Origin of the sequence: Ectobacillus ponti (assembly GCF_024294785.1) — a bacterium.
GTDB classification, from domain to species: domain Bacteria; phylum Bacillota; class Bacilli; order Bacillales; family Bacillaceae_G; genus Ectobacillus; species Ectobacillus ponti.
On sequence record NZ_JANCLT010000005.1, the window covers coordinates 57672 to 173014 of the forward strand.

Below are 115343 nucleotides of genomic sequence, written 5' to 3' on the forward strand. Positions count from 1 at the left end.
ATTCGACAAATTGCAACTTTCGTGTTTTGATTTGGACAATTTCGTGATATAGTAAAGATGGAAAAATCAGAACAGATGTCTTACATCAGAGGTCGAATAAGCATACAAACTGGGGGATTAGCATGACAATCAGATCAGATAGTCGGCACCTGTATCTGCGAGTGATCGACCGTATTAAAGAGGACATCAAGGATGGGGTATATAAGGAAAAGCAGAAGCTCCCTTCCGAATTTGACCTTGCGAAGGAACTTGGTGTATCCAGAGCCACGCTCAGGGAAGCACTCCGGATTCTGGAGGAGGAAAATGTGGTCATCCGCAGACATGGTGTCGGGACATTTGTAAATGCCAAGCCGTTATTTTCATCCGGCATTGAGCAGCTGAGCAGTATCACTGATATGATTACGGAAGCCGGCAAGCAGCCCGGCACCATCTTTCTCTCTTCTTTCCTGACCAGCCTGACAGAGGAAGAGCAGGAGAAGTTCCGTACGCATGAGGATTTGCACGTTCTTGCAATCGAACGTGTCCGTACAGCTGACGGGGAGCCTGTTGTATATTGTATTGACAAAATACCTCAGGATATTCTTCCGGACCTGTCTGAATATAAAGAGGAATCGTTGCTCAATATTATTCATAGGAAAACACATAAGCGCATCACATATGCAGTGGCGCACATAGAGCCAATTGGATATCACCCGAAGGTATCACCGATTTTGGAATGTGATCCGGAGACAGCTCTGCTTGTGCTCAAGCAAATGCACTACGACCAAGCTGATCAGCCAATTCTGTATTCCACCAATTATTTCAGGGCGGATAAGTTCAGCTTCCAGGTATTGCGAAAACGCATCTGATGTCCCCATCCTTTTGGGGAGGTGACATATCCAAAGGGGCATCGTGTCGTATATACTTATAGCTTTTATAATTTAGGAGGGGTCAAGGTATGAAGAAAAAAGCAGGTCTATTGCTATCCTTAACGTTGGCAGCAAGCACAATTTTGGGTGCTTGTGGAAACGCTGACAAGAACACAGCTGATAACAAGAGCGGCGGCGATACGAAAAAAGCAGGCAGCTTCAAGGTCGGCATGGTTACTGACACTGGCGGTGTGGATGACAAATCCTTTAACCAATCCGCTTGGGAAGGCTTGAAGAAATTCGGCGGCGACAACAGCCTGAAGGAGAACGAAGGCTATCGTTACCTGCAGTCCGAGAAGGAAGCAGACTATCTGCCAAACCTGACAAAGTTTGCTGAATCCAACTACAATCTGACTTATGGCATCGGCTTCCTGATGGCTGATGCAGTTGGCAAGGTAGCGGACCAGTTCCCGAAAAACAATTTTGCGATCGTTGACATGGTTGTTGATAAGAAGAACGTGGCGAGCATCACATTCAGCGAGAACGAAGGCTCCTTCCTTGTTGGGGTTGTGGCAGCATTGACTACAAAGTCCAACAAAGTGGGCTTCATCGGCGGTGTGGAAAGCGACCTGATCAAGAAGTTTGAATACGGCTTTAAAGCGGGTGTGGCATCTGTAAATCCAAGCATCCAGGTTGTATCCCAGTATGCAGGCGACTTCAACAAGCCGGAAAAAGGAACGCAGTTGGCTTCCACAATGTACGGTCAAGGCGTTGACGTCATTTATCATGCTGCCGGCGGCACTGGCAACGGTGTATTCACAGAAGCGAAGAACCGCAAGAAAAAAGGCGAGAATGTATGGGTAATCGGGGTTGACCGCGACCAGCACCAAGAAGGTATGCCTGAAAACGTAACGCTGACTTCCATGGTTAAGCGTGTAGACGTAGCAGTTGAGCAAGTGTCCAAGCAGGCAATGGAAGGCAACTTCCCTGCAGGCAAGGTTGTAACATTCGGTCTGAAGGAAAATGGCGTTGGGATTGCACCGACAACTGATAACGTAAGCAAGGATGCGCTTGCGAAAGTGGATGAGTTCCAGAAGAAAATTCTTGCTGGAGAACTGAAGGTTCCTGCTACAGAAGCAGACTACAAAACATTTGAAGCATCTCTAAAAAAATAAGGCAACAGCTGAATACAAAGGTTAGTTCCACCGAACTAACCTTTGTGTGTATTTACAATCACGAGAGAAGCATGAAACTTCCAACGGAGGAGGTCTTGTCATGAGTTATGAATATGTAATTGAAATGAACAACATTACGAAGGTATTTCCAGGCATCGTTGCGAATGATAACATCACTCTTCAGGTAAAGCAGGGTGAAATTCATGCTTTGCTTGGCGAGAACGGTGCAGGAAAGTCCACACTGATGAATGTGTTGTTCGGCCTGTATCAGCCTGAGCAGGGCGAAATTAAGATTAAAGGACAGCCTGTCAAAATTACGAACCCGAACATTGCAAATGAGCTTGGTATCGGGATGGTACATCAGCACTTCATGCTGGTGCATAATTTTACTGTTACAGAAAATATCATCCTTGGCAATGAGACAACGAAGGGCGGACGCATCAATATTGAGGATGCGGCCAAAGAAATTCAAAAGCTGTCCGAGCAGTATGGTCTGGCTGTAGACCCATATGCGAAAATTGAGGATATTTCTGTTGGGATGCAGCAGCGTGTGGAGATTTTAAAAACGTTGTATCGGGGCGCAGAGATCCTGATTTTTGACGAACCGACTGCAGTATTGACACCGCAAGAAATCGGCGAACTCATTAACATCCTGAAGCGCCTTGTTTCAGAAGGCAAATCCATCGTGCTCATTACTCACAAATTGAAGGAAATTATGGAGGTTTGTGACCGCTGTACGATCATTCGAAAAGGAAAAGGTATTGGCACAGTCAATATCGCTGACACCAATGAAGATCAGTTAGCGGAGCTGATGGTTGGACGCGAGGTTCATTTTAAGACAGAAAAGTCAGACGCCCAACCACGTCAGGACGTGTTAAAGATTTCCAATCTTGTTGTCCATGATGCACGTAATTTACCTGCTGTAAGAGGACTTGACTTAACCGTTCGTGCAGGGGAGATTATTGGAATTGCCGGAGTTGACGGCAATGGACAGAGCGAACTGATTGAAGCGATTACCGGGTTACGAAAAGTTGAGTCAGGTTCTATTACACTGAACGGGAAGGACGTGACGAACCTGCCGGCCCGGCGCATCACGGAATCGGGAGTAGGGCATATTCCGCAGGACCGCCATAAGCATGGGCTTGTGCTGGATTTCTCGGTAGGAGATAACATGGTGCTGCAAACCTACTATAAAGAGCCTTACTCAAGGGGCGGTGTTTTAAACTTCCAGAAAGTGTATGATAAAGCGCGGGCGCTCATTCAGCAATTTGATGTCCGGACTCCAAGCGAGTTCACAGCAGCACGGGCCTTGTCAGGCGGAAACCAGCAGAAGGCAATCATTGCCCGTGAGGTGGACCGCGACCCGGATCTTTTGATTGCTGCACAGCCGACACGCGGTCTGGATGTGGGCGCCATTGAATTTATCCATAGAAAGCTCATCGAGCAGCGTGATAAGGGAAAGGCAGTATTGTTAATCTCCTTTGAATTGGATGAAGTGTTGAATGTAAGCGACCGGGTGGCCGTTATTTATGAAGGGCAGATTGTGGATGTGGTCAATGCAAAGGAAACAAATGAACAAGAGCTTGGACTTTTAATGGCTGGAGGCAAGCAAAAAGGGAAGGTGAACACAAATGCCTAAGATCACACTCACTCCGCGGATGATTGGCATTTTAGTGCCGGTATTGTCGGCAGTATTTGGTCTCCTTGTTGGGGCGATTGTTATGCTTGTGAGCGGCTATGACCCGATTGCCGGCTACAGTGCTTTAATTGATGGAATGATGGGAACGCCGCGGGCGACGGGCGAGACACTTCGTTCTATGATTCCGCTCGTATTGGCGGGACTGTCTGTTGCTTTTGCATTCCGGACCGGTTTGTTTAATATCGGGGTGGAAGGGCAGCTCCTCGCTGGCTGGCTTGCTGCTGTCTGGGTTGGTTATGGGTTGAATCTTCCTGCCATCATTCATGTTCCGCTTTCCGTCCTGGCTGGAGCAGCTGCCGGAGCGCTATGGGGCTTTGTTCCCGGTTACCTGAAGGGGCGCTTTAGAGTGAATGAGGTTATCGTCACCATTATGATGAACTACATCGCTCTCTACTCGACAAATTCCTTAATCAAAACGTTTATTTATGCAGGCAATGAGAAATCGCACGATATCCAGCCGACAGCAACATTGGCATCAGACTGGCTTGCAGGCTTGACAGGCGGTTCCCGTTTGCATTGGGGGATTGTGGTTGCCTTGCTGGCTGCCGTTATTATGTGGTTTATTTTGGATAAGACAACAATTGGCTATGAATTGAAAGCGGTGGGCTTCAACCAGCATGCTGCCCAATATGCAGGAATGCATGTGCCGCGAAATGTTATGCTCTCCATGTCGATTGCAGGCGCATTTGCCGGTGTCGGCGGAGCAATGGAAGGCTTGGGCACATTCCAAAACATGACGGCGCTTGCTTCCTTTACGGGCATCGGTTTTGACGGTATCGCCGTATCCTTGCTCGGGGCAAACAATGCATTCGGTATTGTATTGGCCGCCCTGTTGTTCGGCGGACTGAAGAGTGCTGCTCCGCAAATGAACTTTACGGCAAATGTTCCTTCTGAACTCATTAACGTGATTATTGCCTGCATTATTTTCTTTGTGGCTTCAAGCTATGTACTCCGCTGGGCATTGTCACGCTTAAGTAAGGAGGAGAAATAAATGAGTTTCGTTGATGTGTTGGCAATTATTGTGACCGGAACTTTATATACGGCCGCTCCGCTCATTTTTACCGCTCTAGGCGGAGTATTCAGTGAGCGTTCCGGCGTAGTTAACATTGCTTTGGAAGGTCTTATGCTGTTTGGCGCCTTTGTAGGCGTGGTAACTTCTCTTCTGCTGGGAGATTCCATGGGGGCAGCGACTCCGTGGATTGGCATTCTCGTGGCAGCACTGGCAAGCGGGATTTTTGCGCTGCTTCATGCGCTGGCATCCATTACGCTTCGTGCAGACCAAACAGTCAGTGGCGTTGCCATTAACTTCCTGGCCCTCGGGTTGAGCGTGTTCGCCATTAAAAAGATCTTTGGCAAAGGACAAACAGATTTTATTAAGTACCGCATTGATAAGATTGATGTGCCGGGCTTAAGTGATATCCCATTCTTTGGGAAAGTGCTGTTCTCCAATGTGCCTTGGACATCGTACATTGCTGTCGTGCTGGCATTTGTTGTATGGTACATTATTTACAAAACACCATTCGGCCTTCGGTTGCGTGCGGTCGGAGAGCATCCGATGGCAGCGGACACAATGGGGATCAATGTATACAGAATGCGTTATACGGCTGTGTTTATCTCCGGTATGTTTGCGGGCATCGGCGGCGCGGTGTTTGCGACTTCCATCTCCGGAAACTTCTCCGGCGGCACCATCAGCGGCCAGGGCTTCCTGGCTTTGGCTGCCATGATTTTCGGAAAATGGCATCCAGTTGGCGCGCTTGGCGCAGCCTTGTTCTTCGGCTTTGCACAGTCTCTTGGAATTACAGGCGGCAGCCTGCCTTATATTAAGGAAATTCCGCCCATCTTTTTGACACTGCTTCCTTATGTGCTGACGATTTTGGCTCTCGTGGGCTTTGTTGGACGCTCGGAAGCGCCGAAAGCACTTGGCACGCCTTACGAAAAAGGGAAACGCTAAGAGAGAAACCCGCATTTGTGCGGGTTTTTTTCATACATAGCAAATAATTGCTTTACTTTAACATAGAATAGGCATAGCCATGCGGGAGTTGCAAACCCTTTGTTAAAAATTGTATATTGGGTACAGATACGTACATAAGGAGGATATGGATATGGAGGTTATGCAGCAACAGATTCATCAGCTGGACGGCTTGACTGTGCACATGATTCCGACTGTGAAGTACAAGACAAACACCCTCGTGCTGCGGCTGAAGGCACCGCTGGCAGAGGAGACCGTGACAGAGCGCGCTCTTTTGCCATACGTGCTGCAGAGCGGGACGGAACAGCTCCCATCTGTGAAGAGTATCCGGCAATACCTGGAGGATTTATATGGTTCAGCATTGGCTGTGGATGTAAATAAAAAGGGCGAAGAACATATTCTTACCTTTTATATGGATGCAGCAAATGAGCGCTATCTGCGCGAAGCTCCGCCACTGCTGGAGAAAACGCTGGCCATGCTGTCTGATGTTTTACTCCGTCCCGCACTGGAGCAAGGGGCTTTCGCTTCTTCCATTGTAGAGAGTGAAAAGCGGGCGCTTCTGCAGCGCATTGAATCCTCTTACGATGATAAAATGAGGTATGCCAATGAACGGCTTGTTGAGGAAATGTGCCAATCAGAGCCATACCGCTTGAATCAGAACGGCCGTAAAGAAGATGTTGCGGCAATCACCCCGGAATCCTTGTATGCCTGCTACCAGCGGGTGCTGCAAGAGGATGAAATGGACTTATACATGATTGGGGATTTGCCGGACAATGCTGTGGAGCTGGTGCAAAAGTATTTTGTGCTGCCAAAACGGGAGGCAACGCCGCAGAAAGCGCCTGCAACGGCAACCCGGCAGGTAGAGGAACGGGAAGTGCAGGAAGAGCAGGATTTGAAGCAGAGCAAGCTGAATATTGGCTACCGGACAAATATTACGTACTGTGACGAGGATTATTTTGTCCTTCAGGTATTCAACGGGCTGTTTGGGGGCTTTTCCCATTCCAAGCTCTTTGTCAATGTGCGCGAGAAAAACAGTCTGGCATATTACGCAGCCTCACGCTATGAAAGCCATAAGGGATTGCTCTTTGTCATGTCAGGCATTGAGTCCGCCAACTATGAAAAAGCGGTAGGTATTATTAAGGAGCAGATGACTGCCATGCGCAACGGTGATTTTACTGATGAGGAGATTGAGCAAACAAAGCTTATGATCAAGAATCAAATTCTGGAGACTGTGGATACTCCGCGCGGCTTGATGGAGCTGCTGTATCACGATGTTGTCGCCCGGTGCAACCGCCCCATGGGCAGCTGGCTCGAGGCCATTGACGGGGTGACGCGGGCGGATATCATTGCCGTGGCAAATAAAATCCAACTCGACACGATCTATCTTTTGCACGGAGTGGAGGGAGCATGACGATGGAAAAAATCCTGTTTGAGCAACTCAAGGAAGAGTTATATTTTGAGCAGCTGTCGAATGGACTGAAGGTGTATATCCTTCCAAAGAGCGGCTTTAATAAGACATATGCCACGTTTACCACGAAATATGGCTCAATCGACAACCGCTTCGTGCCGCTTGGCAAGCAAGAGGAGCTGCATGTGCCGGATGGCATCGCTCATTTCCTTGAGCACAAGCTGTTTGAAAAGGAAGATCATGACGCCTTTCAGCTGTTCAGCAAGCAGGGGGCTTCTGCCAATGCATTTACCTCCTTCACCCGGACTGCGTATTTGTTCTCTTGTACATCCAATGTTGACACAAATTTGCATACACTTCTGGACTTTGTGCAAGCCCCTTATTTTACCGAGAAAACGGTGGAAAAGGAAAAGGGCATTATCGGCCAGGAAATCCAAATGTACCAGGATAATGCGGACTGGCGTCTATATTTTGGCTTAATTGATAACCTGTATGAGAAGCACCCGGTTCAAATTGATATTGCCGGAACGATTGAGTCCATCAGCCATATTACAAAGGATTTGTTGTATGAGTGCTACAACACCTTCTATCATCCGAGCAATATGCTTCTGTTTGTCGTCGGCCCTGTTGATCCCGGCCATATTATGGATCTCGTCAAAGAAAATCAGGGGAAAAAGGATTATCAGGATCAGCCGCCGATTCAGCGCTTCTTTGAGGAAGAGCCGGACCGCGTGGGTACAGCGCGTACAGTAATCCCAATGACGGTGCAGACACCGAAGTGCCTCGTCGGCATGAAGGCAAAACGCAGCACGCGTGCAGGCCGCGACTTATTGAAGCATGAAATTACAGTCACGCTGCTGCTGGATTATTTGTTTGGCAAAAGCTCCAACAACTATGAAGAGCTGTATCAGGCCGGTTTAATCGATGACACCTTCTCCTACGATTACACCGACGAAGGAGGGTTTGGCTTTGCCATGGTCGGCGGCGACACCAAGCAGCCGGATGAGCTTGCGGAGCGGCTGCAGAACATCCTGCTGAAAACAGACTACACCAGCTTGTCGGAAGAGACGCTGTCCCGCGTAAAGAAAAAGAAAATCGGCGGCTTTCTTCGTTCCCTCAATTCGCCGGAGTATATTGCCAACCAGTTTACCCGGTATGCCTTTAACGGCTCCAGCCTGTTTGATGCCCTGCCGGTGCTTGAGGAGGTCAACGTTGCAGATTTGCAGCGGGCAGCTGAAGAATTTGTTGATAAAAAGATGATAAGTATTTGTCAGGTTGTGCCGAAGAACGGCTGATTATCAGATCTGTCCCATATTTGGGACAGATTTTGTTTTGAGAAGAAGGGGGAATCAGACATGAAGAAATATGCCCTGGTTACTGGAGCAAGCGGCGGGATTGGCGGGGCTGCGGCCCGGCAGCTGGCAGCCGACGGCTTTGCTGTATATGTACATTATCACCGCGGCGATGCGAAAATACGGGAGCTGCTGCAAAGTATGCCGCCGGATGCGGAATGTTATCCGGTACAGGCGGATTTAAGTGCCGCATCCGGCGCCGCGCAGTTGCTCGGACAAATTCATCATGAGCTGGATGCCTTTGTTTACGCTGCGGGAAAGAGCCTTTTCGGGCTTGTGACGGATACGTCAGACGATGAACTGGCAGGCATGATTCAGCTGCAGGTAAGCAGCTTATACAAGCTGGGGCAAGCTCTGCTGCCTGCCATGATCCGCAGGCGTGCAGGAAGTATGGTGATTATTTCCTCCATCTGGGGACAGACAGGCGCCTCCTGTGAGGTGCCTTACTCCATGGTGAAAGGGGCGCAAAATGCTTATGTCAAGGCGTTGGCGAAGGAGGTGGCCCCAAGCGGTGTACGGGTCAATGCAATTGCTCCGGGAGCCATTGATACAGACATGCTGCACATGTTCTCGGCCGCAGACCGTGAAGACCTTGCTTCCGATATTCCAATGGGCCGGCTGGGAGCAGCGAAGGAGGTGGCCGAAGCAGTTTCATTCCTGATATCACCCCGTTCCTCCTACATAACAGGACAGGTCATCGGCGTGAATGGAGGCTGGCATTGTTGAATACATAAAACAGGAAAAAGCAGCGCATAGTAATAGGGGATGACCCCAATACATTATGTGAGGTGGAGAAAATATGTCAGTATTAGACAATTTTGATCAATGGAAAGACTTTTTGGGAGATCGTTTAAATGCCGCGCAGGACAAAGGATTGGATGGCAATGCAATCAACGAAATGGCATATCGCATCGGTGATTATCTGGCAAATGAAGTGGAGGCGCGCAATCCGGAGGAGCGTGTCCTTGCAGAATTATGGAAGATAGCTGACGAAGGCGAACAGCACACAATTGCCAATTTGATGATTAAACTGGTACAGGGTCAGCAGTAAGAGAGGAGTTGCTCCTCTCTTTTCTTTATGCCCGATTTCCTTCTGCCGGGAGAGTGGTTTGGCGGAGCTTTTTGCAATCGCCGGACGATTTGCCTTTTCTAATCTGCCGAAATCATATAATATAAAGGGTAGGTGTGAGTAGGCGAAGGGAGTGGAACATATGATCGAATGGTATTTTGAATATGAAATACATAAGAATCGTCCCGGGCTGCTCGGGGACATTTCTTCACTCATCGGGATGCTGGGCATTAACATTACGACGATTAACGGAGTGGATAATGCGCGCCGCGGTCTTCTGCTAAATTGTGAAAATGAAGAGCAAATTGCGAGACTTGAATCAATTTTAAACACAATGGATAATATAACCGTAACTAAATATCGTCAGCCCAAGCTGCGGGATCGCCTGGCAGTCCGGCACGGCAGATACATCCAGCGCGATGCTGACGATAAGAAGACGTTCCGGTTTGTCAGAGATGAACTGGGGCTGCTGGTGGATTTCATGGCTGAGCTGATGAAAAAGGAAGGACATAAGCTGATTGGCATACGCGGGATGCCGCGGGTTGGAAAAACGGAATCAATTGTGGCGGCAAGTGTTTGTGCCAACAAACGCTGGATTTTCGTTTCGTCTACACTCATTAAGCAAACCGTCCGCAGCCAGCTGATCCAGGACGAATACAGCGAGCACAATGTGTTCATTCTGGATGGAATTGTTTCCACGAAGCGGGCAAATGAAAAGCATTGGCAGCTTGTGCGTGAGATTATGAGCATTCCCGCCACAAAGGTCGTTGAACATCCGGATATTTTTGTCAGCCAATCTGAGTATACGCTCGATGACTTTGATTATATCATTGAGCTGCGGAACGATGATGAGGAGGAAATTAAGTATGACCTCGTCGACGAGATAGAGATGGAAAAACGAAATCATTTTTCCATGTTCGACTTCTAAGATTATATTGAGGTGTTAGCATTGACAGAATTAGGAAGAAAGTTACAAGAGGCAAGAGAAGCGAAAGGTCTTTCCCTTGATGAATTGCAGGATGTGACGAAAATCCAAAAGCGCTACCTGGCAAGCATTGAAGAGGGCAACTACGGTGTGCTCCCGGGTGACTTCTATGTGCGTGCTTTCATTAAGCAATATGCTGAGGCTGTGGGGCTGGACCCTGAAGAGATGCTCGCCGAGCATCGCGGGGAAGTGCCCGCAGCTGTTCAGGATGTTCCGTCCCGTATACAAAAATCGAAGGAGACAGTGCCGAACAGCACCTCTTCCCGCATCATGGATTATATGCCGAAGGCTTTAATCGGGCTGCTCGTAATCGCTGTTGCGGTTGGCATTTGGCTTGTGTCACAAGCACTGTATAATCCGAAGAAGCAGCAGGCAGAACAAGGCAGCGTGAAGCCGCAGGTGGAAATGCAAAAGTCGGCTGACTCCGCTCTGCAGGGCGAGGCCAAAGCGCAGGAGAAGCCGGCAGAGAAGCCGGTGGAAAAGAAGACAGAACCCGCGGCGCCGGCCAAGCCTGCACAAGAGCTGAAGGCTGTTTCCACTTCCGGAAAGACTTCGACAATGGAGCTTCGCAACAACGAAGGCTTTATGCTCGAAATTACCGCAAAGGACCGGTGCTATATCGATATTAAAAATGGGGATGGAAAGCTCTTGTTCAGCGGCACTTTGCAGCCAAATGAGACAAAGACGCAGGATTTGTCTGCAGAGGACGTTGTCCGCCTCAATATCGGCAGCACCCCGAATGCTGCCGTTAAAATTAATGGACAGGCCGTTCAATATCCGCAGGACCCGGACAGCAATTATCACCAAATCCTGCTCATTAAGAACATGCGGACACAGCCTGCCCAACAATAGTCATCGTTCCGATGACTTTTTTCAATGAAATTTTGCTTGGAACATGATGGAGGAATCGCAGTGAATTTGCCAAATAAGATTACTATATCAAGAATTTGTCTCATCCCGCTATTCTTGGCTGTTATGCTGATCCCGTTTGATTGGGGTGTATGGCAGCTGGGGGATCATGAACTGCCGGTACAGCACTTTGCCGGAGCGGCTATTTTTATCTTTGCCTCGGCAACAGATTGGGTGGACGGCTACTACGCACGCAAATATGATCTTGTCACAAATCTCGGGAAGTTTTTGGACCCGCTGGCGGACAAACTGCTTGTGTCAGCGGCACTGGTGACATTGGTAGACTTGCATTATATCTATGCATGGGTAGCCATCCTCATTATTACCAGGGAGTTTGCGGTGACCGGCCTTCGGCTTTTGCTGGCGGAAACAGGGGAAGTTTCCGCTGCGAAAATGCTTGGGAAGATCAAAATGTGGACGCAAGTTATAGCTATTTCTGCTTATTTGCTGCACGATGTGCCGCTGCACTGGCTGCCGTTTTCCCTTGCGGATGTGTCCATGGCGGTCGCAGTGCTGTTTACGGTGCTGTCCGGCTGGGATTACTTTGCAAAAAATAAAGGGGTATTTGCGAATTCGAAATAATGGCAATGGGGGAACGATGGATGAACGCAGAAATTCTCGCGGTTGGAACAGAGCTGCTGCTCGGACAAATTGTAAATACAAATGCAGCCTTTATATCCCGCAGGCTGGCGGATGTGGGGGTTCACGTCTACTATCAAACGGTGGTTGGCGACAATGCAGAACGGCTCCGCCAGGCGGTTGAGCTGGCGCGCACACGCGCAGATATCCTGATTTTCACCGGCGGACTCGGCCCGACAAAGGACGATTTGACAAAGGAAACGATTGCGGCTGTGCTGGGAGCCCGGCTGGTCCATGATGAAGCTGCTCTGTCCTATATCGAGGATTACTTCGCGAGAACAGGCCGGCCGTTTACTGAAAATAACCGCAAGCAGGCGCTCGTCCTGCAGGGCAGCACGGTGTTTCCGAATGACCACGGCATGGCGCCTGGAATGGGGCTGCAGCAAGGTGATAAGCTCTACGTGCTGCTTCCTGGCCCGCCAAAGGAAATGAATCCGATGTTTACAAGCTATGTGGAGCCATTCTTGCAGCGGCTGGCCGGGTCTGACGCGCTGCATTCGCGTGTGCTCCGTTTCTTCGGAATTGGCGAATCCCAGCTGGAGCACGTCCTGCAGGATATCATTGACAGCCAAAGCAATCCGACAATTGCCCCGCTTGCGTCTGAAGGGGAAGTTACCCTCCGTTTGACTGCTAAGCACGCGCTGGCGGAAGAGGCATCCCGGATGCTGGATGCGGTGGAAGCACAAATTATGGACCGTGTCGGGGAATATCTTTATGGCTATGATGATGAGACGCTGCACGAAAAGGCAGTGGCCATGCTGCGCAGCAAATCCTTTTCTCTTTCCTGCGCGGAAAGTCTGACTGGCGGATTATTCAGTGAACGCATTACCAGTGTTCCCGGTGTTTCTTCCTTATTTCGCGGTGGAATTGTATGCTACAGCAACGATGTGAAGCAGCAGGTGCTGCGAGTCCCTGCAGAGGTGCTGCAAACGGACGGAGCTGTAAGCGCAGCTTGTGCAAAACTGCTTGCGGAGAACGTCAGGGAATTGCTGGGGACAGATGTCGGCATCAGCTTTACCGGTGTGGCCGGACCTGACAGTCTGGAAGGAAAGCAGCCAGGGACAGTTTATATCGGCATTTCTATTCAAGGGCAGCCATCTGCTGCTGTCGGGCTGCAGCTTGGCGGCAGCCGTCCGCTTGTGCGGGAACGGGCGGTCAAATACGGACTTTATCATTTGTATCGAAAGCTGGAAGAGCTGTGAGGCATTTCAGCTTTTTCTTTGTAGAGCATGGGGGAAGCCGCTGGCTGGAAAACGAAAAAATCGAATAAGTGTTCGTTTTTTATTGGCTTTTTCAAAGCTAAACAGGTATAATAGAAACAGGTAAGAGAAAGAAGGAGGAAATCGAGTGAGCGATCGTCAAGCAGCCTTAGAAATGGCGTTGAAGCAAATAGAGAAGCAGTTCGGAAAAGGCTCAATCATGAAGCTTGGGGAGCAGGCGGAGCGCCGTGTCTCCACAGTGCCAAGCGGATCCGTGGCCTTGGATGTAGCCCTTGGCGTGGGCGGATATCCGCGCGGCCGTATTATTGAAATTTATGGTCCGGAGAGCTCCGGTAAGACAACAGTTGCCCTGCATGCAATTGCAGAAGTGCAGGCACGCGGAGGCCAGGCTGCGTTCATTGATGCTGAGCACGCTTTGGATCCCGTATATGCGCAAAAGCTGGGCGTGAACATTGACCAACTGCTGCTGTCACAGCCTGATACGGGCGAGCAGGGCTTGGAAATTGCGGAAGCGCTTGTGCGCAGCGGTGCCATTGACATCATTGTTATTGACTCCGTAGCGGCTCTTGTACCAAAGGCAGAGATTGAAGGCGAAATGGGAGACTCTCATGTCGGCTTGCAGGCCCGCCTTATGTCTCAGGCACTCCGTAAGCTGTCTGGCGCCATTAATAAATCAAATACAATTACCATCTTTATCAACCAGATTCGTGAAAAAGTGGGCGTTATGTTCGGAAACCCGGAAACAACTCCTGGAGGCCGGGCACTCAAGTTCTATTCCACAATCCGCCTGGAGGTGCGCCGTGCTGAGCAGTTGAAGCAGGGTACGGACATTGTCGGCAACAAAACGAAGATTAAAGTGGTAAAAAACAAGGTGGCTCCGCCATTCCGTGTTGCTGACGTGGATATTATGTATGGAGAAGGCATTTCCCGTGAAGGTGAAGTGCTGGATATGGCTGCTGAACTGGACATCGTTCAGAAAAGCGGTGCGTGGTATTCCTATAATGAAGAGCGGGTTGGCCAAGGCCGGGAAAATGCCAAGACATTCCTGAAAGAGAATAAGGCGATACTTCAAGACATTATGCAGAAGGTTCGCGTGCATTACGGCATTGCAGGCGACACACATGTGGTGACAGAAACAGAGGAAGAAGAAGATCTCAGTCTGTTGGATGAGTAAAAGGCACAGCAATGTGCCTTTTTCTTTGTATGCAGCATGCATTTGTAAAAATTGCAAGCGGCCTTGCGGGTTTTCTGCTTGACAGGCAAAGAAAGTAAACATAGACAAGCCTTGACAACAAAAATGCCTCCCTATACAATGAGAATGTATATTCTTTTTTTACCATTTGCGTCATATTGCCACGATGTGCCGCTATGACGTTCCGGGCAGCTTGCTTGCCCCTCAAAAGAAATACAATGCCATACTGAAATGGAACATGAGGCCCATTAGCAGAAAGGGCCAAATCTCCCCCTGCGTGCAGGCGGGTTTATATCTGATAGCAAGAGGAGGTGAAACTATGAGTGCAATTGTTGCTGTCATCTCCATTTTGCTTGCCCTGGTTATCGGTGCAGTTGTTGGTTTTTTCACACGAAAATCCATTGCAGAAGCAAAAATCAACGGTGCCACGAATGCTGCCAATGCAATCCTTGAGGATGCAAAACGCCAAGCTGAGGCATTAAAGAAGGAAGCGCTGCTTGAAGCGAAGGACGAGATTCACCAGCTCCGGACAGAAGCAGAGCTGGATATCCGGAATCGCAGAAGCGAATTGCAAAAGCAGGAAAATCGTTTGATGCAAAAGGAAGAGAATCTGGACCGCAAGGATGAATCGCTCGATAAACGCGAGCATCAGCTTGAGAGGAAAGAGGACGCCCTTGTATTAAGACAACAGCAGCTTGAAGAGCTGGAAAGCAAAGTGGGATTGCTCGTTCAAAAGCAACAGGAAGAACTGGAGCGCGTCTCTGGTTTAACGCGTGAGGAAGCACGCTCCATTATTTTGGCGAAGGTCGAAAATGAGCTGTCTCACGAGGTTGCCGTTGCCATTAAGGAAAGCGAAGTGCGCGCGAAGGAAGAGGCGGACAAGAGGGCCAAAGAAATTTTGTCCTTGGCTATTCAGCGATGTGCAGCTGATCATGTAGCCGAAACAACAGTGTCTGTTGTCAACCTTCCAAATGATGAAATGAAAGGCCGTATCATCGGGCGTGAGGGTCGCAATATCCGTACGCTGGAAACCTTGACAGGCATTGATTTAATTATTGATGATACGCCGGAAGCTGTTATTTTGTCTGGATTTGACCCGATTCGCCGCGAAACAGCGCGGATTGCTCTCGATAAGCTTGTGCAGGACGGCCGGATCCATCCTGCCCGTATTGAGGAAATGGTGGAAAAATCCAGGAGGGAAGTGGATGAATATATCCGCGAAGTTGGTGAGCAAACGACATTTGAAGTCGGTGTTCATGGACTGCATCCTGACCTGATCAAGATTTTAGGCCGTTTGAAGTTCCGCACAAGCTACGGACAAAACGTCCTGAAGCACTCCATGGAGGTTGCTTACTTGGCAGGCCTTATGGCTGCTGAGTTGGGCGAGGATGAAAAGCTGGCCCGCCGTGCAGGCCTGCTGCATGACATTGGAAAAGCAATTGACCATGAAGTGGAAGGCAGCCACGTTGAAATTGGCGTGGAGCTTGCGACGAAATACAAGGAGCATCCTGTTGTTATTAACAGTATTGCTTCCCACCATGGCGACCGTGAGCCTTCCTCCATCATTGCGGTGCTGGTGGCTGCTGCGGATGCCTTGTCTGCGGCAAGACCGGGTGCGCGCAGTGAAACATTGGAGAACTATATCCGCCGTCTGGAGAAGCTGGAGGAGATTTCTGAATCCTATGAGGGTGTTGAGAAGTCCTTTGCCATTCAGGCTGGACGGGAAGTGCGCATTTTGGTAAAGCCTGACGCGATTGACGATTTAGAGGCGCACCGCTTGGCGCGTGATATTCGAAAGCGTATTGAAAATGAACTGGATTATCCGGGCCACATTAAAGTAACGGTCATTCGGGAAACACGTGCAGTGGAATATGCCAAATAAACAGATTGCATAAGGTGAAAAATAAAGTGGTAGCTTACCACTTTATTTTTTTGGAGTGGAATTTTCAGAAGAGAAAGGGTTACAAGCATGAGAATATTATTTGTGGGAGACGTAGTGGGGTCGCCGGGCAGGCAGATGATTCAAGAGTATGTGCCAAAGCTGAAAAAGAAGTACAGCCCCACACTGACCGTCATTAACGGGGAAAATGCGGCTGCCGGCAAGGGGATTACGGAAGCCATTTACCGGGGATTTCTGGAGATTGGCGCACAGGCTGTTACACTGGGAAACCACGCCTGGGACAACCGGGGGATTTTTGAATTTGTGGAAGAGGCGAAGTATCTCGTCCGCCCGGCCAATTTTCCGGAAGGCACACCTGGAAAAGGCATGATTTTTATTAACAGCAATGGAGTGGAAGTGGCAATTATTAATCTGCAGGGACGGACATTTCTGCCGCCGCTGGATTGCCCGTTTAAGAAGCTGGATGCACTCATTGCAGAGGCGAAAAAGCGGACAAATATCATCTTTGTCGACTTTCATGCTGAGGCAACAAGCGAGAAACAGGCACTCGGGTGGTATGCGGATGGCCGGGTGACGGCGGTTGTGGGAACGCACACGCATGTACAGACGGCTGACAATCGGATTTTGCCTGCAGGAACAGCCTATATTACGGATGTGGGAATGACAGGTCCGTATGACGGCATTCTGGGCGTTGACCGGGAAGCTGTGCTGAAGAAGTTTCTGACAGGGCTGCCGGTCCGTTTTGAAGTCACCAGCGGGCGCACGCAGCTCAGTGCGGTCTTGATTGATGTGGAACCGGCTACAGGGAGAGCGAAGAAGATTCAGCGCATTTTAATCAACGATGATCAGTCCTTTTTTGATTGACGGGCCTCTTTCTTAGTGAATTGAACAAGCCGTCCCTGCCTTTCTTCCTATTAACAGAATTATCCGAAAAGACAATATATTATAATTTTTTCGAAAAATTCATTTGGATAAGCAGGAATACCTTCTCCGCCTCGTGAATATAAGTAAAGTGAACTTAAGCGCTTATATTTCTGAAGGAAAAACGAGGAGGAAACGACGAATGGATATATTAAAGGTGAAAGCAACTTCGGTCCCTAACTCTGTAGCTGGTGCACTTGCCGGAGTAATTCGAGAGCGTGGATCTGCGGAGATCCAGGCAATCGGTGCGGGTGCATTGAACCAAGCGGTAAAGGCAGTAGCGATTGCACGAGGGTTCGTAGCACCGAGCGGCGTGGACTTAATTTGCATACCTGCTTTTACTGACATTATGATTGATGGAGAAGAGCGTACGGCAATTAAGTTAATCGTGGAGCCTCGTTGATGACAGCCTGTTTGCCAGTTGGCAAACAGGCTGTTTTTGTGGTATAGGTGAACAGAAGGGGAGGAAAGCATAATGACTATTTTTGATGCTCACTGTGATGTGCTGTGGCAGCTGTGGCGGAAGAAGCGGAGCTTCACTGATGACCCGTCCCTGCATATTAATTGGAATGGCTTGCGTGACACAGGTGCGAAGCTGCAGTGCTTTGCCATTTATGTGCCGGAGGAAGTGCCAGTGGAGCAGCGCTTCCATGTAGCTTTGGAGATGGTGGACCTGTTCTATACAGAAGTGCTGGGCAAGCATCCGCAGCTGCGCCTGGTTCAAACGAAAAAGGACGCAGAAGCGCTGCAGCAGGGGGAAGTCGGTGCCCTTTTAACGCTGGAAGGCTGTGATGCCATCGGAAGCAATCTGAACTATCTTCGCATCCTGTACCGGCTTGGGGTGCGCTCAGTCGGTCTGACCTGGAATTACAGCAACGCGGTAGCGGACGGGATCAAGAAGCCGCGCGGGGCGGGGCTGTCGTCATTTGGCCGGCAGGTGGTGGAGCAGCTTAATGCATACCGCCTCTGGACAGATGTTTCGCATGTATCTGTGCGCGGATTTTGGGACGTGATGGAGACGGCTCTGTATCCGATTGCCTCTCACTCCAATTGCTTGTCTCTTTGCTCTCATCCGCGGAATCTGACCGATGAGCAGATTACTGCGCTGATTCAGCGGAATGGCATGATTGGGGTTACATTTGTGCCTATGTTTTTGCGGGACGAGAGCCCTGCGCATCTGGAGGATGTGCTGCGGCATCTGGAGCATATTTGTGCCCTTGGCGGCGCCAAGCATGTCGGCTTTGGTTCGGATTTTGACGGCATTGAGGAAACTGTCGTGGGCCTGGAGTCCTACAGAGGCTATGATATGCTGAAAAATGAGCTGATGAAGCGGTACAGCGCAGAGCAGGCTGCCGACTTCTTGTGCAACAATTTTATGCGTCATATTCCGTTCTGAAAACGTTATTATACTAAAATTTATGCGTGGAATATAGCAGAATCTGTGCATTTAAAAAAATGTTAACAAATTTGTTTCAAATTGTTGCATTTTACTCAAAGGAGGTCTAGAATTGTAAACGAATTAGAAAGAATCCCAAAAATTCTTTCAAATCAGAAGAGGGATAATTTGCGTCCATTGTAGTTTCTTGTCTAAAAAAGTGGTAAACTAGTACCGTAAAAAAATTCACTACAATGAATGCAGTCCAAAGGGGTGTAGGAGATGATTAGTCAACTTTCCTGGAAAGTTGGGGGGCAACAAGGTGAAGGTATTGAGAGTACAGGGGAAATTTTTTGTATCGCGCTAAACAGACTTGGCTATTACCTGTACGGCTACCGTCACTTTTCATCACGCATTAAAGGCGGCCATACAAATAATAAAATCCGGGTGAGCACAACAGAAGTCCGGGCGATCTCTGACGACCTGGACATTCTCGTGGCTTTTGATCAAGAAACAATTGATGTAAACTTCCACGAATTGCGGACAGGCGGCATTGTTATTGCGGATGCCAAGTTCAATCCGACAATTCCAGACAGCACAAACGTAACTTTGTATGCGGTTCCATTCACGGATATCGCGACTGAATTGGGCACATCCCTCATGAAGAACATGGTGGCAGTCGGTGCCTCCAGCGCGGTTCTGGGGTTGGATGAATCCGTTTATCTGGATGTCGTACAAGGAATTTTCGGCCGCAAAGGTCAACAAATTGTAGATAAGAACATGGAAGCGGTAAAACGCGGTTCTGAATATATGAAAGAGCTTCTCGGGGAGAAGGGAAGCATTATGCGCCTGAACCCGGCAGACGGCCAAAACCGTCTATTCATGATCGGCAATGACGCAATTGCATTCGGTGCATTGGCAGGCGGCGCGCGCTTTATGGCGGCATACCCAATCACGCCGGCATCCGAAATCATGGAATACTTAATCAAAAAGCTTCCGAAGGTTGGCGGCACTGTCATCCAAACAGAGGATGAAATTGCAGCTTGTACAATGGCAATCGGGGCTAACTATGGCGGCGTCCGGACATTGACAGCATCCGCAGGACCTGGTCTTTCTCTTATGATGGAAGCAATCGGCCTGGCGGGCATCACGGAAACACCGCTTGTGATTGTTGATACACAGCGCGGCGGCCCAAGTACAGGTCTTCCGACAAAGCAGGAGCAATCCGACCTGATGGCGATGATTTACGGCACACACGGTGAAATCCCGAAGGTTGTCATTGCGCCAAGCACAGTGGAGGAAGCGTTCTATGATGCTGCTGAAGCCTTTAATATTGCGGAGGAGTATCAGGTGCCTGTCATCCTGCTTACAGACCTGCAGCTGTCTCTCGGCAAGCAGACAGTAGATCCGCTTGACTACAGCAAGGTATCCGTCCGCCGCGGCAAGCTGGACTTGAACGCACAGCCGGAGATTGAAAACAAAGAATACTTCAAGCGTTACGAAGTAACAGAGGACGGCATTTCTCCTCGTGTAATCCCTGGCACAAAGAATGGAATCCATCACGTGACAGGCGTAGAGCATGCTGAGACAGGGAAGCCGTCTGAAGGAGCAGCAAACCGTATCGCTCAAATGGATAAGCGTATGCGCAAGCTGAATGCGCTGAGCAAGAACTTCAACAACCCTGTATATGCAAATGCAAAGCATGATGATGCAGACCTGCTGCTTGTCGGCTTCAACTCTACACGCGGCACAATTGAAGAGGCAATGGAGCGCCTGGAGCAGGATGGCCTGAAGGTGAACCACGCCCAAATCCGTCTCATTCATCCGTTCCCGACAGAAGAGCTTCTGCCGCTTATCAAGAGTGCGAAGCGTGTCGTAGTCGTAGAGAACAACGCAACAGGCCAATTGGCAAACATCATCAAGATGAATCTTGGCAACAGCGAAAAGATTTCCAGCCTGCTGAAGTACGACGGAAATCCATTCCTGCCAAAAGAAATCTACAACGAATGCAAAAAAGGGGTTGTTTTAAATGGCAACATTTAAAGAATTTCGCAATAATGTGAAACCAAACTGGTGCCCGGGCTGCGGTGATTTCTCTGTGCAGGCTGCGATCCAGCGTGCTGCTGCAAATGCAGGCTTGGAGCCTGAAAACTTGGCTGTTATCTCTGGCATCGGCTGCTCCGGCCGTATTTCCGGCTATATCAATTCCTATGGCTTCCATAGCATCCATGGCCGTTCTCTTCCAATCGCACAGGGTGTGAAGATGGCAAACCGCGACCTGACAGTGATCGCTGCAGGCGGTGACGGAGACGGCTTTGCGATCGGTATGGGCCATACGATCCATGCGATCCGCCGTAACATTGATATCACATACATCGTTATGGATAACCAAATCTACGGCTTGACAAAAGGCCAGACTTCCCCGCGAAGCGAAGTTGGCTTTAAGACAAAGAGCACGCCGCAGGGGTCCATTGAGCCTTCCCTGAACGTAATGGAAATGGCGCTGACAGCCGGAGCTACCTTCGTGGCACAAAGCTTCTCCAGCGACCTGAAGGAGCTGACGCAGCTGATTGAAGCGGGAATCAACCACAAAGGCTTCTCTCTGATCAACGTGTTCAGCCCTTGCGTAACCTATAACAAAGTGAACACATATGACTGGTTCAAGGAAAACCTGAAGAAGCTGAGCGACGTAGAAAACTATGATCCGTCCAACCGTGCAATGGCTATGCAGACACTGATGGAGAACAAAGGTCTGGTAACAGGCTTAATCTATCAAAACACACAACAGCCATCTTACCAGGAGCTGATTAAGGATTACAGCGAAAAGCCACTGGCGTTTGCTGACCTAACGCTCGATCAGGAAATGTTTGACCAGCTTGTAGCTGAATTCAAGTAATGCCAAGCTCCCTCTGCCAAAGGCGGAGGGAGCTTTTGTATTTGCAGCACCCGACCATGCTATACAAATCTGAAGAGAAAAGGGCTTTCCTTTTTTGCGGAAAATGTATGCGTTTTCTTTACCGTGAATTGCCAGGATGATAGAATAATAGACGTGACACTATACTAAGCTGACAAGCGATAAGGAGTGCTGAAGCAGTGACGAACCAAATGAAGGCCATAGTCAAACATCATCGCGGGTATGGTGCCCAGCTGCAAATGGTCGATATTCCAAGCATTCAAGATCATGAGGTGCTTATTCGAGTAAAAGCAACCTCTATTTGCGGAACAGATGTACATATTTATACGTGGGATGAGTGGTCGCAGGACAGGATCCAGCATACTCCGTATGTATTCGGACATGAATTTGCCGGCGAAGTCGTTCAAGTGGGAAAAAATGTCGCCAATGTGGCAGTGGGCGACTATGTGTCGGCGGAAACACACATTGTCTGCTATTCTTGTCCGCAATGCCTGCGCGGCGACTATCATATTTGTAAGCACACAAAGATTATCGGTGTGGACACGCAAGGCTGCTTTGCAGAGTATGTTGCAATGCCGGCGGTAAATATTTGGAAAAATCCAAAGGAAATGCCGTATCATATTGCCTCTATCCAAGAGCCAATGGGAAATGCGGTGCATACGGTGCTTGCCGGCGAGGTGGCTGGCCGGAGTGTTGCCATTATCGGCTGCGGGCCGATTGGCCTGATGGCCGTAGGTATTGCCAAAGCAGCCGGCGCCGCGCAAGTGATTGCATTTGACATAAACGAACAACGTTTAGAGCTGGCGAAGCAAATGGGGGCAACGGCCGTTGTGAACTCGCTGAAGGAGAATCCTGTTGAAATGGCTTTGGAGCTGACGGGCGGCAACGGCATGGATGTCATTTGCGAGATGTCAGGCCATCCGGTTGCCATGAACCAGGGCTTTGAAATGGTGACGAACGGGGGCCGTGTTTCCATTCTCAGCCTGCCGACCCGCCCGGTTGATATTGATGTGACGAAGCATGTTGTGTTTAAAGGCATCACGGTACAGGGCATCACCGGCCGCAGAATGTTTGAAACCTGGATGCAGGTATCCAGCCTGCTGAAATCCGGCGCGGTGAATGTAGAGCCGCTCATTACACATCAGCTGCCGCTTGAGGAGTTTGAAAAGGGCTTTGAAATGATGATACAGGGAACGTGCGGCAAGGTCGTACTGATTCCGTAAAAGGGGGAACTCATGTGAAGGGCTTTGAGCATTTAGAAGCAGAATTGAAGGAAATGAAGGAGCAGGGGACCTTCCGCAAGCTGACTCTGATTGAGTCCGAGCAAGGATCCAAGGTCCAAATCAACGGCAAAGAAGTCATTCAGCTTTCATCTAATAATTACTTAGGGCTGACAAGCCATCCGCGTTTGACGAAAGCAGCACTTGAGGCGGTAGAGGCATATGGAGCCGGAACAGGCTCTGTGCGGACGATTGCGGGCACATTTACCATGCATGACGAGCTGGAGCGCAAGCTGGCCGTATTCAAGCATACAGAAGCTGCGCTTGTGTTTCAGTCCGGTTTTACAACAAACCAAGGCGTGCTGTCCGCTATTTTGTCACCGGAGGATGTTGTGATTTCCGATGAACTGAACCATGCCTCCATTATTGACGGCATCCGTCTGACGAAGGCGAAGCGCCGCGTATACAAGCATGTGGACATGGCGGACTTGGAGACAGCGCTGCAGGAAACCCAGAGCTTCCGGAAGCGTCTCATTGTAACGGATGGCGTATTCTCCATGGATGGCAATATTGCACCGCTGCCGCAAATTGTGGAACTCGCGGAACAGTATGATGCCATTGTCATGGTGGACGATGCCCATGCCTCCGGCGTGCTTGGCCAAAACGGCCGCGGCACGGTGAACCATTTCGGTCTGGACGGACGTGTGCATATCCAGGTTGGCACCTTGTCAAAGGCAATTGGCGTACTGGGCGGTTACGTAGCCGGACCGCGGGTGCTTATTGACTATTTGATTCACAAAGGCCGCCCGTTCCTGTTCAGCACCTCCCATCCGCCGGCGGTGACAGCGGCCTGCATCGCTGCCATTGATATTCTGCTGGAGGAGCCGGAACTGATCGAGAAGCTGTGGGACAATACACGCTTCTTTAAGGATGGGCTGCAGCAGCTGGGCTTTGATACAGGAAAGAGTGAAACTCCGGTCACGCCTGTGATTGTCGGCGAAACTGCACTGGCGCATCAGTTCTCTGATAAACTGCTGGCGTACGGCGTATTGGCCTTGGGAATCACCTTCCCGACAGTGGCAAAGGATGCAGCGCGCGTCCGCACCATTGTGACAGCACAGCACAGCAGGGAAGAGCTGCAGCAAGCGCTTGACGTGTTTGCCAAAGCCGGCCGCGAACTTGGCATTATTGACTGAAATTCGTAATGGGATGGACTTCCTTTTTGTTGTTTAATTGGGACAAACGCTTTATACTAAATGCATGTATATACCAATTTATCTTGTTTAAGGCAGCTGCAAGCTGTTTAGACTGAGAAGCAACACAAGCGTGAAAGGAGTCAATCATGAACGAACAACAGCGTCTGCAAGGGCAAGCAGCGGCGGACAAGGCATCCGGCAAGGACTACAGCAAATACTTTGAATCTGTATATATTCCTCCTTCCCTGAAGGATGCGAAACAGCGCGGCAAGGAAGACGTGCAGATTCATCGTGATTTCTCTTTGCCGGAGGAGTTCGCCGGTATGGGCAACGGCAAGAAGTTTTATATCCGGACGTACGGATGCCAAATGAACGAGCATGACACAGAAGTCATGGCCGGTATTTTCCTGGGCTTGGGCTATGAGCCGACCTTCTCTACCGAGGATGCGGATGTGATTCTGCTGAATACATGTGCAATCCGGGAAAATGCAGAGAATAAAGTGTTTGGCGAAATTGGCCACTTGAAGCCATTGAAGATGAAGAACCCGGATCTTCTCATTGGCGTATGCGGCTGTATGTCGCAGGAAGAATCTGTCGTGAACAAAATTATGAAAACGTATCAATATGTGGACATGGTGTTCGGTACGCATAACATTCACCGGCTTCCTTACATTCTGCAGGAAGCAATGTTCTCGAAGGAGACAGTGGTGGAGGTGTGGTCCAAGGAAGGCGACATCATTGAAAATCTGCCGAAGGTGCGCCGCGGCGACATTAAGGCTTGGGTTAACATTATGTACGGCTGTGATAAGTTCTGCACATACTGCATCGTGCCGTACACACGCGGCAAAGAGCGCAGCCGCCGTCCGGAGGATATTATTCAAGAAGTGCGCCACCTGGCTGCCCAAGGCTACAAGGAAATTACGCTGCTTGGCCAGAACGTGAACGCCTACGGCAAAGACTTTGAGGGTCTGAAATATGGTCTTGGCGACTTAATGGATGAAATCCGGAAAATTGACATCCCGCGCATCCGTTTTACGACAAGCCACCCTCGCGACTTTGACGACCGCCTCATTGAAGTTCTTGCCAAGGGCGGCAATCTGGTGGAGCATATCCACCTGCCTGTACAATCCGGAAGCTCTGAAGTGCTGAAAATCATGGCGCGCAAGTATACGCGTGAGCAGTACCTGGAGCTGGTGCGCAAAATCAAAGCGGCAATCCCGAATGTTGTACTGACAACAGATATCATTGTCGGCTTCCCGAATGAGACGGAGGAGCAGTTCCAGGAAACGCTGTCCCTGTACCGCGAAGTCGGCTATGATAACGCTTATACGTTTGTGTACTCGCCGCGTGAAGGCACGCCGGCAGCCAAGATGCAGGATAATGTGCCGCTTGAGGTGAAGAAGGAAAGGCTGCAGCGCCTGAATGCGGTTGTGAATGAACTGGCTGCGGAGAAGAACAAGCCGTATCAAGGCCAAATTGTGGAGGTTCTCGTTGAAGGGGAGAGCAAGAACAATCCGGACATTTTGGCAGGCTATACGCGCGCAAATAAGCTTGTGAACTTTAAGGGGCCTAAATCAGCAATCGGCCAGCTTGTGCAAGTGAAGATTACAGATGCAAAAACTTGGTCATTAAACGGAGAAATGCTAGAAGAACCTGTTGAGGTGAGATAAATGACAACATACACAAAAGATGACATCGTAGCACGGGCAAAGGAATTGGCGAAAATGATTGCGGAAACGGAAGAAGTGGACTTCTTTAAGCGGGCAGAAGCACAAATTCATCAAAATCAGACAGTGAAGCAAACAATTGACCGCATCAAGGCATTGCAGAAGCAGGCCGTGAACCTGCAGCACTACGGCAAGCTGGAAGCATTGAAAAAGGTGGAAGCGGAAATTGAAGCACTGCAGGACCAGTTGGATAACATTCCGCTCGTGCAGGAATTCCAAAGCTCGCAAGCATATGTGAACGATTTGCTGCAGCTGGTGGCAAGCACCATTTCCAACACAGTAACAGATGAAATTCTGGAGTCCACCGGCGGCGATGTGCTGCGCGGCGAAACAGGCGCACAGGTTGCTGCGGAGAAAGCGGGAAGCTGCGGTTCCGGCTGCGGCTGCCATTCTTAAGGTAAAAAGATTTGCAGATGAGGATGTCCCAAGCGGACATCCTTTTTGCATGAGTGCGGCACCCTCTTCCCATACTAACGGAAAATCAATGGGAAGGAGTGCCTGTGGTGGACATATTGCAAATTGTAGTGCGTGCTGTTCTCACCTTTGGCTTTTTAATTCTCATTATGCGCACCATCGGCAAACGGATGCTGTCCCAGATGACGAATGACCAGTTTGCAGGAGCCATTACGCTTGGCTCCATTGCAGGAAATGCGATCTTTAACCTGAAGATTAAGCTGTTATATTTTATTGTCTCATTTGTCGTATTTGCGGCTATTGTATACGCGATGAGCCTGCTTGGGCTTCACAGCCGGCGCATCCTCGAATGGTTCGAGGGAAAGCCTGCCGTCATCATTGCAGAAGGGCGAATTTTGGAGGAAAGCATGCGAAGAGAACGGTATACCCTGGAGGACTTGAAGCGCGGGCTGCGCAGCCAGGGGATTTTTAATATAGAGGAAGTGGAGCTGGCTATACTGGAAACAGATGGTTCCTTGTCTGTTTCGAAGAAGGAGTCATACCGGCATATTACGAGACGGGATGCCGGGCTTTTGGCAGCGGAAACAACACAGCTGCCGGTGGAGCTGATTGTAGAAAGAGAAATCATGTGGGAGCATATGAGCCGCAACGGCATCTCGGAGGAATGGCTGCTGGCTGAGCTGCGGAGCCGAAAGCTGGAGGTGCAGCAAATCTTTTATGCGGTCAAGGGTACAAATGGATGCTTATATATTGATACATATGAAGCATGAGACGGCAGCGGGAAAAAGAAGAACATATTTGGGCGCCTGTGCATACAATGAACTATACAGCTTTGCAGGAAAGGCTGTACATCCCTCGTCCTTTTTTTAGAATGATAGCACATTCCGCATATGTCACGCATATGATGAAATGAACATCTGTTTGAGGAGGGTTTGGAATGTCCGAATATAGAGAGATTATGGCGAAAGCTGTCGTCGGCAAGGGGCGGAAGTATACGAAGAGCACGCATACAGTCCACCCGAAGGATGATCCAACCAGCATCTTGGGCTGCTGGGTGATCAACCACGTATATGAAGCAAAAAAGTGCGGGAAGCATGTGGAGTTAAAAGGCTGGTACGAAATCAACACATGGTTTTCCTACGATGACAACACAAAAACGGAAGTATGCACTGAGCGCGTAAACTACAAAGACAACGTGAAAGTGCGCTACCGCGATGAAAACTTTACGGGTGAGGAAGAAGAGATTATTGCCCGGGTGATGCAGCATCCAAACTGCCTGGAAGCCGCCATTTCGCCGAATGGCAACAAGATTATTGTTACGGTTGAGCGCGAGTTTCTCGTGGAGGTTGTCGGCGAAACGAAGCTGTGCGTTCGTGTGAATCCGGACGGCTGCCAGGATGATGACGACTGCTATGATGTGGATGATGAAGAGTTTGAGGATTTGGATCCGAACTTCATCCTTGATGCAGAAGAAGAATGACATACAGCTAGGAAGATATCTTCCTAGCTTTTTTCTGTTTTAATAGGTGGTTCATGCTATAATGGTGTAGGTAGAAACATTGGAAGTTGGGGGAGAGTTATGGCGCAGTATACACCCATGATGCAGCAATATTTAGAAATCAAGGCAGACTATCGTGATGCCTTTTTATTTTTTCGTTTAGGCGACTTTTATGAGTTGTTTTTCGAGGATGCCATCAAAGCAGCCCATGAATTAGAGATTACACTGACTAGCCGTGAGGGCGGCGGGGAACGCATCCCGATGTGCGGCGTGCCGCATCACTCGGCTCGCAATTATATTGAAACTCTCGTTGAAAGAGGCTATAAGGTGGCCGTTTGCGAACAGGTGGAGGATCCGAAGGCAGCCAAGGGCGTTGTACGCCGGGAAGTTGTGCAGCTGATTACACCGGGCACGCTGATGGAAGGAAAGTCCATTGAGGAAAAGGCGAATCAATTCCTTGTTTCGCTTACACGGTTCCCGGACGGCTCCTACGGCTTGGCCTGCAATGATGTGACAACCGGGCAAACCAGCGTCACGCTGCTGAGTGGAGCAATAGAAGATGTGGTGCTTGAGATTTATGCGTTGGGCGCGAAGGAAATAGTAGTGGATCCGGCCTTTGCGGCAGATGAGCTCAGCAGGGTGACAGAGAAGCTGAAGCTGACGGTTTCCCATGAAGCGGATGCCACAGTGCCGGAGGGTCTGTTGCATTTGACGGAACACCTGGCACAGGCGAAGCTGACTGAAACTGTCGGACGGCTGTTCCGCTATATCTTACGGACGCAAAAGCGCTCGTTGGCGCACCTGCAGCCGGTGGAGCTGTACTACAATCATCAATTTATGAAAATCGACGTTCACTCCAAGCGCAATCTGGAGCTGACGGAAACAATCCGCACGAAGGAGAAGACTGGGTCGCTGTTATGGCTGCTGGACAAAACAAAGACAGCCATGGGAGGCCGGATGCTGAAGCAATGGATGGAACGCCCGCTTGTGCAGCGCGAGGCCATTGCCCAGCGCCACGGTATGGTGGAGTCTTTCCTGGAGCACTATTTCGTTCGTGAGGATTTAAAAGAGCGCTTAAAGGAAGTGTATGACCTGGAGCGTCTTGCCGGGAAGGTGGCGTACGGCAGCGTGAATGCCCGGGATTTACTGCAGCTGAAGCGCTCCCTGCTGCAGGTGCCTGCGATTTTGCAGCTGATACAGGAGCTGGGCAATCCATATGCGTCGAACCTGGTGGCTGCAGCAGATCCATGTGCAGACCTTGTGGACTCTCTTGAGCGAAGCATTCAGGAGAATCCGCCTCTCTCTGTCAAGGAAGGCGATATTATTAAAGATGGCTATCACGGGAAGCTGGATGAGTACCGTTACATCAGCAAGAATGGAAAGTCCTGGATCGCTGAACTGGAGCGGCGCGAGCGCGAATTGACAGGCATCAAGTCGCTGAAGGTGGGCTACAATCGTATTTTCGGTTACTATATTGAGGTGACACGCAGCAATCTTGCCGCTTTGCCGGAAGGACGCTACGAACGGAAGCAGACGCTCGCCAACGCCGAGCGTTTCATTACCGATGAACTGAAGGAAAAAGAGGCCATGATTCTCGGAGCTGAGGAAAAGATTGTGCAGCTGGAATATGATTTGTTTACAGAAATTCGTGAGCAGGTGAAGGCTTATATCCCGGCGCTGCAGCAGCTTGCCAAAATCGTCAGCGAACTCGACGTGCTGCAAAGCTTTGCCACGGTCAGCGAGGAAGAGCAATTTGTAAAGCCTGTTTTAACGGACAAGCGTGAAATCTTCGTGCAGGAGGGCCGCCATCCCGTTGTGGAGAAGGTGCTCGAGCGCCGGACGTATGTGCCGAATGACTGCGATATGCCGGAGGGACGGAATGTCTTTCTCATTACAGGTCCGAACATGTCCGGGAAAAGCACGTATATGCGGCAGATGGCACTCATTGCTGTGATGTCCCAGATTGGCTGCTTTGTGCCGGCGCGGGAAGCAGTGCTGCCTGTATTCGACCAAATCTTTACCAGAATTGGGGCGGCAGATGATCTCATTTCCGGCCAGAGTACATTCATGGTAGAAATGCTGGAAGCGAAAAATGCGATTGCCAATGCGACGCAAAACAGCCTGATTTTGTTTGATGAAATCGGCCGCGGTACATCCACATACGACGGCATGGCGCTGGCGCAGGCCATTATTGAGCATATTCATGAGCATATTGGTGCGAAAACATTATTTTCCACGCATTACCACGAGCTTACTGTGCTGGAGGAAGAGCTCGCGCAGCTGCGCAATGTGCATGTATCTGCCGTAGAAGAGAATGGCAAGGTTGTCTTCCTGCACAAGGTGAAGGAAGGGGCAGCTGATAAGAGCTACGGCATCCATGTTGCCGAATTGGCTGAGCTTCCGGCATCTCTGATTGCGCGGGCAAAGGAAGTGCTGTATTCCTTGGAAGGGCAGGCAGCCGAAACGGCGAAGGCTGTACCGCCTGCTCAGCCTGTGCCTGCACCGCTGCCGGAGCAGGCGGCTGAAGCGCAGCTCTCTTTCTTCACCCTGGACGAGCCGAAAGCAAGGAAGGAAGCGGTGCTTGGGGCGGAAGAGAAGAAAGTCCTGGAGAAGATTCAGCAGCTGGACCTTCTGGATATGACGCCGCTTGATGCCATGAACGTACTGTATAAGCTGCAAAAGCAATTGAAGAAGGGGTGAAAGGATGGGGAAAATCCGTAAGCTGGATGATCAGCTGTCAAACCTGATTGCCGCCGGCGAAGTAGTGGAGCGCCCGGCATCCGTTGTGAAGGAGCTGGCTGAAAATGCAATTGATGCGGACAGCTCTGTAATCGAAATTCATGTCGAGGAAGCCGGTCTTGCGGAAATCCGCATCATCGACAACGGCTCCGGCATTGAGTCGGACGACGTGGAAACAGCCTTTGCCCGGCATGCCACCAGCAAAATTCGGGACGAGAAGGATTTGTTCCGGATCCGCACGCTTGGCTTTCGCGGCGAAGCGCTGCCGAGCATCGCTTCTGTCAGTGAGCTGGGGCTCGTGACAAGTACAGGCCAAGGACCGGGCACACGGATTGTGCTAAAGGGCGGCGAGCTGCTGAAGCAGGAAAAAACGGCAAGCCGCAAGGGAACGGATATTACCGTACGCAATCTGTTCTTCAATACGCCGGCCCGCTTAAAATATATGAAAACCATCAATACTGAGCTCGGCAATATTACCGACCTTGTGTACCGGCTGGCGTTGGCGCATCCTGAGGTGTCCTTCCGTCTGTTCCACAACGGCAAGAAGCTGCTGCATACATCCGGAAATGGTGATGTCCGGCAGGTGCTGGCGGCCATTTACGGTGTGGGAACGGCAAAAAAGATGATTCCCATTCAAGGGGAATCCCTGGATTTCACCATTACAGGCTACGTCACGTTGCCGGAGGTGACAAGGGCTTCCCGGAATTATTTCTCCACGATGGTGAATGGACGCTATGTCCGCAATTATGTCCTGATGAAGGCCGTGCAGCAGGGCTATCACACCCTTCTGCCAATCGGCCGCTATCCCATCGGTCTCTTGCATATTGAGATGGACCCGATGCTTGTTGACGTGAATGTTCACCCAGCCAAGCTGGAAGTGCGCTTCAGCAAGGAGCAGGAGCTGATGCAGCTTATTGAGGCCACGCTGCAGGGCGCATTCCAGCAGGTGCAGCTCATCCCGGATGCCGTGGCGAACGTGAAGCCAAAGCCAAAGGATGTGAGTGTGCAGGAGAGCTTCCGCTTTGAGCATGCCCGCGCAGCCGAACCGCAAATACAGCTGCCGCTGGGCATGCTTCAGGAAAATCAGCCGCTGGCTATGGATTTTCCTGAAGAGGAGCTCCCGATCCCGCCTGCAGCGGAGTACGCTGAGCCGCAGTTGGATCCCGAACTGCATACGCAGGTTATACACGAGGAGTCTGAAGAAGCATATGAGGAGCAACTGGAGACTATCGCAATGGATGGCAACGATTTGCCGCCGTTGTACCCAATCGGCCAGATGCACGGCACCTACATTCTGGCGCAAAATGACCAGGGTCTGTACCTCATTGACCAGCACGCCGCCCAGGAACGGATTAACTATGAGTATTTCCGGGAGAAGGTCGGGCGGGTGGCACCTGATGTACAGGAGCTGCTGATTCCGTACCGCATTGATTTGTCCATGCAGGAGTACCTCCGGGTGGAGGAGCAGCTGGATGAACTGAAGCGGGTGGGGGTATTCATGGAGCCGTTCGGGCATCAAAGCTATATTGTCCGTTCGCACCCGACCTGGTTTCCGAAGGGGCAGGAGCAGGAAATCATCGAGGAACTGCTGCAGCAGGTGCTGCAGCAAAAGCGTGCGGATGTGAAGAAGCTGAGGGAGGAAGCTGCCATCATGATGAGCTGCAAGGCGTCCATTAAGGCCAACCAGTACCTGAAGCATGACGAAATCTTTGCGCTGCTGGAGGATTTGCGGAAGGTAAGCAATCCCTACACCTGTCCGCATGGCCGTCCGATTATCGTGCACCACTCCACATATGAGCTGGAAAAAATGTTCAAGCGCGTCATGTAGAGATCAACCAAACACCCCGCCGGATGCGCCGGCGGGGTGTTTGGCTTTCAACTTTGGTCGAACGGGATACAGGCACTCATCTTTTACCCGCTGCAAATTGTGACAGCAGCAGAAGAAAGAGGACAACTCCAACACTGAGCGCAGTGCTTGCAGCATTTCCCGTAAATAAAAAGGAGACAAATACGACCATGAGGACACCGGCTGCCAGCAAGGTGCTGAATGGGAACATCCGCACATGGAAGCTTGGAAGCTGACGATATTGCTTCCGGAGTTTATACTGTGCCAGACAGATGCATGTCCAGGTGATGAGCACCGTAAAACCGGGAATAGCCATCAGCGTGGCAAATACATGCTCCGGGGCAGCGTAGGCCACGACTGTGCCAAGCAACAGCGCTATGCCGCTTGCCAGAATTCCCCAAATCGGAACACCATGGCGGGACAGGCGGCCGAACAGCTTTGGCGCTTCGTTTGTTTGCGCCAACGCGTGCAGCATACGGGAGGTGGCATACATCCCGGAATTTGCCGCGGAAAGCACCGCTGTCAGCAGCACAAAATTCATGACATGAGCAGCCCCGTGCAAACCGGTGGCGGAGAAGACTTGGACAAACGGGCTGCCCTGTTCGCCGATGGTGTTCCAAGGAATCAAGCCGGTGATGACAAGCAAAGGCAAGGTGTAAAATAACACAACCCGCAGCAGCACACTCTTAATCACCTTCGGCAGCGTCCGCTCCACGTCCTTTGTTTCGGTGACAGTAAGGCCGATCAGCTCAGAACCGCCGAAGGCGAATACGACCAGGAGCAGGGAGGTGAACACACCGCTCCAGCCTTTTGGCAGAAAGCCGCCGTGTCCGGTATAATTCTGCAGGTACATTCCTTCATGGCCGGGAAACAGCCCGAACAAAAGCGCGCCGCCAAGCACGATAAACACGATCAAGGTGGCAATCTTGATGCTTGCGAGCCAAAATTCCACTTCGCCGTACAGCTTTACACTGAACACATTCATGGACAGAATCAGGGCCGCGCACAGCAGATGCAGCAGCCACAGCGGCACGGCAGGCAGCCAATATTGCAGAAAGCTGGCGCCCGCCAATACTTCCACCACAATGACAAGCACCCATTGCAGCCAGTAGAGCCAGCCGATTAAAAAGGAGACGCGGGAGCCAAAGGCCAGATGAACGAGGCCTTGGAGGTTGCGTCCCGGATAAGCAAGGGCCATTTCAGCCAATGCTGTCATGACAATAAAAAGCAAAATGCCGGCAAAGATATAGGCCAGCACAATGCCGGGCCCGGCCGCGGAAATGGTATCCGCGCTTCCTTTGAAGATACCGGTTCCAATCATGCCGCCCATGGCCATCAGTTGTACATGGCGCGGCAGCAGTTCTCGTTTCAATTGCTGCTTCATCGTATTCTTCCTCTTCTTTACATAGTTGTATCAGGGTCTGATATATGTCTGATTTTGTTATTGTAAGAAGTGCATCATGCAATTGTCAATCATTCCGTCCTTCTTGCAAAGAATGCTGCAAGCACATTCCGTAAAAGCCCATGATAAAAACGCCAGCCCTCGTTCTTACAGGCTGGCGTTTCTAAGTATGACGGCAGTGCATAAGCGGGTTCATCTCCTGGTTCAATGGATTATGAGATATATTCACATAAGAATTTATCGAATTCGTCTTCCGGCCCTTCTTCCATGTCACGGCCCAGAATGTGGACAACAGTGGCTGTATCGCCATTTACCACAGTGCCGACAGACAACAGGACCCAACCGTCATGCAGAAAGGAATTCACTTGATATTCATCGTGCAGGTGGACTACCTTTCGAATTGTGGAAAGATTGACTGCAGCAGTCATGATTTTCACCCCCTTAGGTATAACATTCGCCAGGCTGGGATGGTTTCCTGTGTGAAAGAAGTTACAGCTTTGTGAGCGTTTTCAAAAAGGGAAAACAGTGTGCCCGGTAATGAGGTTATATGCTGTGTGAAGACGTGTTTCCATATAGCTGATATCCCGTTCGTCCGTTACGTTCGGCAGCGCCGCATGCAGGGCGCGCAGCAAGCAATTCAGTGAAAACAGCAGCTCTTCTTCTGAACATTGCGGACGGCTCTGGGAGGTAAACACGATGAATTGCTCTGTCAGAGACCGGAGCTGCTCAGCGGCCATATGGTTGCCCATGAGCAATGCCTCCTATCTGTTCTGTTCTAATACAGCTTATGATGAGAATGTACAACACATGCTATTTGCCTGTGACATTTTCGTTACAGTGTATTATTTCACATACCGTATTCATAGATTTTTAAATTACTCTTTTAAAATGCGGAAAAATGGTTATAATTATCAGATGTATAACTTGGATAAAGAGAGTGGAAGCAATGGGAGAGAGTGCAGCAGAAAAAGTGATTGTCATTGTCGGCCCGACAGCGGTCGGAAAAACGAAGCTGGGTATTGATTTGGCGAAGCAGTTGGACGGTGAGGTCATCAGCGGCGACTCCATGCAGATTTACCGCGGCATGGATATCGGCACGGCGAAAGTCACACAGGAGGAAATGGACGGGGTGATTCATCATATGATTGACATCCGTGATCCGGAAGATTCCTTTTCCGTCGCGGAATTTCAAGCCCTTGTCCGTGGGCATATCCGGGACATTTCGGCCAGAGGCAGGCTGCCGATCATTGTAGGCGGAACCGGATTATACATACAAGCAGTGCTGTATGATTATATCTTCTCCGAGGAACAGGACAGCGATCCCGAGCTGCGCCGGCAGCTGGAAGAGAAGGCTGAGGCAGAAGGCGCGGAGGCGGTGCACCGCATGCTGCAGGAGGCGGATCCGGAAAGTGCGGCACGCATCCATCCGAATAATGTGCGCCGTGTGATCCGCGCTTTGGAGATTTATGCTGTGACAGGACGGACCATGAGCGAGGGGCTGGAACGGCAGGAGCAGAAGCTGTTATACAGGGCAGCGCTCATTGGTTTGACAATGGAACGGGAAAAACTATATGATCGCATTAACCGGCGCATTGATCTTATGATGCAGCAGGGGCTGCTGGAGGAAGTACAGGCGTTATTTCAGCGGGGCATCCGCGGTTCACAGTCCATTCAGGCTATCGGCTATAAGGAGCTGTATGCATATTTGGATGGCCATATCGGGCTGGAGGAGGCGGTGGAGGCGTTGAAAACGAACTCGCGCCGTTATGCGAAGCGCCAGTTTACCTGGTTCCGCAACAAGCTGGATGTGGAGTGGTTTGATGTGACAAACGGCGGGAAAACCGAAGAAATTTTGCGGTACGCAGCAGGAAAACTGCAACTGAAGTCGAATAAGATGTAGGTAGAGAAAAAGAGGAGGATTCGACATGAAGCAATCTATTAACATTCAGGACCAATTTTTAAATCAACTCCGCAAAGACAATACATTCGTAACGCTGTATTTGCTGAACGGTTTTCAACTGCGCGGGTTGATTAAGGGCTTTGACAATTTTACTGTTCTGCTGGAGTCAGACGGCAAGCAGCAGTTGATTTATAAACATGCCATTTCTACGTTTATGCCGCAAAAGAACGTTTCCATTGAATTGGAATAGTACATACGAAAGCCCCCTCCTCAGAGGGGGTTATTTTTTGCGTAATCATAGTAGCGCTTCAAGGAGAGCTTCGTTTTAAAGCCGACCCGCTTCATAATCTCGGGTTCGCTGACGCCGCTTTGAATCAGGCGGAGAATAAAGGTGTTGCGGAAGTGCTGGCCGGAAATACCCTTTCGCAGCCCGGCCCGGGCGACCTCCTGGCGGATCATTTTCTGTACGGCAATTTCCGTAAGCGCCTTTGGTGCATCGTTCTCATATACCCAGCGGTAGGTGTTGCGGTTAAAGTCAAAGGCGACGAATAAAGGATCGTTTGTATGATAGGCCGGCCGGACCGGCTCAGGAATCGTTTTGTAGTACGTATACAGCTTTTTCTTATCTTCTTCGGTCAAGGTAATGGTACGGACGATGCCGGAAACGGGAGGAATGGTGAGTGTGTTGTTTTCGAAATGGACGTGCTGCATATTGAGTGAGACGAGCTCCTGCAGCGATAGGCCGTAATCGAGGAGAAGCATAAGGATGCACACATTCCGGTCGATGAGAAGCGGCCGGGCCGGCAGTTGTTTCTCTGACAAGCCGTCCAGGGATATGAGCACACTCTTCAGCCTCTGTTCTTCGGCAGCAGTGATGAAGTCCTCGGGTCGGAGAGCGCGGTCCGGCTGGATGACCAGCTCCATGTCCTTAATCGGATTGGCCAGACCAGGATTGGCCATCTGCAGGAATTGATACAGCCGATTCAGCACGATGAGGACGCGGTGCATGGTTTTCTCAGAGTAATGCCGATTTTCCTTTAAATCAAAAAAATAATTTTCATAGTCTTGTGTGCGCAAGTTCGCCCATATATTGTTAGAAGAAACTTTCTGATTTTTTTCCAGCCAGGCCACATAGTTTTCGATGTCATACACATAGCGTTTGATTGTCGATGATTTTCTTCCCTTGCTTGTTAAATAAGCTGCGAAGGCTTGTACCGTATGGGCAAGCTCTTCATTCTGGATACGTTTTGTTTCCATCATCCCACCACCTTATCGCTTTTCTAGATTATAACAGAAAAGAACGCTGAAATGTTGCTTTGTTACAGCGGATAGGTGAAAAAAGGGATGGGGAGGCTGGAGGTGCGCGAAGATGGAACAGTCCATGCGAAAGAAGAATCATAACCAGATCAATATTGTCTTGAACAACCGGGCAAAAACACCTGTTGCCCCGCCGCCGCAAAAAGCAGTGCTTCCGGGCGAGACAGCAACCAAGCATGAAATGCTGACCCAAATTGAGGAAGAAATGGGCAAACTGATTGGCATGGAGGATGTGAAGCGGATTATTAAAGAGATTTATGCGTGGATTTATGTGAACAAGAAGCGGCAGGAAACGGGGCTGAAAACGGATAAGCAAGTGCTGCACATGCTGTTTAAGGGAAATCCCGGCACCGGAAAAACAACAGTGGCCCGCATCATCGGCAGATTGCTCCATCAAATGAATGTGCTGTCAAAAGGGCATCTCATTGAAGCGGAGCGGGCTGACCTGGTGGGAGAATATATCGGGCATACGGCCCAGAAGACAAGGGACCTGATTAAGAAGGCGATGGGCGGCATTTTGTTTATTGATGAGGCGTATTCTCTCGCGCGGGGCGGCGAGAAGGACTTTGGCAAGGAAGCGATTGATACGCTGGTGAAGCATATGGAGGATAAGCAGCATGACTTTGTGTTGATTTTAGCCGGCTATTCTCGGGAAATGAATCATTTCTTATCCTTGAATCCCGGATTGCAATCACGTTTTCCCTTCATCATCGAGTTTCCGGATTATTCCGTCAGCGAACTGCTTGATATCGGCAAACGGATGTATGAAGAGCGGGAGTATCAGCTGTCGAAGGAGGCGGAGTGGAAGCTGCGGGACCATTTGAATGCGGTGAAGTATTCTTCGCAGCTCACGGCCTTCAGCAATGGGCGGTACGTCCGCAACATTGTGGAAAAATCCATCCGCCATCAGGCGATGCGTCTGCTGTTGCAGGATGCCTACGACAAATACGACCTGATGACCATTGCGAGTCTGGATTTGCAGGTGGAAGAGGAACCGCGCAGCTGAAGCTGGGCGGTTCTTCACTTAAATTCTTGTGTTGCTGTTTTTGGCGCGTGCCTCCAAAGCCGTTTTTGGATCGCGGGATGCCTCATCCGGCGTAAGCCCCTGAGGGTTTACACTGACGGATTGCGCAAGGCCGCGGTTTTTTTGCCGATTTCCTTTTGCCATATATAGGCCCCCCTGATCAGTCGTTTCCTTGCTGCTGGCGAAGCTGATGGCTCCGCTCCATTTTATCGCTTTTGGCGCGTGAGGAGTTTGGCGAATCCCCATACTGATTCACAGAGCTGCGCTGCTTGCCTTTTTTCACATGGTTGGTCATCTGAAACACCCCCTTGCCGGTAGTATGGTCATTTTCCCATGAAAAAAACAGTCTGGGGCCAGACTGTTTTTCGGACTTACATGCTCTTGTTGTGCAGGTTGTTTTTCACGACGGCGCTGCTTTTGGATGGCAAGCGCCAGTTGTAGTGCACGGAAAGCATGCGCAGCGCCACAAGAGCAAGGAACAGACCATACAGGCCGACAGATGACGTCACTAAGCCGGCACCGATGAGAAAGCCGGCGATAATTGTCCAAAAGGCATATACCTCAGCGCGCAGCACAAGCGGTTTCCGCTTGGCCAGCACGTCACGGATGACGCCGCCGCCCGTGCCGGTTAAAACTGCGGCAACAATCGTAGCGGAAATCGGCAGCCCCATCTTCTGGGCATACAGGGCGCCTTGAATGGCAAAGGCAGACAAGCCAATGGCATCCGTGATGTTTTCCCAGCGCTTCCAATGCTTCATGAGCTTGCTTGGAAATAAAAAGATAATGGTCATGGACAGCAGGGCAATTTGAAACAGCAGGTTCTGTTTCCAAAGTGCATCAATCGGATATCCTATTAATAAGTTCCGGACCGCTCCGCCGCCAAAAGCAGTGGCCATTCCTAAAATGTATACGCCGAAAATGTCATACTCTTCTTCCATGGCAACAATGGCACCGCTCACTGCAAAGGCGATGGTCCCGATGATGCTGAATAAGTCCCATGTCACGTAGTAATCCTCTCCCCCTGGGTGATAAGCAACTGGATGATTTATGCTTCCTCTGCTATTATAGTAGAAGACTCAAGTTTGGAAAAGAAAGAGTGAGGATATTTGAACGAAAAAGCGATATTAGTCGGCTGTCAACTGCCGCACGAAGATGATGAACGCTTTGCCCATTCGATGGAAGAGCTCGCCTCGCTGACCAAAACAGCAAGCGGCGAGGTATTGCTGATGACCTCGCAGAAGCGCCCGAAGTTTCATCCCGCTACATATATTGGAAAAGGAAAGCTTGAAGAGCTGACGGCTTCTGTGGAAGAGCTGGAGCCGGATGTTGTCATTTTTAATAACGAGCTTTCGCCAAGCCAAATCCGCAATCTGTCCAATGAGCTGCAGGCGCGCGTCATTGACCGCACGCAGCTCATCCTGGACATTTTTGCCCAGCGCGCCAAATCGCGCGAAGGAAAGCTGCAGGTGGAGCTGGCGCAGCTCCGATATGCCCTGCCGCGTCTGAGCGGACAAGGAGAGGCGCTGTCCCGTCTCGGCGGCGGCATCGGCACCAGAGGGCCCGGGGAAACGAAGCTGGAGAGCGACCGCCGCCATATTCGTTCCCGCATTGATGAGATCCGCGGGCAGCTCTCTGTTGTGGTGGAGCACCGCAAGCGCTACCGGGAGCGCCGAAAGACAAACAATGCGTTTCAGGTATCATTGGTCGGCTATACAAATGCCGGCAAATCCACCATTTTCAATCGCTTGACGCAGGCAGATACGTTTGAGGAAAACCTGCTGTTTGCCACACTGGACCCAACCACGCGCAAAATGCAGCTGCCATGCGGCTATACGGTGCTGCTGACAGACACGGTCGGCTTTATTCAAGACCTGCCGACAGCCCTTGTGGCGGCATTTCGTTCAACGTTGGAGGAAGTGAACGAGGCAGACTTTATTTTACACGTTGTGGATGCAGCGGATGCCAACTATGTCGGCCATGAGAAGACGGTGAATGAGCTGCTGCATGAGCTCGAAGTGGAGCGGATTCCGTCTCTGACCGTATACAACAAGAAGGATGCCGTCCATTCCTCCTTCCTGCCCTCGCCAAAGCGCGAGCATGTGCTGATCAGCGCGTTTGAAGCAGGGGATTTGGATAGGCTGAAGCGGAAGATTGAGCAGGAAATGCTGTCCTTGATGCAGCCGTACCGTGTGAAGGTCCCGGCATCGGAAGGAAGGCTGCTCACCCAGCTTCGCACGGAGACCGTTTTACAAGAGACTGTGTTTGATGAAGAGCAGCATACCTACACATGTAAAGGCTATATCTTCGCCAATTCCCCTTTAAACGGACCGATACAGAAATATACAGCAAGAAAAGGAGCAGAGGAGAAGAATGTTTGATCGTTTACAGCACGGGGCTGTCATGGCCCCGTTCGTACAGGAAGTAGAAGAAATGATCGCCGGTGTGCACAAGCGCATTGACGAGGTTGTGGAAAGCAACCAATTCCGGGTGCTGGAAAGCTACCGGAAGCATAAAATCAGCGACAGCCATTTTATCCCGACAACAGGCTACGGCTATGATGATATCGGCCGTGATACATTGGAGAAGGTATATGCGGATGTGTTCGGTGCGGAGGCCGGCCTCGTGCGCCCGCAAATCATTTCCGGCACACACGCCATCTCCACCGCGCTGTTCGGTATCTTGCGTCCGGGCGATGAACTCCTGTATATGACCGGCAAGCCGTACGATACCCTGGAGGAAATTGTGGGCATCCGCGGCAAAGGCATCGGCTCCTTCCGGGAGTTCAACATCGGCTATCGCGCCGTGGACTTGACAGCTGAAGGAAGGGTGGACTTCGATGCAGTCCGGGAAGCCATGCATGCCGGGACAAAAATGATCGGTATTCAGCGCTCGAAAGGCTATGCGACGCGGCCATCCTTCACTGTGGCGGAGATTCAGGAAATGATCCGTTTTGTAAAAGAAATCAAGCCGGACGTTGTCGTGTTTGTGGACAACTGCTACGGGGAGTTTGTGGAAGAATGGGAGCCGTGCCATGTCGGGGCGGATTTAATGGCCGGATCGCTCATTAAAAATCCGGGCGGCGGCATCGTGAAGACGGGAGGCTATATTGTCGGGAAAGAGCAGTATGTGGAAGCATGCGCATACCGGCTGACGTCCCCGGGCATTGGAGCGGAGGCAGGGGCCTCTCTCTACAGCCTGCAGGAAATGTATCAGGGCTTTTTCCTGGCGCCGCATGTAACAGGACAGGCTTTAAAGGGAGCCATCTTTACAGCGGCTTTCCTGGAGCGTCTGGGCATGAATACGTCGCCGCGTTGGGATGCGCCGCGCACGGATTTGATTCAGTCTGTGCAATTTGATGACCCGGAGCGCATGATTGCTTTTTGCCAGGCAATTCAATTTGCTTCGCCGATTAATTCGCACTTTACACCATATGCAAACTATATGCCGGGCTACGAGGATGACGTCATTATGGCGGCCGGCACCTTTATCCAGGGAGCGAGCATTGAGCTGTCTGCAGATGGGCCGATCCGCCCGCCGTATGTAGCGTACGTACAAGGTGGCCTGACATATGCCCATGTGAAAATTGCAATTTGTTCTGCGGTCGATACGCTGCTTGAGCGGCAGCTGCTTCCGTTAGAAAATAGGAAAGCTGCCCGCTAAGGCAGCTTTCTCTAGCTTTATAGGCATTTCTATATGTTTACAAATTTATGAAAATTATGTGAGATTAACTAACATTTATTGACACTTGACATAACATAAGATAAAATAAAGCCATGTTAAGGCGAAGGAGGAGCATAGGTGAGCAACCAAGACCGACGTTCGACTCCACTGTTTCCCATCAGTATTGTGATGAATTTGACTCAGCTGTCAGCGCGCCAAATTCGCTACTATGAAGAGAACGGGCTTATATCACCTGCGCGTACAGAGGGAAACCGTCGTTTGTTCTCATTTCACGATGTGGATAAGCTTCTGGAAATTAAAGACTTGCTCGACCAAGGCTTAAATCTTGCCGGCATTAAGCAAGTACTGCAGCTGAAGGAAGCAAGTGAGCAGCCGCTGTCTGCGGCGGCCGAAACGGAAGAACGCAAACAACTCTCGGATGCTGAATTGCGCAAGCTGCTTCGGGAAGAACTGCAGCAGGCAGGACGCTTCAACCGCACATCCCTGCGGCAGGGAGATATGTCTCGTTTCTTCCATTAAGTTGGGTTTCATTTAGTTTATATAAGCTTGGACTAGGAGGACAAATCGATGGCAAAGTATACGAAAGACGATATTTTTCGCATGGCGAGCGAGCAGAATGTAAAGTATATCCGACTGCAGTTTACAGATTTGCTTGGTATCATTAAAAACGTAGAAATCCCGGTAAGCCAGTTGGAAAAAGCATTGGACAACAAAATGATGTTTGACGGTTCCTCAATTGAAGGCTTCGTCCGCATTGAAGAATCTGACATGTACCTGTATCCGGACTTGGACACTTGGGTTGTCTTCCCTTGGACTGCTGAAAAAGGAAAAGTAGCACGCTTGATTTGTGACATTTATAATCCGGATGGCACACCGTTCGAGGGTGACCCGCGCAATAACCTGAAGCGCATTCTCAAAGAAATGGAAGCACTGGGCTTCACGGAATTCAATCTTGGGCCTGAACCGGAATTCTTCCTGTTCAAGGTGGATGAGAAGGGCAATCCGACGCTTGAGCTGAATGACAACGGCGGATATTTTGACCTGGCTCCAACAGATCTTGGCGAGAACTGCCGCCGCGATATCGTGCTTGAACTGGAAGAAATGGGCTTTGAAATTGAAGCATCTCACCATGAGGTGGCGCCTGGCCAGCACGAGATTGACTTTAAATATGCAAATGCGCTGAAGGCATGTGACGACATCCAAACCTTCAAGCTGGTGGTTAAAACCATCGCCCGCAAGCACGGTTTGCATGCGACATTCATGCCAAAGCCATTGTTTGGTGTGAACGGCTCCGGCATGCACTGCAACCTGTCCTTGTTCCGCGGCAATGAGAATGCGTTCTATGATGAGAAAGGCGGACAACTGCAGCTGAGCGAAACAGCGCTGCACTTTATCGCCGGTGTGCTGAAGCACGCGCCAGGCTTTACTGCTGTGACAAATCCGACAGTCAACTCCTACAAGCGCCTCGTTCCAGGCTACGAAGCACCTTGCTACGTGGCATGGTCTGCACGCAACCGCAGCCCGCTGATCCGGATCCCGGCATCCCGCGGCCTAAGCACACGTGTAGAAGTGCGCAGCGTTGACCCGGCAGCGAACCCGTATCTGGCAATGGCTGTTCTCTTGGCCGCGGGCCTCGATGGTGTGAAGAACAAGATTGCTGCACCGGCACCGGTTGACCGCAACATTTACGTCATGACACGTGAAGAGCGTGAGAAGGCAGGCATCGCGGATCTGCCGGCAACTTTGGCACATGCGCTGAACAACCTGAAGGCGGATGAAGTCATCTGCGGCGCACTCGGTGAGCACCTGCTGGATCACTTCATTGAAGCGAAGGAAATTGAGTGGGATATGTTCCGTACACAAGTGCATCAGTGGGAACGCGACCAATACATGAGCATCTATTAAAATGAAACATAACCCCCCCTTTGATGTCTATGCATCAAAGGGGGGGTCTATGTGTTTTGGCACATCCTGAGTTCCTGCATTTGGTATTGTTTTTTAGAAAAAGTTCCGCATGTTTTCGCAATTGGTATAAGCCGCGGCACACAGCCTCAGGCAACGACATCTGCACAAACCCATGATAGAGGAAAAGGATGAAAGCTGCGAAAATTATCCATAATAGGGATATGAATAAACCTATTGGAGGAAATCTGAATGCCTGAGAGACCTGCCGTTACTTCATCGGAGCTTGGGGTATTATGGCTTACCTATCAACAAAAAACCATGATTTTACGTATGCTGGAGTATTTCATTGCCAGAGCGGATGATGAAAAAGCTGCGGGCATCATGAAGGGATTGTATGGGGAAGCCCACCCCTATGCGGAAAGAATGAAAGAAATCTTTCAAGAAGAGGGGGCAGCGGTGCCTATAGGATTTACTGTGCAGGATGTGGAGCAGAATGCACCAAAACTGTATGACAATGGCTTTGATATCATGTTCATCCGGCTGATGAAGGAAATCAGCATGGGCATGCATGCGCTGAACATCACAATGGTATACCGTGAAGATTTAATACTTCTGTTTAAGGACTTAACGGCCATTACACAGAAGTACTACGCACTTTGCTCGGGATATCTGCTGGAGAAAGGGATACTGGCACGGCCTCCGTATATTGCGATGCCGCAATCGGTGGAGTTTGCCGAGAGCACCCGTTATTTAAGCGGCAATCCCATTGCGGATTTGTTTCATGAAAAGCGTACACTGAATACAGTGGAGCTTGCCCATATTTATCACTCCATTGAAGCAAATATAATAGGAAAGCAGCTCATTATGGGGTTTGCGCAAGTCGCTCAGGAAGAAGAGGCAAGAAGCTTTTTCCGTGAAGGTGCGAAGCTTGCAGAAAGCATCATTGAAGAACTGCGGCATGTGCTTCAAAAAAGCGGGGTGCAATCTCCCGAATCCTCGGTCGGGAATCTTACACTGTCGACGGATGCTCCTTTCTCAGACAAGCTCATGATGTATTGCATCAGCCTGTTCTGCAGCTTTTCCATGGGAGGAAACTCGCTGGGTACAGCCTTCAGCCTGCGGAATGATCTGCCCGCCAAGATGACTGTTTTCATGAAGGATATTTTTGAATACGCCCATAAAGGGGCGAAGATTATGATTCGCCATGGCTGGATGGAAGAGCCGCTCCAGCTGGAAAAGCCGGAATAGCGCCCTCTGAGCAGGAAGGTTACGGCTTTTGTAATGGAAGCTGTTGAGGCCGTGCTGTTGACGGAAGGAGCCTATGCGGGCACTCTTATTTTATGGGAAAGGGATGGCTGCTTGGGGAAATATTCCTAAGCAAAGAAAGGCCGGTCTCACATAGGTGAACCGGCTCTTTGGCATCTCATTTATTGAATATCCCGGTATACTCCCACAACCTTGCCGACAATGGACACATGCTGTAAGTAGAGCGGCTCCAGCAGGGCGTTTTCCGGCTGCAGGCGGATGTGTGTTTCTTCCTTATAGAAGCGTTTGACAGTTGCTTCGTTCTCTTCCGTCAGCGCCACCACAATCTCCCCGTTGTTGGCAGACTGTTGCTGACGCACGACTACAAGGTCACCATCCAGGATGCCGGCTTCAATCATGCTGTCCCCTGACACGCGGAGCATAAAGACATGATCGGAGCTCGGGACAAGGCTGGCCGGCAACGGGAACAGGTCCTCCACGTTTTCCACAGCTGTAATCGGCGGGCCTGCTGTCACTTTGCCGACAATGGGGACATGGACAACGGGATGCTTGGCAGTTGCATACAGCTCTTCGTCCAGAATTTCGATGGCCCGCGGTTTTGTCGGATCGCGGCGGATGTATCCTTTCTCCTCCAGACGCGATAGATGTCCATGAACGGTTGAGCTTGATGCAAGTCCGACTGCTTCGCCAATCTCCCGAACGGAAGGCGGATAGCCCTTCTCTTGTACCTTTTGCTTGATGAAACTCAGTATATCCTGCTGTCGCTTCGTCAGCTTCTCCATCGCTTACACCTCATTTTGTGTAGAAAATTCTAGCTTTAGTATACCATACCATTTCCTAGTCCACAAACATAAGTTCGTGGAAGGCTCTTTCTATGTTATAATGAAGAAAACAGTGAAGAGAGGGAAAACGTGGAGTGAATGCCATTATTTATACGAGGGTCAGCACAACGAAGGAGGCACAGGAGACATCCCTGCTGCGGCAAAAGGAAGAACTGCTGGCACTGGCGGAGCAGCATGAGTTTCATGTCGTGAAAATCATTGAGGAGCAGGCAAGCGGCTATGAAATTGAACGTGAAGGGATTCTCGAGGTGCTTGATACAATCCGCGAAGAGGGAGGGGAGGTGCTGCTCATTCAAGACGAAACCCGGCTCGGGCGGGGCAACGCCAAAATTGCGCTGATGCACTGTCTGAAGAAGGAGGGTGTGCTTGTCTATACGCACGACCATAACGGAGAGCTGCAGCTGTCGGATGCCGACTCCATGGTGCTTGATATCATCGGCATTGTGGAGGAATATCAGCGGAAAATCCACAATCTGAAAATTAAACGGGGCATGAAGCGCGCCGTGGAAAACGGCTTCCGGCCGGAGCTGAATTTGCAAAACCGCCAGGCAAGCGGCGGGCGGGATAAAAAGGAAGTGCCGATTGAGGAAATTGTCAGGCTGCGCCGCAACGAATTGACTTTCGCGGAAATCGCTGCAACTCTGCGCGGCTTTGGCTACGATGTGTCGAAAGCAACGGTTCATCGGCGTTACACAGAGCATATGAAGCAAGCACTTGATATATGAGAATAACTGTTGTATGATGAGTAGCATCGCAACTGAAAGGAGATCTGATATGCTGAGCGCAGACAAACTGCAACGTATCAATGAACTTGCCAAAAAAGCGAAAACACAAGGACTGACAGAGGCTGAGCAGCAGGAACGCCAAGCGTTGCGCCAGGAATACCTGCAAATATTCCGCGGCCATATGCTGGACCAGCTGAAGTCGATGACAATCGTTGATGATAAAGGGAACGATGTAACACCTGATAAGCTGAAGCTGTTGAAGCAGCAGGGGAGCATCCTGAACTAAAGGGGCGGCGAAAGCCGTCTTTTTTTATGCGGAAGAAGACAGCTTCTCCTTTCGCGGGGAGTAGCCCTGCATACCATGCTGCGGCAGACATCCAAAGTCCGCGGAGCCTCTTCGCCGTGCTTCTGTAAAATACAGAAAATTCTATAATTTAATATTATCTCATGTGAATTCTGAAAAAGAAAGGGCTTTCTTTCTCTTTGGAGCGCCACTCTCTTCTTCTTTTCTGATAAAAGGCGACATAGCGGTTGTGTATTTCCTCACATCGGGCTATCATATAAATATGTTGAGGCTCTCACAACTCTCTTTTTGAAAGGAAGAAGCAGTATGTCACAAACAATTGAACAGCTTTCCATCAGCAGCATCCGGACTTTGTCCATCGATGCCATTGAGAAAGCAAATTCCGGCCACCCAGGCATGCCAATGGGTGCAGCACCGATGGCTTATACATTATGGGCAAAATTCATGAATCATAACCCAAGCAATCCAAGCTGGTTCAACCGCGACCGTTTTGTGTTGTCTGCGGGACACGGCTCTATGCTGTTGTACAGCCTGCTGCATTTGTCCGGCTATGATGTTACGGTGGATGACCTGAAAAGCTTCCGTCAATGGGGCAGCAAAACACCGGGCCATCCGGAAGTTGGCCACACACCTGGTGTGGACTGCACAACTGGCCCGCTTGGACAAGGAATTGCGACTGCAGTCGGCATGGCTATGGCAGAACGCCATTTGGCAGCCAAATACAACCGTGATGCGTTCAATGTAGTAGACCACTATACATATGTGATTTGCGGCGATGGCGACCTGATGGAGGGTGTATCCGCAGAAGCTTCTTCGCTGGCAGCACACCTGCAGCTTGGTCGCCTTGTTGTTCTGTATGACTCCAATGATATCTCTTTGGATGGCGATTTGCACCGTTCTTTCTCCGAAAGCGTGGAGCAGCGTTATCAGGCATACGGCTGGCAATATGTTCGCGTAGAAGATGGAAACGATATCGAAGAACTGACAAGAGCGCTTGCTGAAGCAAAAACAGACGAAACACGTCCAACTCTGGTTGAGGTGCGCACAACAATCGGCTACGGCTCTCCGAATAAAGCAGGCAGCTCTTCCTCCCACGGCTCTCCGCTCGGCAAGGAAGAGACAAGACTGACGAAGGAAGCGTACAAGTGGACATTTGAGAACGATTTCCACGTTCCGGACGAAGTATACGCACACTTCCGTTCTGTCATCAAGGAAGCAGGCGAGAAGAAGGAAGCGGAATGGGATGCCCTGTACAAGCAGTATGCAGCGGCTCACCCGGAATTGGCAGCCGAGCTCTCCGCTGCCATTGAGGGACGCCTGCCTGAGGGCTGGAGCGATGCTCTGCCGGCATATGAGCTTGGCACAAAGACAGCGACACGTTCTTCTTCCGGTGATGCGATTCAAGCCATTGCGAAGACAGTTCCGGCTATTTTCGGCGGTTCTGCCGACCTGGCTGGCTCCAACAAAACGTACATGAAGAACATGGGTGATTTCTCCCGCAATGACTACAGCGGCAAAAACATCTGGTATGGCGTGCGTGAGTTTGCAATGGGCGCTGCCATGAATGGAATTGCTCTGCACGGCGGCTTGAAAACATTTGGCGGCACGTTCTTCGTATTCTCTGACTACCTGCGCCCGGCAGTTCGCTTGGCGGCGCTGATGAAGCTGCCTGTGACGTATGTGCTCACACATGACAGTATTGCAGTTGGGGAAGACGGCCCGACGCATGAGCCGGTTGAGCACCTGGCAGCATTGCGCGCCATGCCTGGCCTGAGCATCATCCGCCCTGCAGATGGAAACGAATCTTCTGCAGCTTGGCGTTTGGCGTTGGAGTCCACGGATACACCAACAGCGTTGGTGCTGACACGTCAAGACCTGCCGGCATTGGAAGGTGCGAAGGAGAACACATATGAAAAAGTATCCAAGGGTGCTTATGTTGTGTCTCCAGCGCAAAAGGAAACAGCGGATGTGCTGCTGTTGGCAACCGGTTCCGAGGTTAGCCTGGCAGTAGAGGCGCAAAAGGCGCTGGCGCAGGAAGGCATTGACGCTTCTGTTGTCAGCATGCCATCCTTCGATCGTTTTGAAGCACAGGATGCTGCTTATAAGCAATCTGTTCTGCCTAAAAATGTGACAAAGCGTCTGGCAATTGAGATGGGCGCCACACTTGGCTGGCACCGCTATGTCGGCCTTGACGGAGATGTGATTGGCATTGATACATTCGGCGCATCCGCTCCTGGCGAAAAGATAATGGCGGAGTACGGCTTCACGGTGGAAAACGTGGTTGCCCGTGCGAAGGCATTGCTGCAGCAGTAAGATTGCAAAGCCGGTACACTGTTCAAGACAGTGTGCCGGCTTTTTTGTATGTGGGAAGGCGGCCGGAACCTCCCTTCGGATGGCTAAGCGGGTTGCTTTCGCTTTTCGTGGATTCGACAGAAATAGTTGTTTCTTGCTCCACCGTCAGACAATCTCCTCGCAGGACAGCCTCTATAATAGAATGTAGACGAATTGTAAATGGCGGAGGAGGATGCATGGTGAAAACGTATCATCTGTACTTAATGCAACATGACATCGCCAAAGAGTATTTCGGACGGGAATCGCTGTTGTTTGACCTGTTTTCCCGATTTACCCGCTCCCGTTCCCTCGCGGAAAAAAAGGTGCTGTACCGGCAGATCAAGTATGTGACGAAGCCGCTGCCGGCACTGAAGCTGCACCACCGCACCGAACAGGCGCTGGGGTCCCACCCGGGCTACCGGCGTGAGGGGAACACCCATTGGCTGTGGGAAAGTGGACAAGCATGGACAAAGCTGACGCTTCACCGGCAGTATGCCGTGCTGGAATCCAGCGGACACTATGAGCTGGAGGCCATGTTTTTTGAAGTGCTCCGCAAGCAGGAAGCAACATTTTTGGCTCTGAACTATGAGAACGAACAGTCTGGTTGGCTGAATCCGATCAGGCAGGAGCGGAAGTACGTATAGCAAAAAAATGTCGGATACAAGCTTGTCTTCTTCAGCAGGTTTTAGTACACTGTAATGTAGACAACATGAAGGAGGAAACACTATGCCGGTTTGGGTTGGTATCTTAATCGCTTTGCTTGCACTTGCAGGCGGCGTGGCGCTTGGCTTTTATTTGGCGCGCCGATACATGATGGATTACTTGAAGAAGAATCCGCCAGTGAATGAGCAAATGTTGAAAATGATGATGATGCAGATGGGACAAAAGCCGTCTCAGAAGAAAATCAATCAAATGATGCAGGCAATGAACAAGCAGACGAAATAAGAATGAAGGAGGCACTCAGAAGTGGGTGTCTTTTCGTTTACAGCATATAGGCGAGGTGAAAGTATGAATTTTTCCATTGATGTCCCAACAATTGGGATTCAAGAGGCATTAGCAGGCGACTTTGTTTTTGTGGACGTACGGACGCCGGCGGAATATGAGGAATTCCGTATACCTGGCAGTTTGAATATCCCCATCTTCTCCAATGAAGAGCGGGTGGAGGTGGGCACAACTTATAAGCAGGTGGGGCAGGAAGAAGCAAAGGATATTGGAATCGGGATTCTATCCGCCAAGCTGCCGGAGTTCTATCAACGGATGAAGGAAATCTACGGGGAGCAGGGCAAGCCGATGGTTGTCTATTGCTGGCGCGGAGGCATGCGCAGCAGGTCTATCGTGGTAACGATGGGTACGCTGGGGATTCCGGTTGTGCAGCTGACAGGCGGCATCCGCTCCTACCGCGAGCTGGTCACAGAAGGGCTGGAGGAAGCGGCGGCAAATCCGAAGCCGTATCTGGTGCTGGAGGGCAATACCGGAACAGGTAAAACAGAAATCCTGCAGCGCCTGCAGCAGGAGGGCTACCCGGTTATGGACTTGGAAGGGCTGGCCAGCCACCGTGGCTCCATCTTCGGGCAAATCGGCTTGGAGGTGCGCTCGCAGAAGATGTTTGAAAGTCTGTTGTACTGGCGCCTGCAGGAGCTGAAGGATGCTCCGTACTATATTATTGAAGCGGAGAGCAAGCGCATCGGCCGGATTACGCTGCCGCCGTTTCTGCTTGCAGGCAAGGAAGGCGGAACGCGCATCCGTTTGCATCTGCCGATGTCAGAGCGGGCCGACATCATTTGTGAGATATACCGCTTTGATTTATACAAGGATAAGTTTTATGCGGCATTCCAAGGCATTTCCAGACATTTGCCGGATGGGGTCCGTATGGAAGCGGAAGAAGCCTTTCATACCGAAAATGTCCACCGTATTGTGGAGATTCTGTTTGAGTACTATTATGACCCGCGCTATGAGCATGCGGCAAACCAATACGATACACCTGTTCATCCGGTGTTTGCCGAAACACGGGAGGATGCCTATCAGCAGGTTAAGGAGCAAATTGATGCATTAGCGAAGCAAACGCAGCTTTCCCATTCGTGAGAGCTGCGTTTTTCCTGCTGTCCGCGAGGCAAGTTTTAAAATTTTCTGGAAAATAGATGGCTGCATTTGGTACACTGATAGCATCGTCTTCATGACAGGGGGGAGTATATGAAGGTTTTTTTGGATTTGGCCTGGTTTTTTAAGCAGGAACGGCGCTCATACCTGTTCGGCACCCTGCTCTTGATTGGGGTGGCACTTCTGGAGCTCGTTCCGCCCAAGGTAATGGGCATCATCGTAGATGAAATCGGCGGCGGACGTTTGACTGCCGGGAAGCTGCTGAGCTGGATCGGCCTGCTGGCAGCTGTTGGCTTGACGATGTATGGCCTGCGCTATCTGTGGCGGATCATGATTTTCGGTTCCGCGCTCAAGCTGGCCCGGCAGCTGCGCACCCGCTTGTACCATCATTTTACGGAAATGAGCCCGTCCTTTTACCAAAAGCACCGTACAGGTGACCTGATGGCGCATGCCACAAATGATATCCAAGCCATCCAGCAAACAGCCGGGTCCGGTGTTCTCACACTCGTAGACTCGCTGGCGGTCGGGGGAGCGGTGCTGATTACAATGTCCGCCACGATCAGCTGGAAGCTGACGCTGTTCAGCCTGCTGCCGATGCCGATTATGGCGATCAGTACAAGCTACTACGGCACCCTGCTGCACCGCCGCTTTCATAAGGCACAGCAGGCATTCTCAGAAATCAATGATAAAGTGCAGGAAAGCATGAGCGGCATGAAGGTCATCCGTTCCTTCGGACAAGAGCAGGAGGACTTGCAGGCGTTCCGGCAAAAGTCGGAGGAGGTTGTAGAGAAGAATATGCGGGTGGCGCGGATTGACTCCTTGTTTGATCCAACGATCTCGCTGATTGTGGGCTTTTCTTTCCTGATTGCCGTCTGCTACGGATCTGTTCTTGTTGTAAATGGAGAGCTGACAATTGGACAGCTGGTCACATTTACAACCTACCTGGGCACCTTGATTTGGCCGATGCTGGCATTTGGCTGGCTGTTCAACATTATGGAGCGCGGCCGTGCCTCCTATGACCGGGTCAGCCGTCTGCTGGCGCAAGCGTCGGAGGTGCGCGATGCCGGCGAGGCAAATGCAGAAGCGGTGACAGGGGAGATATCCTACAAGATTAAACGCTTCTCGTATCAGCGAAATGATGTAAGCAATCTGCAGGATATTGTATTCACGCTGCCGCAGGGAGGTACGCTTGGCATTGTCGGACGTACCGGTGCCGGGAAAACTACGCTGTTAAAAATGCTGATCCGCGAATTTGACCATTTTGATGGAACGCTGCAAATCGGGGGCCGGGATATTCGGGAGTCCACCCTCTATGCCTTGCGCTCCGCCATATCTTACGTTCCGCAGGACCACTTCCTGTTCTCAGCAACGATTGCGGATAATATCGCGTTCGGACGGCCGGAAGCAGGCTATCAGGATGTCATCCGGGCAGCCAAAATCGCCTGCATCCACGATGACATTGCCACTTTCCCGGAAGGCTACGAAACCATTGTCGGAGAACGCGGCGTGTCGTTGTCCGGCGGCCAGAAGCAACGCGTTTCCATTGCAAGAGCTGTTTTGACGGATGCTGAAATCCTTATCCTGGATGACTGCTTATCCGCGGTTGATGCGAAAACGGAGGAGCAAATTTTATCTTCGCTGAAGCGGGAGCGGAACAATAAAACAACCATTATTACAGCACACCGCCTCAGCGCGATTCAGCACGCCGACTTGATTCTCGTGCTGGAGGACGGCGGCATTGCCCAGCGCGGCACGCATGAGCAGCTCATGCGGGAGGAAGGCTGGTATCAAGACATGTTTGAACGCCAGCAGCTGGAATCACTTGTGGAGCAAGGAGGGATGTCATGATGGATACAAAGCAAAACCTGCGGCGTTTGCTGTCCTATATGCGCCCGTACAGAAAGCTGCTTGTGCTGGCTTTTCTGTTTCTGATTCTCGGAACAGCGGCCGAAATAGCCGGTCCGTTTCTTATCAAGGTGTTTATCGATAATCACCTGATGCCGGCAAACTTTGAGCAGCAGGCGCTGTTAACCTTGTTCATTGCTTACCTGGTGCTGCATTTGTTGAAGGTATGGCTCACGTACCTGAACCTGCTGTATTTCCAAAACATTGCATTCAAAATTGTGCAGGATATCCGGGTGGAGGTGTATGAGCGTGTGCAGCAGCTGTCACTTGGCTTCTTCGACCGTACGCCGATCGGCACCATTGTATCCCGCATTACCAATGATACGGAGTCGATTAAGGATTTCTTTGTCAGCGTGCTGTCCACGTTTGTGAAGAATATTGTGTTCCTGATTGGAATTATTGCCGCCATGTTCCTGTTGAATGTAAGGCTGGCCTTCTTCTGTCTGATTCTGGTGCCGATTATTGTGTTCATTATGAGAGTATACCGGAAGAAGAGCTCCATCTTCTATGAAGAAATCCGGACGCAGCTCAGCTTGTTGAATGCCAAGCTGAACGAATCCATTCAAGGGATGAGCATTGTCCAGGTATTCCGCCAAGAACGCCGGCTGCGCCGCGAGTTTGAAGAAGTGAACGGCCGCCATTACGAGGCGGGGCGGAAGAATCTGCGGTTCGATGCGCTGCTCCTTCGGCCGGCCACAGACCTGGTGCATGTGTTTGCTGTGATCATGGTGCTCGGCTTCTTCGGTGTGGATGCCCTTGACAGCCCGGTGCAGGTCGGGGTCATTTATGCCTTTGTCAGCTACATCGACCGTTTCTTTGAACCCATCAACGAGATGATGATGAAGCTGTCGCTGTTCCAGCAGGCGGTCGTCTCTTCATCTCGCGTGTTTGAGCTGATGGATGAAAAGGATCTGGCGCCTGTGCAGGAGGGCGCGGGAAGCCCGGTTGTGACAGATGGCCGCATTGAGTTCCGCAACGTCACGTTCTCATATGATGGCAAGCGGGATGTGCTGCAGGACATCTCGTTCACTGTAAATCCCGGTGAGACCGTTGCCTTTGTCGGCCACACAGGCAGCGGCAAGAGCACCATTATGAATCTGCTCATGCGTTTTTACCACGTGCGAAAGGGAGAGATTTTCCTCGATGGAGCAGATTTGCGGCAGTATGAGGAAGCGGAAATCCGCAGGCAAATCGGTCTTGTGCTGCAGGACGCCTTTCTGTTTGCCGGCAATGTGAAGCAGAACATCCGGATGTATAATGAAGGAATTACAGATGAGGACATCCGGGAGGCGGCTCAGTTCGTGCAGGCGGACAGCTTTATTGAGCAATTGCCTCATGGCTATGATACTGAGGTCATGGAGCGCGGTTCCACATTCTCCAGCGGCCAGCGCCAGTTGCTTACCTTCGCCCGGACAATTGCGGCCAATCCGAAAATTCTGGTGCTCGATGAGGCCACTGCCAACATTGATACAGAGACGGAGGAGGCCATTCAAGCGGCACTGAAGCGGATGCGCCAAGGGCGCACGACCATCGCCATCGCACACCGTTTGTCTACGATTCAGGATGCGGACCAAATCTTTGTCATGCATCATGGCCGGATTGTGGAGCGCGGCAATCATCAAGAGCTGCTGGCACAGCAAGGGTTGTACTATAAAATGTATTTGCTGCAAAATAAGGGAAGCCTCTCAAAAGCCTTGTAACAACAAGGCCTTTGGAGGCTTTTTTGCAGGGCGGCCAACAGAGGACAAGGATGAACTGCTCTCTATTTTTTCTCATGCCTGTTCAAAAGATACAGTGCGCCAACGTAGCCGGCAGCCAATACAGCAGGAATTCCAATTGCATATATGAGAACTTCAAGCATGATGTGCCCCCCTTTGTACATACATCTAGTATATGACAAGCAAAGGAAAGACAGACAAAAAGAAGAGCCCTATACAAGCTCTTCCTCTGCCGGAGCGGAAATGAACTCCTCGGCATATATGTTCAGGTTTGATAAATCCCCAAACCGGCGCTGCAGCTCGTCCGCGACACGGCGCACCGCCAAGGCGCTGCTGGTGGCCGGCAAACGGGTGCTTTCATGCACCCATTCCGCCCCCTTTTTATATTCATACCGTACATCGTATTGCGACACCATCGGCAATCCCCCCCATTGGATCGGAATGTGTGCAAATACAAAGCTGTCATACCCAATATTCTGTAAAGCTCCTGTATTTCCTGCTTTTTGTTTGTGGAAATACCCAAAATTCCTGCAGGCTTTGCCGCAAACGGCAGGTGAAGGGAGAGACACAAAAAGTTCACAGCTCTTTTTTCTCTGCATTCGCATGGAAGTTTGCTACAATAGAAACGGACAAGAGAGGAGAGAATATATGCAGGACGTAAATATTTTTCTGGCATTCGGGGCAGGGTTTCTATCCTTTATCTCCCCTTGCTGCCTGCCGTTGTATCCGGCATTTCTGTCGTACATCACGGGGATATCAGTATCAGAGCTGAAGGAAGAAAATGGGGTGATGCAGCGGCGGGGCATGATTCATACCGCGTTGTTTCTGCTCGGGTTTTCCGTTATTTTTGTGGCCATCGGCTTCAGCACCACACTGCTGGGGGATTTTCTGATTACATACCAGACGCTGATCCGTCAGCTCGGCGCCATTTTCATTATTGTGTTCGGACTCGTCATTGTCGGGCTTTTCAAGCCGAAATTTCTGATGCAGGACCATAAGGTGACATTCCGCAGCCGTCCGTCCGGATACTTTGGCTCCATCTTGATCGGCCTTGCGTTTGCAGCCGGCTGGACGCCATGCTCCGGCCCGATCATTGCATCTGTAATTGTTATGGCTTCCACCAATCCGCAGTCTGCCATGGTATACATGCTGGCATATGTACTGGGCTTTGCCATTCCATTCTTTGTGTTGTCCTTCTTCATCACAAAGATGAGCTGGATCAAGCGCAACAGCATCAAGATTGTGAAGGTCGGCGGCTATATTATGATTGCGATGGGCGTGCTGCTGTACTTTAACGGTTTGACAAAGATCACGATTTATTTTACGGACTTATTCGGCGGCTTTCAGGGCTTCTAGTTCTATACGGGGCATAAAAATATTGGAAATGCCGGCAAAAAGGAATATAATGAGGACGAACGAAGATTTCCGCAAAAGGGATGATATGGATGAATTTAGCGGTCTTATCAAGCATTGTAGCTGTCTGTATGGCAATCGGCGCAATGTTTATCCGGTTGAAGGCGGCACAGAAGCCCGCTTCCTTGAAGAAAATTATTTTGCCGCCATTTTTTATGAGTACAGGGACGCTCATGTATGTCTTTCCGATGTTCCGTCTGACGCTGTCGGAAATGGCTGAGGCTATAGCGGTCGGCTTGTTCTTTTCCATTTTTTTGATTAAGACGTCAAAATTTGAAGTGCGCGGGCAGGATATTTATCTGAAGCGTTCAAAGGCCTTCATCTTTATTCTGATCGGCCTCTTGGCAGTCCGTATCGCCTTCAAGTCCTATCTGAGCCAAACCATTGAACTGGGGCAGCTGAGCGGCATGTTCTTCCTGTTGGCCTTCTCCATGATTGTTTCCTGGCGTGTGGCCATGTACCGCTCCTACAAAAAGCTGGAGACGGATATGAAGAAAACGAACAAGCTGTACGATGATAAGGATATGAAGCTTACGTAAAAACCCTCGGGATTCCGAGGGTTTTTTTGCATTCATTTCAGCAGTGCCCGGTACGGTGCATAGTCAATTTGCTTCTGCTGCAGTTTTTTGACGAGAAATTTATGGTCACGCTTCGGTGTCGCCATAATATATCCTTTAATAACCAAGTCCTGTGTAATCCGGTTTGCGCGCTCCTTCAGCGCCAGTTCGCCGATTTTGCCTGCGATTTTGGAGCGGGCCACATCCCGAAACAGCTCGGGCACCGGGCTGACGAGCTCTTCCAGCAGCGCTTTATGCTCCCGGTCCCATAAATGCCTTGTTTCATCAATATAATGCTGCTCCCAATCCAAAATGGACATGCCGTCATCCTTGGGCAAGCGCTTTAAAAATTTGCGGAACATGAAGTAGCCGCCGATGGACATGAGACTGAGCAGAATCACCGTCCATGCCACAATGAACCAACTGAACCATCCGGTAAGCAAAGCATACACCCCTTTACAGCTAGTAGCAGTTTCCTATCTTGCTAGATTCATTATATGCGCGGGGAAAAGAGGAACGCAAGCACTACACGAAGTAGAGCTGCTCGATGTCCAGCATATCATCTTCCTCTTTGTATTCCAAAATGAGTGTGCCCAGCTTCTCGCCCGGCTGTGCTGCAGCGAAAACAGCGAAAGCTGCGAAGCGATGCGGCGCCAACTCAGGGATGCTGGCTGCTGCCAGCTGGTACTCGCGCTTTTGCAGGAAGGGCAGCAGCTCCTCCTGCTCGAAGGAAGTGCGTGAGGCAATGGATTTGCGGGTGAAGCGCTGCTGCAAAAGCCGCAGCGTCTCGTTCCAAACAGAAAATTTTGCATCGTGGATCATAAAAGCCCCCTATGTAACGGAATACGTTTTTCAATCGCTGAGAAGATATAGACATTATAGCACAGGGGAAGCGGGAGGCAAAATTTCCCGGGATTGAGGGAGGGAAGAGAATGGGAATTGCAGAAAGCCGGCGGATCGGCCGTGCAGCCATACTGCTGGCACTGGCTGATGACAACGGCATGGATACAGTGTTTCCCGCTTCATGGAAGTACTGCTGCGGCAGGGTCGGCTCCATGAACTCGCAAAAAATTGTGGCCGCCTTGGAAACTGCAGCGAAAAGCGGGCATATGATTCAACAAGGGGTGTACCGGGAAACACACGCCTTGTATCATGCCATTATGGAAGCCCTGTATGGAGTGACGAGAGGACAAGTGCAGTTAGGAGACGTACTTCGTACAGTGGGACTTCGTTTTGCGATCGTGCGCGGCAATCCTTATGAATCCGAAGGCGAGGGAGAGTGGATTGCGGTTGCCCTGTACGGAACCATTGGCGCTCCGGTGAAGGGGCTTGAGCATGAGGCGGTTGGTTTAGGAATTAATCATATATAGCCCAGAGGATACGAGTATAGTAGGGGGCCTTTTCTTTTGCGCTGCAGAAGGGGAGGCCCCTTCATGCGTATAAGCGATGAAGAGGTGAGCGGCAATGATGTTGACCGGGGAAACATTGACAATTTCAGGAATGAGGCAGCTGCTTGGGCAGGAGGCGGTGACGGTTTGTCCCAAAAGCATGGCCCGCGTGCAAAATGGGCGGCAGGCGGTTGAGCGCCTGGTGGAGCAGGGGAAAACCGTGTACGGCATTACGACCGGCTTTGGAAAGTTCAGTGACGTCCGCATTTCCAAGGAGCATGTAGAGCGACTGCAGCACCATCTGCTGCGATCGCATGCCTGCGGGGTGGGAGAGCCATTCTCGGAGGCTGTATCCCGGGCCATGCTGATTCTGCGGGTGAATACGCTGTTGAAAGGGGTATCGGGCGTACGGCCGGCTCTGATTGAAAGATTGGTTGAGCTCGTGAACCGCCGCATCCATCCTGTTGTCCCGCAGCAAGGATCGCTCGGCGCCAGCGGCGATCTGGCCCCTTTGTCCCACATGGCGCTTCCCCTGCTGGGAGAAGGAGAGGTTTGGTACAGGGGCAGCCGCATGCCGGCGGCGGCGGCTTTGCAGCAGGAGGGGCTTCAGCCTCTTACACTGGAAGCGAAGGAAGGTCTGGCGCTTATTAATGGCACACAGGCAATGACCGCGATGGGGGTTGTTGCTTATATCGAAGCAGAGCAACTGGCTGATCAGGCGGACTGGATTGCCGCTATGACACTGGAAGGCTTGCGCGGTATTGTTGATGCGTTTCGGGAGGAAATTCATGTCGCCCGCGGCTATCAGGAGCAGATTGAAACGGCTGCCCGGATCCGCAGGCTGCTGCAGGGAAGCGGTTTGGTGACGAAGCAAGGCGAATTGCGGGTGCAGGACGCGTATTCCTTGCGCTGTATTCCCCAGGTGCACGGGGCCGCCCGGCAGGTGCTTGGCTATGTGAAGGAAAAGCTGGAGATTGAAATGAACGCAGCGACAGATAATCCCCTCCTGTTTCAGGATGGTGCTGTGGTGCTGTCAGGCGGCAATTTTCACGGACAGCCGATTGCCTTCGCCATGGATTTTTTGAAGCTTGGGATGGCCGAGTTGGCCAATATTTCGGAGCGGCGCATTGAACGTCTGGTGAATCCGCAGCTGAATGATTTGCCGCCCTTTCTAAGCCCTGAACCGGGTCTGCAGTCCGGTGCCATGATTCTGCAATATGTGGCGGCTTCGCTTGTTTCTGAAAACAAAACACTTGCGCATCCGGCCAGTGTGGACTCCATTCCATCATCGGCAAATCAGGAGGACCATGTCAGCATGGGAACCATCGCGGCCCGCCACGCCTACAGCATCATTTCTAATGTGCGCCGTGTGCTGGCGATTGAACTGATTTGCGCCATGCAGGCGGCTGAACACCGGGGCGTACACCGGCTGGCCCCGGCCACACATGCTGTATATGAAAAGGGAAGAAAGATTGTGCCGTCCATTACGCAGGATCGGGTATTCTCTGGCGATATCGAGCGGATGGCGAAGTGGCTGAAGGAAACCCATTTCGAGGAGGAGAGACAGAATGAATGAAATTCGTGCAACGCGCGGTACAGCATTACAGACAAAAGGCTGGGTGCAGGAGGCTGCGCTTCGTATGCTGATGAACAACCTGGATCCGGAGGTGGCAGAGCGGCCGGAGGATTTGGTTGTGTACGGAGGCATCGGCAAAGCCGCCCGTAACTGGGACTGCTTTCGCGCGATTGTCCGCAGTCTGCAGCAGCTGGAGAATGATGAAACCTTGCTGATTCAGTCCGGGAAGCCGGTGGCGGTCTTTAAGTCACATGCAGATGCGCCGCGGGTGCTGCTGGCAAATTCCAACCTTGTGCCGAAGTGGGCGACATGGGAGCATTTCCGCGACCTGGAGCGAAAAGGGCTCATAATGTACGGCCAAATGACAGCCGGCAGCTGGATTTACATTGGCACGCAGGGCATTTTGCAGGGCACATATGAAACGTTCGCAGAGGCGGCCAGGCAGCATTTTAGCGGTTCGTTGCGCGGTACGCTTACCGTTACGGCGGGGCTTGGCGGCATGGGTGGCGCCCAGCCATTGGCTGTCACGATGAACGGCGGCGTTGTGATTGCCATTGAGGCGGATAGAGAGCGGGCAGAGCGCCGTATCGCGACAAAGTATTGCGACGTGATGAAGGAGAGTCTGGACGAAGCGCTGCAGCTGGCGGCAGACTGTCGGGCAAAACAGGAACCTCTGTCTATCGGTCTTGTCGGCAATGCGGCAGATATCATGCCGGAGCTGCTGCGCCGGGGGATTGTGCCGGATTTGGTGACGGACCAAACCTCTGCCCACGATCCGCTGCATGGCTATCTCCCGGCAGGCATGACAATGGAAGCCGCCGGGCGGCTGCGCCGGGAACAGCCGGAGGAGCTTATCAGGCTGGCCCGGAAAAGCATGGCGCGCCATGTCGAAGCAATGCTTGCACTGCAGCGAAAAGGAGCCATTGTATTCGATTATGGCAATAACATTCGGCAGGTAGCCTTTGATGAAGGAGTGAAGGATGCCTTCCGTATTCCAGGCTTTGTGCCGGCCTTCATCCGTCCGCTGTTTTGTGAAGGAAAAGGGCCGTTCCGCTGGGTGGCTTTATCAGGAAATCCTGCGGATATTTATAAGACAGATGAGGTGATTTTGCGGGAATTTGCGGACAACAAGCACTTATGCAACTGGATCCGGATGGCGCGGGAGAAGGTGGCATTCCAAGGGCTGCCGGCGCGCATCTGCTGGCTTGGGTATGGGGAACGTGCGAAGCTCGGCCGCATCATCAATGAGATGGTGGCCAAGGGCGAACTGAGCGCCCCGATTGTGATTGGCCGTGACCACCTCGATTGCGGTTCTGTTGCCTCGCCGAACAGGGAGACGGAAGGCATGCCCGATGGCAGTGATGCTGTAGCTGATTGGCCGATTTTAAATGCCCTGATCAATGGGGTGAACGGAGCAAGCTGGGTGTCTGTGCATCACGGCGGAGGAGTCGGCATGGGCTATTCGCTGCATGCCGGCATGGTCATTGTGGCAGACGGTACGGAAGGGGCAGCGAAGCGCCTGGAACGGGTGCTGTCCTCCGATCCGGGCATGGGGATTGTCCGCCATGCAGATGCCGGCTATCCGCTTGCCATGCAGCAGGCGAAGGAAAAGGGTATACAAATACCAATGCTGGAGGCGGAAGATGCTTGATACATTGCTTGTGAATATCGGGCAATTGCTGACCATGGATCAAGAGGGGCCGGTGCGCGGACAGAGGATGGGCGTGCTTCCGCTGGTGGAGAGAGCGGCAATTGGCATTCGGAATGGAAGGGTTGCCTGGATCGGCCCGTCTGCGGAAGCGGGAGAACTGGAGGCGGCGCGCCGGTTGGATTGCGGCGGCCGGCTCGTATCTCCGGGTCTTGTAGATCCGCATACGCACCTTGTATTTGGCGGTTCCAGAGAAAATGAAATAGCTCTCAAGCTGCGGGGTGTCCCATATCTGGATATTTTGCATGCCGGCGGCGGCATTCATGCAACAGTACGGGCGACGCGGGCAGCCACGGAAGAGGAGCTGCTGCAAAAAGCAAAGCGGCACGCAGAGCGGATGCTGTCTTATGGTGTGACAACTATGGAAGCGAAAAGCGGATACGGCTTGGAGGTGGAGGCAGAGCGGAAGCAGCTGCGTGTTGTCAAGCGGCTGCGGGAGGAACACGGATTTGATCTTGTATCCACCTTTTTGGGGGCTCATGCTGTCCCGAAGGAGTATACTGGCCAGCCGAGGGCTTTTTTACAGTACCTGCTGGAGCTGCTGCCGGCCATTCGGCAGGAGGGGCTGGCGGAGCATGTGGATATTTTCTGTGAGACGGGTGTGTTCTCTGTGGAGGATTCCGTATGGTTTCTGCAGGAAGCAAAGCAGCTTGGCTTTGGTGTGAAAATGCATGCTGATGAAATTGATCCGTTGGGCGGAACGGAGGCGGCAGTCAGTATAGGAGCCATTTCCGTGGACCATGTCTGCGGCGCCTCTGAAGAAGGCATCCGCCGGCTCGGAGAAGGCAGTGCCATTGCGGTCCTGCTGCCAGGCACGACGTTTTACCTGAATAAAGAGCATCATGCCAAAGCGCGGGAAATGATTGCCGGCGGAGCAGCTGTCGCATTGGCAACGGACTTCAATCCGGGCAGCTGTCCGACAGAAAATCTGCAGCTCGTGATGAGCCTCGCCATGCTGAAGCTGCGGATGACACCGGAGGAGATTTGGAATGCGGTGACAGTGAACGCGGCTCATGCCATTGGCCGCGGAAGTGACGCAGGAGTGCTGGCAGCCGGCCGGCCGGCCGATTTGGTTGTGTGGGAGGCGCCCAATTACTCCTATATCCCATACCATTTTGGCGTGAACCACGCAGCGCTCGTCATGAAACGGGGAAAGCCTGTCTGGAAGCGGGGAGACTTCGCATGCGATATTTGAACAAACAGGCAAAATTTATGGATCGGTATGTGCGAAAGTGGAGCGGTCTTGTGCAGGAGTGGGATGGAAGCGGTACGATTGGCGGGCCGGCTCTCATCGGAGCTCCCTTGGCGAAAGCATCCATCAGCCACTCCGGGGCGCATTTGGCCCCCCGTGCCATTCGCAGTCTGCTTGATGCCTATTCTGTATACCGCACAGAAGAGGATCGGGATGTACAGGGAACTTTGCATGATTGCGGAGATATTGTCATGCATGTGACGGATGTGGCAGCAAGCCAGCAGCGAATTTATGAGACGGTCAGGGATTTGCTGCGGCGGCATCAGAGCATGCTGCCCATCCTGCTTGGAGGCGACCACTCCATCAGCTATCCGGGCATTCGCGCTTTTGCGGAGGAGAGAGGGAAAATCGGGGTCATCGTCCTGGATGCCCACCATGACCTGCGCAATTTGGAGGACGGCGGTCCTTCTAATGGAACCTCCTTCCGCAGTCTGCTTGCGAATGGCATAGTGGAGGGATCGCACCTGCATCAAATTGGCATCCGTAATTATGCCAATGCCCGCGCGTATCATGAATACGCGAAGGAGCAGGGTGTTCACGTATATACGATGGGGGAGGTGGAGCGAAAGGGGGCAGACAGGATTGTGGCTGCATGCCTGCAGAGTCTGCGCGGCAAAGTGGATGCGGTCTATGTGTCGCTGGATATGGACGTACTGGATCAGGCCTTTGCACCGGGCTGTCCTGCCATTGGCCCGGGCGGCATGGACAGCCGCACATTTTTGCAATTTGTGCAGCTGTTGGCAGCGGAGGAGCTTGTCCAGGGACTCGACATTGTCGAGATTGATCCGACACTTGATGTGCGGGATATGACGAGCCGGCTGGCAGCCCATGCCCTGTTTGAGTTTTTGTCAGTGCGGTGGTGATTGTGTATGAAGGAGCGGTTTGTCGGTTACACTTTTGGCAGATTCATATGCGAAAGGATGAGATGCATGTACCGTGAAATGAGCGCGGCGGAAGCAGCCGCTCAGCTGCCGAATATGAGTGTGCTGGATGTGCGGGAAGAGTATGAAGCGGCACAAGGGACGCTGGAAGGAGCTGTCCATATTCCGCTAAGTGAGCTGCCTGTACGGCTTGGGGAGCTTTCTGACAGCCGGACACACCTTGTTGTCTGTCAAAATGGCGTCCGGAGTGCGATGGCAACCGAGCTTCTGTCACAATATGGCTATGAGGCTGTAAACCTGACAGGCGGCTTGAAGGATTGGACGGGAGACTGGCAGCGGTGATTCGGTTTTCTTATGGAACAGGATGGAAAATATGAAAGTTACATCCTCTCTTCTCCGTGGTATGCTAAGTGACAGAGGGGGAGAGAGAGATGCAATTTTTCATTGGATTAGACCATGTGCAATTGGCGGCGCCATCAGGCTGTGAAGAGCAGGCGCGGCAGTTTTACGGAGAACTTCTTGGCATGCCGGAAGTTCCGAAGCCGGCCAATTTGCTCAAACGGGGCGGCTGCTGGTTCCGGTGCGGCGGGCAGGAAATCCACATTGGCGTACAAGAAGATTTTCGGGCAGCGAAGAAAGCGCATCCCGCTTTCCGAGTCCATGATTTGGAGGCCTTCAAGCAGCATGTGGCAGAACGGGGAGTAACAGTGAAGGAGGATGAGCCGCTGCCGGGGGCAATCCGCTTTTACATAGACGACCCGTTTGGAAACCGTCTGGAGTTTTTGCAGAGATTATAAAGAAGCAAGCAGCGGCCGCTGCTTGCTTCTTTTTACCCCCGCCGGAACAAGCCGAGCACTTCCACCGTCTCGGTGATGTTCACGAAGGCCTGCGGATCTGTATGGGAAATAAGAGATTTAATGCCCATCAGCTCATCACGGGAGATGACGGTCATAAGCACCCGCTTTTTCTCGCTGGAATAAGCCCCTTCGCCTTCAAGCAGCGTGATGCCGCGGACCAGACTGTTCAACAGCGTATCCCGCATTTCCTCCGCCTTATTTGTTACAATCATCAGCGTCAGCTTTCGGTGCTTTGTGTGAATCATGTCAATCACATAGCCTGTTACGTAAATGGACAGTAAGCTGTTGAGCGCCGCATCCCAATTAAAGAAGAAGCCGGAGGCAATGAGAACGACTGCATTTAACGCAATCAAAAAGCTGCCGAGACTGATATCACGTTTGCGGGACAGCAGCATGCCGAGGATATCGAAGCCGCCGGAAGAGCCGTGGCTGTTCAGAATAATCCCGATTCCAACACCGGCGATGACGCCGCCGAAGAGAGAAGACAGCAAAGACTCTGTTGCAAGGGCCCGCACCGGAAGAAAATACAATCCCGCAGAAATGACAATGACAGATAAAACTGTATGCAAAACAAAGCGTCTGCCCAGCCAAATGTAGCCCGCAATCAGCAGCGGCACGTTCAAGACAAAGTTGACAACACCTGTGTTAAGCGGGGTCAGAATACCGATGATGATGGCAATGCCGCTGATGCCGCTGCTCAAGATTTTGTGAGGAATTAAAAAGAGATTAAAAGCAAGTGCCACTAACAATGAACCAAAGACAACTCCAAAGAAGCTGCGCATATATCAACCCCCGCCCCTACGCCTATTCGTACGTATATTAATTAGCAAAATTATAATCGGATTTTGGGCGGTTGTGGAAAAACAGTTTATTTTGGTAAATAAGAATAATGAAACAATATAGCGCTTACATGAGGGAAAAGTACGAATAGGTGGATTGTTTTATAAATTCACAATGTTTATTATTCATGTGAAAAAGTAACCTTTGTTTCTTGTTGGAGCACCTCCAAGCATCCGGAAGCGGCAAAACAAAGCTGCCTGACAGTATACTCAGGCAGCCGTTTTGTCAGCTTGTCTGCTGCTTCAGCAGGTCAGTCAGGGATTGCAGAAACTCCTCGGCAGTGAGGATGGAAGGTCCGCCGCCGCGTGCGCTTGCCGCATTTCCTCCGCCTTTTCCGTTGATAAGGAGGAGCGCTTCCTTCAGCAGGGCGTTCATGTCGCCGGCAGCTTGCTTGCCCTTGGTGCAGACACATTGCAATACATCGCCGTTTTTGGAGGCAAGCAGGACAACGGCCGATTCATGCTGCCCGGTAATGAGGGAGGCCAGCTTGGCCAGTTCCTGCATGGACCGGTCGTGGAAGGCGGCAGCAATGCGGGAATTCTCTGCTTGCCTCAGCAAATCGGCCGCTTCTGCGGCAAGCAAGCGATGGTTCGCTTCCTGCAGCGCTTTTTCTGTATTCTTTTGTGCTGTCAGCAGCAGCTGCAGCTTCTCCGGAATATCTTGCTCCGGGCTGTTCAGCAGGCGGACCGCTTCCTGCAGGATGCCTTGCTTCGCATCCATAAGCCGCAGAACCCGCCAGCCGCAGGCAAACTCCAGGCGGATGTTGCCTTTATGGCGCTCCCAGCCCAAAATTTTGATGGGACCGACTTCACCGGTGCTGCGGGGATGTGTCCCGCCGCAGCCGTTGTAGTCGAAATCATCAATGATGACAACACGGATATCCTCCGTTACCGAAGGCTGCTTGCGAAGGGGCAGAGCCAGCGCATCCTGTAAATGGAGCCAGCGGGCAGTAATGCTGCGGTTCTCCAGCACAGCCTGATTGGCCAATGCTTCCGCCTGCAGTGCCTGCTCTGGCGCCAGGGATGGTGTTTTCAGGTCAATGGTAACGGTTTCGCGGCCCAGATGAAAGGCGACTGTCGGCATGCCGAGCAGGTCGCTGAAGGCGGCCGAAAGGATATGCTGGCCGGCATGCTGCTGCATATGGTCAAAGCGCCGTTTCCAGTCAATTTGACCGGAAATCTCACCTTTGGGCAGCTTGTCTGCAATATAGTGCCGGATTTCCCCTTGCGCCTCTTCTACATCCACCACCGCGATACCCTGCAGCGTACCTGTGTCATGCGGCTGGCCGCCGCCGGTTGGATAGAAGGCTGTCTGGTTCAGCACCGCGAACAAGCGGCCGGCTTCATCATATTCCTGCCGGATTGCCCGGGCAGGAAAGGTTTGCAGATAAGCATCCTGATAGTATAGCCTGTTCATGATTTTACTCCTTTTGCTTTTAGTCTGCTCCTATTGTAGCGCAACGCCGGGAAATTGGAAAATGATTTCAGAAAACAGTAAGCAAACCTGGCTGGTATTGGTATAATGAAGAAAAGGGCATGAGGCAGGGGGATTGCATATGGAAGACGGCAAGCTGTATACAGAGGGAGTGCGCCGGCTCATTGACCTTGGCAACAAGGTGTCCGAGCTGTACCGCGAGCTGCATGAGGCGAAGCTGCACCTGCAGCAAAGCAGCCGCGACAGTGTGAAATATGATTCGTTTTACCTGTATGAGCTGCTTGTGAAGCAAGAGGGGCTGAAGGAGGCGTATGAGGAGCTGCTGCAGCAAATCTGCATCAACGACTGCTTCGATATGAAAAGCTGGCGCACCGGCCGGTACAGCTATGACAAACAGGATGTCATGCATAAAGTGGAAGAGTTCAATCAGCGGAACGGCACCAATGTGTATGCGGAGGATGTACTGAAGTCGCTGCGGTTCGATTACGGCATGGATATTGAAATGCACAGAGCGGAACGTGTATAGCCAGATACACAAAAAAGACGCCCGGAGCGTCTTTTTCCATGTCTCAAAAGAACTGGGACAGCATTGTGTACAGCTGGAAACCAAGATAAATGCCCACAATGCCAAGAATGCCGACCAGCGTGGGCGGAGCGGGGAGAGGAAGCTTGAGGGCTGAAAAGAGGACACCCACAATCAATCCTGACACTAAAGCTAAGATAGCCTGCATGGTTTCACCTTCCTTGCTGGGAATATGTGTAGTATGCTTAAATAAAGGCCTGTTTATCAGCATGCCTGTCAGGCCGATGAAAAGAGGAATCTGCTGCCGGATTAGAGCAGGCAGCGGATTGGAGAAGGCGGGTGAAGAGATTGCAGCATATGGTAAAGTCCATTCCGGCGCTTGGATGGAATATTATTGTAGGGACGTTGTTCGCCAGAATGGCAACAAGCATGAGTATGCCGTTTTTGGCCATTTATTTGACTGCCGCCAAGGGAGTGTCTCCGGCTTTGGCGGGTGCAGTGATTGGCGTAAGTGCCCTCGTCGGCGTATTTTCAAGCTTCATTGGCGGCAGTCTGTCTGACCGGTACGGGCGCAAGCGGGTCATGCTGGTGTCCATTGCCGTGTGGATTGTTGTGTTTATCGGCTTTGCTTTTGCCGAGCATATTGCGGCCTTTTTTGTACTGAATGCGTTGAATGGCGTCTGCCGGGCATTCTTTGAGCCGTCTTCGCGCGCATTGCTGTCCGACCTGACGAAGCCGGAAAACCGGCTGATGATCTTTAACCTGCGCTACGGAGCGATTAATGCAGGTGTGGCTGTTGGTCCATGGATTGGCCTGCAGCTTGGCAGTGCCAAGTCCACAACGCCATTTTTGGCCGCGGCCATTGTATATACTCTCTATGCCGCCGCACTGCTGCTGCAGTTCCGCTCGTATGAAGAGAACCGGCAGACAACTACGAAGGAGCGGGTTATGATGCGGGACTCCATTGGGGTTCTGCGCAAGGACCTGCTGTTTTTGGCGGCGCTCATCGGCCTGATTTTGAGCACAGCGGGATATTCACAATTCTCCTCCAGCTTGTCGCAGTATTTTGCGAACAGCACGAAATTCCAGGGCGGGGTGGAGCTTTTCTCTCATGCACTCGTTCTGAATGCTGTCACCGTGCTGCTGGTACAATACCCGCTCACAAGAATCGGCAAGCGGTATTCAGCACTCGTTTCTGTCATGATCGGCACCTTGGTCACGAGCATTGGCTTGCTTGGTTACGGATTTGCCGCGTCTGCATGGATGGTGTATGCCGTAACTGTGCTGTTTACCATGGGGGAAGTGTTGATGTTTTCCATGACAGATTTGTTTGTGGATCAAATTGCTCCCAAGCATCTGAAGGGGACATATTTCGGGGCAATGGGATTCTCTGGCTTCGGCGGGGTAATTGGACCGTGGCTGGGCGGCGCACTCCTGGATCATTTCGGCTATGAACATGGAGAAATCATTTTTGCGCTGCTGGCCGGTGTCTGCGCGCTTGGATTTCCCATTTTGCTGCTTGTGAAGCTGCGGCTGGATCGCAATAGGAGTGCGCAGGCCGGCAGCGAGAAGCTTCACGCATAATCGGCATAGCCTCATCTTCCGCTGACATACTAGTAGTAAGCAGGTATGGAAAGGAAGAGGGTTGTGAAATACACGATATTTTCAGTTAGCGAGGGATTTATTGCGGACTTTAGCAGCGACTGGCTGTTCAGAACAGGAGAAGTTCTGTTTTTTTGTGAGGAAGAGCGCAAGCGGAACTTTGTTGTTACCAGGGTGACGCATGATGTTTCTCATGCGGGAGAGCATATCGTCCGTTTATATTGTACAGAGAAAAAGGTACATACCGGTGAAGAAGAAGCAATACCTGAATAGAAAATGGTCCGGGGAGCAGCTCCCCAGACCGTTTTTTAGTTCACGTATACCCATTTCTCTTGCTTTTCTGTTACGCGTCCCACAATGGCAGCTTCGGAAACGCCGCTCTCATGCAGCAGCTGCACGTATTGGACAGCCTGCGCTTCCGGCAAGCTGACAAGCAATCCGCCGGAGGTAACCGCGTCACACATAATGAATTGATCTTCCATGCTCAGGCCGGCACTGTAAGCGGCGCTGTCCTGCAGCCAGGCATGGTTGGCTTTTGTTCCCCCGGGAATGATGCCTTGGGCAGCCAATTCCTTCGTTCCAGGGAGTAACGGCACAGCTGCATAGTCCATTACAATGGACACATTGCTGCCTCGTGCCATTTCACTGCCGTGGCCGAGCAAACCAAAGCCTGTGACGTCGGTTGCCGCATGCACCTCGAAGCAGCGCAGGCAGGCCGCAGCTGTTTTGTTGAGTGCAGCCATCGTTTCTGTAACCTTTTGTTCCTGCTCAGGTGTCACCGCATTGCGCTTAATTCCTGTAGTCAGAATTCCAACACCGATTGGCTTTGTAAGCACAAGTGCATCACCCGGACGGGCTCCGGCATTTGTCCAAATGTCCTTCGGATGAGCCAGGCCGGTGATGGACATGCCAAATTTCGGCTCCTGATCTTCAATGGAGTGGCCTCCGATAATGACAGCTCCCGACTCCGTCACTTTGTCTGCAGCACCGCGCAGAATATCGGCGAGCACTTTTTCGCCAAGCTTCTTAATAGGGAAACCGACAATGTTCAGGACCGTTTTTGGTTCACCGCCCATGGCATACACATCACTCAGCGCATTTGCCGCGGCAATCTGCCCAAACATATATGGATCATCCACAACAGGAGTGAAATAGTCGACAGTTTGAATTAAAGCGATATCCTCTGTCAATTGATATACGCCGGCATCATCCGATGTTTCAAGCCCCACGAGGACATTCGGATGAGCAGTCGATTTTGGTAAATGACGCAAAACTTGCGCCAGGTCACTTGGACCAATCTTGCAGCCTCAGCCAGCCTTGGAGGACAGGCTTGTCAGCCGCAGCTTTTCTTGTTCACTCACTTCGCTCACCTCCGTCCTTAGTATAACACAGAATCAATCGGTGAATCGGATTGTATGCTCATTGGCTGGAGCCATTTTGCTCTTGGAGATGTGGATGCTGAGGAGGCCGCATTCCAGTGAGGCGTTCATAAGCCGGTCTCTCATGTCAATGGGCAGCTGAATATGCCGTTCAATCAGCTGCTCCGGCTGCTTGGCAACCAGGATGCATAACCCGGCCTCCTCTTTTTGTACGCAAATGTGCTGCTGCTCCACGTCGGGCAAGTCAGCTTCAATGATGTACTCTGTCTCTGTTTCAAATAAGTCCACACGGATGCCGGATGGATAGTGGAAGCTGGCATAGGGATCAGCGAGGAACTGATCCATCCATTGCTCAAAGCCTTCGACGCGGAAGAGAGATTCTTTTTTCTTTTTGGCGCACATGCAGCGGAACCCTCCGTTATATTGAATTGAAGCAAGCTTTGCGAGGCAGGGAAAGAAAAGGACGGAAAGGGGGAGAGGCGGATACTATTACACATTATGTATGGTGCGCTGTAAATATGAAAAGGACAGCGCGTATGGCGCTGCCCTTTTTGCAGGGGTGCTCCCTTTCTGTGAACTGAACAAGCCGGTTCTGCTTTTCGTGGTGTCCAGCTGCACCGGCTAGCCCACTGCCAGGGAGAACCCGTCCATATAAAAGGCAAAAAGCGCCTTTGAATGGCCGGAACCTCCCTTCGGTGGGCTGAACAGCCGGTTCCGCTTTTCTTACTGGTCGTGGTGCGCGCCGTGCTTTTGGCGGGAATGCTGCTGGTTCTTTACTTTATGAGAGCCCGGCATCGGATCAGGCTGCCCTGGACCATGTTCGTTCTTTGGGGAATTGCGGCGGATGCTCTTGCCGTTGTTTCGTTCCATTTCTATGTCCTCCTTATAAGCCATAAGGCAGATGAATTGGAAGCTGTGACAGCTTCCTTTATAGGATGAGAGGATTTCTCCCAATTATACTTCGCATGTTTTGCGGCGGAACGAAGCATGCTATAAGGGACATTGCTTGAGAAAGGGGACTTGTCTATGCCATATCACAAAGACAAACAGCAAGCATTTCAGGCTGCCCAGCAGGGAACCGTGGAAGCCATCAATATCGCCAATAATATTGTAAGAAGTGATTCCAACTACGGGGCCCATCTTCAGCACCTGCGCCAAGAGGTAAACGAAGCCTACATGCAGATCCAAAATGCCTTGGAGGTTGCATCGGAAACACAGCGCGGCCAACTGGAGAAGTATGAGCGGGATCTGCAGCAAATTGTCCAAGAAGTGAATGAATTTCAGGATTTAAAATAAGACCCGCAAATCGCGGGTCTTTTCTTATTGTCCAGTTCCCTGGCAGGAACCATGTCTATCATGAAGAAGCTGCCTCTCAGGAAGACAGACCTCTCTTTTGCATGCTGAACAAAGCAATGGCATCTGGGATGAAACAAGCCGTCCAGTTTATCGGTTCTTTTTGCGTTTCTTATTATTCTGTTTTTGCTCCTCTGTCAAAGGCTCGTTGGAAAGTTCTTCATTGTATCCCGTCCCAATCCCCTGTGCCTTGGCCGCGTTTGCGCCGGGAATGATATGATTTGCTTTGCGCTTTGCCACGATCGTCACCTCCTCTTTGTCTGCTTTAGTATGGGATGGACACCCGGCAGCTATGCAGGAGGGGGATACATAAACATACATGCAAATGGTTTGCGGCAATAATGTCTTCTTATGGAAAACTATAAGTTTCTTCTTATTTACTTATGTTCCAAGTTGTAATAAGATATGATCGTAAGGTATTGAAAAGTTCATCTTGAATGTATATTCAGACAATTGGGCTTTTTTTACGTTAAACAGGGGGGAATCACAATGGTGAAACACGATCCATTCCATGCGCTTACGACGTTTTCCGCAAGCGGCAAAACGTATCAATATTATCGTTTGAAAGCGCTTGAAGAAGCTGGAATCGGCAACGTATCCAAGCTGCCGTACTCCATTAAAGTATTGCTTGAATCTGTGCTGCGCCAAGTAGACGGCCGTGTAATCACAGAAGAGCATGTGGAAAATCTGGCAAAATGGGGAACAGATGAAGTAAAGGACGTTGACGTGCCATTCAAGCCGTCCCGCGTTATTCTGCAAGACTTCACTGGCGTTCCTGCAGTTGTTGACCTGGCATCCCTGCGTAAGGCAATGGCTGACCTGGGCGGCGACCCGGATAAAATCAACCCGGAAATCACGGTAGACCTCGTTATCGACCACTCTGTACAGGTGGATAAAGCAGGTACACCGGACGCATTACAATTTAACATGGACCTGGAATTCCAGCGTAACGAAGAGCGTTATAAGTTCTTGAGCTGGGCCCAGAAATCCTTTGATAATTATCGCGCAGTTCCGCCTGCAACAGGTATTGTGCACCAGGTAAACCTGGAGTATCTGGCGCCGGTTGTGCACGTACAAGATAACGGCAACGGCGAATTGCTTGCATATCCTGATACACTTGTAGGCACGGACTCCCATACGACCATGATCAACGGTATCGGTGTTCTTGGATGGGGCGTCGGCGGCATTGAAGCGGAAGCGGGCATGCTGGGACAACCTTCCTACTTCCCGGTTCCGGAAGTAATCGGCGTGAAGCTGACAGGCGTGCTGCCAAGCGGCGTAATGGCAACAGACGTTGCCCTGAAGGTAACACAAGTGCTGCGCCAAAAAGGCGTTGTAAACAAATTCGTGGAGTTCTTCGGACCGGGCCTTGCAAGCATGCCGCTGGCAGACCGTGCGACGATCTCCAACATGGCGCCTGAGTACGGTGCAACTTGCGGCTTCTTCCCAATCGATGATATCTCTCTGAACTACCTGCGTCTGACAGGCAGAAGCGAAGAGCAGGTGCGCCTGGTAGAGGAATACTGCAAAGCAAACGGCTTGTTCTACACAGCTGATGCAGATCCTGTGTACACTGAACTGGTTGAGATCGACCTGGCAACAATCGAGCCAAGCCTGTCCGGACCAAAGCGTCCGCAGGACTTGATTTTGCTGTCTGACATGCAGCAGTCCTTCCGCAAGGCAGTGACAGCTCCTGTCGGCAACCAGGGCTTCGGCTTCACTGAGCAGGAGTTCGACAAGACAGTAACAGCTTCCTTGAACGGCAAGGAAGTGACAATGAAGACGGGCGCGGTATCCATTGCGGCGATTACAAGCTGTACGAACACTTCCAACCCGTACGTGCTTGTTGGCGCGGGTCTCGTGGCGAAGAAGGCTGTTGAAAAGGGCTTGACTGTTCCTGGCTATGTAAAAACATCCCTGGCGCCTGGCTCCAAGGTTGTTACAGAGTACTTGAACAAGTCCGGTCTGCAGGACTACCTGGATCAGCTTGGCTTCAACACAGTCGGCTACGGCTGCACGACGTGCATCGGTAACTCCGGTCCACTTGACCTGGAGCTGGAAAAGGTGATTGCTGAGAACGACCTGCTTGTTACTTCTGTTCTGTCCGGCAACCGTAACTTCGAAGGCCGTATTCATCCGCTTGTAAAAGCAAACTACCTGGCTTCTCCGCCGCTTGTAGTCGCTTATGCAATTGCCGGTACAGTGGATGTTGACCTGCGCAACGATTCTCTTGGCAAGGACAAAGACGGAAACGATGTATTCTTCGCGGACATCTGGCCAACTGCTGATGAAATTGATGCAGTGGTAAAAGCGGTTGTAACATCAGAAGTATTTGCGAAAGAATACGAGCGCGTATTCGACAGCAACGAGCGCTGGAACGAAATCCAAACGTCCAACGATGCGCTGTACACTTGGGATGAGACATCCACATATATCCAGAACCCGCCGTTCTTCGAAGGCTTGTCCGCAGAGCCAGGCGAAGTACAGACGCTTACAGGCTTGCGCGTAGTCGGCAAGTTCGGGGATTCCGTGACAACAGACCACATTTCTCCGGCTGGCTCTATCGGCAAAAACACACCTGCGGGCCGTTATCTGCTTGAAAATGGTGTGGACTATGTGGACTTCAACTCTTACGGTTCCCGCCGCGGCAACCATGAAGTCATGATGCGCGGTACATTTGCAAACATCCGCATCAAGAACCAAATCGCTCCTGGCACAGAAGGCGGCTACACAACCTACTGGCCGACGGGCGAAGTGACTTCCATCTATGATGCAGCGATGAAGTATAAGCAGGATGGCACAGGCTTGCTTGTCATTGCCGGCAACGATTACGGCATGGGAAGCTCCCGTGACTGGGCTGCAAAGGGCACAAACCTGCTCGGCATCAAGACAGTAATCGCGCAAAGCTTTGAGCGCATCCACCGCAGCAACCTTGTGCTGATGGGCGTACTGCCGCTTCAGTTCAAGGAAGGCGAAGGTGCAGAAGCTCTTGGTCTGACAGGCGACGAAACGTTCACTGTGCACGTGGATGAAAACGTGAAGCCGCGCGACCTTGTGAAGGTAACAGCGGTTGCTGTTGACGGCAGCGTGAAGGAATTTGAAGTGGTGGCACGCTTCGACTCCGAAGTGGAAATCGACTACTACCGTCACGGCGGCATCCTGCAAATGGTGCTTCGCGACAAGCTGAAGGAATCCAAAGTAGCAAACTAATGCCATGAAAGGAACGGGCAGCCGCCCGTTCCGCACAAAAAGAGCATGCACTTGCCGTCGGCAGTGCATGCTCTTTTTGTGCGGCTATTTGCAAATGATCGTTGCTTTGCACATTTGACATGCAGGCACGACAGCTGTCATAGACGGCCGTCATGCCAAAAATTCATGGGGAAATGATTTGCTTCATTATACACTTCGAAATCATAGCCTTTCGCCCGCAAGCCCTCGATAATGAGAGGAAGGGCTTGTACCGATTGCGGATGGATATCATGCATCAGCACAACTTCCCGGTCCCGAACAGCATGAGAGAGGACGTTATTGACAATAGCAGGGACAGACCTGTCCAAAGGCTTTTTGTCATATGTCCAATCCAAGGAATCAATCGTCCAATCCCAAACGAGGAGATGGGCCTCCACAGCCTGATTCCGCAACTGCTGCGTCAACCCGGGCATGGAGCCATAGGGAGGGCGCGCCAGTCTTGGGGCAATTCCGATAATGCCCTTGATGATTTGCTGTGTCTCCAGCATCTCCGGTACAAATGTCCCTTGCACATACAGCTTTTTGTAGGTATGGCTCATACTGTGCAAGCCGATATAGTCTCCCGACTGCAGCTCCTGCTTGACAAGGCTGGGATATTGCTGGGCGTGCGAGCCTATCAGAAAGAAGGCCGCTTGAATATGGTTTTGCTTCAGGATGCTTAATACCTGGGGCGTATATGCGCCCGGACCGTCATCAAAAGTGAGATAGACTACCTTACGTTTGCTGTGGTTGTACTGGAGCGGTGCATCCTTCGGTGTGAAGGATGATGGCATAACAGGCGCATGATGTACTTCCTTTGATATGTCCACCGCCGCAGTATGCTTGGGCACACGTACAATCATGAGGATAAGTGCAGTGATTACGGCAATTCCAACGAACAGTATTCTTTTTTTCTTTTTCATGTTGAATTCCTTTGCATCGTGATGGACGAACAGAAGCTTTCGGGTCAGGGACTGACAAATTTGATGTTATGATATCTATACTAATGGGAAAAAGGGCTGCAGACAATTAGAACCAATAAATAAAATCATACAAGTTACATGCATTTTGAAGAATGGAATTTCTAATTGGTGAGATAGGCTGCAAAGGGAGCATTGTGTGTATTTTCCGCAAACTTTTTATTCCCGCTTGTCTGTTCGTTGGCTGCATATGGTACACTTAAGAGAATAGAACACTGCGGCATAACACAAGATAAAGGAAGAAAATGTAAAAGGAATGGTGAGGATGATACGCAAGGGATTGGTGCTGCTGTTGCTGGCTGCTTTAATTGGGCAGGCAGCCTACAGCCAGCTGGCAAAGAAGGAACAGCCCGCCTCGTCGAGTCCCAAGATACCGGCTTCCATAGCCAACTCCGGGCTGGAGGTCGGCAAGGAAGCGCCGGATTTTGAGCTTCAGACATATGATGGAAAAACAGTCAAGCTGTCTGATTACCGCGGCAAAAAAGTAATTTTAAATTTCTGGGCCACATGGTGCCCGCCATGCCAGAAGGAAGTGCCGGAGATGCAGGCCTTTTACGGGCAGCATCAGAGGGATGTTGTCATCTTGGCGGTGAACTACACCGTGTCTGAAAAAAGCGGAGCGCAGGAAAAGGTGGCGGCTTTTGTAACAGAGCACAAGCTGACATTCCCGGTGCTGATGGATTCATTGACGAATGTGAGTGCAACGTATAAAATCATCAGCCTGCCGACCTCCTATTTTATCGATACAAAGGGAGTCATGCGCCAGAAGTTTATTGGCCCCATGACACAGGAATTTATGAAGAAGAGCTTGGATAAGCTGGAATAGCTGACCGGCAATAAAACAAATTTTCTTACAAATCCGATTAAATTGTCCTTGGCCTGTCCATACTAGTCAGTAAGAAATGGAAAGGATGAAGGGCATGAGACGAAACCGCAGAAAAACCTTTGAAGAGCTGGTGCTGGAAAATAAACGGCAGCTGATGAATGACCGCGAAGCCATTGAGCGCATTGAAGAACGCCTTGAGCAGCGCCTTGAAATCCGGCTGCAGCAGGCTGAATAAGGCTGGTTTGCCGGTAACCTCCAATTTGTTTCCCGGTCATGCGGGATATACTAGCAATGAGGAGGGATGAGAAATGGGTAATCCAAAACGAAATTCAGCACATTTCAGACCAGCGCACACAGGAGCGCAGCCGCGTGATGTGAAAAGCAACAACGGCCGCAAGCTGGCTGACAAGACGGGAAAAGAACCAATTGCCGATCACGGCTGATTGTGGCTGTCCAAGGAAGCAAATTTCGCTTCCTTGGACAGTTTTTATTTGGGGGTGCACAGTTGGAATGTACCAGAAATCTCCTTATTTTCGGTACATATTCAAGTCTTCTTAAACCAAACTAACGTTGTAATTCAACTTTGCAAGGAGGAATCGCGATGACAAAGAATTTCACACCGAATCCGGATGACCGCAGCGATAACGTCGAAAAGCTGCAGGAAATGGTGCAGAACACCATTCATAACATCCATGCGGCAGAGGATGCGATGGCAAATTCCACAGCACAGGACTGCGCCGCAATCGAGGCAAAGAACCAGCGCCGGATGGACAGCATTGAAGCCATGCGCAGCGAGATTAAGGAAGAGTACGCATACCGCAAAGAGCATTAAAAAAGAGGCTGACACGTGTCAGCCTTTCTTGGTGATCGTAAAGTTCTCGTTCAGCAGGCGCCAGTTTTGCGGGAAAGGCAGGCCGATTTTCCAGTAGCTGATGCCGCGCACACCCTGCTCCTTTATCAAGTTGAACTTTGCCTGCACGGAGCGGGCATCTTCAAACCATACCTCATGCTGCCGGCCTTGTTCATCGGTATAGCGGAAGGTCGGTGCCTGCGCAATGAAGTCATAGCGGATCGGAACGTTGTACTTGCGGGCAAGCGCTACGGCGGCAACGGAGCTGACCGCTTTCGCCGGCGGATTGCCCGGGCGGTATGGCAATGTCCAATCGAATCCGTATAAGTTCTGGCCCATCATAATCTTGCTTGCCGGCATTTGGGACTTTGCATACTGCAGCACCTGCTTGATCGGCCCGATTGGGGATACAGCCTGCGGCGGCCCGCCCTGCCAGCCCCAATCGTATGTCATCAGAACCACAAAATCCACAATCTGCCCCTGTCCCGGATAATCATGCGCCTCATAATAACGCCCTGTCTGTTTGGAGCTTGTTTTCGGCGCAAGTGCCGTGCTCAGCATATACCCTTCCGGCAGGCGTGCTTTTATGTTTCTTAAAAACTGATTGTACGCTTCCCTGTCTGTATCTGCCACATCTTCAAAATCAAAGTGCACGTCTCTCATATTATAGCGTTGGGCCAACTGCAGAATGTTCGTGATAAAGCGCTGCTGGATTTGAGCATCATTCAGCAGGATGCTGGCTAATTCTGTACTGAAGCCCCCATTCTCAATATCGGAAATAACCATCATGGGAATGACGCGCTGCGCCCGGGCAATCTCCAGTATATCGGCCAATCCTGTCGGCTCCTTCAGTGTGCCGTCCCGGCGCGGCTCAAAGCTGAAATGGGCCAGATATGTCAGATATGGACTGGCGGCCCGTGCTGAAACAAGCAGGCTTTCTTTGATCGGGATGGAAAATGGCTGTACATAAGCAATGGATTCAACAGCTCGCTTTGCCCCTCTTGGAACATAGAGGCGTTGCCCGACCTGCAGCATGGCATTTAACGATAAGCTGTTGGAATTCGCCAGTGAGGCCACCGGCACATTATAGGTTTGGGCAATTTTATAGAGGCTGTCGCCAGGCTGGACATAATAGACATTTCCGGGTGTATTGACAATGAGCGCCTGCCCGACCACGAGCGTTTGCGCCGCATTCAAACCGTTATCCTGCACGATGGTGTCAATGGAAGTGCCGTACGTCTGGGCCAGTTTATATAAGGTATCGCCGCTTTGGACGACTGCAATCTGCAGCATGCTTCTCACCCTCCCAAGGGAAAAGATACGTCGCTTCTATTTTATTTTTCTGCGTCTTGTACTATGATGAATGATATGGAAACATTGCAAGGAGAAGGAGACTGGCAGCATGCATATTGCAGAAAAAATTGTAGAAATCCGTTACGCAGAAACGGATCAAATGGGAGTCGTCTATCATGCCAATTATGTGATTTGGCTGGAACTTGGCCGCACACAGCTGATTGACGAACTCGGCTTATCCTATGTGCAGATGGAGGAGGAGGGCATTGTTTCTCCGGTCCTGGATTTGCAGGTGCAGTATCGCAAAGCCATGCGGTATGGGGAGAAAGCCATCGTAAAAACCTGGGTTGAGGCATTGAATCCGCTGCGGGTTGTGTACGGCTACGAAATTTATAATGAGCAGGGGGACCTGTGCATCACCGCAAATACAACCAATATTTTGGTGAAGAAGGATACGTTCCGGCCTGTTTCCTTTAAGAAGCTCTATCCAGAGTGGTATGAAGTATATGAACAAGCGAAGAAGCAGTAAAAGCGTGCCGCGGCACGCTTTTTTCTATGGCAGGAAGGCTCCTCTTCAGCCTGCTTTCTGGTATGAAAACTGCGGGTACTCATCACCGCTGCTGTATGTAACAGATAAGTCATGGCCTTCGAAATACCACTCATCATCCTGTTCAATAAAAAAGGAGATGTCATCCACTGTTGCTTTCGCTGCAGGCAGCGCAGGCGTATCTTGGCGGATGCCGAGCGAAAATCCCTTTTGCAGCGTACTGTAGCCTCCGTACTGTACAAAGAAGCGCAGCGCATCCCCTGCTTGCAAGTGAAGCTCTTCACGATACCAGCGGGCGGCATCCTTTGAAACCGAAATCTTCATCATGTATCCCTCCATAATCTCCAGTATACAAAATAACATAGGCAGGCTCTACTTATATACTTTCGTAAACCAACCTATGTTATGAATACTACTTTTTCAGCTTTACCTTCGGCTCCGTGCCGGCCATAATCCGCTTAATGTTGGCCCTGTGCCGGTAAATGAGAAACAGGGCAATAAAGGAAATGGCGACAATGAGCGGCTTGTCTCCCTCCAGACAGGCCAGAATGACAGCCGCCACCGCTGTCAGCATGGAAGACAGGGAGACATATTTTGTCGTAAACAGCAGCGTCAGAAATACAACCAGCAAAATCAGAAACATAAGCGGCTGATAGGCAAGCAATACACCGGCTGTCGTTGCGACAGCCTTTCCGCCGCGAAACTTGGCAAACACCGGATAGACATGTCCGATGATTGCCGCCAGGCCGAACCAAAGCATGTGCAGGTCCAAGCTGAACAGGAGCGGAAGAGACGCAGCCAGGGTGCCCTTTAAGATATCTGCCAGCGTGACAATAAAACCAGCCTTCTTCCCCAAAATCCGGAAGGTGTTTGTCCCGCCGAGGTTGCCGCTGCCATGCTCGCGTATGTCAATGCCATATCCCGCTTTGCCGACGATGAGCGCAGACGGGATGGACCCGAGCAGGTAGGCGGCCAGCAATAATATGTATGTAAGCATAAATCCAATTCTCCTTTAAAATCATGAATTTTTCCAGTCAGCTGCTCTATTTTTCCTATCTATTGTACCATATAACCAAAAAGTTAGAAGTCGTTTTTTCCGCGTAATGTGTGTCGAATGCTCCGCCATCATGCCATATCTGGTGCGGGAAGGAATTTTTGCATACAGGAAAAGTAAGAGCCATATCGAGAGGTGCACAGGGGGGCAGCGGAAGAAATTCTATGCTCGGCAAATGCGGATATGCTAGAATGATTGCAGTATGTCCGCACTAGTGTGGGCGGCGGGCTTTAACGGGAAAACCGGAAACCCGTGCTGCCATTTCGCAGCGGCAATGCAAGCATTTTAGATCAACAGGGAGGCGTATGGATTGAACGGAAAGACCGTACTGCTTGTCGAGGATGAACACCGGCTTCGGGAAATCGTCAGAGATTATTTTGTGAAAGAGGGCTTTGAAGTGCTGGAGGCCGAAGACGGCAAGCAAGCTCTGCTGCAATTTGAACAGCATCATATAGATTTGATTGTACTGGACATCATGCTGCCGGAAATGGACGGCTGGTCCGTATGCCGCCGCATCCGAAAGGAATCGGGCGTGCCCATTATCATGCTGACAGCACGCTCGGATGAGGAGGACACCCTGCTTGGGTTTGAGATGGGGGCGGATGAGTATGTGACAAAGCCCTTCAGCCCCAAGGTGCTGGTGGCGCGGGCCAAAACCCTGCTGAAGCGGGCGGAACGAGCAGGCGGGCAGCCGGATGAGCATGTGCTGTCGCTCTGCGGCATTGAGGTGAACAAGCTGTCGCGTACCGTTATGATGGATGGGAGAGACATTATCCTGACTCATAAGGAGTTTGAGCTGCTGCTGTACTTGATGGAGCACAAAGGGATTGTCCTGTCCCGGCAGCATCTCTTGGACCAGCTGTGGGGGTATGATTATTACGGAGACGACCGCACAGTGGATACGCATATCAAAAAGCTGCGCAGCAAGCTGGGCGATAAGGCGGCCCATATTGCCACCGTGATCCGGGCCGGCTATAAATTTGAGGAATAGCAGGGAGATGCGTTTTCCCATCATTTTGGCTACAATGGGAATACAGAAAGTTTTTTGTATTTCACGGCAAGTTCACAATGAATTCACAGGTGGCAGGTACACTGTAAATATGATAAAACAGGAAGGAGATTTGAAATGGGATACTACGATGACACAGAAATGTCCAGATATGAAGATAAGAAGCAGAGCAGCAGAAAAGGTTACTTTTTCTCCGGTCTGGTTGGTGCGGTGGTGGGTGCTGTCGGCATTTCGCTGGCTGCCCCGTATGTTCCCGTTTTTAATCAAGTGAACCAGGCGAGGCAAGTGCAGCAAACGGAAGGAACAGCGGTGCCGGTTGTACAAAGCTCAAAGCCGACAGACCTTGCCGGCATGATTCAAGGGGCAAAGGAGGCAGTGGTCGGCGTCATTAATTACCAGTCCTCCGACCCATTCTCCGCTAACGTGCAAGAGGCGGGAAAAGGCTCCGGCGTGATTTACAAAAAGGCAGGAAGCAAAGCGCTGATCGTGACGAATAATCATGTGGTGCAAGGGGCAAAGCAGCTGGAGGTCAAGCTGGACAGCGGCAAAAAGGTAACAGCCAAGCTCATTGGCACAGACCAGCTGCTGGATTTGGCTGTTGTGGAAATAGACGGGACTGATGTGAAGAAGGTGGCGACATTGGGCAATTCCGATAACGTACGTGTCGGAGAAACGGCCATTGCCATCGGAAATCCGCTTGGTCTGGAGGGGACGGTTACAGAGGGCATCATCAGCAGCAAGGACCGGGAAATTCCAGTGGATTTGGACCAGGACGGCAACCCTGACTGGGATGCACAGGTACTGCAGACGGATGCTTCCATCAATCCGGGAAACAGCGGCGGCGCCCTGCTGAACGCGAATGGCGAAGTCATCGGCATCAATTCCAGCAAAATTGCCCAGGAGGAAGTAGAAGGCATCGGCTTTGCCATTCCGATTAATCTCGCAAAGCCGATTATGGAATCCATTGAGAAGTACGGCAAGGTGCAGCGTCCGTTCGTTGGCGTGCAGCTGCGTTCGCTCGGAGAACTGCCAAACTATGTGGTTGACCGTCTGAAGCTGCCAAAGGAAATTACAAGCGGCGTGCTGATTCTGCAGACAACATTAAATTCCCCGGCGGCAAAGGCCGGACTGAAGGAGTATGACGTCATCACAGCTCTTGATAATGAGCAGATTGCTTCCGCCGCGCAGTTCCGCAAGTATTTGTATACGAAAAAGAAGATCGGTGACACTATGAAAATCACCTTCTATCGTGACGGCCAAAAGCTGGAGCAGCAGGTTACACTGGAATCCGGCTCCAATTAACAAGAAGGAAAGCCGCTTCATTTGAAGCCGCTTTCCTTCTTTTGTATACTGGAGAAAAGGAGTGAGGAAAATGGCCATTCAAAACCCGACGCGCGCCGAAATCGGCGACATTTTAAAGCGAAGCAAAACCATTGCGGTGGTCGGCTTGTCCGATAATCCGGACCGCACGTCCTACATGGTGTCCAAGGCTATGCAGGATGCGGGATATCGCATCATCCCGGTCAATCCGAATGCGGAGTACATATTGGGAGAGAAGTCTTACAAAGTGCTGACCGATATTCAGGAGCATGTGGATATTGTCAATGTGTTCCGCCGCTCCGAGCATTTGATGGGCGTGGCAGAGGAATTTGTGCAAATTGATGCTGATGTGTACTGGGCCCAGTTAGGTTTGGCTGATGAGGCTGCCTATGAGTTTTTGCGGGAAAAGGGCTATACCGTCATTATGGACCGCTGCATTAAGGTCGAGCATGCCTTGACGAAGTAAAAAGCTGCCTGCTGCAGCTTTTTTCCTTTTTGTCTGCCAAAGTCCGTTGCGGCTGTTCGCGGTTGACGGGAGCAGAAAGTTCAGGGCTTTCCGGGAATGCAGCGGAAATTCGACAGAATGCAAAGCACGCGCTTCACCTTGTCATGATTTGCCGAAAAAATTTTTGGGGGACTGGGGAAGGGAAGGAAAAGGCGCGAAAAAAGGTGAAATCCCCAGTCTGAATCAAGGCTTCGGCCTTTCAGAGGCCAGCCGGCAGATTGACAAATGGTTGGTTTTCTGAAATAGTAGCGTAAAGGAATCCTTGTCAGCAACAAGGATTTTTGTTTTCCATCTTGTATATTTTATACAGAGTCCCTTGTCAAACAGAAAAGAGACTTGTATGCTATAATAGAAACATATGTTCTGATAGTGGGAAGGAAAGGGGAATGGATTTGACACAGCCTCAGTTTCAGTATGATGAAGACGCCATCCAGGTGCTGGAGGGTCTTGAAGCTGTCCGCAAACGTCCGGGAATGTACATTGGCAGTACAGACAACCGCGGGCTGCACCACCTGGTTTACGAAATTGTAGATAACTCCGTGGATGAAGCGCTTGCCGGCTTCGGAAATGAGATTATTGTAACGATACATAAAGATAACAGCATTAGTGTAGAAGACAAAGGGCGCGGCATGCCAACCGGAATGCACAAGCTTGGCAAACCAACGCCTGAGGTCATTTTAACCGTCCTGCACGCCGGCGGTAAGTTCGGCCAGGGCGGCTATAAGACAAGCGGCGGCTTGCACGGCGTCGGGGCCTCAGTTGTGAACGCGCTTTCAGAATGGCTCGTGGTCACGATCAAGCGCGACGGCGCCATTTCCCGGCAGCGCTTTGAGAATGGCGGGCAGCCGGTTACAACACTGGAGAAAATTGGAACAACGAAGCAGACCGGAACGAAGATTCATTTTAAGCCGGATACATCCATTTTCAGCACAACAAACTTTCACTATGACACGTTAAGTGAACGCCTGCGCGAGTCTGCCTTTTTGCTAAAGGGCATGAAAATTACGCTCAGGGATGAACGGAATGACCTGGAGGACATCTTCCACTATGAAACAGGAATTCAAGCGTTTGTTTCCTACTTGAATGAAGAGCGTGACTCCATTCATGAGGTCGTGTTCTTTGAGGGGACGCAGTCTGAGATTGAAGTGGAGGTTGCCTTCCAATTCAATGATGGCTATTCCGAGAATATCTTATCCTTTGTCAATAACGTGCGGACAAAGGACGGCGGCACGCATGAAGCCGGCTTTAAAACGGCGATGACACGTGCCTTTAACGAGTATGCCCGCAAAATCGGGCAATTGAAGGAAAAGGACAAGAATCTGGAAGGATCTGATATCCGGGAGGGCTTATCGGCAATCGTTTCCGTCCGCATTCCTGAGGGGCTGCTGCAATTTGAAGGGCAGACGAAGGGGAAGCTTGGCACAAGCGAAGCGCGTTCCGCTGTAGATTCGTTTGTTTCGGAAAACCTATCTTATTTTCTGGAGGAAAATCCGGATACAGCCTCTTTGTTAATTAAAAAAGCGATTAAAGCGTTCCAAGCACGGGAAGCAGCAAGAAAGGCCCGTGAAGAGGCGCGCGGCGGCAAAAAGAAAAAGCGTTCCGAGGCATCGCTCAGCGGCAAGCTGACGCCTGCCCAATCCCGTAACCCGAACAAAAATGAACTGTATCTGGTGGAGGGGGACTCTGCCGGCGGCTCAGCCAAGCAGGGGCGCGACCGGCGTTTTCAGGCGGTGCTCCCGCTGCGGGGAAAGGTGATCAATACGGAAAAGGCCAAGCTGTCCGATATCTTCAAAAATGAGGAAATCAATACGATTATCCATGCAATCGGCGGCGGCGTCGGCCCGGACTTTTCTGTGGAGGATATCAATTATGACAAGATTGTCATTATGACCGATGCGGATACAGACGGGGCCCACATTCAAGTCCTGCTCCTGACCTTCTTCTACCGGTACATGAAGCAGCTGATTGAAGCGGGTAAGGTATATATTGCCCTGCCGCCGCTTTATAAGGTCAGCAAAGGCACGGGCAAGAAGGAAGTGATCGAGTATGCATGGTCTGATGAAGAGCTGCAGACCGTCCTGAAGAAAATGGGCAAGGGCACAGTCATCCAGCGCTATAAGGGCCTCGGTGAAATGAATGCGGACCAGCTGTGGGACACAACGATGAATCCGGACACGAGAACGCTGATCCGGGTGAAAATTGATGATGCCGCCCGTGCGGAGCGCCGCGTTACGACTCTTATGGGCGACAAGGTGGAGCCGCGCCGCAAATGGATTGAGCGCAATGTGCAATTTGGCATGCAGGAAGAAGGAAATATTTTAGAAAATGAAATGATTACCGCAACGGAGGTGGAGTAACATGCAGGCTGAGAAATTTCATGACCTCCCGTTGGAAGATGTGATTGGCGACCGGTTTGCCCGTTATAGTAAGTATATTATTCAGGACCGTGCGCTGCCGGATGCGCGGGACGGTCTTAAGCCGGTGCAGCGCCGTATTCTCTACTCGATGTATGCAGAGGGGAATCTGCATGACAAGCCGTTCCGCAAAGCCGCCAAGACGGTTGGTAACGTAATTGGTAACTATCATCCGCACGGAGATTCCTCTGTGTATGAAGCGATGGTGCGCCTGAGCCAGGACTGGAAGCTGCGCAACGTGCTTGTGGAGATGCACGGCAACAATGGGAGCATCGACGGCGACCCGGCAGCCGCCATGCGTTATACGGAAGCGCGGCTGTCCCCGATTGCGGCAGAGCTGCTTCGGGACATTGACAAGCGTACAGTGGAGTTTGTACCGAACTTCGATGACACAAGCGAGGAGCCGGTTGTGCTGCCGGCTATGTTCCCGAACCTCCTTGTGAACGGTTCAACAGGGATTTCCGCTGGATATGCGACAGAAATTCCTCCGCACCATCTTGGCGAGGTCATCGACGCTGCCATTATGCGGATTGACCAGCCGGCTTGTACGGTGGACGATTTGCTGACGGTCATCAAAGGCCCGGACTTTCCAACCGGCGGCATTATGCAGGGAGCGGACGGGATTAAGCGCGCCTACGAAACAGGGCGCGGCAAAATTATCATTCGCGGCCGGGCCGCTATTGAGGATATGAAGTCCGGCCGGCAGCAAATCGTTGTCAGCGAAATTCCGTTTGAGGTAAATAAAGCAAATCTTGTGCGGAAAATTGACGAACTGCGCCTGGACAAGAAGCTCGAAGGCATCTCCGAGGTGCGGGATGAAACAGACCGGACCGGGCTGCGCGTTGTCATTGAGCTGAAGAAGGATGCAAATGCTGCCGGTATTTTGAATTATTTGTATAAAAATACAGAGCTGCAGGTGCCATATAACTTTAATATGGTGGCCATTTACAACCGCCGCCCGAAGCTGATGAGCCTGCCGCAAATTTTGGACGCTTATATTGCCCATCAGCGTGAGATTGTGACCAACCGTTCGCAGTATGAGCTGGAGAAGGCGGAAGCGCGCCAGCACATTGTAGATGGACTGATGAAGGCACTTTCCATTCTTGATGAAGTCATTGCCACGATCCGCGCATCCAAGGATAAGCGGAATGCGAAGGACAATCTGATTGAGGCCTTTGCTTTTACAGAACCGCAGGCGGAAGCCATTGTCTCCTTGCAGCTGTACCGTTTGACGAATACGGACATTACCGCGTTGCAGAAGGAAGCAGATGAGCTGCGCCAAAAAATCGACGAGCTGCAGGCCATTTTGGGCAGTGAGCGAAAGCTGCTGGCCGTGATCAAAAACGAGCTGAAGCGGGTAAAGAAGACATACGCGGATGAACGCCGCACCACTGTGGAGGAAGAAATCCAGGATATTAAAATTGATATGGAAGTCATGATTCCCCAGGAGGACGTCATTGTAACAGTGACGAAGGACGGCTATGTGAAGCGGACAAGCTGGCGTTCCCATAATGCCTCTAACGGCAAGGATTTCGGCATGAAGGAGAGCGACCGTCTGCTGCGCCGGTTCGATATTAATACAACAGATACGCTGCTTCTGTTCACGAACAAGGGAAATTACATCTATCTCCCTGTCTATGAAATTCCGGATATCCGCTGGAAGGATATGGGGCAGCATGTTGCCAACATTGTATCGCTGGAGAAGGACGAGAGCCTGCTGGAGGCTGTTCCTGTACAAAGCTTTGAGGAAGATCCACGCTTCTTGGTGTTTGTCACCAAAAATGGAATGGTGAAGAAAACAGAGCTGAAGCAATATAAGGTACAGCGTTATTCCAGAGCCCTTGTGGCCGTCAATGTCAAGGGAGACGATGAGGTCGTCAGCATCCATACCACGGATGGGGCGAAGCTGCTCATGCTGCTGACGCATGCCAACTATGCGCTGCTGTTCCATGAGCAGGAGGTGGCGCCGGTCGGCGTCCGGGCGGCTGGCGTGAAAGGCATCAGCCTGAAGGATGGAGACTATGTGGCTGCTGCCATGCCGGTGGAGACAGGAGATGAGCTTGTCATTGTCACCCAGCGCGGCGGCGTGAAGCGGATGCGGGTGAAAGAGGTGGAATTGTCCTCACGCGCCAAGCGCGGCACGGTCATTTTCAAGGAAGTGAAAACAAATCCGTACCGCATTGTCGGTGCGGAGCGGGTACAGCCGAATGAAGTCCTGTATATGCGGACGGAGCGGAATGTAACGGAACAGCTTGATCCGCAAACGTTAAAAGCAAAGGACCGCAACAGCAACGGAAGCCTGGTGCTTGATACAAGCGAAGCCGGAGCAGTTGTTGAAGTATGGAAGGATCAGCGTGAATAGAAGAGAGACCCGGACAGCACGCTGTCCGGGCTTTTTTATGTGTTTTCAAATTTTACGTACCATCTGTCGAAAAATATAAAGCCACACAGTGTTGTACAAACAGTGAAATATCATGTATCATTTAACTAAATATTTTAAAAATTTAAAAAACAAAGGAGGATGAACAATGATTTTGAAGAAAAGTATGGCATTTGTCCTGTCCACGTCTCTCTTGCTTGGTGTACTGGCCGGCTGCGGCACGAAAACTGAGCAAACATCCGGCACAGCTTCCGGTGGCGGCAAAGTAATTAAAGTGGTTACACAATCCCCGCTGTCCGGCGGTTCTGCCACACAGGGCGAAGCCATTAAGCTTGGTGCGCAATTGCAGGTGGAGAAGCAGAAGGAAGAATTCAAGAAGCTTGGCTTTGAGCTGCAGCTTGTTCCTTATGATGACCAGGCTGATCCGAAGAAGGGGGTTGCCAATGCGCAGCTGATCGGCGCGGATAAGGATGTTCTTGGGGTGGTCGGCCATATGAACTCCGGTGTTGCCATTCCATCTTCTGAAGTGTACGAGAAAAATAGCCTTGTCATGGTGTCCCCGACAAACACAGCAACGGACGTAACGGACCGCAAGCTGAAGGTTGTAAACCGGATTTGCGCGCGTGATGACTTCCAGGGTCCGGCAGGTGCGGACTACGCGGTAAGCAAGCTGGGCGGCAAAAACATTTTCATCGTGGATGATAAGACGGCATACGGCACAGGCCTTGCCAAAGCCTTCAAGGAAGCTGTAGAGAAAAAAGGCGCGACAGTAGTCGGCTATGAGTCCATTACAGTTGGCGAAAAGGACTTCAATGGCGTATTGAACAAGGCAGTGGCAAAGAAGCCTGATCTGATTTTCTTCGGTGGCTTGTACGCTGAGGGCGGTTTGTTGATCAAGCAGGCGCGTGAAAAGGGCTTGAATGTTCCAGTCATGGGCGGTGACGGCTTTGACTCCGCAACCCTGGTGGAAATTGCCGGTCCAGCGATTAAGAATACCTTCTACACATCCATTGCAGCCGATGTAACGACGTTTGAAAAGGGCAAGCAATTTGCAGATGAGTACAAGACGAAGTTCGGCAAGAGCATCGAAGGCTACTCTGCATACGGCTATGATGCAATGGGCGTATTGCTGCAGGGTCTGAAGGATGCAATCAAGGCAAACAGCGATAAGCTGCCATCCCGTGAGCAGGTGCGCGATGCGGTGCGCAAAATCAGCAATTTCGAAGGTGTGGTAACGAAGGTTGGCTTTGACAGCAAAGGCGACAACAAGTTCGCAAAGGTATACATTTATAAATTCGATGACCAGAAGTATCCTGGCAAGCAGGACGGCGAAATCGAAAATAAGCAGTAAGAGTGAAAGGGGGAAAGCTCCCGGAACTGCACAGCAGTCGGGGGAGCTTTTCCCTTTTTTGAGGGAGCGCCGGAACATGTGAAACAAGCAAGCTGCTGAATGAGTGCAAACGGCGGCTTTGCGCCATTCATTCCTGAAATCAGACATCCAATATGTTTTGTCGAAATTTCTTTTTCTAAAAAAGGTTGTCATTTTCTACAATAACGATTATCATTTTCTTAAAATATTATAAATTTTCTAAAAATTAAAACAGAGAGAATGAAAGGGTGGGTACATTGCTGAAAAAGGGAATGACAATATTGGCTGCGGCCTCGCTGCTCCTGGCAGCGGGATGCGGCACGAAAACGGCCTCGACTTCCGGCGGGACAAGCAGTGAAGCAGGCAAGGTGATTAAGATTGCCACACAATCGCCGCTGTCAGGGGGAAGCGCCACTGTAGGCGAATCCATTAAGCTCGGCGCTCAATTCGCGCTGGAGGAGCAAAAGGCAGAATTTAAGAAGCTGGGCTTTGATCTGCAGCTGGTGCCATATGACGATCAAGGCGATCCGAAAAAGGGAGTAGCCAATGCGCAGTTGATTGGGGCAGATAAATCCATATTGGGTGTAATCGGCCACTACAACTCGGGAGTGGCAATTCCATCATCTGAAATATACGAAAAATATAGTGTGGCCATGGTATCACCTGCCAATACTGCCAATGACGTAACAGACCGCAAGCTGAAGACAGTAAACCGGATTGTGGCCCGTGATGATTTGCAGGGACCTGCGGGAGCAGACTACGCAGCGAAGGAATTGAAGGTAAAGAGTGTGTTCATCGTACAGGATAAGACAGCGTATGGAACAGGTATCGCAGAAGCCTTCAAGAAAGAAGCCGAGAAACAGGGAGTACAGGTAGTCGGCTTTGAAGGAATCACCATCGGAGAGAAGGACTTCAACGGTGTCATCAATCAAGTGCTGTCCAAGAAGCCGGATATGGTTTATTTTGGCGGCTTGTACACAGAGGGCGGACTCCTCATCAAGCAGGCGCGCCAAAAGGGCATCACAATCCCGATTATGGGCGGTGACGGCATGGATTCCTCCACGCTTGTCGAGATTGCCGGCGGTACCATTCAGAACACGTATTTCACCACAATGGCGACAGACCCGCGCAAAACGGACAAAGGCAAGCAATTTGCAGAGGATTATAAGAAGAAGTTCAACAAGGAGATCGAAGGCTACGCGGCGTACGGCTATGATGCAGCCGGCGTATATCTGAAGGGCCTGAAGCAGGCCATTCAGGATAACGGCAACAAGATGCCGACACGCGAACAAGTGCGTGATGCAGTCCGGAAGGTAAAGGATTATGAGGGAGTCGTCACAAAGGTGTCCTTCGATGAGAAAGGCGACAACAAATATGCAAAGGTGTATCTGTATAAATTTGATGCACCGAAATACCCAGGTGAGCAGGTCGGGGAAGTCAGCAAATAAAAGCTGGCTTCTCCACCGGCAAGCCGGAACAATAAAAGTGATGAAAGCGGGGGAACAACATGCTGGCAGAAATCTTGCATACATTGCCGCAAGTATTGATCGACGGCCTGACGCTCGGTGCGGTTTACGCGATCGTAGCGCTTGGCTACACGATGGTATACGGAATTTTGGAGCTCATCAACTTTGCTCACGGCGAAATCTTCATGACAGGTGCCTTCATCGGCACAGCAATCTTTTTAACCCTTGGCGGATTCGGCTGGTTTGCAGCGATGCCTGCGCTCGTGGCGCTCATTCTTGTACTGGTGGCCACATCGGCATTAACTGGATTTTTGGGAGTGGGCATTGAACGGGTTGCCTACCGCCCGCTTCGGAAAGCGCCAAAGCTCATTACCTTAATTACAGCTATTGGCGTTTCCTTCCTGCTTCAGGATCTGGTCCGTTTCGTGACAGAACTGAAAAAGGGCAATTACATCGTAACAGCTCCAACCATGTTCAGCGAACAAACAACAATAAAAGCATCTTCTGTCCTGTCTGTTTTCAACAATGCACAAATCAAATCATCTTCTATCATCCTCATTGTAATAGGAATCATCATGATGGTTGCATTGGACTTCTTCGTCAATAAAACAAAGTGGGGCATGGCCATGCGTGCGGTGGCACAAGACCGCGAAACGGCGGCGCTGATGTCCATCAACGTAAATAAGGTCATTTCTTTAACCTTCTTCCTCGGATCCGCGCTCGGCGGCGCAACAGGTGTGCTGTTTGCGGTACAATACGGCACAATTGATCCGTATATTGGCTTCATCCTTGGGTTGAAGGCCTTCACGGCCGCGGTTATGGGCGGCATCGGCAACATCCGCGGCGCCATGGTGGGCGGCATTCTGCTGGGTGTGCTGGAGATGTTTGCGGCAGCCAACCTGTCCATTCTGTCTCACGGGATATTCGGCGCAGAATACAAGGACGTATTCGCCTTCGCCATCCTGATCATCGTCCTGATTTTCAAGCCGGAAGGATTATTTGGAAAAGCAGTTACAGAGAAAGTGTAGGTGGATACGGATGAAAACATTACTTTTACGCATACAAGAAAACAAAATGCTCCAGGCCGTTTTATTTGCCCTGTACGTCATCGTAACATCTGCGAGCCTGTACTTGGCGCAAAAATCAGTAACAGCCTTTCTCCTGCTGCTCGGGTCGCTGCTCTTATTGTACTATACGGGCTTTACAACGAAGGTGAAATGGGCCATCGGGCTTCTCGTGATGTTTGTCCTGCTTCCGGTGACGGCAAGCGGTGGGCCTGCTTACGAGTCCTACATGGAAGTAGCGACGCTTGTCGGCATTTATGTCGCCATGGCGCTTGGATTGAACATCGTAGTCGGCTTTGCCGGGTTGCTTGATTTGGGATTTGTGGCGTTCTTCGCAGTGGGAGCTTACACATACGGGATTTTCACAACTGCCCAGGCCAGCAACTTCATGCCGTTCGGCCACTATCCGCTGTCCGGCGGCAGCTTCTGGGTGTTCATCTTCATTGGCTGCTTTATCGCCGCGTTGTTCGGTGTCCTGCTCGGGATTCCGGTTTTGCGGGTCAAGGGAGACTACCTGGCCATCGTTACACTCGGCTTCGGGGAAATCATCCGGATTGTGTTCAACAACCTGGATAAGCCTTTGAATATTACAAACGGCGCGATGGGCCTGGCTTCCATCAAGCCGCCGGTGCTGTTTGGTTTCGTGCTGAACAACTCCAGCCAGTTTTACTTTATAGTGCTGGTGATTCTGCTGTTTGTTATCTTTGCTGTAAAACGCTTGGAATACTCCAAGATCGGCCGTTCCTGGAAGGCGGTGCGCGAAAATGAGATTGCCGCGCAGGCCATGGGAATCCATCTTGTCCGCACCAAGCTGTTGGCCTTCGCAATCGGCGCTTCCTTCTCCGGAATGATGGGTGTCGTCTTTGCTGCCAAGCAAACCTTTATTGATCCAACCAGCTTCACGATGCAGGAATCCATCACAATCCTCGTTATGGTTATCCTGGGCGGAATGGGCAGTGTGCCGGGTGTTATTCTTGGCGCCGCCTTTATGACCATTTTGAACCTGCAGGTGCTGACGGAAATGACAAACTGGCTGAACCAGCTGAGTCTGAATGGCATCTTCACCATTCCGGATGCGCTGTCTCCGGCAAAAATGCAACGCTTCATTTTCGGCGGCATCCTCGTGCTGTTCGCGCTGTATCGCCCGCAGGGACTCATTCCGGCTAAGAATCCGAAGTTTGATGAAGAGGAATTGAAAGCGGCGCCGCCGGCAGCCGGCAAAGCAGCAGCAGAAGAAAAAGCATTCGGGGCATAAGGAGGGACGGTCATGAACGTATTGCAGGTAAGCGGCTTAACCAAGAAGTTCGGCGGACTGACCGCCGTAAAGGGAGTAGACATGAACGTTGAAAAGGGCTCGATCACTGCGGTGATCGGCCCGAACGGGGCGGGGAAAACTACATTTTTCAACATGATCACCGGCGTATACAAGCCGGATGGCGGAGAAATCCTGCTTGAGGACAAATCACTGGTCGGCTTTAAGCCGCATGACATATCCAAGCGCGGCATTGCGCGGACGTTCCAGAACATCCGGCTGTTCGGCGACGTTACGGTGCTTGAAAACGTAATGGTTGGTCTGCATAATCACTTAAAAAGCAGCGTGTTCGGCGTTCTGTTGAATCTGCCGCATGTGCGCCGTGAGGAAAAGGAAGCCCAGCGGGAAGCATACCGCCTGCTGGAATATGTCGGTTTGGCGGAGTTTCTGAATGAGGAGGCGCAAAACCTGTCTTACGGGGCCCAGCGGCGTTTGGAGATTGCCCGCGCTTTGGCTTCCAAGCCGCGGGTGCTGCTGCTCGATGAGCCGGCTGCAGGGATGAACCCGAAGGAAACGAAGGAATTGACTGACCTGATTTATAAAATGCGGGAAGAATTGGACTTGACCATCATTCTGATTGAGCATGATATGAAGCTTGTCATGGAAATCTCCGAGCATATTGTCGTGCTTGACCACGGCGAAAAAATTGCCGAAGGCGGACCTCTTGATATTCGCAACAATCCGAAAGTCATCGAAGCCTATCTTGGAAAAAGCGCTGTCGCACACTAAAGGGGGAACGAAAAGCCATGTCAATCTTACAACTGACAGACGTGAATGCCTACTACGGAGGCATTCACGCGCTAAAAGGAATCAATATTCATGTGGATAAGGGCGAAATTGTCACACTCATCGGCAGCAACGGCGCCGGCAAGTCGACGACACTCAAAACCATCAGCGGCCAAGTGATTCCCAAAACGGGCCAGGTGCTCTTTGAAGGCAAGGATATTACAAAGCAGCCGCCGCACATCACAGCACTGTCCGGCATCGCGCACGTTCCGGAAGGCCGCCGGATTTTCCCGCGTCTGACGGTTCGGGAAAACCTCGAAATGGGCGCTTTTTCTGTAAAAGACAAAAAGCTGATTCAGGAACGGATGGAGCGGGTGTTTCATTATTTCCCCCGTGTAAAAGAGCGTTTGGACCAGCGCGGGGGCACGATGAGCGGCGGGGAACAGCAAATGGTGGCAATTGGCCGCGCATTGATGAGCGGGCCGCACATTTTGATGCTGGATGAGCCGTCCATGGGTTTGGCGCCAATCATCGTAGAGCAGATTTTTGAGATTATTCATGAGTTGAACCGGGAAGGCATGACGATTCTGCTTGTGGAGCAAAATGCTTATCAGGCATTGCAAATTGCACACCGCGGCTATGTCATCCAAACCGGTGAAATTAAGATGGTGGGATCAGGACAGGACCTGATCAATGATGATATCGTCAAAGAGGCGTATTTAGCGTAAAAAGGTTATCCCGGATGCACCGGGATAACCTTTTGCTGTTACAGGAACAAGCCATCATAATCCGTATAGCCGCTGTTGATGCGTTCCATGTGCTCCTGTACGAACTGCTCCACCTCTTCCGGCAGTTCATCTGCCTCCAGTGTGTCCGGTGTAAAGTCATACACCTTGCCTGTAGCTGTTTCCTTCACCCGCACAACGCGCTGTGTGCCGATGAATTGAGAAAAGATAATTTCATAGTCCATCATGATCACCACTTTTTAGCTTAGTGTACGCGGCAGGCCGAACGAGTATGTATGAAATTGCAGTGTATGCCCGAGTGTGTTGTTCCCTGAAATGGTTGCGCGGGCTTGTAAAGGCAAGATATAATAGAGAAATCGGGGATCGTAAGAAACGATTTTTGTATAACGCGGGAACAAAGCGCATCCGCGTCAAATCTAGGTTTGTTTGGAGGAACACAATTTGATTCAAGTACAAAACGTGAGTTTAAGATATGGCGACCGCAAATTGTTTGATGATGTAAATATTAAGTTTACGCCTGGCAACTGCTACGGCTTAATTGGTGCAAATGGCGCCGGAAAATCTACATTCGTTAAAATTTTGGCCGGGGAAATCGAGCCGAATACAGGTGACGTGATTATTACGCCTGGCGAGCGCTTGGCTGTTCTGAAGCAGAACCATTTTGAGTATGAAGAAGTGGAAGTTCTGAAAACTGTGGTAATGGGACATACCCGCCTGTATGAAATCATGCAGGAAAAAGATGCCATTTATATAAAGGAAAACTTTACAGATGAAGACGGCATGCGCGCTGCTGAGCTGGAAGGCGAATTCGCCGAGCTGAACGGATGGGAAGCAGAGTCTGATGCAGCCATCCTGTTGAAAGGCCTTGGAATTGGCGAAGAGCTTCATTACAAGAGAATGGCCGAACTGACAGGCGGAGAGAAGGTAAAGGTATTGCTGGCGCAGGCGCTGTTTGGCAAGCCGGACATCCTTCTGTTGGACGAGCCGACGAACCACTTGGACATCAAAGCCATCCGCTGGCTTGAGGACTTCCTCATGAACTTCGAAAATACCGTTATCGTTGTTTCCCACGACCGTCACTTCCTGAACAAGGTATGTACGCATATGGCGGATTTGGACTACGGCCGGATTCAAATTTATGTGGGCAACTATGACTTCTGGTATGAATCCAGCCAATTGGCACAACGCATGATGTCCGATTCGAACAAGAAGAAGGAAGAAAAAATTAAAGAGCTGCAGGCGTTCATTGCCCGTTTCAGCTCCAATGCTTCCAAAGCAAAGCAGGCGACATCCCGTAAAAAGCTTTTGGACAAAATAACACTGGATGATATTCGCCCATCTTCCCGCCGTTATCCGTTTGTAGGCTTTACGCCGAGCCGTGAAGCCGGCAATGACCTGCTGCGTGTGGAAGGATTGACAAAGACAATTGATGGGGAAAAGGTGCTTGATAACGTCAGCTTCACCATCAACAAGGGTGATAAGGTTGCATTTGTCGGCCGCAGTGAGCTGGCCCATACCACGCTGTTTAAAATCCTGGCAGGGGAAATGGAGCCTGACAGCGGCACATACAAGTGGGGCGTCACAACGTCTCAGGCGTACTTCCCGAAGGATAACTCCGAGTATTTTGAAGGCTCTGAGCTGAACCTGGTGGAATGGCTGCGCCAATTCTCGCCGCAGGATGAGTCTGAGAGCTTCCTGCGCGGCTTCCTGGGCCGTATGCTGTTCTCCGGCGAGGAAGTGCTGAAGAAGGCCAGTGTGCTGTCCGGGGGCGAGAAGGTGCGCTGCATGCTCAGCCGCATGATGCTGGGAGGCGCAAACGTGCTGATGTTTGACGAACCGACAAACCACTTGGATCTCGAGTCCATTACAGCACTGAACAATGGTTTGATGGCGTTCAAGGGTACGCTTCTGTTTACATCCCACGACCACCAGTTCGTGCAGACCGTGGCATCACGCATTATTGAAATTACACCTAAGGGCGTAATTGACAAAGAGACAACATATGATGAGTATCTCGATAACACCGAGCTGCAGAAGAAAGCAGAAGAAATGTATGCGTAAGAGAGGGGCATTGCCTCTCTCTTTTTTTTGCTGTTTTTTAGGGGTGCTGCCCGCGTCCAAAGATATGTTCGAAACCCGATATAGGAAGCGCTTTCATCAGTATTTCGCAAAATATTCATAAATAGAACGATTTTTTTGTATAAAAAAGTCGAAAAAGTCTTGTCTAACTTTTCAGAATCGTGTAATATTTAAAATATTCTAACAACTAATCTTTGCACAAGCATAGGGGGAATAGACATGAAAAAGACAAAGGTCTTGTCAGCGCTGCTTTCCGGCGCATTGGCTGCTGGCTTGCTGGCAGGTTGCGGCACAGGCACAAAGACAGAAACAGCCAGCACAACAGAATCCAACGGGGGAAAAGTCATTAAGATTGTATCGCAGTCCCCGCTTTCCGGGAGCTCAGCATCCTTCGGCGAATCGATGAAGCTGGGTGCACAATTGGCAGTCGAACAGCAGAAGGAAGAGTTCAAGAAGCTTGGCTTCGATTTGCAGTTCGTTCCATATGACGACCAAGGCGACCCGAAAAAAGGGGTGGCGAACGCACAAACTGTTACGGCGGATAAGGCAGTGCTTGGCGTAGTCGGCCACTTAATGTCCGGTGTATCCATCGCAGCATCTGAAACATACGAAAAATTGAGTCTTGTCATGGTATCTCCGTCCAGCACAGCGGTAGACCTGACAGAGCGCGGCTTGAAAACAGTCTCCCGCCTTGTGGCGCGCGACGATTTCCAGGGACCGGCGGCTGCCAAGTATGCGGTTGAAACACTGAAAGCAAAGAATATCTTTATTGTTCAAGATAAAACGGCATATGGATCTGGATTGGCAAATGCCTTCCAGAAGGAGGCGGAAAAGCTGGGAGCCAAGGTTGTCGGCAACGAAGGGATCACGGTCGGCGAGAAGGACTTCAACGGCGTATTGACACAAGTGCTGGCGAAAAAGCCGGATCTGGTATACTTTGGCGGTTTGTACGCAGAAGGAAGCATTCTTGTCAAGCAGGCGCGCGAAAAGGGCATTACAGCACCAATCATGGGCGGCGACGGCATCGATTCCCCGACTATGGCTGAAATTGCGAAGGATGCGCTGAAGGACACGTACTATACAACAGTAGCAACTTCCCCGAGCACAACCGAAAAAGGAAAGGCGTTTGTTGCGGATTATAAGAAGAAGTTCGGCAAGGACGTGGAAGCGTACTCCGCATACGGCTACGATGCAGCAAGTGTCATCCTGCAGGGAATTAAGGATGCGGTTGCGAAGAAGGACGGCAAAATGCCGAGCCGTGAGGAAGTGCGTGCAGCAGTCCGCGGTGTGAAGGAATATGACGGCGTTGTAACCAAAATCAGCTTTGATGACAAAGGCGACAACAAGTTTGCGAAGGTATACATCATGAAGTTTGAAGGCGGCACGTATCCTGGCAAGCAGGAAGGCGAAGTCAGCAAATAATGCAATGGAGATGCTCCTAAAGGGGAGCATCTTTTTTATGTTGTTTTTTTATTTCCATTACATGGATAAAAGGGGAAATGGTTATAGTATACGTATGAGATGTATTCCGGATAAAAGGAGGAAGTATGATGAAGTGGAAAACAAGAGCGGCAGCAGTTCTCTTGACGGCAGTAGTTCTCATGCCATTGGCAGGGAATGCAGAGGTGCAGGTGCACGCTGAGAAGGGCTGGAAGCACGGACACGGCATGCACCATGAGAAGAGGAAGGAGGAATTGCTCGGCATCATTGATTTGTATGCATCCGGCCAGCTGAAGGCAGACTTGAAGCAGCAATTGGAAACCCGTGAGACGCTTATGCGGCAGCTGCATGACAAAATGCAGACACCGGCAGGACAAGCCCGTATGGAAGAACGAAGAAAAGAAATGAAGGAAAAAATGGAAGCGCACCGCGAGCAGATGGAGAACATCCGCAAGCAGGTGCAGGATGGGAAAATGACAATGGAACAGGCGCGCAGCGAGTTTGGCAAGATCATGGGTGCGCGCCATGAGGGACATGCGGTCTATCAGGAAGTGCGGGAGGCTGCAGCAAAGCAGGACCAGGCGGCGGCCGAAGCGGCCCTGCAAAAGCTGAAGCAGCATCTCCAAGCTGAGAATGACCGGCTGAAGAAGGAAATTGCGGCCATTCAATGAAAAGGACATAAGGGGGCTGGCTGCATGCCGTCAGCCTCTCTTGATGAGGTAGGGAGATAAAGCTTCCGGGTGCCAGAGGACCAAACCAGGCTTTTTTTGTGCCATTTCCCTTTAAATGTAAAAATAATTCATATATTAAGAAAGAAAGAATTATAGTTATATTCTATCCACACTCGTAATATTGTTAAAAATATTCTGTTTGTATAATAACAGTGAAATGTTATATAATTTGTTTGAACCTTCTGCCTTTTTGCTGCAAATGCAGATTCTCCATTGGGATTGAGGGCAGATCTCCTGTTTTTCCTTGATACAGCAGCATCTGTCTGCACTTGTAAGAGACAAACAGCAGGGATGGTGAGATAGGTTTTTGGATACAATTATTTCTATCAGGTGAATATTCTTACATTTTTGTGATGAAATTTACAAAAACAAAACAAAAAAATTATTTTTTTTCAAAATACTACTTTACAAATCTTGAAAATTTAGTAGAATATTAAGTAATAGAAATTTTCTGATAATTCTATGCTGTGCAACTAATAGAATTAGCAGACAATTCCTATTCTTTAAACAGACTAGATAACAATTGAGGAGGGTACACAGATGAACAAGAAATTGACAGCTGTGGTAGCACCGGTTCTTGTAGCAAGCTTGGCTCTGTCCGCTTGCGGCAACAAGACTGACAACAATGCTTCACAAAAATCAGGCACTGACAAGAAAGAAGAGAAATTGGCAGCGAAGCAGGTATTGAACTTGCTTGATACTTCCGAGATTCCTTCCATGGACTCCACAAAGGCAACAGACCAGGTTTCCTTCATCGTTATGAACAACGTGATGGAAGGTCTATACCGTCTGGGACCTGACCAAAAGCCAACTCCTGGCGTAGCAGAATCCTTTACTAAGAGTGATGACGGCAAAACATATACATTCAAGCTTCGCAAGGATGCCAAGTGGTCCAACGGCGACCCTGTAACTGCGAAAGACTTTGTGTACTCCTGGCAGCGTGCGGTGGACCCTGCAACAGCAGCTGAATATTCATACATCATGTTTGATGTCAAAAATGCACAAGCCATCAACGAAAAGAAAATGCCTGTTGATCAGTTGGGCGTAAAAGCAGTCGATGACTATACATTGGAAGTTCAATTGGAAAACCCGGTTCCATACTTCGTGGAGCTGACTTCCTTCGCAACCTTCTATCCGCTGAACGAGAAATTCGTAAAAGCGCAGGGCGACAAGTTTGGCCTGGAAGCAAGCACAACGCTGTACAACGGTCCATTCGTTCTGTCCGACTGGAAGCACGAGCAAGGCTGGCAGTACAAGAAGAACGACAACTACTGGGATAATAAGACAGTTAAGCTGAGCGAAATCAACGTCAGCGTCGTAAAAGAAGTGGCGACAGGCGTAAACCTGTATGAGGCGAAGGATGTTGACCGTGTTGGTCTGTCTGCTGAGTTTGTAGACAAGTATAAGTCTGCTCCTGAGTTCAAGACTGCGAAGGATGTATCTGTATACTTCCTGCGTCTGAACCAATCCCGCGGCGGCAAGCAAACTGCACTGTCCAACCTGAAGGCGCGCCAAGCGCTCAGCATGGCGTATGACAAGGATGCGCTCGTCAGCGTAATCCTGAACAACGGTTCCGTTCCGGCGAACTACCTGGTTCCTTCTGACTTTGTAAAAGGTGCAGACGGCAAGGACTTCCGCAAGGCAAATGGCGACATGAACAAGTTCGACGCTGCAAAGGCGAAGAAGCTGTGGGAAGAAGCAAAGAAAGAGCTTGGCCAAGACAAGGTTACGCTTGAATTGCTGAACTATGACAGCGACAGCGCGAAGAAGATTGGTGAGTATCTGAAGGAGCAGCTGGAAAAGAACCTGCCGGGCCTGACTGTAAGCATCAAGCAACAGCCATTCAAGCAAAAGCTTGACTTGGAAACAAAAGGCGACTATGACTTCTCCTTCGCTGGCTGGGGCCCTGACTATCCAGACCCAATGACATTCCTTGACATGTTCATCACTGGCGGCGCCCACAACCAAATGGGCTACTCCAACAAAGAATATGACAAGCTGATTGCAGACGGCAAAGGCCCATTGCTGACTGACCAGAAGAAGCGTCTGGAAGAACTGGCGAAAGCTGAGAAGGTCCTGTTTGACGATGCAGCGATTGCTCCTATCTATCAACGTGGAACTTCTTACCTGGAGCGTCCATACGTAAAAGGTATTGTAGACCACAACTTCGGTGGCGACTACTCCTACAAGTGGGCTTACGTAACAGAGCACGACAGCAAGTAATATCACTTCAAACAGAAGGTGTGACAGCACCTTCTGTTTTTTTGTGCACCTTTCCCTGCTGCAAGCATACACATGCACTACACTTGTGGAAAGAGGGGAGCATATGGCCTCGTACTCCTACTTGGATTTATTGGCTTTGCTTGGTGTCGGCAGTGCGCATCCCGGCGGCTTCGGGCTGACGAAGGAGCTGCTGCAGCAGCTGTCTCCCGTGCCTGGCAGTGAGGTACTGGATGCGGGCTGCGGGACAGGACGTACTGCTATATACCTGGCGGATGCGTACGGCTGTCGGGTGACCGGAATCGACCAGAACCAGCTTATGCTCGAGAAAGCGGGGAAGCGGGCATTGCGTGAGGGTGTAGCTCTGCAGCTTGTGCAGGGGGATCTGGAGCAGCTGCCCTTTGCGGATGGTTCCTTTGCACTTGCCTTGTCGGAATCCGTTCTGGCTTTTACGGACATTCAGCAGTCGCTGCAGGAGCTGCACAGGGTGCTGCGCCCAGGTGCCCGGCTGGCGGTGATTGAAATGGCAGTGGAGCGGTCGCTGGCACCGGCGGAAACAGCAGAGATTTCGGCTGTATATGGGGCTAAGCGGTATATGACGGAACAAGACTGGCGGGAAAGCTTCCGCCTGGCCGGATTCACTTCTGTGCAGACCGTCGGCGGCGGCACAATTCTGGCATCCATGCAGCAATACCAGGAGCTGCCGGACTGGGATTTGTCTCCCCATATTCATCCTGCTGTATACAACGTATGGGCGCAGCACGAAGACATCATCCGCAAATATCAGCAGCTGCTCGGCCATCGCGTCTTCATCTGCAGCAAATAGGCGCTGCATGTTTCCCTCCTGCAATGGTTACAGTAACAAGTAGGAAAGGAGGGGACAGCATGACGTCCAATTCTATTGAACAAATTCAAAGCAAGCAGGCAAAGGATGAGCAAAACCGTAAGCGGCAAAAAGGTGATCATAGCAAAAAGCTGCCGAATAAACAGCATTAAATGAAAAAAGCATGGGCCTCCATGCTTTTTCTTTTGGATTTTGGTTAAAAGAAAAACAGAGCCGCGATGGCGATGCCGATGATAAAAGCGAAGCCAACTGCAAACGCACCGCTGTAATAGCCTTCTTCGTAGCCGGTTTCATAGCCTCTGGCATATGCGTACAGCTCAGCGTCATGAAACTCCCCGCGGCCCCCGTAGCCGAAGCCGCCCGCAGACCGGCGGCTGACAGGCTGCAGCCAGACACGGTCCTCCTCTATATCAATGACACGGCCGATATGCACCCGCCCCTCCGTATCATGAATGCGTACAACCTGGCCGCGGTACTGGCAGCACGTATGATAGCATTGCTGGTAATCCATGTGATCTCCTCCCTCCATATCCCTACAGCATATGGAGCATGTCCGGGATATGCTTGTACGTTTGCCTATTGGAATAAGTTTGCCGGGCTGCACATTTCTGTGGGACAAGCAGAATATGCTTCAGTAAAAGCTGTTTGGAGGAGGGGCTTATGCGGTACATACCTGAGGGCATGCTCGAAAAGCAGTACCGGTGGGAATTGGTTCATAATCAGCTGTATTATCATCTCTATCATTTTAATACGGAAACGGCACTGCAGCCGCTCTTGCTCCGGCTGCTGCAAACGCAGGAAGCCCAGCTGCAGGAGCTGCGTTGCATCGGCGACACCAGCCGGATTGCTGAACCTGAGCCGGCGTTTCCGGCAACGGTGTGGGAAACGGCCAGCATGCTTTATGAACGGGAATATGAGCTGCTGCAGGAATATCTCAGCTATCAGGTCTATTTTCTGAAAAGCAGCGCCGGCAGCCCGCCGCTCCAGGCACTGCTGCATTCACAATACGAGCAGGTGAATACGCTGCTTGCAGTTGTACAAGCCTATGAGGAGACAGAAGCGAAGCATACCCTGCAAAAGGCAAGCCCTTACAATGTATGGATGGAGCCGGGCTATCGCCTGGAGCAGGTGGCGGCCGCGCTGACCTACCCGACTGCGCTTGCCTTCGATGACCAGGACCGGATGTATGTGCTCGAAGCCGGATATGCCTACGACGAACCGAAGCGTGGCCGGATTTTACGCTATGACCGGCAGGGAATGTCTGTGTTCGCCGATGATCTTGCGGCGCCGGCTACCGGATTGGCATGGCACGAGGGCTATGTATATGTGGCGGAAAGCAACCTGAGGGGCGAAGAAAACAGAGGCGGCAGCATTGTCCGAATTGCGCCGGACGGCACAAAAACGAGAATCCTGTCAGGATTGGCCACATACGGGGACCACTTTACCGGAGACGTGCTGTTCGGGCCGGACGGCCGCTTGTACTTCTCTGTTGGAGCCGCTACCAATGCAGGAGTGGTCGGCCCGGATAATGAGGGATGGCTGCAATTTCATCCGGGCTTTTGCGACATGGCGGCCCGCCCGACAGAGCTGTCCCTGCAAAATTTCGTCAGCCGGGATGCTGCAGGAAGGGTGAAGGTGACGGGGGCGTTTCAGCCGTACGGCCAGTCCAATATGAAGGATGGCACCGCGCTGCATCCATCTTTTGCTGCGACAGGTGTGCTGTACAGCTGCAATCCCGATGGAACTGATGTGCGCATGGTGGCGGACGGCTTTCGCAATCCGTACGGGCTCGGCTTTTCTCCCTTCAACGGCAAGCTGTATGCAACGGACAACGGCTGCGACCCGCGCGGCAGCCGGCCGATCCACAAGGACTGGGACCACTTCTGGGAAATTCAGCCCGGCGGCTGGTATGGCTGGCCGGATCTGCTGAGCGGGCTGCCATGCACCCTGCCGCATTTTCAGCAATACGGCAAACCAAAGCCGCTGCATCTCTTGAAGCGGCATCCGCGCCTGGCCGGGCAGCCGCAAGCCCGCTTTGCCCCAAGCAGCTCCTCCAATAAATTCGATTTCTCCACCAATGCTGCGTTCGGCCACCAAGGAGAAATCTTTGTCGCGCAAACGGGGGCATTGGCGTATACACCGGGCAAGGAAGCACCATCCGGCTTCCGTGTTGTCCGGATGAATGCGGAAACGGGACAAATCAGCAGCTTCCTGTGGAACGAGGGAGCAGAAGAAAATCCGAATGGACCTATCCGGCCGGTGCAGGCAAAATTTGACCGGCGCGGCGAAGCACTGTACGTCGTGGACCTCGGCATCATCGGCAATTACGGCATCCATACCATGCCGCAGCCGGGCAGCGGCGCCGTCTGGCGCATCACGAAGCAGTGAATAGAATGCCGGAAACAGGAAAGTCTACTACTTGTATCCCGATGCAAAGGATGATGAACGTGAAGGCAACAGATGAGTTTCAAGTCTACGAGGTGAAGTGGGACGACTTCACAGCGGCATTGCGCGCTGAGATGAAACGCCAAGTCGGTGCGGATATTATTGACCGGGTCGTCTGCGACCTCGCAGATGGCTTTGAGGTGTATACCTATATCCAAGGCGACCTGGACTTTGACTTTAAGGACGCCCTGGAACGCAAGTACGGCACAGATGCCAGCCTGCCAAATATCCTGACAATTCTGCTGTTGGCTACCATCTATAACACGAGCGAAAGCAATATCCGGCTGCATGCCGACAACAAGGAGAACCCGGTTGTCGAGGTGTACATTAAGAAGTCCGCTTAACAAAGAGCGGGCTTTTTGCTTTTGTCCGGTCAACCTTGTTTGTATCTGGTTTGCAGGGCTCTATGTCGGAACTATTGGAAGGCGGCCGGTATGAACCAGCCGCTTCCTGTTGACATGCCGGGTTCCCCGTCCAAGGTGGGCAAAACAAGCGGAAGAGCATCCTTTAAGTGTCGGAACCTCCCTTTGGTGAGCGGAACGAGCCGGTTCCGTTTTTCTTGATGTCTAACTGCACCGGCCAGCTCACTGCCAGGGAGAACCTGCCACCATAAAAGGCCAAAAGCGCCTTTTAGGTGTCAGAACCTCCCTTCTGTGAGCGGAACGAGCCGGTTCCGTTTTTCTTATATGTAACATTTCCTTCATAGAAATGATATAAATCCTTCATAATTGCCCCGGCTCTACCTTATGTTCAAATGATAATATTGGGATACAAACCAGCGCAAAGGGGAATCGGGACATGGAAGAATTGCTGAAGCAAATGCTAGAGCAGATGGAACAAATGAGGGAAGAAGTGCGCAGCGTATCCCAGCGGTTGGACAGCATTGAGCATCGTGTGTCTGTAAATCAAATTGACCTGACTGATATAAAAGAGCTTGCCGAAATGATGGAAACCGTGCAGAAGGAAGAACTGCTGCGGCTGTCGCGGATATTGAAGGAAGGTGGAGCGAACGCTTACGTGAAGGAGGAGCTGAAGCATTTGCATCAGCGTTTGGATGCCCAGTTGTTGAAGATTGCGAGAAATGAGGAAGCGATTTTGATGATGGGTGGGAAGGAGATACAGTAGAAGATTGATAGAGTAGCCGTTATCTTATTACAGATAATGGCTTTATTAGTTTTACAGTCCATATTGTTTACATAATAATATTATGCGTATACCTCCCGTGAAAAATACAAGTCATATAACTATGGGACTTCCTCATACGCTTAAACATAGGACGATCCTACAGTAAAGGTGGCGACTCATCATGAAACAGCTTCTGATAGCCACATGCTTGTTGCTTGTGTGGTTGCTTCCCGGATGGGGGGCGGCAAAGGAGGACGGAGCAAGAAAACGGACGGTGGTGCTGGTGTATGACGACTCGGGCAGCATGCGGGCGAATAAGAGCGGGCCGCTGGATCGGTGGAAGTACGCAAGCTATGCGCTGCAGAGCTTCGTCGGCCTTCTGGATGAGAAGGATGCCTTTTCGTATGTGCCGATGAGCCGTCCGTCCCAGGAAATATCTGTATCCTTGCAGCAGCGGCAGCAGGAGCTGGATGCGCTCCGCAGATGGAACAGCTCGAAGGATACGCCCTTTCAGGCGGTGGAGACCGCCATGCAATCGCTGAAGCGACAGGTTCAGACAAATAAGGACGGCGAATTTTGGTTAATCGTGCTGACGGATGGCGTATTCAATGATCTAGAATCGCCAAACAGTCCGCAATATGCAAGCAATAAGCAGAAAATGACAGATACATTGCAGAGCTTCAAGAAGTGGACGGAGCAGCAGAATCTTTCGTTTCACAGTGTGCTGATTACGATGGAATCGAGCCTGAACAGTGCAGAAAAGGCGCAGATGAACACATTCAAAGCGATGTGGCAGGAGCAGCTGAACGGGTCTGTGATGTCGACTAATGGAGAAGACGGCATTATTGAGAGCGTGAACCAGGCAGCGGCGCTCATCGCCAATCGCGATCCATTTTCGCAGGCGGAGGACTTGGTGAAAACGAGTCTGCAGGGAAATATGCTCAAGGTGAACATTCCATTTCCGATTCATCGTATGACAATCGTGCAGCAAAGCAGCAGTGCTGCGGAGGCTTCACAAATTGTGCCGGGCGGGAAGCTGGTTTCCCGCGGCCCGTATATGATGCAAACGCCGGGATCGGTGCTGCTGACGGGGTATGTTTCGCAGGTGGCGTACCGGGATGGCAGTGTGATGAAGCCGGGCGAATATGAGCTGCCATTTGCCAAGCCGGTTTCGTCCGCCCAGCAAATGAAGGTGCTGGTGGAGCCGGCGCTCGATTATACGGTGAAGCTGTACCGGCAGGAGGAAAGCAAGCTTGTCCCGGCGGATGCAAAGGTATATGACGGCAGCACGGTCATCGTGGAAGCGAAGCCGAGCGAGGTGCCGGCCAATCCAGCTTACTTCTCGGCTTCGGTGGAAATGGGCGGCAGCAGCGAGCCGATGAACTGGAACAGGGAGCGGCAGGCGTTTCAGTATGAGCTGAAGGCCGGCAGCAGCGACATACGGGGCAATATCTCCATGAACATCAAGGGCTTTTATCAGCAGACGAAGGAGTTCCGGATTCAGCCAAAGCCAAAGCCTGTGCTTACGCTGCAGGTGATGACGCAGGATTGGCGGGCACCGGTGACAGAGCTTGGCGGCAGTCCACCGCTGGTGATCCGGCCCTTGCAGGATGGCAAGCCGATGGAAGCGGCAGAGGTGGAGAAGCTGCTGGCGGGGGCAAAGGTGCAGCTGGACGAACGGGTGGATTACGAGCTGAAGCGGCATGGCAATGAACTGTACCTGTACCCGAAGCCATACGGTTCGGATACATTCAATTTCACGTATACAGGGAAAGTGAATGGCACGCTGCGTGTGTTGGATGGCGCCGGCCAGCGTGTATCGGCAAAGTTTTCGTTTACGGTGGACGATGTGTCCTTCCTGGAGCGGTACCATACCATTCTTAAGGTGATTGTGCCAGGGGCGATGCTTTTAATCGCCGTATCCATCCTGCTGATCGGCTGGACGGTGCGGCCGCGGTTTCACCGGCGCGGGCTCATGTATTATGAGCTCGATCAATCGCTCACAGCGGATTGGGTGCATCAGTCGGAGCCGGAGCTGCTGAGGAATAAGTGGTGGAAGCATTACCTCGGTGTGCCGTTCCGGGCGGAGCGGCGGACGGTGCAGTCCCTCACCTTTATCGCGAAGAAGGGGGCGAAGGCTGTCTACATCGCGAAGGAATCACAGGTGGAGGGGATGCTCATTGACGGATCGTATTTGACGGCGGAGGAAGCAGGCCGCGAGCTAAAGAGTCTGTATCCGAATGAGACAGTCATGATTGACAGGGGCTACGGCAAGGAAGTGTACCGGTACGAGTGTGAATAGGGAGCAAGATCCACAACAGGAGCGTGATGAAAGTGAGTTTGCAGGTACCTACCATTTTAATTGGTCTTGGCGGCATAGGCAGTGCGATTACCCATAGTGTCTATGAGAAAATCCCAAAGGAGCATCGCAAGCGGGTGGCGATGCATGTGTTTGACACAGACATTCATACCGTGAGTAAATTTCAGCATATCCGCAAGTTTGTGACTCAAACGAGCTCGAGCAAAACGCCGCGCGAGTATATCGCGGAGGATCCCACCATCACGGATTGGTTTCCAGAGGACCCGACGATTCTCGATAAGCCGCTGACGGAGGGAGCGGGGCAGCTGCGTGTCATTTCGCGGCTGGCGCTCCGGGCGGCGATGAAGGATGATAAACTCACCTCCTTTTGGCAGGAAATTGAGAAGATTTTCCCGGTGACGACGGATACGACAGAGTATGGGGTGCGGGTCATCATCATCACCTCGCTGGCCGGCGGCACGGGCTCCGGAATGTTCCTGCAGATTGCCCTGTACCTACGCGAAATGCTGCGCAAGAAGCTGCATCATAACAACATCATCATCCGCGGCGCGTTTCTGATGCCGGATGCGCTTGTTAAGACAAGAACGATCAGCGCGAAGGAATTTGAGTCGGTGCAGGCCAATGCGTACGCCTCGCTGAAGGAGCTGCACGCCATCACGCTCGGCTCCACCGGTGAACTGTCCCGGCGCGGCGGGGTGACGATTGAACTGGAGTACCGCCCGGATCAGGTGGATGAGGACGGCCGGACGAACCATATCATTACGCAGAAGCATCTGCCGTATAATTATTGCTTCCTGTATGATTATGAAAACCTGCACGGGCATCATTTGCAGAGCTTGTCCGATTATACGGAGCAGATGACCAATACGATCTATCTGCAGCTGTTCAGCCCGCTGTCGCCCAATCATTTTGCCCAGGAGGATAATCAAATTCAGCAGCTCGCCGATTCGAGCGGCAAGGCCCGCTATTGCGGCGCCGGGGCATCAAAGCTGATTTATCCGTATGAGCATGTGCTGGAGTATTGTGCCTTGAAGTGGGCGGTGCAGGGGCTGGATGAATCATGGCTGCATCTCGATAAGCTGTTTGAAGAGAAGAAGCTGCGCTATGAGCAGGATGTGCGGCGCGGCATGCAGCGGGAGAAGCCGGAGCGCGGCCGCAGCTATGTGGAGGATTTGGAGCACCTCGCGACCCGGCCCGAACGGGCGCATCCGTTTTACCGCCAGATGTATCAGGAAACGCGGGAAGGCGCCGAGATCGGCAAAAGCGGGATGTCGAAGGCGAAGCTGCTCTTGGAGTCCGTGGAGAATTATGTGCAGCGCACCATCCAAAAGGATGAAGAGCTGAACCGCTATCAGCGCGAATGTAAAATCTCGACGGCCAAGCTGAAGATCGAGGAGCAGATGAAGGGCGAGGTGGCCCGGATTGATAACGCTGTGCGCATGTACGCCTACAGCATCCCGAGCCGCGTGCATGAGCATGTGACTACGCTGGTGTATGACATCATCGAGGCGGACCAGTTCTCGCCGGCGGGTTCGGAAGGGCAGTCCTATCAGCTCAATACCTGGTTCCTGAAGCGGCCGACGGCGGTGCACCCGGTATCGGCGCGGTATATGCTGTACGAGGTGCGCAAGCTGCTGGGTGAGCGCATGCGCCGCCTGCAGGAGGGCAATGAGCAAAAACGGACGCTGATCCAAAACTATGATAAGAAGTTTAATACGGGAAATGGTGACGGCAATATTACGGCGGTGCGCCGCGTGGAGCTGGCGGAGCAGCAAAGCTGGATCAGCAGAATGTTCCATAATCAGCAGCGCGCCTTCCGCCGGGAGTTTCAGGACATCATCAACCAGTATGTCAATAAGCTGAACGAGTACCGCAAGGATTTGCTGCTGGAGCTCGTCTATCACAGCATCTATCAGGCTGTTGAAAACATGATTAGGCACTGGGAGCGCTTCTTTGACAACTTGCAGGAAACACGGGAGAATCTGCTGATTGAGGTACAGAAGCGTTCCCGTGAATTTGAAGGGCGCACCAACCCGACCAATGTGTATATATTGGCGGATGAAGCCATGCAGGAAAAGCTGTGGCGGCAAATTTATCAGAGTGTGGATAACGGCACGCTGCCGCCTGATATCTCGAGCGAAATTTATCTCAGTCTGTACCGGGAATACTGCCGGGAGGGAGAGCAGGGAGGGTCGGGCAAAATTGAAGACTTTTACCGGACCCATATTCTGGGCTACTGCCGGAAAGAGCTGCATACGCGCTACCGCGACAAGCTGGAAATGAATATCATTGAGGCGTTGCGCAAGGAGGCAGATCTGGAGGGGCGCAACCACGATGAATATGTGCGCGAGAAGATCGGCAACCTGGTCCATCTTGCCAGCCCATTTATTCCGAAGGTGGCACATCACCGGGAAATGCAGTATTGGGGCATTCATCCGTCTGTGCGGCAGGAGCTGAATGAGGAGCTGTTCCAGGAGGCATTTCAGGAGAAGGAAACGGTGGATACCGCCTTCTCCCCGTTTGAAATTGTCTGCTACCGTGCGCATTACGGCCTGTCGCTGCAGGATTTTCCGAAGCTGTCCTCCGGGCACGCACAGCGCGGCTATGTGGACGGCAAGGGCGATTATTTCCAGGCGTACTACCGCCGCATCAACCGGCTGAATACGCGGCAGACAAATCTGACGCCGCATCTCGATAAGTACTGGCACCTGCCGGCCTTTATGCCGGACTTGAACGCCACTCAGACAAAGATGGATTATGAAAAATGCAACCGGGCCTTCCTGTATGCGCATGTCTACCGCTGGATCAGCCTGGCGCGTGTGGATGAGCAGTTTGTGTACCAGTACAATGGCGTCGGCCGCAGCTCGCTCATTCAATCCATGGGCAAAAATGTGTCCAGTGAAGGCTATAAGCTGCACCGGGCGCTCCTGCACAACCCGTTCATTTACGAAAATATCATCTCCCGCTTTGAACAGGAGCAGGAGCAGGCGCTGCAAAGCGGCGGGCATTTATATACACATCCGTTCGTGGCCGGGGCGCAGGATTTGCGCTGGATGAAGAAGGAGCATATTCATAACATTCTCGACGTTGTGCTCATGTACGGCTATGAGGCGAAGCGCGACGCGACGCTTGAGGAAACGTCAGATGAGCTGCTGCGGCTCCTGCTGGATGAAATTCATGTCTATTTTAAAACGTACTATGGTGTCGGGACAGAGGGAGTTGCGAAGAAGGAGGCGGCCATCTTTATCGAGCATCTCTGGAACCGCTCCTATGCCCGCGGCTATACGGATGAGAACAGCGCCGCCTACAAAAAGTGGGTGTATCTGCTTGGCATCCGCGAGATTGAGGAGGAAGAGGAGAGCAACGTATAGGAAGGAAGGATTTGACGCACCCTTACAGAGAGAACGAGAAAAAGGAGGGTGATGGGTATGCCTTTTACAGACGGCAGCTATCCGGGCTTCGGGCTTTCACCGGGCGCTTTTCCGCTGGTTCATAGCGGCGGCGACACCAACAATGTGAAGCTGAATCATGATGCTTACGATGTATATGTGAATGCGGATTATGTCGGCAAAAAGGTGCTGCTTGTGCAAGGAGAGCACATCGGGGATGTGGATTCCTTCCTGCACAGCCGCGGCTTCTCCGGCTTTACGAGCCGCTTGGACGGCGACCATTATGAAATTGAGGTGGATCCGGACCTGCAGCAGGCGGTGCGTGATAACCTGCATATGTATTTGGACATCCGCTAGGCATGCAGACTTTTCTGCATGCTTTTTTTCTTATATGATAGAGAGAGTCAGGGGGGAGATGCTGTTGATTTGGCTGTACATATTGGTCGTAAACGCCTGGGCGTTCGGGATGATGGGCTATGACAAACGACGGGCGAAGCGGCACGAGTGGCGCATTTCGGAGCGTGCCCTGCTGCTTGCCGCCGCTGCCGGCGGAGCGGCCGGGATTTGGAGCGGCATGTATATGTTCCGGCATAAGACGAAAAAGATGAAATTTACTGTCGGTGTGCCCGTATTGGCGTGCATCTGGCTGCTGACGCTCTGGGGCCTGCGCTGAGCGCTTCATTTTTCTTTGGCGCGGCAGTCCGATATAATGGGGAAAAATGAATAAGGGAGTGTGCAAGGATGGATTCACAAAAAAAGCAGGAAGCAATCCGTAAGCTGGACCCGATGCAATACCGGGTAACACAGGAGAATGGCACGGAGCCGCCGTTTCAAAATGAATTTTGGAATTACAATGAAGAAGGCTTGTATGTGGATATCGTGTCCGGCAAGCCGCTGTTCAGCTCGCTCGACAAATTCGATTCTCACTGTGGCTGGCCGAGCTTTGCGAAGCCGCTCGGGGAGGAAGAAGTGCAGGAGAAGCTGGATTTGACGCATGGCATGATCCGGACGGAGGTGCGCAGCAAAACGGCAGATTCCCATCTGGGCCATGTGTTCAACGATGGGCCGCGTGAATTGGGCGGTCTCCGCTACTGCATCAACTCGGCCGCTCTTCGCTTCATTCCGAAGACGGAGTTGGAGAAGGAAGGCTACGGCGAATACAAGAAGCTGTTTGAGCAGGCATAATCGGCCTGCTTTTCTTTATGTCCGGCTTCTGTGCAAGATGGAGATAAAAAAACATTGTCGCGGCTCTTTCCCGGGCGCTATAATAAGCGTTAGGCAAAAAGGAGAGTGAACCGGGAATGGAGAGTCAATCACAAGAGAGAAAAGGGATGGTATACGCAGCCGGCGCATATGTAGTGTGGGGCGTGCTGCCGATGTACTGGAAGTTGGTCGACAACGTAGCAGCAGAGGAAATCTTGGCAAACCGTGTTGTTTGGTCGTTTGTGTTCATGCTGCTGGTGCTGGCAGGCAGCCGGCGTTTGGGGGATTTCGGCAGGCAGGCCAAAGCGCTGCTTCGTCAGCCGAAACCTTTCATCTCGTTAATTATCGCGTCCTTGTTAATCAGCGTCAATTGGTTTATCTATATATGGGCAGTCAATAACAACCATATCATTGAAGCCAGCCTTGGCTATTATATTAATCCGCTCGTGAGCATTCTGCTCGGCACTGTGGTGCTGCGGGAACGCTTAAGCTTCTGGCAGTATGTATCCGTCCTGCTGGCGGCAGCCGGCGTTGGAGTTTTGACCTGGAATTACGGATCCTTCCCTTGGGTTTCCGTAACTTTGGCGGTCAGCTTTGCTTTGTACGGACTGGCCAAGAAGCTTACGAATTTTGATTCCATGGTCGGGCTTACGTTTGAGACGCTGGTCATCACCCCCATCGCGTTGATTTACCTGCTGATGCAGGGCGGGGGCTCATTTGGGACAGAGGTTCCGCTGAGCCTCCTGCTGATGGGAGCAGGAGCTGCAACCGCGCTGCCGCTCTTGTACTTTGCCATGGGCGCCAAGCTCATTCCGCTGAGCATGATTGGATTTTTGCAGTATATTGCGCCGACCATCAGCCTGGGGTTGGGTGTGTTCCTGTACCATGAGCACTTTACGCATACGCACCTCATTGCGTTTTCTTGTATCTGGAGTGCGTTGGTGCTGTTTTCCTTCGCCAACACAAGATTGCTGCGCCACATGAGCCCGAAATTCGGCCGGCAGAAGTCGATGAAAGCATCCTGAGAGAGCCTCCCAGCTCTCTTTTTTTATTATTTTCAGGAGAGTGCGTGTGAGAGAGTAAAAGCCTTGGTATGGACTGCAGGCAAGAGAGAAACAGCCTGTTTTACCTGAAACAGCTCATCAAATTAAAAAATCAAGTATTTTATTAAAAAAATAAAATATTTTCATGGAATTTGTTCCATTTTTTATATTATTATAAATGTTATATAGATATATATGGAGGTGGTTTGATGAAAGAAGCAGCCGGAAGCCGGTATGTGATGGGAATTGCGGGAGCTTTGGTGCTTTGTATCATGTTTGCTGTTTGGGGAATGGGCGATGTTTTGTTTCTTGTCGCAATCTCGCTTGCTTCCGTTTTTTTCAGTCTGCGTTTTGGGATCGGTCTTTCTGTATGTACGGTGCTGCTGACGCTGCTCACTGTAGCGGTAAAAATATATATGAGCGACGGTTCTTTTCTGTTGAACCGGGAGACAGCTGGTGTGTTTGCCCGGCTGTTTGCCATGGATGCTTTTGCTTTGCTGCTGAGCATATATGTGCGGCGCGTGTATGAAAAGCTGCAGCGGAGGTCTCACCGTTTGCAGGAAGAGAACCATGGGTTAAAATGGACGGTGCGGGATTTGGAAAAGCAAAAACAGGATTTACAGCAGGAGCTGCAGAAGCTGGAAGCGCTGCGCCGCATGGAGGCCGTATTCCATGAAACAAATCCAGAGAGGCTGACAGACAAGATGGTGCTTCTGCTGCATGAGCAGTTTGGGGCGGAACAGGTGGCGGTTTACTGTGTAGATGCTCCGCAGCAGAAGCTCCGGCTGAAAGTGCGGCATGGTAATCCGAGAGAGCTGCCTTATGAGCTGGGGATGGAGAAGGAGCAGGCCTTCTACAGCCGGCTGTTCTTGAACAGGAAGCTGACGGTCAGGGTGGAAGAGGACAGTCCTACAGCCCCCTTGCTTGCTGTTCCCATTCAACGGGGCCGTGAAATATGGCGTGTTCTTATGATACAGGAAATGAAATCATATCGCGGCTCTTCTCAGGAATTTCTGGCATGGCTGCTGCATACGGTAGTAGAGCGCTATGAGGCGGCTTACAAGCCGGAGGAGCAGAGCTTCCATGAAGGCACCTCCATTATGCGGTTCCCGGCATTTGTGGAGCGGCTGGGCCATGAGAAGCAGCGGGAGCAGCTGTTCCATCAGCCGTACCAATGCATTGGGTTATACATACGCGAATTGAATCTGCAGCGCCTTCCGCAGCTGCAGCCGTTGCTCTACGGCCTGTCGGCTGAGCCGAATGCAGTTGCCTATGACGAACGGGCCCGTGTTTTATATGTGCTCATTCCCGGCTGCGGAACACAGGAATTGCCCGGCATTCGCAGGGAGTTGGAGGAGCGTCTGAAGCAGGGGGACATGCATGTGGTGAACTGGACGATGCTGCAGCAGGAGCCAGCTGTATAAAGTGGCTTGTCTGCGGATATATTTGCCTTTTTTGGAGGAACATACTATCATGAAGAAAACAGACCGCTTTTGAGAAAAGGGGTGTCTCACGGTGGAGAACATCATTTATAATAAGGTGCTGGTTGCGGCGGTCATCGCTTGGTTTTTGGCGCAGCTGACAAAGGTCGTCATTACGTTGCTCCGCACAAGGGATTTAGATTTGTCCAAAATGTTTGCGTCCGGCGGTATGCCAAGCTCGCATTCCTCCACGGTCACAGCGTTGGCGACGGGAGTTGGCATACAAGAAGGCGTTGAGAGCGCGGCCTTCGCGATTGCCGTGATTTTGGCCATCATTGTCATGTATGATGCCTCCGGCGTCCGGCTGGCGGTCAGCATGCAGGCCAAAATTCTCAATGATTTCTTCCATGGCAAGATCAAGGATTATAAGCAGCTGAACGAACTGGTAGGCCACACGCCATATCAGGTGATTGTCGGCGCTATTCTGGGCATTGCTGTAGCTGCCTGGTATTGCTGAAGACAGGAGCCATGTACGCTCCTGTTTTTTATGCCCGTTCTTTAAATTTCATATACCGTATTGAGGAAAGCAGCGTCCTTGC

The 115343-nt window shown here is 51.2% G+C and carries 115 protein-coding genes; 91 read left to right on the forward strand and 24 right to left on the reverse strand.

The annotated features are described in order from the left end of the window. Positions 1-122 precede the first annotated feature (122 nt). The 28 genes from NK662_RS10945 to mutL all read left to right on the forward strand — a co-directional run bounded on the left by NK662_RS10945 (position 123) and on the right by mutL (position 32197). Positions 123-848 (forward strand): GntR family transcriptional regulator, encoded by a 726-nt coding sequence (locus NK662_RS10945; RefSeq protein ID WP_254758976.1) that lies wholly within the window; start codon positions 123-125, stop codon positions 846-848. A gap of 89 nt (positions 849-937) precedes the next feature. Next, positions 938-2023, forward strand: coding sequence for a BMP family lipoprotein (locus NK662_RS10950; protein WP_254758977.1), 1086 nt, complete (start codon positions 938-940; stop codon positions 2021-2023). A gap of 100 nt (positions 2024-2123) precedes the next feature. After that, positions 2124-3662 carry an ABC transporter ATP-binding protein gene (locus tag NK662_RS10955; protein WP_254758978.1) on the forward strand — a complete coding sequence of 513 codons (1539 nt, stop codon included), beginning with the start codon at positions 2124-2126 and terminating at the stop codon, positions 3660-3662. Then, complete coding sequence (locus NK662_RS10960) at positions 3655-4713, forward strand: ABC transporter permease (protein ID WP_254758979.1); 1059 nt, start codon at positions 3655-3657, stop codon at positions 4711-4713. The genes NK662_RS10955 and NK662_RS10960 overlap by 8 nt, the downstream gene beginning before the upstream one ends. Continuing rightward, entirely contained in the window at positions 4714-5673 is a 960-nt protein-coding gene (locus tag NK662_RS10965; RefSeq protein WP_254758980.1) for an ABC transporter permease, read from the forward strand. 151 nt (positions 5674-5824) lie between these two features. After that, on the forward strand, positions 5825-7102 hold the full coding sequence (gene yfmF, locus NK662_RS10970) for an EF-P 5-aminopentanol modification-associated protein YfmF (RefSeq protein ID WP_254758981.1): 1278 nt from the start codon (positions 5825-5827) through the stop codon (positions 7100-7102). 2 nt (positions 7103-7104) lie between these two features. Next, positions 7105-8394, forward strand: a complete 1290-nt coding sequence (gene yfmH, locus NK662_RS10975) for an EF-P 5-aminopentanol modification-associated protein YfmH (RefSeq protein ID WP_254759245.1) — start codon at positions 7105-7107, stop codon at positions 8392-8394. A gap of 60 nt (positions 8395-8454) precedes the next feature. Next, on the forward strand, positions 8455-9177 hold the full coding sequence (gene ymfI, locus NK662_RS10980; protein ID WP_254758982.1) for an elongation factor P 5-aminopentanone reductase: 723 nt from the start codon (positions 8455-8457) through the stop codon (positions 9175-9177). Between the two features lie 73 nt (positions 9178-9250). Next, positions 9251-9502 (forward strand): DUF3243 domain-containing protein, encoded by a 252-nt coding sequence (locus NK662_RS10985; protein ID WP_254758983.1) that lies wholly within the window; start codon positions 9251-9253, stop codon positions 9500-9502. A 160-nt stretch (positions 9503-9662) separates the two neighbouring features. Then, a complete protein-coding gene (locus tag NK662_RS10990) occupies positions 9663-10448 on the forward strand; it encodes a DUF3388 domain-containing protein (RefSeq protein WP_254758984.1) in 786 nt (261 codons plus the stop codon). Positions 10449-10460: 12 nt separating this feature from the next. Next, the gene (locus tag NK662_RS10995) at positions 10461-11357 is read left to right on the forward strand and encodes a helix-turn-helix domain-containing protein (RefSeq protein WP_254758985.1); all 897 of its coding nucleotides are present in this window, start codon (positions 10461-10463) and stop codon (positions 11355-11357) included. A 60-nt stretch (positions 11358-11417) separates the two neighbouring features. Further along, positions 11418-11996, forward strand: coding sequence for a CDP-diacylglycerol--glycerol-3-phosphate 3-phosphatidyltransferase (gene pgsA, locus NK662_RS11000; protein ID WP_254758986.1), 579 nt, complete (start codon positions 11418-11420; stop codon positions 11994-11996). 20 nt (positions 11997-12016) lie between these two features. Beyond that, positions 12017-13255, forward strand: a complete 1239-nt coding sequence (locus tag NK662_RS11005; RefSeq protein ID WP_254758987.1) for a competence/damage-inducible protein A — start codon at positions 12017-12019, stop codon at positions 13253-13255. A 145-nt stretch (positions 13256-13400) separates the two neighbouring features. Further along, positions 13401-14447, forward strand: a complete 1047-nt coding sequence (gene recA / locus NK662_RS11010; protein ID WP_368736064.1) for a recombinase RecA — start codon at positions 13401-13403, stop codon at positions 14445-14447. A 337-nt stretch (positions 14448-14784) separates the two neighbouring features. After that, complete coding sequence (gene rny, locus NK662_RS11015) at positions 14785-16347, forward strand: ribonuclease Y (RefSeq protein WP_254758988.1); 1563 nt, start codon at positions 14785-14787, stop codon at positions 16345-16347. A gap of 87 nt (positions 16348-16434) precedes the next feature. Then, complete coding sequence (ymdB, locus tag NK662_RS11020) at positions 16435-17229, forward strand: 2',3'-cyclic-nucleotide 2'-phosphodiesterase (protein ID WP_254758989.1); 795 nt, start codon at positions 16435-16437, stop codon at positions 17227-17229. A gap of 199 nt (positions 17230-17428) precedes the next feature. Beyond that, positions 17429-17689 (forward strand): stage V sporulation protein SpoVS, encoded by a 261-nt coding sequence (gene spoVS / locus NK662_RS11025; RefSeq protein WP_254758990.1) that lies wholly within the window; start codon positions 17429-17431, stop codon positions 17687-17689. 72 nt (positions 17690-17761) lie between these two features. Then, on the forward strand, positions 17762-18682 hold the full coding sequence (locus NK662_RS11030) for a dipeptidase (RefSeq protein ID WP_254758991.1): 921 nt from the start codon (positions 17762-17764) through the stop codon (positions 18680-18682). Positions 18683-18943: 261 nt separating this feature from the next. Further along, positions 18944-20704: a 2-oxoacid:acceptor oxidoreductase subunit alpha gene (locus NK662_RS11035; protein ID WP_254758992.1), complete on the forward strand. Its 1761-nt coding sequence runs from the start codon at positions 18944-18946 to the stop codon at positions 20702-20704. Then, positions 20691-21557, forward strand: coding sequence for a 2-oxoacid:ferredoxin oxidoreductase subunit beta (locus tag NK662_RS11040; RefSeq protein ID WP_254758993.1), 867 nt, complete (start codon positions 20691-20693; stop codon positions 21555-21557). Before NK662_RS11035 ends, NK662_RS11040 begins: the two co-directional genes overlap by 14 nt. Positions 21558-21754: 197 nt before the next feature. After that, the gene (tdh, locus tag NK662_RS11045; protein ID WP_254758994.1) at positions 21755-22798 is read left to right on the forward strand and encodes an L-threonine 3-dehydrogenase; all 1044 of its coding nucleotides are present in this window, start codon (positions 21755-21757) and stop codon (positions 22796-22798) included. A gap of 14 nt (positions 22799-22812) precedes the next feature. Beyond that, complete coding sequence (locus NK662_RS11050; protein ID WP_254758995.1) at positions 22813-23991, forward strand: glycine C-acetyltransferase; 1179 nt, start codon at positions 22813-22815, stop codon at positions 23989-23991. A 146-nt stretch (positions 23992-24137) separates the two neighbouring features. Then, positions 24138-25661: a tRNA (N6-isopentenyl adenosine(37)-C2)-methylthiotransferase MiaB gene (miaB, locus tag NK662_RS11055; protein ID WP_254758996.1), complete on the forward strand. Its 1524-nt coding sequence runs from the start codon at positions 24138-24140 to the stop codon at positions 25659-25661. Beyond that, complete coding sequence (locus NK662_RS11060) at positions 25662-26114, forward strand: YlbF/YmcA family competence regulator (RefSeq protein ID WP_254758997.1); 453 nt, start codon at positions 25662-25664, stop codon at positions 26112-26114. Between the two features lie 107 nt (positions 26115-26221). Further along, positions 26222-26902 carry a DUF421 domain-containing protein gene (locus NK662_RS11065; protein WP_254758998.1) on the forward strand — a complete coding sequence of 227 codons (681 nt, stop codon included), beginning with the start codon at positions 26222-26224 and terminating at the stop codon, positions 26900-26902. A 167-nt stretch (positions 26903-27069) separates the two neighbouring features. Continuing rightward, positions 27070-27612: an outer spore coat protein CotE gene (gene cotE / locus NK662_RS11070; RefSeq protein WP_254758999.1), complete on the forward strand. Its 543-nt coding sequence runs from the start codon at positions 27070-27072 to the stop codon at positions 27610-27612. A gap of 99 nt (positions 27613-27711) precedes the next feature. Further along, a complete protein-coding gene (gene mutS, locus NK662_RS11075) occupies positions 27712-30330 on the forward strand; it encodes a DNA mismatch repair protein MutS (RefSeq protein WP_254759000.1) in 2619 nt (872 codons plus the stop codon). A 4-nt stretch (positions 30331-30334) separates the two neighbouring features. Continuing rightward, positions 30335-32197 carry a DNA mismatch repair endonuclease MutL gene (gene mutL, locus NK662_RS11080; RefSeq protein ID WP_254759001.1) on the forward strand — a complete coding sequence of 621 codons (1863 nt, stop codon included), beginning with the start codon at positions 30335-30337 and terminating at the stop codon, positions 32195-32197. A gap of 76 nt (positions 32198-32273) precedes the next feature. Here the strand turns inward: mutL and NK662_RS11085 are convergent, their stop codons facing one another. From NK662_RS11085 to NK662_RS11095, 3 genes are all read right to left on the reverse strand, one after another. Continuing rightward, positions 32274-33599, reverse strand: coding sequence for an amino acid permease (locus NK662_RS11085; RefSeq protein ID WP_254759002.1), 1326 nt, complete (start codon positions 33597-33599; stop codon positions 32274-32276). Between the two features lie 230 nt (positions 33600-33829). Beyond that, on the reverse strand, positions 33830-34045 hold the full coding sequence (locus NK662_RS11090) for a hypothetical protein (protein ID WP_254759003.1): 216 nt from the start codon (positions 34043-34045) through the stop codon (positions 33830-33832). Positions 34046-34126: 81 nt separating this feature from the next. Continuing rightward, positions 34127-34366, reverse strand: coding sequence for a hypothetical protein (locus tag NK662_RS11095; protein ID WP_254759004.1), 240 nt, complete (start codon positions 34364-34366; stop codon positions 34127-34129). A gap of 197 nt (positions 34367-34563) precedes the next feature. Here NK662_RS11095 and miaA point away from each other — a divergent pair, with 197 nt between their 5' ends. Both miaA and hfq read left to right on the forward strand, forming a co-directional pair. After that, positions 34564-35517 (forward strand): tRNA (adenosine(37)-N6)-dimethylallyltransferase MiaA, encoded by a 954-nt coding sequence (miaA, locus tag NK662_RS11100; RefSeq protein WP_254759005.1) that lies wholly within the window; start codon positions 34564-34566, stop codon positions 35515-35517. A gap of 25 nt (positions 35518-35542) precedes the next feature. Then, the gene (hfq, locus tag NK662_RS11105; RefSeq protein WP_254759006.1) at positions 35543-35767 is read left to right on the forward strand and encodes an RNA chaperone Hfq; all 225 of its coding nucleotides are present in this window, start codon (positions 35543-35545) and stop codon (positions 35765-35767) included. 20 nt (positions 35768-35787) lie between these two features. On the opposite strand, the gene NK662_RS11110 is transcribed toward hfq, so the two are convergent. Continuing rightward, entirely contained in the window at positions 35788-36774 is a 987-nt protein-coding gene (locus tag NK662_RS11110) for a tyrosine-type recombinase/integrase (protein ID WP_254759007.1), read from the reverse strand. A gap of 112 nt (positions 36775-36886) precedes the next feature. On the opposite strand from NK662_RS11110, the gene spoVK reads away from it, so the two are divergent. After that, complete coding sequence (gene spoVK, locus NK662_RS11115) at positions 36887-37840, forward strand: stage V sporulation protein K (protein WP_254759008.1); 954 nt, start codon at positions 36887-36889, stop codon at positions 37838-37840. Between the two features lie 18 nt (positions 37841-37858). Here the strand turns inward: spoVK and NK662_RS11120 are convergent, their stop codons facing one another. The 3 genes from NK662_RS11120 to NK662_RS11125 all read right to left on the reverse strand — a co-directional run bounded on the left by NK662_RS11120 (position 37859) and on the right by NK662_RS11125 (position 38862). Continuing rightward, the gene (locus NK662_RS11120; protein WP_254759009.1) at positions 37859-38002 is read right to left on the reverse strand and encodes a hypothetical protein; all 144 of its coding nucleotides are present in this window, start codon (positions 38000-38002) and stop codon (positions 37859-37861) included. Between the two features lie 16 nt (positions 38003-38018). Continuing rightward, a complete protein-coding gene (locus tag NK662_RS23580) occupies positions 38019-38153 on the reverse strand; it encodes a hypothetical protein (protein WP_279664338.1) in 135 nt (44 codons plus the stop codon). Between the two features lie 76 nt (positions 38154-38229). Next, positions 38230-38862 (reverse strand): trimeric intracellular cation channel family protein, encoded by a 633-nt coding sequence (locus tag NK662_RS11125; RefSeq protein WP_254759010.1) that lies wholly within the window; start codon positions 38860-38862, stop codon positions 38230-38232. Positions 38863-38964: 102 nt separating this feature from the next. Between NK662_RS11125 and hflX the strand changes: the two genes are divergently transcribed. The 5 genes from hflX (at position 38965) to NK662_RS11150 (ending at position 44692) form a co-directional block, all read left to right on the forward strand. Then, on the forward strand, positions 38965-40236 hold the full coding sequence (gene hflX / locus NK662_RS11130; RefSeq protein ID WP_254759011.1) for a GTPase HflX: 1272 nt from the start codon (positions 38965-38967) through the stop codon (positions 40234-40236). Further along, positions 40229-41518: a methionine gamma-lyase family protein gene (locus NK662_RS11135; protein ID WP_254759012.1), complete on the forward strand. Its 1290-nt coding sequence runs from the start codon at positions 40229-40231 to the stop codon at positions 41516-41518. The genes hflX and NK662_RS11135 overlap by 8 nt, the downstream gene beginning before the upstream one ends. Before the next feature lie 189 nt (positions 41519-41707). Next, positions 41708-42058 carry a MerR family transcriptional regulator gene (locus NK662_RS11140; protein WP_254759247.1) on the forward strand — a complete coding sequence of 117 codons (351 nt, stop codon included), beginning with the start codon at positions 41708-41710 and terminating at the stop codon, positions 42056-42058. Positions 42059-42106: 48 nt separating this feature from the next. Continuing rightward, positions 42107-43444, forward strand: coding sequence for a type I glutamate--ammonia ligase (gene glnA / locus NK662_RS11145; protein ID WP_254759013.1), 1338 nt, complete (start codon positions 42107-42109; stop codon positions 43442-43444). A 249-nt stretch (positions 43445-43693) separates the two neighbouring features. Continuing rightward, a complete protein-coding gene (locus tag NK662_RS11150; RefSeq protein ID WP_254759014.1) occupies positions 43694-44692 on the forward strand; it encodes a DUF3231 family protein in 999 nt (332 codons plus the stop codon). Positions 44693-44871: 179 nt separating this feature from the next. Here the strand turns inward: NK662_RS11150 and lexA are convergent, their stop codons facing one another. After that, positions 44872-45492, reverse strand: coding sequence for a transcriptional repressor LexA (lexA, locus tag NK662_RS11155; protein ID WP_254759015.1), 621 nt, complete (start codon positions 45490-45492; stop codon positions 44872-44874). A 134-nt stretch (positions 45493-45626) separates the two neighbouring features. On the opposite strand from lexA, the gene NK662_RS11160 reads away from it, so the two are divergent. The 8 genes from NK662_RS11160 to NK662_RS11195 all read left to right on the forward strand — a co-directional run bounded on the left by NK662_RS11160 (position 45627) and on the right by NK662_RS11195 (position 54614). Further along, positions 45627-46277 (forward strand): YneB family resolvase-like protein, encoded by a 651-nt coding sequence (locus NK662_RS11160; protein WP_254759016.1) that lies wholly within the window; start codon positions 45627-45629, stop codon positions 46275-46277. Positions 46278-46326: 49 nt separating this feature from the next. Beyond that, the gene (locus NK662_RS11165) at positions 46327-46563 is read left to right on the forward strand and encodes a DUF896 domain-containing protein (protein ID WP_254759017.1); all 237 of its coding nucleotides are present in this window, start codon (positions 46327-46329) and stop codon (positions 46561-46563) included. 324 nt (positions 46564-46887) lie between these two features. Continuing rightward, the gene (tkt, locus tag NK662_RS11170) at positions 46888-48894 is read left to right on the forward strand and encodes a transketolase (protein ID WP_254759018.1); all 2007 of its coding nucleotides are present in this window, start codon (positions 46888-46890) and stop codon (positions 48892-48894) included. Positions 48895-49112: 218 nt separating this feature from the next. After that, positions 49113-49556: a sporulation inhibitor of replication protein SirA gene (gene sirA, locus NK662_RS11175; protein ID WP_254759019.1), complete on the forward strand. Its 444-nt coding sequence runs from the start codon at positions 49113-49115 to the stop codon at positions 49554-49556. Between the two features lie 82 nt (positions 49557-49638). Continuing rightward, positions 49639-49857 (forward strand): YneF family protein, encoded by a 219-nt coding sequence (locus NK662_RS11180; protein WP_254759020.1) that lies wholly within the window; start codon positions 49639-49641, stop codon positions 49855-49857. Between the two features lie 63 nt (positions 49858-49920). Further along, positions 49921-50994, forward strand: a complete 1074-nt coding sequence (mnmH, locus tag NK662_RS11185; RefSeq protein ID WP_254759021.1) for a tRNA 2-selenouridine(34) synthase MnmH — start codon at positions 49921-49923, stop codon at positions 50992-50994. Positions 50995-51102: 108 nt separating this feature from the next. Continuing rightward, positions 51103-52857 (forward strand): ABC transporter transmembrane domain-containing protein, encoded by a 1755-nt coding sequence (locus NK662_RS11190; protein ID WP_254759022.1) that lies wholly within the window; start codon positions 51103-51105, stop codon positions 52855-52857. Further along, positions 52854-54614, forward strand: a complete 1761-nt coding sequence (locus NK662_RS11195) for an ABC transporter ATP-binding protein (protein WP_254759023.1) — start codon at positions 52854-52856, stop codon at positions 54612-54614. The genes NK662_RS11190 and NK662_RS11195 overlap by 4 nt, the downstream gene beginning before the upstream one ends. Before the next feature lie 230 nt (positions 54615-54844). Here NK662_RS11195 and NK662_RS11200 read toward each other — a convergent pair whose 3' ends face one another. Continuing rightward, positions 54845-55048: a hypothetical protein gene (locus tag NK662_RS11200; RefSeq protein ID WP_254759024.1), complete on the reverse strand. Its 204-nt coding sequence runs from the start codon at positions 55046-55048 to the stop codon at positions 54845-54847. Positions 55049-55280: 232 nt separating this feature from the next. On the opposite strand from NK662_RS11200, the gene NK662_RS11205 reads away from it, so the two are divergent. Next, the gene (locus tag NK662_RS11205; RefSeq protein ID WP_254759025.1) at positions 55281-55988 is read left to right on the forward strand and encodes a cytochrome c biogenesis CcdA family protein; all 708 of its coding nucleotides are present in this window, start codon (positions 55281-55283) and stop codon (positions 55986-55988) included. An 89-nt stretch (positions 55989-56077) separates the two neighbouring features. Beyond that, on the forward strand, positions 56078-56584 hold the full coding sequence (locus tag NK662_RS11210) for a CcdC family protein (RefSeq protein WP_254759026.1): 507 nt from the start codon (positions 56078-56080) through the stop codon (positions 56582-56584). 32 nt (positions 56585-56616) lie between these two features. Here NK662_RS11210 and NK662_RS11215 read toward each other — a convergent pair whose 3' ends face one another. Further along, positions 56617-57045 (reverse strand): DUF2621 domain-containing protein, encoded by a 429-nt coding sequence (locus NK662_RS11215; protein WP_254759027.1) that lies wholly within the window; start codon positions 57043-57045, stop codon positions 56617-56619. A gap of 82 nt (positions 57046-57127) precedes the next feature. Further along, complete coding sequence (locus NK662_RS11220; RefSeq protein ID WP_254759028.1) at positions 57128-57424, reverse strand: hypothetical protein; 297 nt, start codon at positions 57422-57424, stop codon at positions 57128-57130. Between the two features lie 110 nt (positions 57425-57534). On the opposite strand from NK662_RS11220, the gene hutP reads away from it, so the two are divergent. The 7 genes from hutP to NK662_RS11255 all read left to right on the forward strand — a co-directional run bounded on the left by hutP (position 57535) and on the right by NK662_RS11255 (position 64204). Beyond that, a complete protein-coding gene (gene hutP / locus NK662_RS11225) occupies positions 57535-57972 on the forward strand; it encodes a histidine utilization transcription antiterminator HutP (protein ID WP_254759029.1) in 438 nt (145 codons plus the stop codon). A gap of 94 nt (positions 57973-58066) precedes the next feature. Continuing rightward, entirely contained in the window at positions 58067-59566 is a 1500-nt protein-coding gene (hutH, locus tag NK662_RS11230; RefSeq protein ID WP_254759030.1) for a histidine ammonia-lyase, read from the forward strand. Continuing rightward, positions 59559-61217: a urocanate hydratase gene (gene hutU, locus NK662_RS11235; protein WP_254759031.1), complete on the forward strand. Its 1659-nt coding sequence runs from the start codon at positions 59559-59561 to the stop codon at positions 61215-61217. Before hutH ends, hutU begins: the two co-directional genes overlap by 8 nt. Further along, positions 61210-62469, forward strand: coding sequence for an imidazolonepropionase (gene hutI, locus NK662_RS11240; RefSeq protein WP_254759032.1), 1260 nt, complete (start codon positions 61210-61212; stop codon positions 62467-62469). Before hutU ends, hutI begins: the two co-directional genes overlap by 8 nt. Then, the gene (gene hutG, locus NK662_RS11245; RefSeq protein WP_254759033.1) at positions 62457-63389 is read left to right on the forward strand and encodes a formimidoylglutamase; all 933 of its coding nucleotides are present in this window, start codon (positions 62457-62459) and stop codon (positions 63387-63389) included. The genes hutI and hutG overlap by 13 nt, the downstream gene beginning before the upstream one ends. A gap of 66 nt (positions 63390-63455) precedes the next feature. Next, entirely contained in the window at positions 63456-63749 is a 294-nt protein-coding gene (locus tag NK662_RS11250) for a rhodanese-like domain-containing protein (protein ID WP_254759034.1), read from the forward strand. Between the two features lie 89 nt (positions 63750-63838). Further along, on the forward strand, positions 63839-64204 hold the full coding sequence (locus NK662_RS11255; RefSeq protein WP_254759035.1) for a VOC family protein: 366 nt from the start codon (positions 63839-63841) through the stop codon (positions 64202-64204). 32 nt (positions 64205-64236) lie between these two features. Here NK662_RS11255 and NK662_RS11260 read toward each other — a convergent pair whose 3' ends face one another. Both NK662_RS11260 and NK662_RS11265 read right to left on the reverse strand, forming a co-directional pair. Beyond that, positions 64237-65046, reverse strand: a complete 810-nt coding sequence (locus NK662_RS11260; protein ID WP_254759036.1) for a YitT family protein — start codon at positions 65044-65046, stop codon at positions 64237-64239. A gap of 283 nt (positions 65047-65329) precedes the next feature. After that, complete coding sequence (locus NK662_RS11265; protein ID WP_254759248.1) at positions 65330-66523, reverse strand: alanyl-tRNA editing protein; 1194 nt, start codon at positions 66521-66523, stop codon at positions 65330-65332. Positions 66524-66659: 136 nt separating this feature from the next. On the opposite strand from NK662_RS11265, the gene NK662_RS11270 reads away from it, so the two are divergent. Then, complete coding sequence (locus NK662_RS11270; protein WP_254759037.1) at positions 66660-67064, forward strand: hypothetical protein; 405 nt, start codon at positions 66660-66662, stop codon at positions 67062-67064. Between the two features lie 43 nt (positions 67065-67107). Here NK662_RS11270 and NK662_RS11275 read toward each other — a convergent pair whose 3' ends face one another. Continuing rightward, entirely contained in the window at positions 67108-67269 is a 162-nt protein-coding gene (locus NK662_RS11275) for a XapX domain-containing protein (RefSeq protein ID WP_254759038.1), read from the reverse strand. A 140-nt stretch (positions 67270-67409) separates the two neighbouring features. On the opposite strand from NK662_RS11275, the gene NK662_RS11280 reads away from it, so the two are divergent. Continuing rightward, on the forward strand, positions 67410-68645 hold the full coding sequence (locus NK662_RS11280; RefSeq protein ID WP_254759249.1) for an MDR family MFS transporter: 1236 nt from the start codon (positions 67410-67412) through the stop codon (positions 68643-68645). Positions 68646-68708: 63 nt separating this feature from the next. Beyond that, a complete protein-coding gene (locus tag NK662_RS11285; RefSeq protein WP_254759039.1) occupies positions 68709-68936 on the forward strand; it encodes a hypothetical protein in 228 nt (75 codons plus the stop codon). Positions 68937-68971: 35 nt separating this feature from the next. Here NK662_RS11285 and selD read toward each other — a convergent pair whose 3' ends face one another. The 3 genes from selD to NK662_RS11300 form a co-directional block, all read right to left on the reverse strand. Next, entirely contained in the window at positions 68972-70024 is a 1053-nt protein-coding gene (selD, locus tag NK662_RS11290) for a selenide, water dikinase SelD (RefSeq protein WP_438503612.1), read from the reverse strand. A gap of 33 nt (positions 70025-70057) precedes the next feature. Next, positions 70058-70444: an Hsp20/alpha crystallin family protein gene (locus tag NK662_RS11295; RefSeq protein ID WP_254759041.1), complete on the reverse strand. Its 387-nt coding sequence runs from the start codon at positions 70442-70444 to the stop codon at positions 70058-70060. 321 nt (positions 70445-70765) lie between these two features. Next, positions 70766-70912: a small acid-soluble spore protein P gene (locus NK662_RS11300; RefSeq protein WP_254759042.1), complete on the reverse strand. Its 147-nt coding sequence runs from the start codon at positions 70910-70912 to the stop codon at positions 70766-70768. 156 nt (positions 70913-71068) lie between these two features. Here NK662_RS11300 and NK662_RS11305 point away from each other — a divergent pair, with 156 nt between their 5' ends. Then, positions 71069-71338: a hypothetical protein gene (locus NK662_RS11305; RefSeq protein WP_254759043.1), complete on the forward strand. Its 270-nt coding sequence runs from the start codon at positions 71069-71071 to the stop codon at positions 71336-71338. Between the two features lie 147 nt (positions 71339-71485). On the opposite strand, the gene sspO is transcribed toward NK662_RS11305, so the two are convergent. Further along, positions 71486-71635, reverse strand: a complete 150-nt coding sequence (gene sspO, locus NK662_RS11310) for a small acid-soluble spore protein SspO (protein WP_254759044.1) — start codon at positions 71633-71635, stop codon at positions 71486-71488. A gap of 249 nt (positions 71636-71884) precedes the next feature. On the opposite strand from sspO, the gene acnA reads away from it, so the two are divergent. Then, on the forward strand, positions 71885-74605 hold the full coding sequence (gene acnA, locus NK662_RS11315) for an aconitate hydratase AcnA (RefSeq protein WP_254759045.1): 2721 nt from the start codon (positions 71885-71887) through the stop codon (positions 74603-74605). Between the two features lie 137 nt (positions 74606-74742). Here the strand turns inward: acnA and NK662_RS11320 are convergent, their stop codons facing one another. Next, positions 74743-75546, reverse strand: a complete 804-nt coding sequence (locus NK662_RS11320) for a polysaccharide deacetylase family protein (RefSeq protein ID WP_254759046.1) — start codon at positions 75544-75546, stop codon at positions 74743-74745. Between the two features lie 322 nt (positions 75547-75868). On the opposite strand from NK662_RS11320, the gene NK662_RS11325 reads away from it, so the two are divergent. The 4 genes from NK662_RS11325 (at position 75869) to tlp (ending at position 77261) form a co-directional block, all read left to right on the forward strand. After that, on the forward strand, positions 75869-76429 hold the full coding sequence (locus tag NK662_RS11325; RefSeq protein ID WP_254759047.1) for a peroxiredoxin family protein: 561 nt from the start codon (positions 75869-75871) through the stop codon (positions 76427-76429). 94 nt (positions 76430-76523) lie between these two features. Further along, positions 76524-76664, forward strand: a complete 141-nt coding sequence (locus tag NK662_RS11330; RefSeq protein WP_254759048.1) for an FbpB family small basic protein — start codon at positions 76524-76526, stop codon at positions 76662-76664. A 73-nt stretch (positions 76665-76737) separates the two neighbouring features. After that, positions 76738-76872: a small acid-soluble spore protein N gene (sspN, locus tag NK662_RS11335; RefSeq protein WP_254759049.1), complete on the forward strand. Its 135-nt coding sequence runs from the start codon at positions 76738-76740 to the stop codon at positions 76870-76872. Between the two features lie 158 nt (positions 76873-77030). Continuing rightward, entirely contained in the window at positions 77031-77261 is a 231-nt protein-coding gene (tlp, locus tag NK662_RS11340) for a small acid-soluble spore protein Tlp (protein ID WP_254759050.1), read from the forward strand. 18 nt (positions 77262-77279) lie between these two features. On the opposite strand, the gene NK662_RS11345 is transcribed toward tlp, so the two are convergent. Further along, positions 77280-78572: a glycoside hydrolase family 18 protein gene (locus NK662_RS11345; protein WP_254759051.1), complete on the reverse strand. Its 1293-nt coding sequence runs from the start codon at positions 78570-78572 to the stop codon at positions 77280-77282. Between the two features lie 109 nt (positions 78573-78681). Between NK662_RS11345 and NK662_RS11350 the strand changes: the two genes are divergently transcribed. Next, complete coding sequence (locus tag NK662_RS11350) at positions 78682-79101, forward strand: acyl-CoA thioesterase (RefSeq protein ID WP_254759052.1); 420 nt, start codon at positions 78682-78684, stop codon at positions 79099-79101. A 45-nt stretch (positions 79102-79146) separates the two neighbouring features. Here NK662_RS11350 and NK662_RS11355 read toward each other — a convergent pair whose 3' ends face one another. Together NK662_RS11355 and plsY are read right to left on the reverse strand one after the other, a co-directional pair. Continuing rightward, positions 79147-79443, reverse strand: a complete 297-nt coding sequence (locus NK662_RS11355; protein ID WP_254759250.1) for a HesB/YadR/YfhF family protein — start codon at positions 79441-79443, stop codon at positions 79147-79149. Between the two features lie 88 nt (positions 79444-79531). After that, a complete protein-coding gene (plsY, locus tag NK662_RS11360; RefSeq protein ID WP_254759053.1) occupies positions 79532-80116 on the reverse strand; it encodes a glycerol-3-phosphate 1-O-acyltransferase PlsY in 585 nt (194 codons plus the stop codon). A 367-nt stretch (positions 80117-80483) separates the two neighbouring features. On the opposite strand from plsY, the gene NK662_RS11365 reads away from it, so the two are divergent. The 11 genes from NK662_RS11365 to NK662_RS11415 all read left to right on the forward strand — a co-directional run bounded on the left by NK662_RS11365 (position 80484) and on the right by NK662_RS11415 (position 94466). Beyond that, the gene (locus NK662_RS11365; RefSeq protein WP_254759054.1) at positions 80484-81164 is read left to right on the forward strand and encodes a response regulator transcription factor; all 681 of its coding nucleotides are present in this window, start codon (positions 80484-80486) and stop codon (positions 81162-81164) included. 135 nt (positions 81165-81299) lie between these two features. Further along, on the forward strand, positions 81300-82484 hold the full coding sequence (locus NK662_RS11370) for a S1C family serine protease (protein WP_254759055.1): 1185 nt from the start codon (positions 81300-81302) through the stop codon (positions 82482-82484). Between the two features lie 70 nt (positions 82485-82554). Continuing rightward, the gene (locus NK662_RS11375) at positions 82555-82968 is read left to right on the forward strand and encodes a CoA-binding protein (RefSeq protein WP_254759056.1); all 414 of its coding nucleotides are present in this window, start codon (positions 82555-82557) and stop codon (positions 82966-82968) included. Between the two features lie 431 nt (positions 82969-83399). Further along, positions 83400-85364 (forward strand): DNA topoisomerase IV subunit B, encoded by a 1965-nt coding sequence (gene parE, locus NK662_RS11380; RefSeq protein ID WP_254759251.1) that lies wholly within the window; start codon positions 83400-83402, stop codon positions 85362-85364. A 1-nt stretch (position 85365) separates the two neighbouring features. Beyond that, positions 85366-87783, forward strand: coding sequence for a DNA topoisomerase IV subunit A (gene parC / locus NK662_RS11385; protein ID WP_254759057.1), 2418 nt, complete (start codon positions 85366-85368; stop codon positions 87781-87783). A gap of 166 nt (positions 87784-87949) precedes the next feature. After that, the gene (locus NK662_RS11390) at positions 87950-89152 is read left to right on the forward strand and encodes a branched-chain amino acid ABC transporter substrate-binding protein (RefSeq protein ID WP_254759058.1); all 1203 of its coding nucleotides are present in this window, start codon (positions 87950-87952) and stop codon (positions 89150-89152) included. Positions 89153-89442: 290 nt separating this feature from the next. Further along, on the forward strand, positions 89443-90618 hold the full coding sequence (locus NK662_RS11395; protein ID WP_254759252.1) for a branched-chain amino acid ABC transporter substrate-binding protein: 1176 nt from the start codon (positions 89443-89445) through the stop codon (positions 90616-90618). Positions 90619-90677: 59 nt separating this feature from the next. After that, the gene (locus NK662_RS11400; protein WP_254759059.1) at positions 90678-91664 is read left to right on the forward strand and encodes a branched-chain amino acid ABC transporter permease; all 987 of its coding nucleotides are present in this window, start codon (positions 90678-90680) and stop codon (positions 91662-91664) included. 10 nt (positions 91665-91674) lie between these two features. Beyond that, entirely contained in the window at positions 91675-92955 is a 1281-nt protein-coding gene (locus tag NK662_RS11405) for a branched-chain amino acid ABC transporter permease (RefSeq protein ID WP_254759060.1), read from the forward strand. 12 nt (positions 92956-92967) lie between these two features. Continuing rightward, complete coding sequence (locus NK662_RS11410; RefSeq protein ID WP_254759061.1) at positions 92968-93741, forward strand: ABC transporter ATP-binding protein; 774 nt, start codon at positions 92968-92970, stop codon at positions 93739-93741. 17 nt (positions 93742-93758) lie between these two features. Then, on the forward strand, positions 93759-94466 hold the full coding sequence (locus tag NK662_RS11415) for an ABC transporter ATP-binding protein (protein ID WP_254759062.1): 708 nt from the start codon (positions 93759-93761) through the stop codon (positions 94464-94466). A 38-nt stretch (positions 94467-94504) separates the two neighbouring features. On the opposite strand, the gene NK662_RS11420 is transcribed toward NK662_RS11415, so the two are convergent. Further along, positions 94505-94711: a hypothetical protein gene (locus NK662_RS11420; protein WP_254759063.1), complete on the reverse strand. Its 207-nt coding sequence runs from the start codon at positions 94709-94711 to the stop codon at positions 94505-94507. A 214-nt stretch (positions 94712-94925) separates the two neighbouring features. On the opposite strand from NK662_RS11420, the gene NK662_RS11425 reads away from it, so the two are divergent. The 6 genes from NK662_RS11425 to NK662_RS11450 all read left to right on the forward strand — a co-directional run bounded on the left by NK662_RS11425 (position 94926) and on the right by NK662_RS11450 (position 101950). Continuing rightward, the gene (locus tag NK662_RS11425) at positions 94926-96545 is read left to right on the forward strand and encodes an ABC-F family ATP-binding cassette domain-containing protein (protein ID WP_254759064.1); all 1620 of its coding nucleotides are present in this window, start codon (positions 94926-94928) and stop codon (positions 96543-96545) included. Positions 96546-96782: 237 nt separating this feature from the next. Further along, positions 96783-97985 (forward strand): branched-chain amino acid ABC transporter substrate-binding protein, encoded by a 1203-nt coding sequence (locus tag NK662_RS11430; RefSeq protein WP_254759065.1) that lies wholly within the window; start codon positions 96783-96785, stop codon positions 97983-97985. A 125-nt stretch (positions 97986-98110) separates the two neighbouring features. Further along, entirely contained in the window at positions 98111-98674 is a 564-nt protein-coding gene (locus tag NK662_RS11435) for a hypothetical protein (protein WP_254759066.1), read from the forward strand. A 600-nt stretch (positions 98675-99274) separates the two neighbouring features. Then, the gene (locus NK662_RS11440; protein WP_254759067.1) at positions 99275-100957 is read left to right on the forward strand and encodes a peptide ABC transporter substrate-binding protein; all 1683 of its coding nucleotides are present in this window, start codon (positions 99275-99277) and stop codon (positions 100955-100957) included. Between the two features lie 103 nt (positions 100958-101060). Then, positions 101061-101780: a class I SAM-dependent methyltransferase gene (locus NK662_RS11445; protein WP_254759068.1), complete on the forward strand. Its 720-nt coding sequence runs from the start codon at positions 101061-101063 to the stop codon at positions 101778-101780. Positions 101781-101839: 59 nt separating this feature from the next. Continuing rightward, positions 101840-101950, forward strand: a complete 111-nt coding sequence (locus NK662_RS11450; protein ID WP_254759069.1) for a DUF4023 family protein — start codon at positions 101840-101842, stop codon at positions 101948-101950. 44 nt (positions 101951-101994) lie between these two features. Here the strand turns inward: NK662_RS11450 and NK662_RS11455 are convergent, their stop codons facing one another. Continuing rightward, complete coding sequence (locus NK662_RS11455; RefSeq protein ID WP_254759070.1) at positions 101995-102309, reverse strand: hypothetical protein; 315 nt, start codon at positions 102307-102309, stop codon at positions 101995-101997. Positions 102310-102458: 149 nt separating this feature from the next. Here NK662_RS11455 and NK662_RS11460 point away from each other — a divergent pair, with 149 nt between their 5' ends. The 11 genes from NK662_RS11460 to NK662_RS11510 all read left to right on the forward strand — a co-directional run bounded on the left by NK662_RS11460 (position 102459) and on the right by NK662_RS11510 (position 115261). Beyond that, positions 102459-104186 carry a PQQ-dependent sugar dehydrogenase gene (locus NK662_RS11460; RefSeq protein WP_254759071.1) on the forward strand — a complete coding sequence of 576 codons (1728 nt, stop codon included), beginning with the start codon at positions 102459-102461 and terminating at the stop codon, positions 104184-104186. Between the two features lie 59 nt (positions 104187-104245). Next, positions 104246-104587 carry a hypothetical protein gene (locus NK662_RS11465; protein WP_254759072.1) on the forward strand — a complete coding sequence of 114 codons (342 nt, stop codon included), beginning with the start codon at positions 104246-104248 and terminating at the stop codon, positions 104585-104587. A gap of 454 nt (positions 104588-105041) precedes the next feature. Continuing rightward, positions 105042-105368, forward strand: a complete 327-nt coding sequence (locus tag NK662_RS11470; protein WP_254759073.1) for a hypothetical protein — start codon at positions 105042-105044, stop codon at positions 105366-105368. 181 nt (positions 105369-105549) lie between these two features. Beyond that, positions 105550-107670, forward strand: coding sequence for a vWA domain-containing protein (locus NK662_RS11475; RefSeq protein WP_254759074.1), 2121 nt, complete (start codon positions 105550-105552; stop codon positions 107668-107670). A 32-nt stretch (positions 107671-107702) separates the two neighbouring features. Then, positions 107703-111059, forward strand: coding sequence for a tubulin-like doman-containing protein (locus tag NK662_RS11480; RefSeq protein ID WP_254759075.1), 3357 nt, complete (start codon positions 107703-107705; stop codon positions 111057-111059). Positions 111060-111116: 57 nt separating this feature from the next. Next, the gene (locus NK662_RS11485) at positions 111117-111434 is read left to right on the forward strand and encodes a hypothetical protein (protein WP_254759076.1); all 318 of its coding nucleotides are present in this window, start codon (positions 111117-111119) and stop codon (positions 111432-111434) included. Between the two features lie 64 nt (positions 111435-111498). Then, a complete protein-coding gene (locus tag NK662_RS11490; RefSeq protein WP_254759077.1) occupies positions 111499-111750 on the forward strand; it encodes a DUF1294 domain-containing protein in 252 nt (83 codons plus the stop codon). Between the two features lie 68 nt (positions 111751-111818). Beyond that, positions 111819-112262 carry a peptide-methionine (R)-S-oxide reductase MsrB gene (gene msrB, locus NK662_RS11495; RefSeq protein WP_254759078.1) on the forward strand — a complete coding sequence of 148 codons (444 nt, stop codon included), beginning with the start codon at positions 111819-111821 and terminating at the stop codon, positions 112260-112262. A gap of 116 nt (positions 112263-112378) precedes the next feature. Further along, positions 112379-113305, forward strand: coding sequence for an EamA family transporter RarD (gene rarD, locus NK662_RS11500; RefSeq protein WP_254759079.1), 927 nt, complete (start codon positions 112379-112381; stop codon positions 113303-113305). A gap of 227 nt (positions 113306-113532) precedes the next feature. Beyond that, entirely contained in the window at positions 113533-114747 is a 1215-nt protein-coding gene (locus NK662_RS11505) for a cupin domain-containing protein (protein ID WP_254759080.1), read from the forward strand. Positions 114748-114838: 91 nt separating this feature from the next. After that, the gene (locus tag NK662_RS11510) at positions 114839-115261 is read left to right on the forward strand and encodes a divergent PAP2 family protein (RefSeq protein ID WP_254759081.1); all 423 of its coding nucleotides are present in this window, start codon (positions 114839-114841) and stop codon (positions 115259-115261) included. Positions 115262-115343: the final 82 nt, after the last annotated feature.

Bases quoted from the DNA above. Each gene is read 5' to 3' on its own strand.
- NK662_RS10945 (WP_254758976.1), top strand. From the start codon at position 123: ATGACAATCAGATCAGATAGTCGGCACCTGTATCTGCGAGTGATCGAC.
- NK662_RS10950 (WP_254758977.1), top strand. From the start codon at position 938: ATGAAGAAAAAAGCAGGTCTATTGCTATCCTTAACGTTGGCAGCAAGC.
- NK662_RS10955 (WP_254758978.1), top strand. From the start codon at position 2,124: ATGAGTTATGAATATGTAATTGAAATGAACAACATTACGAAGGTATTT.
- NK662_RS10960 (WP_254758979.1), top strand. From the start codon at position 3,655: ATGCCTAAGATCACACTCACTCCGCGGATGATTGGCATTTTAGTGCCG.
- NK662_RS10965 (WP_254758980.1), top strand. From the start codon at position 4,714: ATGAGTTTCGTTGATGTGTTGGCAATTATTGTGACCGGAACTTTATAT.
- yfmF (WP_254758981.1), top strand. From the start codon at position 5,825: ATGGAGGTTATGCAGCAACAGATTCATCAGCTGGACGGCTTGACTGTG.
- yfmH (WP_254759245.1), top strand. From the start codon at position 7,105: ATGGAAAAAATCCTGTTTGAGCAACTCAAGGAAGAGTTATATTTTGAG.
- ymfI (WP_254758982.1), top strand. From the start codon at position 8,455: ATGAAGAAATATGCCCTGGTTACTGGAGCAAGCGGCGGGATTGGCGGG.
- NK662_RS10985 (WP_254758983.1), top strand. From the start codon at position 9,251: ATGTCAGTATTAGACAATTTTGATCAATGGAAAGACTTTTTGGGAGAT.
- NK662_RS10990 (WP_254758984.1), top strand. From the start codon at position 9,663: ATGATCGAATGGTATTTTGAATATGAAATACATAAGAATCGTCCCGGG.
- NK662_RS11005 (WP_254758987.1), top strand. From the start codon at position 12,017: ATGAACGCAGAAATTCTCGCGGTTGGAACAGAGCTGCTGCTCGGACAA.
- rny (WP_254758988.1), top strand. From the start codon at position 14,785: ATGAGTGCAATTGTTGCTGTCATCTCCATTTTGCTTGCCCTGGTTATC.
- ymdB (WP_254758989.1), top strand. From the start codon at position 16,435: ATGAGAATATTATTTGTGGGAGACGTAGTGGGGTCGCCGGGCAGGCAG.
- spoVS (WP_254758990.1), top strand. From the start codon at position 17,429: ATGGATATATTAAAGGTGAAAGCAACTTCGGTCCCTAACTCTGTAGCT.
- NK662_RS11030 (WP_254758991.1), top strand. From the start codon at position 17,762: ATGACTATTTTTGATGCTCACTGTGATGTGCTGTGGCAGCTGTGGCGG.
- NK662_RS11035 (WP_254758992.1), top strand. From the start codon at position 18,944: ATGATTAGTCAACTTTCCTGGAAAGTTGGGGGGCAACAAGGTGAAGGT.
- NK662_RS11040 (WP_254758993.1), top strand. From the start codon at position 20,691: ATGGCAACATTTAAAGAATTTCGCAATAATGTGAAACCAAACTGGTGC.
- miaB (WP_254758996.1), top strand. From the start codon at position 24,138: ATGAACGAACAACAGCGTCTGCAAGGGCAAGCAGCGGCGGACAAGGCA.
- NK662_RS11060 (WP_254758997.1), top strand. From the start codon at position 25,662: ATGACAACATACACAAAAGATGACATCGTAGCACGGGCAAAGGAATTG.
- cotE (WP_254758999.1), top strand. From the start codon at position 27,070: ATGTCCGAATATAGAGAGATTATGGCGAAAGCTGTCGTCGGCAAGGGG.
- mutS (WP_254759000.1), top strand. From the start codon at position 27,712: ATGGCGCAGTATACACCCATGATGCAGCAATATTTAGAAATCAAGGCA.
- mutL (WP_254759001.1), top strand. From the start codon at position 30,335: ATGGGGAAAATCCGTAAGCTGGATGATCAGCTGTCAAACCTGATTGCC.
- NK662_RS11085 (WP_254759002.1), bottom strand. From the start codon at position 33,599: ATGAAGCAGCAATTGAAACGAGAACTGCTGCCGCGCCATGTACAACTG.
- NK662_RS11090 (WP_254759003.1), bottom strand. From the start codon at position 34,045: ATGACTGCTGCAGTCAATCTTTCCACAATTCGAAAGGTAGTCCACCTG.
- NK662_RS11095 (WP_254759004.1), bottom strand. From the start codon at position 34,366: ATGGGCAACCATATGGCCGCTGAGCAGCTCCGGTCTCTGACAGAGCAA.
- miaA (WP_254759005.1), top strand. From the start codon at position 34,564: ATGGGAGAGAGTGCAGCAGAAAAAGTGATTGTCATTGTCGGCCCGACA.
- hfq (WP_254759006.1), top strand. From the start codon at position 35,543: ATGAAGCAATCTATTAACATTCAGGACCAATTTTTAAATCAACTCCGC.
- NK662_RS11110 (WP_254759007.1), bottom strand. From the start codon at position 36,774: ATGGAAACAAAACGTATCCAGAATGAAGAGCTTGCCCATACGGTACAA.
- spoVK (WP_254759008.1), top strand. From the start codon at position 36,887: ATGGAACAGTCCATGCGAAAGAAGAATCATAACCAGATCAATATTGTC.
- NK662_RS11120 (WP_254759009.1), bottom strand. From the start codon at position 38,002: ATGGCAAAAGGAAATCGGCAAAAAAACCGCGGCCTTGCGCAATCCGTC.
- NK662_RS23580 (WP_279664338.1), bottom strand. From the start codon at position 38,153: ATGACCAACCATGTGAAAAAAGGCAAGCAGCGCAGCTCTGTGAATCAG.
- NK662_RS11135 (WP_254759012.1), top strand. From the start codon at position 40,229: ATGTTTGATCGTTTACAGCACGGGGCTGTCATGGCCCCGTTCGTACAG.
- NK662_RS11140 (WP_254759247.1), top strand. From the start codon at position 41,708: ATGAATTTGACTCAGCTGTCAGCGCGCCAAATTCGCTACTATGAAGAG.
- glnA (WP_254759013.1), top strand. From the start codon at position 42,107: ATGGCAAAGTATACGAAAGACGATATTTTTCGCATGGCGAGCGAGCAG.
- NK662_RS11150 (WP_254759014.1), top strand. From the start codon at position 43,694: ATGCCTGAGAGACCTGCCGTTACTTCATCGGAGCTTGGGGTATTATGG.
- lexA (WP_254759015.1), bottom strand. From the start codon at position 45,492: ATGGAGAAGCTGACGAAGCGACAGCAGGATATACTGAGTTTCATCAAG.
- NK662_RS11165 (WP_254759017.1), top strand. From the start codon at position 46,327: ATGCTGAGCGCAGACAAACTGCAACGTATCAATGAACTTGCCAAAAAA.
- tkt (WP_254759018.1), top strand. From the start codon at position 46,888: ATGTCACAAACAATTGAACAGCTTTCCATCAGCAGCATCCGGACTTTG.
- NK662_RS11180 (WP_254759020.1), top strand. From the start codon at position 49,639: ATGCCGGTTTGGGTTGGTATCTTAATCGCTTTGCTTGCACTTGCAGGC.
- mnmH (WP_254759021.1), top strand. From the start codon at position 49,921: ATGAATTTTTCCATTGATGTCCCAACAATTGGGATTCAAGAGGCATTA.
- NK662_RS11190 (WP_254759022.1), top strand. From the start codon at position 51,103: ATGAAGGTTTTTTTGGATTTGGCCTGGTTTTTTAAGCAGGAACGGCGC.
- NK662_RS11195 (WP_254759023.1), top strand. From the start codon at position 52,854: ATGATGGATACAAAGCAAAACCTGCGGCGTTTGCTGTCCTATATGCGC.
- NK662_RS11200 (WP_254759024.1), bottom strand. From the start codon at position 55,048: ATGGTGTCGCAATACGATGTACGGTATGAATATAAAAAGGGGGCGGAA.
- NK662_RS11205 (WP_254759025.1), top strand. From the start codon at position 55,281: ATGCAGGACGTAAATATTTTTCTGGCATTCGGGGCAGGGTTTCTATCC.
- NK662_RS11210 (WP_254759026.1), top strand. From the start codon at position 56,078: ATGAATTTAGCGGTCTTATCAAGCATTGTAGCTGTCTGTATGGCAATC.
- NK662_RS11220 (WP_254759028.1), bottom strand. From the start codon at position 57,424: ATGATCCACGATGCAAAATTTTCTGTTTGGAACGAGACGCTGCGGCTT.
- hutP (WP_254759029.1), top strand. From the start codon at position 57,535: ATGGGAATTGCAGAAAGCCGGCGGATCGGCCGTGCAGCCATACTGCTG.
- hutH (WP_254759030.1), top strand. From the start codon at position 58,067: ATGATGTTGACCGGGGAAACATTGACAATTTCAGGAATGAGGCAGCTG.
- hutU (WP_254759031.1), top strand. From the start codon at position 59,559: ATGAATGAAATTCGTGCAACGCGCGGTACAGCATTACAGACAAAAGGC.
- hutI (WP_254759032.1), top strand. From the start codon at position 61,210: ATGCTTGATACATTGCTTGTGAATATCGGGCAATTGCTGACCATGGAT.
- hutG (WP_254759033.1), top strand. From the start codon at position 62,457: ATGCGATATTTGAACAAACAGGCAAAATTTATGGATCGGTATGTGCGA.
- NK662_RS11250 (WP_254759034.1), top strand. From the start codon at position 63,456: ATGTACCGTGAAATGAGCGCGGCGGAAGCAGCCGCTCAGCTGCCGAAT.
- NK662_RS11255 (WP_254759035.1), top strand. From the start codon at position 63,839: ATGCAATTTTTCATTGGATTAGACCATGTGCAATTGGCGGCGCCATCA.
- NK662_RS11260 (WP_254759036.1), bottom strand. From the start codon at position 65,046: ATGCGCAGCTTCTTTGGAGTTGTCTTTGGTTCATTGTTAGTGGCACTT.
- NK662_RS11270 (WP_254759037.1), top strand. From the start codon at position 66,660: ATGGAAGACGGCAAGCTGTATACAGAGGGAGTGCGCCGGCTCATTGAC.
- NK662_RS11275 (WP_254759038.1), bottom strand. From the start codon at position 67,269: ATGCAGGCTATCTTAGCTTTAGTGTCAGGATTGATTGTGGGTGTCCTC.
- NK662_RS11295 (WP_254759041.1), bottom strand. From the start codon at position 70,444: ATGTGCGCCAAAAAGAAAAAAGAATCTCTCTTCCGCGTCGAAGGCTTT.
- NK662_RS11300 (WP_254759042.1), bottom strand. From the start codon at position 70,912: ATGGAACGAAACAACGGCAAGAGCATCCGCCGCAATTCCCCAAAGAAC.
- NK662_RS11305 (WP_254759043.1), top strand. From the start codon at position 71,069: ATGCCATATCACAAAGACAAACAGCAAGCATTTCAGGCTGCCCAGCAG.
- acnA (WP_254759045.1), top strand. From the start codon at position 71,885: ATGGTGAAACACGATCCATTCCATGCGCTTACGACGTTTTCCGCAAGC.
- NK662_RS11320 (WP_254759046.1), bottom strand. From the start codon at position 75,546: ATGAAAAAGAAAAAAAGAATACTGTTCGTTGGAATTGCCGTAATCACT.
- NK662_RS11325 (WP_254759047.1), top strand. From the start codon at position 75,869: ATGATACGCAAGGGATTGGTGCTGCTGTTGCTGGCTGCTTTAATTGGG.
- NK662_RS11330 (WP_254759048.1), top strand. From the start codon at position 76,524: ATGAGACGAAACCGCAGAAAAACCTTTGAAGAGCTGGTGCTGGAAAAT.
- sspN (WP_254759049.1), top strand. From the start codon at position 76,738: ATGGGTAATCCAAAACGAAATTCAGCACATTTCAGACCAGCGCACACA.
- tlp (WP_254759050.1), top strand. From the start codon at position 77,031: ATGACAAAGAATTTCACACCGAATCCGGATGACCGCAGCGATAACGTC.
- NK662_RS11345 (WP_254759051.1), bottom strand. From the start codon at position 78,572: ATGCTGCAGATTGCAGTCGTCCAAAGCGGCGATACCTTATATAAACTG.
- NK662_RS11350 (WP_254759052.1), top strand. From the start codon at position 78,682: ATGCATATTGCAGAAAAAATTGTAGAAATCCGTTACGCAGAAACGGAT.
- NK662_RS11355 (WP_254759250.1), bottom strand. From the start codon at position 79,443: ATGAAGATTTCGGTTTCAAAGGATGCCGCCCGCTGGTATCGTGAAGAG.
- plsY (WP_254759053.1), bottom strand. From the start codon at position 80,116: ATGCTTACATACATATTATTGCTGGCCGCCTACCTGCTCGGGTCCATC.
- NK662_RS11370 (WP_254759055.1), top strand. From the start codon at position 81,300: ATGGGATACTACGATGACACAGAAATGTCCAGATATGAAGATAAGAAG.
- NK662_RS11375 (WP_254759056.1), top strand. From the start codon at position 82,555: ATGGCCATTCAAAACCCGACGCGCGCCGAAATCGGCGACATTTTAAAG.
- parC (WP_254759057.1), top strand. From the start codon at position 85,366: ATGCAGGCTGAGAAATTTCATGACCTCCCGTTGGAAGATGTGATTGGC.
- NK662_RS11390 (WP_254759058.1), top strand. From the start codon at position 87,950: ATGATTTTGAAGAAAAGTATGGCATTTGTCCTGTCCACGTCTCTCTTG.
- NK662_RS11395 (WP_254759252.1), top strand. From the start codon at position 89,443: ATGACAATATTGGCTGCGGCCTCGCTGCTCCTGGCAGCGGGATGCGGC.
- NK662_RS11400 (WP_254759059.1), top strand. From the start codon at position 90,678: ATGCTGGCAGAAATCTTGCATACATTGCCGCAAGTATTGATCGACGGC.
- NK662_RS11405 (WP_254759060.1), top strand. From the start codon at position 91,675: ATGAAAACATTACTTTTACGCATACAAGAAAACAAAATGCTCCAGGCC.
- NK662_RS11410 (WP_254759061.1), top strand. From the start codon at position 92,968: ATGAACGTATTGCAGGTAAGCGGCTTAACCAAGAAGTTCGGCGGACTG.
- NK662_RS11415 (WP_254759062.1), top strand. From the start codon at position 93,759: ATGTCAATCTTACAACTGACAGACGTGAATGCCTACTACGGAGGCATT.
- NK662_RS11420 (WP_254759063.1), bottom strand. From the start codon at position 94,711: ATGATGGACTATGAAATTATCTTTTCTCAATTCATCGGCACACAGCGC.
- NK662_RS11430 (WP_254759065.1), top strand. From the start codon at position 96,783: ATGAAAAAGACAAAGGTCTTGTCAGCGCTGCTTTCCGGCGCATTGGCT.
- NK662_RS11435 (WP_254759066.1), top strand. From the start codon at position 98,111: ATGATGAAGTGGAAAACAAGAGCGGCAGCAGTTCTCTTGACGGCAGTA.
- NK662_RS11440 (WP_254759067.1), top strand. From the start codon at position 99,275: ATGAACAAGAAATTGACAGCTGTGGTAGCACCGGTTCTTGTAGCAAGC.
- NK662_RS11445 (WP_254759068.1), top strand. From the start codon at position 101,061: ATGGCCTCGTACTCCTACTTGGATTTATTGGCTTTGCTTGGTGTCGGC.
- NK662_RS11450 (WP_254759069.1), top strand. From the start codon at position 101,840: ATGACGTCCAATTCTATTGAACAAATTCAAAGCAAGCAGGCAAAGGAT.
- NK662_RS11455 (WP_254759070.1), bottom strand. From the start codon at position 102,309: ATGGATTACCAGCAATGCTATCATACGTGCTGCCAGTACCGCGGCCAG.
- NK662_RS11460 (WP_254759071.1), top strand. From the start codon at position 102,459: ATGCGGTACATACCTGAGGGCATGCTCGAAAAGCAGTACCGGTGGGAA.
- NK662_RS11470 (WP_254759073.1), top strand. From the start codon at position 105,042: ATGGAAGAATTGCTGAAGCAAATGCTAGAGCAGATGGAACAAATGAGG.
- NK662_RS11475 (WP_254759074.1), top strand. From the start codon at position 105,550: ATGAAACAGCTTCTGATAGCCACATGCTTGTTGCTTGTGTGGTTGCTT.
- NK662_RS11485 (WP_254759076.1), top strand. From the start codon at position 111,117: ATGCCTTTTACAGACGGCAGCTATCCGGGCTTCGGGCTTTCACCGGGC.
- msrB (WP_254759078.1), top strand. From the start codon at position 111,819: ATGGATTCACAAAAAAAGCAGGAAGCAATCCGTAAGCTGGACCCGATG.
- rarD (WP_254759079.1), top strand. From the start codon at position 112,379: ATGGAGAGTCAATCACAAGAGAGAAAAGGGATGGTATACGCAGCCGGC.
- NK662_RS11505 (WP_254759080.1), top strand. From the start codon at position 113,533: ATGAAAGAAGCAGCCGGAAGCCGGTATGTGATGGGAATTGCGGGAGCT.